Source organism: Klebsiella sp. HMSC25G12, assembly GCF_001807705.1.
Lineage (GTDB): Bacteria > Pseudomonadota > Gammaproteobacteria > Enterobacterales > Enterobacteriaceae > Klebsiella > Klebsiella variicola.
Genome location: NZ_KV789926.1, coordinates 141130 through 233901 on the forward strand (window position 1 = coordinate 141130; position 92772 = coordinate 233901).

A 92772-nucleotide genomic window follows, 5' to 3' on the forward strand; every position below is an offset into this window, starting at 1 on the left:
GAAGTGTTCCCCGCGCCAGCGGGGATAAACCGAGCTCCGCATCCGCAGCAGAAACAAATCCAGTGTGTTCCCCGCGCCAGCGGGGATAAACCGAAATATAATGGGAATTGCCCCGCTCCGGCGGGGTGTTCCCCGCGCCAGCGGGGATAAACCGCGGGATCGCTGCCACCAAACGGCTGATAATGGGTGTTCCCCGCGCCAGCGGGGATAAACCGCTCGCCCCAGTCCGGTTTGCTCATCAACTACTGTGTTCCCCGCGCCAGCGGGGATAAACCGGCGGCAACGCCTCACAGATGCACAAATAAATTGTGTTCCCCGCGCCAGCGGGGATAAACCGCGAAGACACGCTGGCACAGATTGCCGAGCTAAGTGTTCCCCGCGCCAGCGGGGATAAACCGCATGTCAGCCCCTCAATGTTATAGCGCTGCTGGTGTTCCCCGCGCCAGCGGGGATAAACCGTTCAATGCGGCGATAACTTCCTTTAAATCCACGTGTTCCCCGCGCCAGCGGGGATAAACCGGGTTGCGACATCGCGCCAGGTATTAATCACGGGTGTTCCCCGCGCCAGCGGGGATAAACCATCGACGATGTTCTGCGTGATGGTGATGTATGCGTGTTCCCCGCATTCACGGGGATAAGCCCGCAATTAACAATCAGGCGCCATCTCATAGGCTGTTTGATGGCGCAGGATCAGCACCGCTTGCCACCAGCCCTGCGCCTGAGCTTTTTTGTGTCCTTTTGTCGGCAAAGCATTGGTAAACGCTTGGGCGGCGTCTCTATCCTCAGTTAGCGCAAAATAGGCCAGAGCTTTTGCTACTGGCCCGTGCGCATCAGGCGTCGTGCGAGCAGATTGCGTAGCCTGGCGTCGGCGCTTTCGCGCCCGGCATTTTTCGGCATATTAAGATCAGAAGGAGAAGGTGCCGGGACATATTTATCCACGAAAGCAATGAGCTCATTGACCGTTAGCACCCGTTCGGCAATGTGCGCGACATCCGGCCAGTAATTTTCTTTCGCCTGATACATCAACCACATCGCCTGCAGATAGTCGTCGCGGTTGAGCGCGAGTATCGCCTGCTCGGCGTGAATACGGCAGACCGGCGTCACAAACTCCTCGCTGATAATGTCATCACTAGACTGCTGGAAGCCCCATGCTTCGTTTGGCAGGAATGACGCAGCCGCTTGGGCGAACCATGCCGCCGCTGTTATGGCATCACCCGCCCGCAGCGCCATTTTGGCTCTCACCCAGGCGGTGAGCCCGTCTTCTTTGGCATTTTTCAACATGAGCGTCACCAGCGGATACTGGCCTTGTCAGGAAACGCCAGCCACAGCCTGCGGGTGGTGAATGACTGCCGCCAGCGTACTAAGCGACCAGGTGCGGGTATCGTTATCCAGCGGCAGACGAAACCAAACGATACCTGAAAATTTTTTGGTGGATCTTGTTCCAGTTCGCGAATAAAAGTGTCGATTTGCTGCGGTGAAACGCTCAGTTCTTGTTTTTCAGCCGCAATCCACAGCGGCGACTCGCTTTCGACGCTGGCGGGCTTTCCCTAAGAAGAGATGAGCGCGGAACCATCGGCAGGGAACGCCAGGCGAAAGGGGTGAGGGCAATAAGCGCATACTGCCTGCTCCAGCGCTGCGCCTGTGTGGGGGCGAACAAACAGGTCCCCGGGGATTGCACACTATGAAGTTGCAGCACGGAACTGTCTGCCGCGCTCAGCAGAGGACGCAGATCCTGGGAGGCGGGCCAGGCGGACGCCTTCCTGAGGATGAAACTGGATCCCCAGAACGCGCAAGGTGGAAAACAGCGCCTGGCTTTGCCGTAGCGCGGTTTTATGCTGGTCACTCCAGACGCGCTGCCAGATATAGACCTGGCTGTCGGCGAGAGCCCCCGCGCTGGCAGCCAGCAGCAGAAAAAGAAGTCCTGAACAGCGAAAATTTATCATGGCGACAGTCCTTGTTGCCGGCGTTGACTAACCGATTATTTTAATGACGATGGCTTCTCCACCTTCGCCAGCTCTTTCACCAGCGGCAGCATCACTTTCACTACCTCGCGGCTGCGGCGTTCTATGCGTCCCGGCAGCGCGTGGTCGAGATACTGCTGATTATCAATCTGCACGCTATGCCAGCTGGTGCCGTCCGGGAAGGCGCGGGATTTCTGGCGCTGCTGATAGCCATCCTTTTTGCCGAGTGACCAGTTGGTTGCCTCGACCGACAGCACCGGGATCCCCGCGCTGTCGAAGACGCTGGCGTCGTTACAGCAGGCGGTGCCTTTTGGGTATGCTGGGTTCAGTCCTGGATTGGTCGCCGCGACAATCCCCTTGCTGCGGGCGATAGCCAGCGCACGGTCGCGGGTTAGCTTACGCACCGAGGCCGGCGTGCGGCGGCCACTGTTGAAGTAAAGCTTATCGCCCACCACCAGATTATCGAGGTTGATCACCAGCAGGGTATTTTTCTTTTCCGCCTCACTCATGCGCTGCAGCAGATTTTGCGCCCCGAGACGACCTTCCTCTTCACCGCTGGTGGCGATAAAGCGAATGCCATAGCGGGTGGGGATATTCTTTAAATGATCCGCCAGCTCCAGCATCACGCCGAGCCCCATCGCGTTGTCGTCGATGCCCTGCAGCGTCAGGCCGCCAAGGTTGTTCTCCACGTCTTTATCGCTCTGCGGCGCGTAGGTATCGAGGTGCGCCATAATAATGATTTGCTGGCGGGACTGGCCTTCATGGGCGGCGATCACCGTACTGCCGGTGGCGTTATGCCAGTTCTTACGCTGATTGTTATCGGTATAGATGTAGCGGGTATTGAAGCTGCGCACGTCGCTCTGATACCCCATCTGGGCGAACTGCTGGCGGAGGTACTCGGCTGACAACATCTCGGCTGGTGTTCCGGTCATTCGTCCCGGGAAGACGGTGGCGATATGACGAGCCTGGCTACTGGCGGTGTCGCCCAGCGCGCTGAATGCGGGGGCGGCGGCGAAAACAAAACCGGTGCCGAGCGCCAGAGGAAGCAGACGGCGGCACAACGCGGAAAACATAAGGGGTCCTTACACGAACAAGACAATTTGACGCGTACAGTATGAAACTGTGACCGCGGTTAAACAATTTCAATTGCTCTTAAATAGCGGAAAAATAGCGCGTTAAGCACTTTTTGATATTTGTATTTCCACAGCGTTATTCCTTTGCGTCACAACTCATTCCATTTCGTAATTTCATTTGCTCTCAGGCGCACCCTATAGTCGCAGTATCGCTGATTGTAAGAGAGTTGTTGCGCCGTGGATTACTTGCCCCTTTTTGCCGAACTGAAACAAAGGCCCGTGCTGGTGATCGGCGGCGATGAGATTGCTGAACGCAAGATTAAATTCCTGCTGCGCGCCCAGGCGCAGGTGCAGGTGGTCGCCGGGACGCTCTCTCCGGCGCTGGCCGATCTGGCGGCGCGCCAGGCGCTTAGCTGGCGGGCGACGGAATTTAGCGAGTCGCTGGTGGATGATGTCTTTCTGGTGATTGCGGCCACGGAGGATGAGGCGCTTAACCAGCGGGTGTTTGCGGCGGCTAACGCGCGCTACCGGTTGGTCAACGTGGTGGATAACCAGGCGCTGTGCTCGTTTGTCTTCCCTTCTATCGTCGACCGTTCGCCGCTGCTCGTGGCGATCTCCTCCAGCGGCAAAGCGCCAGTGCTGTCGCGCATTCTGCGCGAGAAAATTGAAGCGCTGCTGCCGACGAACCTCGGGCGGCTGGCGGAATCGGCGAGCTACTGGCGTAACCATCTGAAAACTCGTCTGACGACCACCGAAGCGCGTCGCCGCTTCTGGGAACGCGTCTTCACCGGCCGCTTTGCCAGCCTGATGGTGGCGGGTAATCATGCGGAGGCGGAAAAGGCGCTGCAGGATGAGCTGGATAAGCCCGAACGCGAGACGGGAGAAATTATTCTGGTGGGCGCCGGGCCGGGCGATGCCGGGCTGCTGACCCTTCGTGGTCTGCAGGCGATCCAGCAGGCGGACGTGGTTTTCCACGACCATCTGGTGACCCCGCCGGTTCTCGAGCTGGTGCGCCGCGATGCCGAGTTAATCTGTGTCGGCAAACGCGCCGGCGAGCACTCGGTGCCGCAGCATGAAACCAATCAGCTGCTGGTGGCGGCGGCGAAGGCGGGGAAAACCGTCGTGCGTCTGAAGGGCGGGGATCCGTTTATTTTTGGCCGCGGCGCAGAAGAGTTGCAGGCTGCCGCCGAAGCGGGGATCCCGTTTCAGGTGGTGCCAGGCGTCACTGCCGCCGCCGGGGCGACGGCCTATGCCGGTATTCCACTGACCCATCGCGACTATGCGCAAAGCGCCGTCTTTGTTACCGGCCACTACAAGCCGGATAGCGCCCCCTTCGACTGGTCGCTGCTGGCGAAGAGCCAACAAACGCTGGCGATCTACATGGGCACCATGAAGGCGGCGGAAATTAGCGCTCAGCTGATCGCCCACGGTCGCGACAGCACTACGCCGGTCGCGGTGATTTCCCGCGGTACCCGCGACGATCAGCAGACGATAACCGGCACATTGCAACAACTCGAACACCTGGCGAAAGACGCCCCGATGCCCGCCCTGCTGGTGGTGGGCGAAGTGGTGCAGCTGCATCAGCAGCTCGCCTGGTTTCAACAAACATCATCCGCCGAGGGGTTTAACGCTTCGGTGGTCAATCTGGCTTAAGGAACGGTTATGGACCAAAAACGACTCACTCACCTGCGGCAACTGGAGGCGGAAAGCATCCATATTATTCGTGAGGTGGCCGCCGAATTTTCTAACCCGGTGATGATGTACTCCATCGGGAAAGATTCCAGCGTAATGCTGCATCTGGCGCGCAAAGCGTTTTATCCGGGAACCCTGCCGTTCCCGCTGCTGCACGTCGATACCGGCTGGAAATTCCGTGAGATGTATGAGTTCCGCGACCGGACTGCTAAAGCCTACGGCTGTGAGCTGCTGGTGCATAAAAACCCGGAAGGGGTGGCGATGGGCATCAACCCGTTTGTCCACGGCAGCGCTAAGCATACCGATATCATGAAAACGGAAGGCCTGAAGCAGGCGCTGAACAAATACGGCTTTGACGCCGCGTTCGGCGGCGCGCGTCGCGACGAAGAGAAATCCCGCGCGAAAGAGCGCATCTACTCCTTCCGCGACCGCTTCCACCGCTGGGACCCGAAAAATCAGCGTCCGGAGCTGTGGCACAACTACAACGGCCAGATTAACAAAGGCGAAAGCATCCGCGTCTTCCCGCTCTCCAACTGGACTGAGCTGGATATCTGGCAGTACATCTATCTGGAAAATATTGAAATCGTGCCGCTGTATCTGGCCGCTGAGCGCCCGGTGCTGGAGCGCGACGGTATGCTGATGATGATCGATGACGACCGTATCGATCTGCAGCCGGGCGAAGTGATTGAAAAACGGATGGTGCGTTTCCGTACCCTTGGCTGCTGGCCGCTGACCGGCGCAGTGGAGTCTGAAGCGCAGACGCTGCCGGAAATTATTGAAGAGATGCTGGTATCGACCACCAGTGAACGTCAGGGCCGCGTGATTGACCGCGACCAGGCCGGCTCGATGGAGCTGAAGAAACGTCAGGGGTATTTCTAAGGAGCCGCCATGAACACCACAATTGCCCAACAAATTGCTAATGAAGGCGGCGTAGAAGCTTACCTGCACGCGCAACAGCACAAGAGCCTGCTGCGTTTTTTGACCTGCGGCAGCGTCGATGACGGCAAAAGCACCTTAATTGGCCGTCTGCTGCACGATACGCGCCAGATCTATGAAGACCAGCTGTCGTCTCTGCACAACGACAGCAAGCGTCACGGTACCCAGGGCGAAAAACTGGACCTGGCGCTGCTGGTGGACGGCCTGCAGGCTGAGCGTGAGCAGGGCATCACCATCGATGTCGCTTACCGTTACTTCTCGACCGAAAAACGCAAATTTATCATCGCCGACACCCCGGGGCACGAGCAGTACACGCGCAATATGGCCACCGGCGCGTCAACCTGCGACCTGGCGATCCTGCTGATCGATGCGCGCAAAGGCGTGCTCGACCAGACCCGCCGTCACAGCTTTATCTCTACGCTGCTGGGCATTAAGCACCTGGTGGTAGCGGTCAACAAAATGGATCTCGTCGAGTTTAGCGAAGCGCGCTTCAACGAGATCCGGGAAGATTATCTGACTTTCGCCGAGCAGCTGCCGGGCAACCTCGATATCCGCTTTGTACCGCTGTCGGCGCTGGAAGGCGATAACGTCGCCAGCCAGAGCGCGAATATACCGTGGTACAGCGGCCCGACCCTGCTGGAAGTCCTCGAAACCGTGGAGATCCAGCGGGTGGTCGAGAGCCAGCCGCTGCGCTTCCCGGTGCAGTATGTTAACCGTCCGAACCTCGATTTCCGCGGCTTCTCCGGCACGGTCGCCTCTGGCACGGTTACCGTTGGCCAGCGTCTGAAGGTGCTGCCGTCGGGCGTCGAATCGAGCGTGGCGCGTATCGTCACCTTCGACGGCGACCTGCAGGAAGCTGCCGCCGGCGAAGCCATTACCCTTGTGTTGAAAGATGAAATCGACATCAGCCGCGGCGACCTGCTGGTTGACGCGCAAGCCTCGCTGCCGGCGGTGCAAAGCGCCAGCATCGACGTGGTGTGGATGGCCGAGCAGCCGCTGACCCCGGGCCAGAGCTACGACATTAAAATCGCCGGCAAGAAGACCCGCGCTCGCGTCGACGCTATCCGCTACCAGGTCGATATTAACAACCTGACCCAGCGTGAAGTCGAGTCTCTCCCGCTGAACGGCATTGGGCTGGTGGAGCTGACCTTTGACGAACCTTTAGTGCTGGATCCGTATCAGCAAAACCCGGTGACCGGCGGCCTTATCTTTATCGATCGCCTGACCAACGTCACCGTGGGCGCCGGGATGGTCAACGAGCCGCACCTGCAGGCGTCGACCTCGGCATCGCAGTACAGCGCCTTCGAGCTGGAGCTGAACCAGCTGATCCGTAAACACTTCCCACACTGGGACGCCCGCGACCTGCTGGGAGGCCAATAATGGCCCAGCATGACGAAAACGTCGTCTGGCATGCCCATCCTGTAACTCAGCAGCAGCGGGAACAGCATCACGGCCATCGCGGCGTGGTGCTGTGGTTTACCGGCCTTTCGGGGTCGGGTAAATCCACTGTCGCCGGGGCGCTGGAAGAGGCGCTGCATGAGCGTGGCGTCAGCACCTATCTGCTGGACGGCGACAACGTGCGCCATGGTCTGTGCAGCGATCTGGGATTCAGTGATGAGGATCGCAAAGAGAACATTCGCCGCGTCGGCGAAGTGGCCAGGCTGATGGTCGATGCCGGGCTGGTGGTATTGACGGCATTTATATCACCACACCGCGCGGAACGGCAGATGGTGCGCGAGCGCCTGGGGGAGGGACGCTTTATCGAAGTGTTCGTCGATACCCCGCTGGCCATCTGCGAGGCGCGGGATCCGAAAGGATTATACAAGAAGGCGCGGGCAGGGGAATTACGCAATTTCACCGGCATAGACTCGGTCTATGAGGCACCGGAAAAGGCGGAAATTCATCTGGATGGTGAACAATTGGTAACAAATTTGGTGCACCAACTATTAGACCTGCTGCAACAGAGCGATATTATCAGATCCTGAAACGGCAGCGGCATCGAGGGGTGCCGGTTGCCCGGTCTACAGGATTCGATATGCGCAATACCCAGAACCTCAGTATTATTCGTTCAGAACCGCCTCCGGCGATCGGCGACGAGACCACCTGGTCTCTGTCGGGCGCTGCCGTGGGCTTTATTTCATGGCTGCTGGCGCTGGGTATTCCCTTCCTTCTCTATGGCAGTAATACGCTCTTCTTCCTCCTTTACACCTGGCCGTTCTTCCTTGCGTTGATGCCGGTGGCGGTAGTGGTCGGTATTGCGCTGCACTCTCTGCTCAATGGCAAACTGCTCTATAGCGCCAGCGCGACCATCCTGACCGTCGGGCTGATGTTTGCGCTACTCTTCCTCTGGCTGTTGGGATAACCCGTTTCCGGGATGAATCAAGCATGGGTATCGGCAGCAAAAATATGGTACAGTCCCCGCGTTACGCGGCATCGTCCGCGCGCCCCGGTAGCGTACCCGGGCGAGTTTTGGGATGATGATGCCGTTTTTCAGGGGGCAGGATGGGTAAACTAACGCTGCTATTATTAGCTTTGCTGGTCTGGCTACAGTATTCACTGTGGTTCGGTAAAAACGGCCTGCACGACTACACGCGGGTTAACGACGACGTCACCGCCCAGCAGGCGACTAACGCCAAATTAAAAGCACGCAACGATCAGCTATTTGCCGAAATTGACGACCTCAACGGCGGGCAGGAAGCGATCGAGGAGCGCGCGCGCAATGAACTCAGTATGACCCGCCCGGGCGAAACCTTCTATCGTCTGGTACCGGATGCGTCTAAACGCAACCAGGCATCGGGACAACAGCAGAACAATCGATAACCAGGCCCAGGATTACGACATGGCAGCCACTTTTCCGGGCGTTTGCGCCGTGGTGCCGGCAGCCGGTTTTGGCCGCCGCATGCAAACGGAATGCCCGAAACAATATCTCTCAATCGGTAACAAAACGATTCTCGAACATGCCGTCGCCGCACTGCTGGCGAATGCGTGCGTCCAGCGCGTGGTGATTGCCGTCAGCCCCGGCGATCGGCGCTTCAGCCAGCTACCGCTGGCGCAGCACCCGCAAATTACCGTCGTGGATGGCGGCGCCGAGCGCGCCGATTCCGTGCTCGCGGGCCTGAAGGCGTTGCCGGAGGCGCAGTGGGTGCTGGTGCATGACGCCGCGCGCCCCTGCCTGCATCAGGACGACCTCAGCCGTCTGCTGGCGCTCAGCGAAACCAGCCGTGTCGGGGGGATCCTCGCGGCGCCGGTGCGCGACACCATGAAGCGCGCCGAGCCGGGCAAAACCGCTATCGCCCATACCGTCGATCGTAATGACCTGTGGCATGCGCTCACCCCGCAATTTTTCCCTCGCGAGCTGCTGGTGGATTGCCTCACCCGGGCGCTGAACGAGGGGGCGACCATCACTGATGAAGCCTCGGCGCTGGAGTACTGCGGCTTCCATCCGCAACTGGTCGCCGGTCGCGCGGATAATATTAAAGTGACGCGCCCGGAAGACCTGGCGCTGGCTGAATTTTACCTCACCCGTTCCCGACACCAGGAGAAAGCTTAATGCGAATTGGACATGGTTTTGACGTACACGCTTTTGGCGGTGAAGGCCCAATCATTATTGGCGGGGTACGCATTCCTTATGAAAAAGGGCTGCTGGCCCACTCCGACGGCGACGTCGCGCTGCATGCGCTGACCGACGCGCTGCTGGGCGCCGCGGCGCTCGGCGATATCGGCAAACTGTTCCCCGATACCGATCCGGCGTTTAAAGGCGCCGATAGCCGCGAACTGCTGCGCGAAGCGTGGCGTCGTATTCAGGCCAAAGGCTATACGCTCGGCAACGTCGACGTCACCATTATCGCCCAGGCGCCGAAGATGCTGCCGCATATTCCGCAGATGCGCGTCTTTATCGCTGAAGATCTCGGCTGCCATATGGACGACGTCAACGTGAAAGCGACCACCACCGAGAAGCTGGGCTTCACCGGCCGCGGGGAAGGGATCGCCTGCGAAGCGGTCGCGCTGCTGCGTAAGGCCGAAAAATGATCGCCTTTGACCAACTGACCTGGCTGCACGGCAAGCCGCAGAGCAGCGGGCTGCTGAAAGCCAATCCGGAAGATTTTCTGGTAGTGGAGGATCTGGGCTTTGCGCCGGACGGCGAAGGCGAACATGTGCTGGTGCGGATCCTGAAAAACGGCTGCAATACGCGCTTTGTCGCCGACGCGCTGGCGAAATTCCTCAAGATCCACGCCCGAGAAGTGAGCTTCGCCGGGCAAAAGGATAAGCACGCCGTCACCGAGCAGTGGCTGTGCGCGCGGGTGCCCGGCAAAGAGATGCCGGACCTGAGCAAATTTCAGCTCGAGGGCTGCCAGGTACTGGAATATGCCCGCCATAAGCGTAAGCTGCGTTTAGGCGCGCTGAAAGGCAACCAGTTTACCGTGATCCTGCGCGAGATTAGCCATCGCCAGGACGTGGAGACGCGTCTGCAGGCCATCGCTGAACGGGGCGTACCGAACTATTTCGGCGCGCAGCGCTTTGGCATTGGCGGCAGTAATCTGCAGGGCGCGTTGCGCTGGGCGGAAAGCGACGCGCCGGTGCGCGATCGCAATAAGCGCAGTTTTTGGTTGTCGGCGGCCCGCAGTGCGTTGTTTAATCAGCAAGTCAGTATTAGATTAAAAAAAACGGAATTTAATCAGGTTGTTGATGGCGATGCGCTACAATTAGCGGGGCGTGGGAGCTGGTTTGTCGTCACACCGGAAGAACTCGAGGTTTCGCAGGCGCGGGTGCACAACCGCGAACTGATGATCACGGCTGCGCTGCCGGGCAGCGGCGACTGGGGAAGCCAGCGCGACGCTCTGGCCGCCGAGCAGGCCGCCATCGCCGAAGAAACGTCGCTGCAGGCGCTGTTGGTGCGGGAGAAAGTTGAGGCGGCGCGCCGGGCGATGCTCCTCTATCCGCAGCAGCTTAGCTGGAACTGGTGGGATGACGTAACCGTTGAACTGCGTTTCTGGCTGCCGGCGGGCAGCTTCGCCACCAGCGTGGTCAGGGAGCTTATCAATACAACGGGTGACTATGCGAATATTGCTGAGTAACGATGACGGGATCCATGCGCCGGGGATACAGACCCTGGCAAAGGCCTTAAGGGAGTTTGCCGAGGTCCAGGTTGTTGCACCCGATCGTAACCGCAGCGGAGCCTCGAATTCGCTGACGCTGGAATCATCCCTGCGTACGTTTACCTTTGAAAATGGCGACATCGCCGTCCAGATGGGCACCCCGACCGACTGTGTCTATCTCGGCGTGAACGCGCTGATGCGCCCGCGTCCGGACATCGTCGTTTCCGGCATTAACGCGGGTCCCAACCTGGGCGATGACGTCATCTATTCCGGCACCGTGGCCGCAGCGATGGAAGGTCGCCATCTGGGGTTCCCCGCGCTGGCCGTGTCGCTGAACGGCTATCAGCATTACGATACCGCCGCGGCGGTAACCTGCACCATTCTGCGCGCCTTAAGCCGCGAGCCGCTGCGTACCGGGCGGATCCTTAACATCAACGTGCCGGATCTCCCGCTTGATCAAATCAAGGGCATTCGCGTGACCCGCTGCGGCAACCGCCATCCGGCCGACCAGGTGATCCCGCAAAAAGATCCGCGCGGCAACACCCTGTACTGGATTGGCCCGCCGGGCGATAAGCGCGATGCCGGGCCGGGCACCGATTTTGCGGCAGTGGATGAAGGCTATGTTTCCGTGACGCCATTGCACGTCGATTTAACCGCCCATCAGGCGCATGAGGTAGTCAGCGATTGGCTGGAACGTGTCGGGGTTGACGGGCAATGGTAAGTAAACGTGTTGAAAGTTTGTTGAATCAACTGCGCACGCAGGGCATCGTCGATGAGCGTGTCCTCGAGGCGATCGCGCGGGTCCCGCGCGAAAAATTTGTTGATGAAGCCTTTGAACATAAAGCGTGGGAAAACACCGCGCTGCCGATTGGCCAGGGGCAGACCATCTCCCAGCCTTACATGGTGGCGCGGATGACCGAGCTGCTGACGCTGACGCCGGAGTCGCGCGTGCTGGAGATCGGCACTGGTTCCGGCTACCAGACGGCCATCCTGGCGCACCTGGTGCATCACGTTTGCTCGGTGGAGCGGATTAAGAGTTTACAGTGGCAGGCGCGTCGTCGCCTGAAACAACTTGATTTACATAATGTTTCAACCCGTCATGGCGATGGGTGGCAAGGTTGGCAGGCACGGGCGCCGTTTGATGCCATTATTGTGACGGCGGCGCCGCCGGAGATTCCAACCGCGCTGCTGGCGCAGCTGGATGACGAAGGCGTGCTGGTGCTGCCGGTTGGCGAAGAGCATCAGTTTCTCAAACGGATCCGTCGCCGGGGCAACGAATTTATCATTGATACCGTCGAGGCCGTTCGCTTTGTTCCCCTGGTGAAGGGGGAGCTGGCCTGAGACCCGGATTATTCCAGGTTTTTTTTGCCTGACTTTAGGCGTAGGGTGGACGCATTTTTCAGTGTCCTGGCCGGGCGCCGCCCGGTAAGCAAGATATTGGCAGTTAACATATTCCTGGGGGATAAATGAGCGCGGGAAGCACCAAATTTACCGTCAGCCGTATTGCGGCTCTTTCACTGGTTTCACTCTGGCTGGCCGGGTGTACCAACACCAATAATCCGCCAGCGCCGGTTAGCTCTGCCGGCGGTGCCGCCTCTTCCAGCACCAACTCCGGCATGCTGATTACGCCGCCATCCTCCGGCGTCAAGTCTGCTCCTCAGGCGCAGCCGATCCAGCCGGTACAGACCCAGACCATTCAGCCGCAGCCGACGCCGATGGCGCAGGAGCCGGTGCAGACGGTGAACGGTAAGATCGTTTACAACCGCAAATATGGCGATATTCCGAAAGGTAGCTACACCGGCGGCAGTACCTATACGGTCAAACGCGGCGACACGCTGTTCTATATCGCGTGGGTCACCGGCAACGATTTCCGTGACCTGGCGCAACGCAACAATGTCCCGGCCCCGTACGCCCTGAACGTGGGTCAGGTGCTGCAGGTCGGCAACGCCTCAGGCCAGCCGATCACCGGTGAAAACGCCGTTTCTCAGGCCAGCGCAAGGGCGAGCGGCGGTGCGACAGCCACCACAACTTCTGCACAAAAATCGACCGCGGTGGTTGCTTCACAACCGACTATTACGTATTCTGAATCTTCAGGTGAACAGAGTGCTACCAAGATGTTGCCTAATAATAAACCAGCGACCACGACCACAACGGTTGTCGCGCCGGTGACGGCACCAACAACGGTGAGCACAACCCAGCCGACTGCAAGCAGTACGTCAACCAGTTCGCCGATCTCATCATGGCGCTGGCCGACTGATGGCAAGGTTATCGAGAACTTTAGCGGCGCGGAAGGCGGCAATAAAGGTATCGACATTGCAGGCAGTAAGGGACAGGCTATTGTCGCGACCGCCGATGGGCGTGTCGTCTATGCCGGTAACGCACTGCGCGGCTACGGTAATCTTATTATCATCAAACACAACGATGATTACCTGAGTGCCTACGCTCATAACGATACCATGCTGGTTCGGGAGCAACAGGAAGTCAAAGCGGGGCAGAAAATCGCTACCATGGGTAGCACCGGAACCAGCTCAACAAGATTACATTTTGAAATTCGTTACAAGGGGAAATCCGTCAACCCGCTGCAGTACTTACCGCAGCGATAATTTGGCAAAGTACGGATAAGCGAAGCATCAGCTAACAGGCGCCAGGGCGGTGTCTACGTCCCTCTCACAGAGAGGGCAGGGGAAATCGTCCAGGCGTCGTTTGTTGATGTGCCGTGGAAGGTGCTTTGCTCAGGGATCACGGGTAGGAGCCACCTTTATGAGTCAGAATACGCTGAAAGTTCATGATTTAAATGAAGACGCGGAATTTGATGAGAACGGAATTGAGGTTTTCGACGAGAAGGCCTTAGTAGAAGAGGAACCCAGTGATAGCGATCTGGCTGAGGAAGAGCTGCTGTCGCAAGGCGCAACACAACGCGTACTTGACGCCACTCAGCTTTATCTTGGAGAGATTGGTTATTCCCCACTGCTGACCGCGGAAGAGGAAGTCTATTTCGCGCGTCGCGCACTGCGTGGTGATGTCGCTTCACGCCGTCGCATGATTGAAAGCAACCTGCGTCTGGTGGTGAAGATTGCCCGTCGTTACAGCAATCGTGGTCTGGCGCTGCTGGATCTGATTGAAGAAGGTAACCTCGGACTGATCCGCGCCGTTGAAAAGTTTGACCCGGAACGTGGGTTCCGTTTTTCGACTTATGCGACCTGGTGGATCCGCCAGACTATTGAACGGGCGATCATGAACCAAACCCGTACGATCCGTTTGCCGATCCACATTGTTAAAGAGCTGAACGTCTATCTGCGTACCGCGCGCGAGTTGTCCCATAAGCTGGACCACGAGCCGAGTGCGGAAGAGATTGCCGAACAGCTGGACAAACCGGTCGATGACGTCAGCCGTATGCTGCGTCTGAACGAGCGCATCACCTCCGTGGATACTCCGCTGGGTGGCGATTCAGAAAAAGCGCTGCTGGATATTCTGGCCGATGAGAAAGAGAACGGCCCGGAAGACACCACGCAGGACGATGATATGAAGCAAAGCATCGTCAAATGGCTGTTCGAGCTGAACGCCAAGCAGCGTGAAGTTCTGGCGCGTCGTTTCGGTCTGCTGGGTTATGAAGCAGCCACGCTGGAAGATGTGGGCCGTGAAATTGGCCTCACCCGCGAGCGTGTGCGGCAGATCCAGGTGGAAGGTCTGCGTCGCCTGCGGGAAATTCTGCAGGGGCAGGGGCTGAATATCGAAGCGCTCTTCCGCGAATAAGATCTTTTCTCTCAAAAAGGCCCCCTCGACAGTCGGGGCCTTTTTCTTTGCGCTAGCCGAGTCGGGTTTCCTGCAGATGACGCCAGATCATTTTTCCTTCCGCTTGCTGAAAAATCGCCGTCGACCAGCGTACGTTCTCACTGCCATCCGCCAGCGTTTGGCTTTCACGGTATAGCACTGCGGCGCCGTCGTGCCATTCGCTAATGATTTTCGCCTGATCCACCGCGATGTGTAATCCCGGACGGGTTGCCCCCGCATGGTGGAAAAAACGGCTCACCGCCGGGTAGTCCATCTTCTCGCCGCCCGGAGGGATCATGATGAATTCGGCGGCAAAACGTGTCATCAGCGCCTCAGCGCTTCCTTCCCCCTGGCTTAACCAGCGTTCAATAAGGACATGGGCGTCGAGGACTTCCTGCAGATAAGGGTTCATGACTTCTCCAGAGTGGTGTGCAGGCGATGGATAATCGCCCGATTGTTCAGCCGCAGGCAAAACAGCAGCGGCAACAGGGTGATGGCAGCGGCGCTAATAAACACCCCCTGCCAGGCGTAGACCGGCGGGAACACCCTCAGCAGCAGGGCGAGCAGCGCGCTGCCGGCAAAGAAGCTGAGCTGGCGGTTCAGATTCCACAGCGCGCTGGCGTCAGGCATCTCTTCGGCAGGCGTATGCAGGAAGGCGCTGCTTTGCGCAGTACTGCTGCATAAGCAGCCTCCGCCGCCCATCAGCGTAAAGGCCAGAATCAACAGCGCCAGCGGGCTGTGCGTATCGATCTTCAGCAGCAGCAGGATCCCCGCCGCCTGAAGCAGGCAGCCGATGACGACCAGCGGCCGGGGCCCGAAGCGGTTGAAATACCTGCCGGTAAAAGTGATGGCGGCGAACGAGGCCAGTGACCAGGGCACCATCAGGGCACCGATGGCCCCCGGCGCCATCCCGGTGACGCGTTGCAGGTAGAACATCCCGACCACGTTGACGCCAATAAACATCCCCGGTACGCAGAGGTAGATCAGCATCGCGAAGCGCAGCAGGGGATCGGCCAGCAACGACAGCGGAAGAAAGCGAGTTGGGCGAACCGGGCCGGGGCTGTCGTTCAGCCATCGCACTGCCAGCACAAAGGTTAGCAGAGCCACAGGCAGGCTGGCGAAAAAGACCCAGCGCCAGCTGAAGGCCTCGACTAACAAGCCGCCGATCGCCGGCGAGCAGGCTGGCGCCAGCAGGCCGACCAGCATCACCGCCGCCGAGAGTTTCGCCCGCTCATGCGACTGAAACAGCGGCCACGTCAATGCCTGGCCAAGGGGGATTAACAGCCCGCCGCCCATCCCCTGCAGCGTCCGCCAGAAAATCAGCTCGCCGAGACTGCTGGCAAGCCCTGCCGCCAGCGCGCCGAGGCTGAACAGCCCCAGCGAAAGTAAAAACAGCCGTTTCGCCCCCCAGCGCTGACTAAGCCAGGCGCTGAACGGCACAACGACCGTCAGACCGAGAATATAAGCATTGCTGACCCACGCCAGCTGAGAGACGGAAACCGTCAGCGCGCGGCTGATGGCCGGGAAGGCGATGCTGGCGATAAACATATTGATTAAATCGAGAAAAAAGCCGAACAGAAAAACGGTGGCAACGCGGTGGCGATAGGTCATGGTTCACTCCCTCAGACAGGCGGTTACTGTAAACCCGGTGCCATGGGGGATAAACGGGGCTAGTCGGGATATACTGTCTGAATATTTTTGACAATCATCCGGACGACAATGCTTAATCTTCAGCGTGTGACCATGTTTATCGCCGTGGTGGATGCCGGCAGCTTCACCCTGGCCGCTGCGGCGCTGGGGCAGACCAAGGCGGTGGTCAGCTTTAACGTGCGGCAACTGGAAAATGAGCTGGGGGTGACCCTGCTGCTGCGCTCTACGCGTCGTCTGCGCCTCACCGACGCCGGGGCGCTGTTCTATCAGCGCGGGGTGGCGCTGCTGAAAGCGGCGGAAAATCTGCAGGATGAGGTGCGGGCCAGCCATACCGGCTTAAGTGGCGAGCTGCGGATCACCACTACGCCGGAGTATGGCGCGCAGGTTATCATTCCGGCGCTAGCCGCGTTTGCCCGTCGTCACCCGGCGCTGCGGGTGCGCCACGTCTCCTCCTCCCATCATGCGGACCTCATTTCAGAACGATTTGATGTGGCGATACGCCTCGGTACGCTGGCCGATTCCCGCTATCGGGCGACGCGGATAGCCAGTTTCGCGATCCTGCCCGTCGCCTCTCCGGCCTGGCTGGCAAGCCATCCGGTGCAGACGCTGTCCGATCTGGCGCAAGCTGACTGGATTATTCATGAGCGTCTGTCGGCGCCGCTGCGCTGGCAGCTGCGCACGGATCAACAGACAGAGGTGGATTTCGCCATCGCCAGCGCGCCGCGCTTTTCAGCCGACAGCGCTACGGCGCTGATGAGCTTTGCCCTGGCCGGGTGCGGCATCGCCTTGCTGCCGGCATGGCTGGTAGCCGAAAAAGTGGCGCAGCGGGAGCTGGTGCCGCTCCTGTCGGAATACCATTTCCCACAGCAGGGCGTGTATGCCCTTTATCCCGATGCGCAGCATATGCCGACCCGGGTGCGGGCGTTTATTGACTTCCTGCGCGAGAAGGTCGGTTAAGCGCCCGTTCAGGGCGCCATCATTTTGCGCACCAGCCGGGTGAACTGTTCACGTTCGCCATCGCTCAGGCGGCCGAGAAACTCGTCATCGATCTCATTGCCCTGCGGAATCGAACGGTTAAGCAACGCCTCGCCTTGTTCGGTCAGATAGACAAAACGGCGGCGTTTATCGGCGGGATCGTGTTCCCGGCGCACCAGGCCGCGCGCCTCCATCCGGCTGAGCATCTCCGCCAGCGTGGCCTTGGTACTGACCGCCGCTTCAATCAGCACGACCTGCTCAATACCCGGCTGCTCCGCTACCGAGCGCATCACCGCATACTGAGGTTTAGTCAGGTCCGGTAACGCCTGCTGCCAGCGGGCGGTATGTTGTTGAAAAAGCTGGCGCAGCAGGTGAAATGCTTCGTTTCGTAACTCCATGAATACTCCGTAACAAAACTGTCACCTCTATGATAGCCGTTCGTACGCCATTTTATACCCTTTCTGCGTTTTTGATTAAAAATGCGCACGTATACGAACGATCTTGTCATCCCCGTCCGGAGAGGGTAATTTAAATATAAAGTTCGTGTACGAACAAAATGAATGAGGTCTGGAATGAAACTGATTATTGGGATGACGGGGGCCACCGGGGCTCCGCTTGGGGTGGCATTGCTGCAGGCGCTACGTGATATGCCGGAGGTGGAAACCCACCTGGTGATGTCGAAATGGGCCAAAACCACCATCGAGCTGGAAACGCCCTGGACAGCGCGCGAAGTGGCCGCGCTGGCGGACTTTTCCCACAGCCCGGCAGACCAGGCCGCCACCATCTCTTCCGGTTCATTTCGTACCGACGGCATGATCGTTATTCCCTGCAGTATGAAAACGCTGGCAGGCATTCGCGCGGGTTATGCCGAAGGGCTGGTGGGCCGCGCGGCGGACGTGGTGCTCAAAGAGGGGCGCAAGCTGGTGCTGGTCCCGCGGGAAATGCCGCTCAGCACGATCCATCTGGAGAACATGCTGGCGCTGTCGCGCATGGGCGTGGCGATGGTGCCGCCCATGCCGGCTTACTACAACCACCCGGAGACGGTTGACGATATCACCAATCATATCGTCACCCGGGTGCTGGATCAGTTTGGCCTCGACTATCACAAAGCGCGCCGCTGGAACGGCTTGCGCACGGCAGAACAATTTGCACAGGAGATCGAATAATGGCTTTTGATGATTTGCGCAGCTTTTTGCAGGCGCTGGATGACCAGGGACAACTGCTGAAAATCAGTGAAGAGGTGAACGCTGAGCCCGATCTGGCGGCGGCCGCCAATGCGACCGGACGCATCGGCGACGGCGCCCCGGCGCTGTGGTTCGATAATATTCGCGGCTTTACCGACGCCCGCGTGACGATGAACACCATCGGCTCGTGGCAGAACCATGCCATCTCGCTGGGCCTGCCGCCCAACACGCCGGTGAAAAAGCAGATTGATGAATTCATTCGCCGCTGGGATAACTTCCCGGTGACGCCAGAGCGCCGCGCCAACCCGGCGTGGGCGGAAAACACCGTGGATGGCGACGATATCAACCTGTTCGATATTCTGCCACTGTTCCGCCTCAACGATGGTGACGGCGGTTTCTACCTCGATAAAGCCTGTGTCGTTTCGCGCGATCCGCTTGATCCTGACAACTTCGGTAAGCAAAACGTCGGTATCTACCGCATGGAAGTGAAAGGCAAGCGCAAACTCGGTCTGCAGCCGGTGCCGATGCACGATATCGCGCTGCATCTGCACAAAGCGGAAGAGCGTGGGGAAGATCTGCCGATCGCTATTACCCTCGGTAACGACCCGATTATTACCCTGATGGGCGCCACGCCGCTGAAATACGATCAATCAGAATATGAAATGGCTGGCGCGCTGCGCGAGAGCCCGTATCCCATCGCCACCGCGCCGCTGACCGGCTTTGACGTGCCCTGGGGCTCAGAGGTGATCCTCGAAGGGGTCATTGAAGGGCGCAAGCGTGAAATCGAAGGGCCGTTCGGCGAGTTCACCGGCCACTACTCAGGCGGCCGCAATATGACGGTGGTGCGTATCGATAAAGTTTCTTATCGCACAAAACCGATTTTTGAATCGCTCTATCTCGGTATGCCGTGGACCGAAATTGACTATCTGATGGGCCCGGCGACCTGCGTGCCGCTGTATCAGCAGTTGAAGGCAGAGTTCCCGGAAGTGCAGGCGGTCAACGCCATGTACACCCATGGTCTGCTGGCGATCATCTCCACCAAAAAACGCTACGGCGGTTTTGCCCGCGCGGTGGGCCTGCGGGCGATGACCACTCCGCACGGCCTCGGCTATGTGAAGATGGTGATCATGGTTGATGAAGACGTCGACCCGTTCAACCTGCCACAGGTGATGTGGGCGCTCTCCTCGAAGGTTAACCCGGCGGGAGACCTGGTGCAGTTGCCGAACATGTCGGTCCTTGAACTTGACCCAGGCTCCAGCCCGGCAGGCATCACCGACAAACTGATTATCGACGCCACCACCCCGGTTGCGCCGGACCTTCGCGGCCACTACAGCCAGCCGGTGCAGGATCTGCCGGAAACCAAAGCCTGGGCTGAAAAACTGACCGCTATGCTGGCCAACCGTAAATAAGGAGAAGAAGATGATTTGTCCACGTTGCGCCGATGAAAAGATTGAAGTGATGGCAACCTCGCCGGTGAAAAGGGTCTGGACCGTGTATCAGTGCCAGCACTGTCTTTACACCTGACGAGATACCGAGCCGCTGCGCCGCACCAGTCGCGAACACTATCCGGAAGCGTTCCGCATGACGCAGAAAGATATTGATGAGGCACCGCAGGTGCCACACGTACCGCCGCTATTGCCGGAAGATAAGCGTTAATAAAAGGGGCCCGCTAAGTCGGGCCTTTTTTATATTTAGTACAATTATGGAAGCTATTTTTTCATTAAATTAAAAAATTACGTGAGGGGTTAATATACTGGGATGACTTTGCGAGCCTGCTTCCAGATTATTATAAAATCCGTCTGATTAATTCCTTGCAGATAAATTTCACGCCCTGACGAGTATAGAATAGCGGCGGGTGCTTGAGGCTGTCTGGCCTTGAGCATTACCAGGACCCCAGACAGACGAAAGCCCCAGGAGATATTTCTATCAACTGAGGCTAGCGAATGAACATCGACAATTCAGATGTTAGTCTCTTCTTTGCAGGGAGGCAAGATATGCTGACAAAATATGCCCTTGTGGCAATCATCGTACTCTGTATTACGGTACTGGGATTTACGCTGTTGGTGCACAGCTCACTATGCGAGCTGAGTATTAAAGAGCGTAATATTGAGTTTAAAGCTGTTCTCGCTTACGAATCGAAGAAGTAGCATCCGCGCCGGGGCAACCCCGCGTATGGGTTGTCAGGACGCATCCTCTAGCACCCATTTTTAGTTTGTTAAAACGGCAGCGCTGAGCGGCGCTGCCGTTTTTCACCTTAATGGGTGGCTAAACCAGGCTTTTCAGACGGTAGATCCACTCCAGCGCCTGACGCGGGGTCAGGGAGTCGGGATCAAGATTCTCCAGTGCCTCAACCGCAGGCGAGGTCTCTTCCGGGGCGGCGAGCAGCGACATCTGCGTGCCGTCGACCTGGGTCGCCGCCGCGTTGGGCGAGATGCTCTCCAGCTCGCGCAGTTTCTGCCGCGCGCGCTTGATCACCTCTTTCGGCACCCCGGCCAGCGCGGCGACCGCCAGGCCATAGCTCTTGCTGGCCGCGCCGTCCTGCACGCTGTGCATAAAGGCGATGGTATCGCCGTGCTCCAGCGCGTCGAGGTGGACGTTGGCGACGCCTTCCATTTTCTCCGGCAGCTGAGTGAGCTCGAAGTAGTGGGTGGCGAACAGCGTCAGCGCCTTGATTTTGTTGGCCAGACTTTCCGCACAGGCCCACGCCAGCGATAGCCCGTCGTAGGTGGACGTGCCGCGGCCAATCTCATCCATCAGCACCAGGCTATGCTCGGTGGCGTTGTGCAGGATATTGGCGGTTTCAGTCATCTCCACCATAAAGGTCGAGCGGCCGCTGGCCAGGTCATCCGCCGCGCCGACGCGGGTAAAGATGCGATCGATGGGCCCGATCTCCACCTTCTGCGCCGGGACGTAGCTGCCGATATAGGCCAGCAGCGCAATCAGCGCGGTCTGGCGCATATAGGTACTTTTACCGCCCATGTTCGGCCCGGTGATGATCAGCATCCGCCGCTGCGGCGCCAGCTGCAGCGGGTTGGCGATAAACGGCTCTTTCAGCACCTGCTCGACCACCGGATGGCGGCCTTCGCTGATGCGAATGCCCGGCTTATCGCTAAAGGTCGGACAGCAGTAGTTCAGGGTTTCCGCCCGTTCCGCCAGGTTGACCAGCACGTCCAGCTCGGCCAGCGCGCTGGCGCTGGTTTGCAGGTCGGCGAGATGCGGCAGCAGCAGGTCGAACAGTTCGTCATAAAGCTGTTTTTCCAGTGCCAGCGCTTTGCCCTTGGAGGTCAGCACCTTATCTTCGTATTCCTTCAGCTCAGGAATAATGTAGCGTTCGGCGTTCTTCAGCGTCTGGCGGCGCACGTAGTGGATCGGCGCGAGGTGGCTCTGGCCGCGGCTAATCTGGATGTAGTAGCCGTGGACGGCGTTGTAGCCGACTTTCAGGGTATCGAGGCCCAGCCGCTCGCGCTCGCGGATCTCCAGCTTATCGAGATAATCGGTGGCGCCATCGGCCAGCGCCCGCCACTCGTCCAGCTCTTCGCTATAGCCCGGAGCGATGACTCCGCCGTCGCGGACCAGCACCGGCGGCGCGTCAATCACCGCGCGCTCCAGCAGTTCGCGCAGTTCGGTGAACTCGCCCATTTTCTCGCGCAATTTTTGCACCGGCTGACGGTCAACTTCGGCCAGCAGCTCACGCAGCAGCGGCAACTGCTGCAGGGCATGACGCATGCGGGCTAAATCGCGTGGACGGGCGGTACGCAGCGCCAGACGCGCCAGAATACGTTCCAGATCGCCGACCTGGCGCAGCACCGGCTGCAGCTCGGTATAGCGCTCCTGCAGCGCGCCGATGGTCTGCTGGCGCTCCACCAGCACGGCGGTATCGCGGACCGGCATATGCAGCCAGCGCTTGAGCATCCGGCTGCCCATCGGCGTCACCGTACAGTCGAGTACCGAGGCCAGGGTGTTGTCGGTGCCGCCGGCCAGATTCTGGGTGATCTCGAGGTTACGGCGGGTGGCGGCATCCATAATGATGCTGTCCTGCTGGCGTTCCATGGTGATGGAACGGATGTGCGGCAGCGAGGTGCGCTGAGTGTCTTTGACATACTGCAGCAGGCAGCCGGCGGCGCACAGGCCGCGCGGGGCGTTTTCCACGCCGAAGCCGACCAGATCGCGGGTGCCGAACTGCAGGTTAAGCTGCTGGCGCGCGGTGTCGATTTCAAATTCCCACAGCGGGCGACGGCGCAGACCGCGGCGGCCCTCGATCAGCGACGATTCGGCAAAATCTTCCGCATACAGCAGTTCCGCCGGATTAGTACGCTGCAGCTCTGCCGCCATGGTTTCGCGGTCGGCCGGTTCACTCAGGCGAAAGCGCCCAGAGCTGATATCCAGCGTCGCGTAACCAAAGCCCTTGCTGTCCTGCCAGATGGCGGCCAGCAGGTTGTCCTGGCGCTCCTGCAGCAGCGCTTCATCGCTGATGGTGCCCGGCGTAACGATACGCACCACTTTACGCTCGACCGGTCCCTTGGTGGTGGCCGGATCGCCAATCTGCTCGCAAATGGCCACCGACTCGCCCTGATTGACCAGTTTGGCGAGGTAGTTCTCCACCGCGTGGTGGGGGATGCCGGCCATCGGGATGGGTTCGCCCGCGGAGGCGCCGCGCTTGGTCAGCGAGATATCGAGCAGCTGCGACGCGCGTTTCGCATCGTCATAAAATAGCTCGTAAAAATCCCCCATCCGGTAAAACAGTAGAATGTCAGGATGTTGCGCCTTCAGCTTGAGATACTGCTGCATCATCGGCGTGTGGGCGTCGAGATTGTCAATTGTGCTCATGGGGTGTTATCCAGATCCCTGATTTGAAATGGCTGCGATTTTGTAGTTGTCGTCGTTATCACATGGATGAGACATAATAACGGAGATGGGCAGGTGAGGGAAACCGACGAAAGCACGCGGCGCGATCCGGATTCCAGTTGCAGAGGGGGCGGGGTACCGTCACAGTAATTGAACCGCCGCCACGCGATCGTCTTCATACATTACGTTCGCCGTCGATGTTGTTCTGCCTTCTGGCCGCAGACCTCGTTACGACAACGGCTTGTGGTTGCTAGTCGTAAAGCCATTTACCTGCTTTTGCTGATTCGGCAAACATTTTGATGGTTAAAGGTTTACGCGTTTTTTCTACATCTTCTCGTTTTACTTTAAACCACCGAGTTAGCATTGGAGTATTCTCCCAAGGGAAATAACACGACCATTTAACACTGGAAAGATCAACATTAAATTTTTGTTCAAATTTATTTAAAGCGTCATGCAGATCGTCGCCGGGAGCATCAAATAAGTCATAATCAAGTTCCAATGGGATTTCTTTCCAATTTTTATCTAAACGGGTTGAGATCTCATCTTTAAACAAGTCTAAAACCTGATCTTGAATGCTTTTCATTAAAAGGATGTCCATTGTATACGGTCTTTGGGGCGAGCTATTAGGTTGTATTTTTCCTGAGTTTTTCTTGAAACTTGATAAATTGAGTTTACAAGTCCTATCCAACCTAACCACGGAACATAACGGGCGATAACAGCAGCAAGACTATTTGTTTTTCTCATTCTTACACCAACGGGTGTAGGAACCCTAATACCAAATGGAGTTTTTGCATTTCTCAGAAGCATCCTTCCATATTTAGAAACAACACTTGTTCCTTTTATTGCCTCTCCTGGCTTTGTTCTGGTTTTTAGCCAAGGTTGCCCGGCGAGGATAGCGGCACCAGATTCAATACCAATGCCAAGTTCGTCACAAAATTGTTCAAGAAAAATGACATCAAAAAGTTCACCAGCCGAAAGATTGGATTGTCCGTGATAGAAATAGGTTCCATTTAGTTCTTCTGTCGTATCCATTTGCTCATCTATTATGCTGTTTGTCTTTCATTCCAGGCATCGGTGAAAATTATATTTCCGTCACAATGTTTCCAGGTGATCTTCTCATATCTAAGTTCGACAGATTCAAGATGGTTGTTGTTCTTGTCTTCTGGGGAAGCCATTGTAGGAGATATTGATACGATTCGGACGCCTTCAAGTAGCATATTGAAGTATTCCACTTCTTGACCAGCATCGCTGATTTTATACCATTTGATTTCAGCAGATTTCAGGTTCTGACCAGTAGCTACTGCTTTGTAGAGGTATGGGCTGGAATAGTCGAATTCTTTAACGATGATCATTGGTGAGTGCTGACGAGTGCCGGTAGGCTTGCCAGTGGCATTATCAGTGGGAATGGAGAGATTGTGATGAAACCCTTTAAATTCGATGCTGAACTCCCTGTCTGCAACATCACAACCACCTTTGATTAGTGCCCCACCGTCGTCGTATATCCACATATTACCTGGAATAGCCATGCTTCTTCTTCCCTCTATTATCATTAGTAAGAAAAACAGTGTATCGAGTTGATTAAGCGCAGTAAATAATCAATGTGTCGTTTTTGGATTAATACGGGAAATATCTTCTCTGTAATGATGGTTTATATTTGAAAATAGCTGTCGTAAATATTTCATTGGGTTATTATGCCATTGGTATAGATTTTAAATATAAATGACCCTCAATAATATAATGCAGGCAATTATTGCCAGAAAGCGTAAGCGCGGCGCGATCCGGATTCCAGTTGCGCCGCGCGGGGATTATGGCGCCAGATAAACCTGGGGGGCCGCGTTGTCCGGGTGCTGGACGAGGCGGACATCCGCCCCGTACCAGCGATGGATAACCGGCTGCTGGATCACCTCCTGCGGCGTGCCCTGGGCGACCAGATTTCCTTGGTGGAGCAGCAGAATGCGGTCGGCCCACAGGGCGGCGAGGTTAAGGTCATGCAGCACCACGCAGACATGCAGTTGCCCGCCGGCGGTGAGCCGTTTGAGCAAACGCAGCAGGTGCTGCTGATAGTAAAGATCCAGCGCCGAGGTGGGCTCATCAAGAAACAGCCAGCCCTGCGGCGCGCCGTCGCGCCATAGCTGCGCCAGACAGCGGGCCAGCTGCACCCGCTGCTGCTCGCCGCCGGAGAGGCCGGGATAGCGGCGACCGGCAAGGCCATCGCAGCCGGTGACGGCCATCACCGCCGCCAGCACCGCCGGATCCGCCGTCGCGCCCCACGGTGAGCGTCCCATGGCAATGACCGTTTCCACCGTCCAGTCGGCCTGCAGGGCCGTTCGCTGCAGCATGACCGCCCGCCGGCGCGACAGCGCCTCGGGGGACCAGGCCTCCAGCGGCTTGCCTGCAAGATGGCGGGTGCCGCTGTCCGGAGTCAGATAGCCGGTCAACAGGCGCAGCAGAGTGGATTTCCCGGCGCCGTTCGGCCCGATAAGCGCCGTCATCTCGCCGCCGCGCAGCGCGACGGAGACGTTGTCGATAATCTGTCGTTTACCAAGGTGAAGTGACAGCCCCTGGGCGCAGTATTCATTAACCATGTCTGGAGTTCTCCCGACGAAAGACCAGCCACAGAAACCAGGGGGCGCCCAGCAGGCTGGTGAGCAGACCGACCGGTATCTCCGCCGGCGCCGCCACGGTGCGAGCCAGGGTGTCGGCCAGCAGAAGCAGGATCGCGCCGGCCAACAGCGAGCCGGGGATCAGTCCGCGATGGTCCGGCCCCAGCCACAGGCGCATCAGGTGCGGCACCACCAGGCCGATAAAGCCGATGACTCCGCTGATGGCCACCGCGGCGGCCACCAGCACTGCGCTGCACAGCAGCAGCCAGCGCTGTAGTGCCTGCACGTTGACCCCGAGATAGTGTGCCTCTTCATCGCCAAGCTGCAGCAGATTGAGGCGGGACGCCATCCACCACACCGCCAGCGCCGCCGGGATAATCAAGGTCGCGGCCACCAGCAGCGTCGGCCATTCGGCCTGGCCCAGACTGCCCATGCCCCACAGCGACAGCTGGCGCAGCTGGGCGTCATTGCTCAGCCAGGACAGGACGCCGACCAGCGCGCCGCACAGCGCGTTGATGGCGATCCCCACCAGCAGCAGGCGCGACAGCGAACCCTCTTCCGCCCGGCTGAGGATGAAAATCACCACCATCACCGCCAGGCTGCCAATAAACGCCGCCAGCATCGGCATGTACAGAGCGATCAGCCCCGTAGCGGAGAACGGAAGCACCAGCCAGCTGGCCACCGCCAGCGCGGCGCCGCTGCTGATGCCCAGCAGGCCCGGGTCGGCAAGCGGGTTGCGAAACAGCCCCTGCATCACGCAACCGGAGAGGGCCAGCGCCGCGCCCACCAGCAGGGCCAGCAGCACCCGCGGCAGACGGATACTCAGCCAGATGTGGCGCAGCATCTCATCCCCGGAAGGCAGCAAGTTGACCAGCGGCAAGCGCATGGCGCCGAGGGTGGTGGCAAACAGCGTCAGGAAGACCAGCAGCAGCGTCATCAACAGCAAACGGCGGGCGAGGGCAGGGCGCATCAGGGCAACTGCTCCGCTTTGTTTCGCAGCGCGATTATCGCCTGCGGTGTGCGCGGCCCGAAGCCCAGCAGGGCCATGTCGTCGATCGTCAGCAGCTGTTTATGACGCCCCGCCGGGGTCTGTGCCAGGCCGGGCAGTTTCCACAGCCCGGCTTCGCCGCCCATCCCTTTGAGACCATCGGCGGAGATCACCACCAGATCCGCCTGGCTGGCGGCGACTCCTTCCTGCGACATGGCGCGATAGTGGTCGAAGCCCTGCATCGCGTTCTGCAGCCCGGCGGCGCGAATGGCGCCATCGGCCGCGGTGTGCTGTCCGGCCACCAGGGTATTCATTCCGCCGTGGCTGAGAATAAACAGCACCCGCTTAGCAACCGGCTGCGTGGGAATGGCGGCGATCTGTTGCTGAAGCTGCTGGCGCAGCGCGTCGCCTGCCGCCGTTTTGCCTAACGCTTCGGCAATGACAGCCACTTTGTTATCGATCGCGGACAGACTTTCGCCGCCCGGCACGTTAACCACCTTCACCCCGCTCGCCTGTACTTTGTGTAAGACCAGCGAGGGCTGCGCCTGGGCGCTCGCTAATACCAGCTGCGGGCGTAACGCGAGGATCCCCTCGGCGTTCAGCTGTCGCAGGTAGCCGACGTCCGGCAGCTTTTGCGCCGCCGGGGGCCAGCTGCTGGTGCTATCCCGCGCCACCAGGCTCTGTTCCGCGTCAAGGGCATAGACGATCTCAGTGACATCTCCGCCGAGGGTGACGAGTCGCTCAACGGCGGCGTGGCTCAGCAGCGGGAAAGCGATGAAGAGCAGTAACCAGCGCATCATGCGGGCAGTCCTTCACGGGTCAGACGATCTACCTGCTGGCGCCATTGTGCCTGCTCGGGGTGGCCTTCGCTGCGCTGGCCATAGAGCTGGGCAATCTGGGTGCCGTCTTTGGCGAACAGTTCGACGCTGGTGACGTGTCCATCTGAGGTCGGTTTACGGGTCACCCACACTTCATCGAGGCTCTCTTCGCGCAGATGCAGGGTAAAGGTGGTATTGAAGATATTCAGCCAGCCGCGCATGGGGGCCAGCTTTTCCAGGGCGCCGGTGAAGATCTGCACGCAGCCGCGATTGCCGACGAAAATCATGATTTCATTGCCCTCCTGGCGCACCGTCTCCAGCAGCGGCGGCAGCGCATGGCGATCCACGCGGCAGGCGAGGTCGTCGCTCACCAGACGGAAAGCCTGCTGGCGGGAAAGCTGATATTTACGCAGCAGACCGAAGAACTGGTGAACGTCGGTCATCGCGCGCCAGTCGTTCTCCAGGGCGGCGCCGTCGGCGGTATCGGCATATTTCACCGGCTCCAGCGGGCGCAGGGCCAGCGGTGCCGGCGCCGCCACCCGATGTTCCGCGATCAGGGTGTCCCAGGCCGCCATGTCGGTCTGCGTGGTCGCATAGACTTTCAGCAGGGCGTCGCCGTGGTGGTCGAAAAACTGGATGCTCTGGCGGCCATTATCGTTCAGATGGAAGGCGCTGGCCCACTGGCTGAGGAACAGACGCAGGTCGAGCGCGCGCGGGTTCAGTACCAGCCCGGCGTGGCCGCTGAGGTGCTGGTGCGTGAACTGGCCCACCTGCTCATGCACGGCATACTCGTTGCGGCAGATGCATTTGGTTTCGCCGACGCGCTCCAGGGCGGCAATCAGCGTCCGGGCGTCATCGCTCAGGCGCACGGCATCATGGCCGAGGCGGGCGGCGGTCAGCTCGGCTTCGCTGATCCCCATTTCCGCGGCGATATCGCGGGCATATTTCGCGGTACTGGCCGCTTTGGTGGCCTGGTAGCGCTGCCACAGGTCAGGGTGTGCATTTGGCATAATCATATCCTTCTCGACGATGAATATCCCCGGCCGGCGGGCCGGGGGCAGGTGCGTTATTATTCGGGCAATCAGAAGTCGACGTTGACGCCCAGCTGCCAGGTGCGGCCCGGCATCACCGCCAGCGCTTTATCGTTGGCGTCCTGGTTGGTGCCGGTCTCGATATTGCGGCTGCTCAGGTAATCCCAGTATTTACGATCGGTGAGGTTGTAGACCCCGCCATTGAGGCGCACGTTTTTCGCCACCTGCCAGTACGCGGTCCAGTCCAGCATGCCGTAGCCCGGCACGCGCATATAGTCGCTGCTGGCATCGGTGATGGCGGACCCGCTGTTGCTGTAGCTTTCTCGGTTGGTGGCGGTCGCCTGTTTCCCTTTGACAAAGGTCGCCGTCAGGGCGGTGCCGTAGCGTTTCGCCGGATCGTCCCACGCCACGCCGACGATGGCTTTCATCGGCGCCACGCTGTCGAGGTCGACGTATTTATCGCCGCTGTAGCTGGATTTCGATTTCCCTTCGCTATAGCCGAGGGCGAGGGTGCTGCTCAGGCCGTTCACCTGCTCAAACCAGGTGCCAAAGTTAAATTTGGTGCTGATCTCTCCGCCGTAGATATAGGCTTTATCGCGGTTTTCCGCCTGATAAATGGTGTAGATGTTCGACGGCACATTCGTGAACTGGCCCGGATTATTGGCGCGGGTATAGCGCGTATAGGCGATAAAGTTCTTATAGCTGTTGTAGAACAGCGCCGTGCGCACGGTGATGCCTTCGGTGACTTCCCCTTTCAGCCCCCACTCGAGATTATCGCTGGTTTCCGTCTTCAGATCGGTATTGCCGATCAGGGCATATTGCTGGCTACCGGCGTAGCTGGAGCCGAGGTTCCAGGAGCCATACAGCTGGCTGGCGTTGGGGAACTGCGCGCCGCGCTGGTACTGCAGGTAGGTCATCAGGCGCGGGGTGAGGTCGTACTGGAAGGTCAACGACGGCAGAACCTGGGTATCGCTGTTTTTGCCGTACAGATTCGCCACCGACGATTCGGTCAGTACGCTGCTGTTGGCGGCAAGGTCGGACAGATTTTCCGGCTTAGTCGATTGATGCACCACGCGCACGCCGGGAATAATGGCGAAGTTGTGGCTATCAAGGTCGAAGTTGATCTTATCCTGGACAAAGCCGCCGAGAGTGTAGCTGCGGCTGTCTGCCTCCGGCTGCATGATCTCGCTGTAAACGCTGGGGATCGGCGACTGGCTGAACGGTCGCTGGGTTTTGCTGGTGCTGGCGTTGAAGCCGGCGCTCAGATCGTGGCGGCCCAGGGTTTTCGCCAGCGCGGTCTGCAGGCCCCAGGTGTCGGTATCGTAGTTGGAGTTCACCGTCTGCATTCTGCGGGTGACGCTGTCCGGCATATAAGTCCAGTCATGGGCTTCGGTATGCTGGTAGTAGATTTTCGTGGAGACGCTGTCGAGGTAGTCGTTCATCGGCGTCCAGTCATCCTTCAGGCTCAGGCCCCAGCGCCGGGTCTGGCTGGTCTGGTTGGCGGTGCCGATGGTGCTGTTGCCGCTGGAGTCCCAGGTATCGTAGTGGGTGTGGTTGGTTTTATGGTAATAGTCGAAGGTGCTGGTCAGTTTGTGTTCATCGTTAGGTTGCCAGATCCCGGAGGCCAGAAACGCATCGGAGTGCCAGTTCGCCGGGTAGGCGTCGACGGTGCCGCTGTTGTTTTCGGTTTCCTGACCGTCACGGCGGCTGTAGACCAAAATTCCGCGCAGGAACTCATCGCCGCCGGCGACGGTCACCCCGTTGTGCCAGCTGCGATCCGCAGAGTCGTAACCGCTGCGGTAGCCGAAGGCGCTGGTCTTGCCCGGGCGCAGGTAATCATCCGCCGATTTCGGGCGGAAGGAGACATTTCCCCCGATAGCGCTGTTGGCCGTTTCCGTCGAGGTGGCGCCGGACTGAATATCCACACTGCCATACATATACGGGTCGATATAATCGCGGCCGATGCCAAAGGTGTTGAGCCCGGCGCGACCGACGTAGCCGCGGCCGGTGGCGTTGGGTTGGGCAATACCGTCCACGTCGATGCCGACGCGGTTGCTCTCCATGCCGCGGATGTTGTAGCCGGTGTAGCCTCCGCGGTCGAAGCCGCTTTTGCCGTTGCCGGAGCCGCCGCTGGCCCCGGTGGCGCTGATGAGCGGCTCATAGCGCATGATAGAGCCAAAATCGTTAGCGCCTTTATCCTCCAGCTCCTGGGCGCTGATGCTGTGCTCACTACCGGCTTTCTGCACCGGTGCGGGGGCGGTGACGGTCATTTGTTCCGAGGTGTCATCCACCGCCTCGCCGCTAACGGCGGAAGTGTCTGCTGCGATGGCAGAAGTCTGATAAATTGCTGCAAGCAAAGAGGTCACCAGCAGGCGTTTTTTACACCATGCTGCTGACGGAGTCGATTTGTACATAGTCGCCACGCCTTGATCGTTATTAGTATCGGCTCACGCGTTACTTCCAGAGTTGCAGGTTGCTCCGTCTTTTCCGTTGCGGATGGGATCTTACTCCATTTGTTGATTGCGAATGGTAATGATAGGTATTATCGTTTGCAACAAAATAATCATGTGTTCTTCATTTAAACTGCACTTTGTTTACAATTTGCCCTTTCAGACTTAGCGAGACGACGATGAACTCAAAAGCGGCCATCACCATCACCTACTGTTCCCAGTGCAACTGGATGCTGCGCGCCAGCTGGATGGCGCAGGAGCTGTTACATACCTTCAGCACCGACATCGCCTCGGTGACGCTGGTGCCGGGGACCGGCGGGATCTTCACGATCGATGTCGACGGTCAGCAGATCTGGGAGCGCAAGCAGGATGGCGGTTTTCCGGATGCGGCCGAGCTGAAACGCCGGGTGCGCGATGTCTGTTTCCCGGAGAAGCCGCTGGGCCATGTGGATAAAGGTGAGCAGAAGGGGTGACAACCCCCTCCGGGCGACAAGCGCCCTGAGGAGAAGCCGTTAGCGGGCTAACTGCACGTCAACCAGCACGCTTTGTCGGCGGGTGCGTATGAGGGTGACCGCTTCTTCCAGCACGCCGGGGAGATCTTCGGCCCGGGAAACCGACAGGGCCGCCGCGCGACTGGAGGCGGCGATCGCGGCGAAATCCGGCGAGGTGGTAAAGGCGGTGGCCGGAATGGTCTCCGCGCGGGCGGCGTAGCCGTCCGGGTAGAGCGCTTTGGTGCCGCCCGCGACGGCGCCCCATCCGCCGTTATTTCCGACCACGACGAGGACAGGGAGCTTCATTACCTCCGCAATATGGTGGCAGACCGCAGGGTTGGCGAACAGGTACGACCCGTCGCCGACGGCGGCAATAATCAGCTCTTCCCGGCGCGCAAGCTGCAGCCCCAGCGCGATAGGCAGGGCTTCGCCCAGGCCGCCGGCCAGCGCTTCCTGGTAATAGCTCTCGGCATGGATCAGTCCGGCAAACTGCGGCAGCGTGGTCAGTTCAGAAACGATCCGGCCACGGTGTTGATTCGCCAGATGACCGAGGCAGTAGCTGAGCCAGGGTTTGGTAATGGCCCCCGTCTGGCTGGCATGGAGAAGCGCGTCGCGCTGGTTTTTCTGTTGCTGGATGCGGTTTTGCGTATATGCCGCCCGCTCCGCCACATGCTGCTGGCGGGCGGCCTGCAGCGGGCGCAGCGCCTCTTCCAGCAGGCTGAAGACTTCATCGGTCTCGCCCGCCAGGTTGATGTCCGCGCGATAGCCACGTACCGGGTAGCGGGAGAAGAGCGGATCGGGGCCCATCTGGATCACGGTGCAGTCCTGGCGACAGTCGCCCTCGGCGATCATCCATGGCGCCTGCGAGTCGACCACCAGAATCACATCGGCGTCGGCGAGCCAGGCGCTGGGATCAGCCCCGGCGAGCAGTGGGTTATCGGCGCTCAGGGTCACCTCGGTACCCCAGTATTCCACCAATGGGATCGCCCATTCGCGCACCAGGCTATTAAGTCGCGCAAAGCCACCCGCCGTTCGGGCGCCGCGCTGGGCGAAGATGACGGGATGCCTGGCGCAGGCGATTGCCTCGGCGGCCCGGGCGATATCTTCCCGGACTGGCGCATAGCGGACCGGCTGCTGCGAAGGACCGGCCTGCAGCGCGGCCTCATCAATGGCAAAGGTCTCGCACAATGGCTCGCGCGGTAAGCTCAGGTAGACCGGCCCTTTCGGCAGGGAGCTGGCAATCGCCCAGGCCCGGTCAACATGCTCGCCGATCTGATCGGCCAGCCGCAGTTCAAAATCCCACTTCACGGATTCACGGATCAGCGCCGCCTGGTCGCGCATCTCCTGGCCGTAGCCAATCGGCGTATTGCGGCAGCCGAAGTGGGAATGTTCGCTAATCGGCGTGCGGCCGCCAAAAATCAGCACCGGGATATTGCTGTTCGCCAGATTGATGACACCGCAGGCGGCGTTGGCTAACCCGACGTTGGTATGAACCATTACCGCCTGCACCTTGCCAGTGCCGAGGTAGTAGCCGTGCGCCATGCCGATGGCGGCGTTTTCATGCGGGCAGATCACCAGCTCGGGTACCTTTTGCCCGGTCGCCCGGGCCTTTGCCCAGGCTTCAATAACCGGCGGATAATCGGTGCCCGAGTTAATAAAAATATATGCCACGTCCAGTGCCTGTAGCCGATGCAGTAACAGTTCAGCAGCCGATAATGTGATAGAGGCCATATTCTCTCCGTATTCACGCGGTGTCATCGCGGTAATTAAAAGGTTAAGAAAATAAATCCGCCCATCGTAATGATGGAGGCAATAATACTCAGCGCCATCGTCGAGGCCATTTCCTGCTCGCCGGTTTTATACTGCATGGCAATAATTATCGCGATGGAGCCTACCGGGATAGCCATCGTCAATACGACTTCCTTTATTTGCTCCATGCTGAAGCCCATTTTTAATAACAGGAGATAGCAGGCGCCGGGCACCAAAATATTGCGGGCGATAACGGTGATAATGGTAGCGGTGGTGATAACAATGCTGCGTGTATAGAGCACGATCCCGGCGGCAAACAGCGCCAGCCCGCCAGAGGCTTTACCCAGCAGACCCAGCGACATCGAGATAGTCTGCGGAATATGGATATCCGCCAGCACGATGATCAGGGCGATCACCGGTGACCAGACCACAGGTTGTTTAATGGCGTTTATCACCCGTGTGCCAAAGGAGATATGCTGGCTTTTATCGCCAGTGGCGACCGACATCAGAATCATTACCAGCGGCAGCTGGAAGACGTTTTGCGTGATGCTGGACACGGTGATCAGCGACGCGCTGACGGTGCCAAATAAAAAGGCCAGCACCGAGGTGCCGATGAAAGGAACCGCCGGCGAGCCGATGGCCAGCGCCTGCAGCGTACTGAGGGCGAGGTCGCGTCGGAACAGATAGCGGGCGACCAGTAAGGGAATGACGAAGCTCAGAATCAGCGCGAGGATAATGGCCACCGCAACCGGGCCCATGGTCATGACGATGTGTCGCGGCGTCATCACCATATTGCTGAAAATACTTAGCGGTAATGCATAGAGCATCACAATTTTATTGATGTCTCCTGCCTGCTGCCAGTTAAAGTCTTTTCGTTTACCGCTAATATAGCCGATGATGACGGTAATGATGACCGGTAATATAGCGCCTGAAATTAATAGAATATTGTTCTGTGTCATGGTGATATATTCTCGTTATAAATTATCCTCGGGTCCGCAATTCGTTTTTGCCGTGCGTGATGAGGTTAATAAATCCGTTTTTCCTGATGCGCGGTAGCTATTTTTGAGCGTATTGATAGCGACATTTATTCGCTAAAACAGGCCGCAAGGGAAATGCAAAAACCGTTTATTCAATGAGTAAATATCATGCCAATGAAATTTAAGCAGATTCAGGCTTTTATTACTGTCGCTCACGAAGGCAATATGACCCTGGCCGCAGAGAAGATGGGGATCACTCAGTCGGGACTGAGCCGGCTGTTATTGAGCCTGGAAGCGGACCTGAGCGCGACCTTATTCGAAAGACACAAACACGGTATGGCGTTGAGCGAATATGGCAGCGCCTTTTTACCCTATGCGCTGACGATGCTGAATACCGAACAAAAGGCCCGCGAGGAGATTGCGCTCATCCGCGGCGCCGGGAAAGGTATCCTGCGGATTGGCTGTGTTTCCAGCCTGCTGACCAGCCATTTCATCGATAAGCTGGCAGCTTTCCATCAGCGACATCCCCGGATCCATCTGCGGATCGTCGACCGCATTGACTCCGAGCTCTTTAAACTCCTGCGGATGCACGACATCGATATCGCCCTCTGCGGCCCCTTACCGCATGATGAGAAAATCGTGGTGCGCGGTAAAATTAACTGGCAGGACCGGATCTGCATCGTCGCCAGGCAGTACCACCCGCTACATCAGGCGGCGAACTTATCCCTCGAGGCGATGCTGGACTATCCGTGGATCATGCCGCCGCCGTTAAGTACCCCGATGAACATCCTTGAGGATATCTTTCGTGCCCATCAGCTACCCTGTCCGCAGCCGGTGATTGAGTGCGCGTCCTCCTCGGCCATTAAGGCCTTTCTGTGCGAGAGCGATCTGTTAACGTCGATGCCGGCCCCGGTTTACCGGCACGAGGAAGCACTGGGCCTGCTGCGTCCGTTCGAACTCGAGGGCAGCGTTTTTATCCGCGATTTCTATGCCTATAGCCATTTCGGGGTTCTGTCCGGGGCAGCCCTGCAGTTGATCCAGCATCTCAAGCAGTGAGGCTGGTCGGGCACGAACAATAAGGTGTATAATATATGCATCTTAATAACAGGCGAAAGGCGGGGAGATGGGGAAGCGTATCGAACGGGAAAAGATGACGATTCAGCGGATGATTGCCCTCTACCAGCGGCGCTGTCCCGGGGCGCTGGCCGATAATGCGCACTATCAGGCGCTGAACGCCTACGCCGACAAGCGCCTTGATAAGTGCGTGTTTGGCGAGAATAAACCAGCCTGCAAGCAGTGTCCGGTGCATTGCTACCAGCCGGCGAAGCGCGAAGAGATGAAGCAGATTATGCGCTGGGCCGGGCCGCGAATGCTCTGGCGCCACCCGATCCTCACTATTCGCCATCTGCTGGACGACAGGCGCCCGGTGCCGGCGCTACCGGAAAAATACCGACCGAAAAAATAGCGGCCTTTCCCTGGTCAGCGCGGCGCGTAGCCGGGCGACAAGTCGGCCCCGGTAAGGCATTAGCCGCCACCGGGGATGGTTGCTGAAGCCCTCTGTTTCTGACTATCCCGAATTGTGCTTGCCACAAAGGCGACCACAAACAGCGCGGAAAACAGCACCACGATAGTCGGCGCCGGCGCGCTGTCGAGATAAAACGCCAGCCACACCCCTCCCGCCGAGCAGCCGATGGCCACCGCTACCGCCAGCAGCAGGGCGTGGATAAAGCGCCGCACCAGCAGGAGCGCGATCGCCCCGGGGGCAATCAGCAGCGAAATCGACAGGATAATCCCCACCGACTGCAGCGTCGCGACGATGGTCAGGGCGATCATGCACAGCAGACCGTAGTGCAATAGTCCGCCGCGCAGGCCGCTGGCTTTGGCCTGCGTCGGGTCAAAGGCGTGCAGCAAAAAATCGCGCCATTTGAGACCGATAATCAGCGCAATCACCAGCGCGATAGCCGCCGTTTGTCCAATATCGCGAAGGGATATCCCCAGCATGTCGCCGAACAGGATATGGTCGAGATGAACATCGGACTGGATCGCTACATACAGCACCAGCCCGGCGCCAAACATGCCGGAGAAGACAATCCCCATGATGGTATCGCGCTTGAGTCGGCTGTTATCGTCGAGAAAACCGGTCGTCACGGCGCACAGCAGCCCGGCGATAAACGCGCCGATGGCGAAGGGGATGCCGATAATGTAGGCCAGCACCACGCCCGGAAAGACCGCGTGGCTCATGGCGTCGCCCATCAGCGCCCAGCCTTTGAGCACCAGAAACACCGACAGTAGCGCGCAGGGCACGGCCACGATGATCGATACCGCTATCGCATTGACCATAAAAGGAAACTGGAACGGGGCCAGGAACAGGTTCAGCATGCGGCCTCCCTGGCGCGGCGGCGGCTGGCCAGCAGGCCGTGCTTCGGCGCGAAGATAAAGGTGATGAGGAACAACAGCGTTTGCGCGACCACGATAATGCCGCCGGTGGCGCCGTCGAGATAGTAGCTGAGCCAGGCGCCGAAGAAACTGGTCAGACTGCCGATAGCCACGGCGATGGCCAGCAGGCGCGGAAAGCGGTCGGTTAACAGCCACGCGGTGGCCCCGGGAGTCACCACCAGGCAGATGACCAGAAAGGCGCCGACGGTCTGCAGCGCCGCCACGGTGCAGGCGGCCAGCAGGGTAAAGAACAGCAGCTTCAGGCCGCGGGTGTTCAGGCCAATCGAGCGGGCATGGTTTTCATCAAAGAAGGTCACCATCAGATCTTTCCACTTCAGCAGCAGGATCGCCATCGAGATAAAGCCGATCGCCGCCAGCTGGATAATATCCTCCGGTGCGATGGCCAGAATATTGCCGAGAATAATGGTCTGGATATTCACCGACGTCGGATTCAGCGACACCATAAACAGCCCGATCCCGAAGAAGGAGGAGAAGATCAGGCCGATAATGGCATCCTCTTTCAGCCGCGAGCGTTGCTGCAAAAACATCATGCTGCCCGCCGCCAGGCCGCCGGAGAGAAACGCGCCGAGCGCGAAAGGCAGGCCGAGCATATAGGCCCCGGCGACGCCGGGCACAATCGAGTGGGAGAGGGCGTCGCCAATCAACGACCAGCCCTTCAGCATCAGGTAGCAGGAGAGAAACGCGCAGACGCCGCCTACCAGCGCCGACACCCACATCGCATTGAGCATATAGTGATAGCCAAACGGCTCCAGCAGCCAGCTCATCGTGGGCCTCCTGCCGCGCGCCGGCTGATAAACGGCCGCTCGTCATCGGTGATAACCTGCGCTTCCGCGCCGGTGAGCGCGACGTGGCGCAGCACGCCGCTGAAAGCCCGCTCCAGATTCTCGGCGGTGAAGGTGGTTTCTGTCGGGCCGCTGGCCAGCACGGTACCTTTCACCATCACCGTGTAATCACAAAATTCGCTCACTGATCCGAGGTTGTGGGTGGAGACCAGCATGGTACAGCCCTCATCGCGGAGCTCGCGCAGCAGGCTGATGATCCGCGCTTCGGTCTGCACATCGACGCCGGTGAAAGGCTCATCCAGCAGGATCACCTGACCCTGCTGAGCGATAGCGCGGGCAAGGAAAACGCGCTTTTTCTGCCCGCCGGAGAGCTCGCCAATTTGCCGATGGCGGTACTCGCTCATGCCCACGCGGGCCAGCGCGGCATCGACAATGTCGCGATCGCGCGGCTTTGCCCGCCGCAGCCAGCCCATATGGCCGTAGCGGCCCATCATCACCACATCCTCTACCAGCACCGGGAAGGACCAGTCCACCTCTTCCGACTGCGGGACATAGGCGACCAGGTTCTGGCGCAGCGCGCGGTTGACCGGCTGGCCGAGTATGGCGATCTCGCCGTGGCCGACGCGCACAAAGCCCATCAGCGCTTTAAACAGTGTGGATTTACCCGAGCCGTTAACGCCCACCAGTGCGGCAATGGAGCCGCGCGGTACGCTGAACGAGGCGTCGCGCAGGGCAGTGTGGCCGTTGCGCCAGGTGACTGTGAGCTGGTCGACATACAGTCCCGCTTGCGCTGCATTCATGGCTGCTTCCTCATCCCGTCCTGGATACCGTTGACGATGGTTTCGGTGGTGACGCGCAGCAGGTCGAGCCAGGTCGGCACCGGGCCGTCGGCGGCGCTCAGCGAATCGACATACAACACGCCGCCGTAGTGGGCCCCGGCTTCGCGCGCCACCTGACGCGCCGGTTTATCGGAGATGGTGCTTTCGCTGAAGATGGTCGGGATGCGTTCTTTCTTCATGGTGTCGATAACCTTGCGCACCTGTTGCGGGGTGCCCTGCTGGTCGGCATTGATCGGCCACAGATACAGTTCGCGCAGACCATAGTCGCGGGCCAGATAGGAGAAGGCTCCCTCGCTGGTGACCAGCCAGCGTTTATCCGCCGGCAGCTGCGCCAGTCTGGCCTGCAGCGGCGCCATCGTTTGACGGATCTTCTCTTTGTAGGCCTCGGCGTTACGGCGATAGGTGTCGGCGTGAGGCGGATCGTACTTCACCAGCGCATCGCGAATGTTATCGACATAGATCAAGGCGTTATCTGCTGACATCCAGGCATGGGGATTGGGCTTCCCGCTATAGGGGCCCGCGCTGATGCCCATCGGCTGGATCCCCTTGCTGACCACCACCTCCGGAACGCCCTGTAAGTGCTGATAAAAACGGGCAAACCACCGCTCGAGATTAAGCCCATTGCTGAGGATCAGCTGCGCCCCCTGCGCGCGTTTGATATCGCCCGGCGTGGGCTGGTAATCGTGGATCTCTGCGCCCGGTTTGGTGATGGAACTGACGACGGCGGCGTCGCCGGCCACGTTCTGCGCCATATCGGCGATAACCGTGAAGGTAGTGATAACCCTGAATTTCTCCTGCGCGGTGGCCGGCGTCGCGGCCAGCAGAGCCAGCGCGCTGGCCAGCAGCAATGATTTCAGCGGTGTCAGGTGTAGCATAGGATCCCTCGCAATGGTGTGGTTGATTTCCCAGCGTTTATAGCCATTGCTATGTTATATAGCACAAGCTATTTACAAATGAAAATAATTCTTATTTGCATGCGTGGGTAATAATGAGCCGGGAAACGAAAGCGACAAGAAAGGGGGAGATAAGGCTGGCCCGGCGCGAACCGGGCGAAGATCAAGAGATATCGGCGACCGACTGGCGCGGGATCAGGCGGCCAGCCAGCGAGCGGCCCTCGGCGGTGAAGGTTGGCCGGTCGTCAATCAGGCTGCGAATACGCTGAATACAGTTATCCAGCAGCGCCTCCAGTGGCCAGGAGATGCAGGTCAGCGGCGGGTAGAGCAGCGAGGCGAGCGGGGAATCCTCAAGGCTCAACAGGGAGACCTCCTGCGGGACGGCGATGGTGAATTCGCGTAACAGACGCATCGCCTCAGCCGCGTAGCGGTCGCGTTTAACGATAATGACTGAGTATTTACTGAAGCTGTTAATTAAGGTCAGCAGCGCCTGCTCGACGTCATCGTTGGCCGTCAGCACCAGCTGGCGGTTAAAAGGAATGGAGTAGTTTTGCAGGACGTTGCGGTAGCCTTCCAGCATCTGACGGCTGGCATCGTCGCTATCGCTGTCCACCAGCAGGGCGATGTTGCGGTGTCCCTTGCCAATCACATAGCGGCAGGCGCTTTCGGTGGCGAAGGCGAAGTCGTAGCCCTGGCTGTTGCTCCCGGCGACGCCGAAGCGGTCAAAGGCGATAACGTTGCGCGGCGCGTCGGAGGCAACGGCGCCCAGCACCACCACCGCCACGCACTGGCGCTGCAGATCGTCGATCACCGCCGCCTGCTCTACCGGATCGCTGACATACTGTACCAGCAGGCTTTTATTCAGCCCTTTCAGCGCCTGAGAGAGCAGCGGCAGCAGACGCGCGCCGTGGCTTTCGTCCTGCGCGGAAATCACCAGACCAACGTGGCTGGATGTCTGACTGGCGAGGTTTTGCGCGGCAAAGCTCGGGCGATAGTTGAGTTCTTCAACGGCCCGCAGCACAGCTTCCCGGCTCTCTTCGCGCACGCCCCGGGTGCCGGTCAGCACGCGGGAAACCGTCGCTCTTGAGACATTCGCTAATCTTGAAACATCATCAATCGTTGGCATGGCTTTTTCTGTCTGAACATTTTCGCCTAGCTTAACATACCTGCTGAAAAAAGTGTCTACCGCTGCCCGTCCGCGGCGCCGGGCAGACGGGGCAGCCAGGCCGCGCCGCGCACGCCGCTGGCGTCGCCGAAGCGGGCCGGTTTGATCTGCGTGCGGCAGGTGTCGGAGAAGATCCACGGCACGATGGCGGCCGGCAGATCGCGATAGATCTGGCTGACGTTGGACAGACCGCCGCCCAGCACAATCACCTGCGGGTCGAGAATATTGATCACCGACGCCAGGCTACGGGCAAAGGCATCGATAAAGTGTCGCCAGTGGGCCAGCGCGCGCGGATCGCCGTTTTGCGCCGCGGCGACAATGGCTTCCGCACGGGCTTGTTCCCCATAGCGGCGGGCGAAGCCGGTGCCGGAGAGAAAGCTTTCGATGCAGTTCGTTTTGCCGCAGTAGCAGGGCTGCGGCGGACCATCGCGCTCAGGAGTATAGCCCGGCAGCGGATTATGCCCCCACTCCCCGGCGATAGCGTTGGGGCCGCTGAGCAGTTGTTGATGAACGGCGATCCCGCCGCCGCAGCCGGTACCGATAATCACCCCGAAGACGGTGGAGGCCCCGGCGCCGGCGCCATCCACCGCCTCCGAAAGGGTGAAGCAGTCGGCATCGTTTGCCATCCACACCGGCTGGCCAAGCTGCTGCATGATATCCCGGCGCAGATCGTGACCGTTGAGCACCAGGCAGTTGCAGTTTTTAATGCGCCCGCTTTGCGGATCGATAGCCCCGGGCAGGCCGATCCCCAGGGTGAATGGCTGCGGGCTGACCGCGCGAATATCGGCAATCAGGGTCAGCAGCTGACGCATAAAGGCGTCATAGCTCTCTTTGTGGGTCGGCCGGCGCAGGCGCTGGACGCATTCGCCTGCCGGGTCCAGCAGTACGGCTTCCATTTTGGTGCCGCCAATATCTATTCCAAGATGTAACATAGTGACCTCGGGGAATCAGACCCGGCCAGCGCGCCTGGTCGGGGAACGCGCTAGGCGTGAAGTGGTTGCGCGCGGTAAATCGCAATCAGTTCGGCAATCAGCTCTTTCGCCAGAATGGAGGTCATCAGGTGATCCTGAGCATGGACCATTACCAGCGTCATTTTGGTTTTTCCCTCGCCTTCGTCAGCTTCGATAAGCTGGGTCTGCACAAGGTGAGCTTCGCGGGAATAGTGCGCCGCTTCCTGCATTTTGGCGTCGGCGGTGGCGAAATCACCCGCTTTAGCGGCGTGCAGCGCTTCGTAGCACAGACTACGTGACTGGCCGGCGTTGATGATGATCCCCATCACCTGTTCTTCTAATTCCATGATTATCCTCTGAATCGTTAGCGTTAAGCGGTTTGCGCCGCGTTGTCAGCCTGGCCGACGGCGTTTTCACGCTCCTGGGCCAGCAGCTGTTTTTCGTAAGCTTTGAGAAATGGCAGGTACATCACCATGGCGGTGGCCATACAAATGAGGCACAGGATCACCGGGCTAAAGCTCCAGTTCGCCGCCCACGAGGCGCCGATGGGCGCCGGCGTTGTCCACGGCGTCATCGATACTACGCGGCTGACGAGATCCAGCTTCAGCGCAAAGTACGCCAGGGTCGCGTTGACCATCGGCACCAGCACGAACGGCAGGAAAAACAGCGGATTCATGATGATCGGCGCGCCGAACAGGATCGGTTCGTTAATATTGAATACCCCCGGCACGACCCCCATCCGGCCAATCGTCCGCAGATGCACGGCCTTGCTGCGCAGCAGCATCAGCGCCAGCGGCAGGGTGGAGCCGACGCCGCCGATCAGCAGATAGTGATCCCAGAAGCCCTGGACATAGATGTGCGGAATAGCGGTGCCTGCCGCCATGGCCGCCTGATTGACCGACAGGTTGGCCATCCAGAAGGGATTCATGATCCCGGTGACGATCAGCGCGCCGTGGATCCCGGCGAACCACAGTACCTGACAGACCAGCACTGACAACAGAATGGCCGGCAGCGTATCGGAAGCCGCGACCAGCGGTTTGACCAGCGACATGATCGCTTCCGGAATGATCATCCCCAGCTGAGCCTCGATAAACAGGTTCAGCGGATGCAGCGTCAGAATGATCGCCAGCACCGGGATCAGGATCTCGAACGAGCGCGCCACCCCGGCAGGCACTTCCGGCGGCAGGCGAATGGTGATGTTATGCCGCTTGAGGAAGGCGTACAGCTCGGTGGAATAGATGGCCACCAGAATGGCGGTGAAGATCCCCTGGCCGGAGAAGTAGGCCGTAGAGATCTGGCCATCTTTCAGCGGCGCGGCCACCAGCAGAAACGACATCAGCGACAGCATCCCGGCGGTCAGCGAGTCCAGGTGATGGTGCTTGGCGAGGCTGGCGGCGATCCCGACGGCAATGAACAGGGTCATCACCCCCATGCTGAAGTTGAACGGCAGCATCAGCGCATCGCGATGATCGAGCGAAAATTGCAGCCAGGCGCGGGCAAAGCCCCACGTCGTATCCGGAGAAAACGGCGGAAAGATAAATACCAGCAAAAACGAGCCGACGATCATAAAGGGCAGGGCGGTGATAAAACCGTCGCGGATCGAAGTCACGTATTTTTGCTGGCCGATCGCGCCGGCCAGCGGCGTGATCTGCCGTTCGATCACATCGATCAATTTAGCGTACAGAGAGCTCATGATCTTTCCTTAGTTCTTGTTTTCGATGAGGGAAAGGGCGAAATCAAGGACCGCGGCGCCTTTTTGCATGCCGTAGTCCATCATATTGATGGGTTCGACGCGGATACCGTATTTATCCGCCTGTTTTTGCAGATCCTGCTGCATGTATTTCACCTGCGGCCCCAGCAGCACCACCTGATAATGGCCAACCTGTTCGGCGAACTCCGCTACGCCATAGGCATTGATCTCTACCGGCAGGCCCCGCTGTTCGGCTTCGGCAATCATTTTTTTCATCAGCAGGCTGGTGGACATGCCTGCCGAACAACACAACATTATTTTTTTCATAAGTACCGCTCCTGATGAGGTTGGATGAGCGGACTATAGTCAAAATGGATGCATTACGGAAAGCGCTTTCCGTTTGTGGATTTATTAATTGTGACCATGATCACCTATGGCAGGCTTTCACTTTCCGGTGTTGTGGGCGATCATCCCGGCGAGACAACCATTCGCAAAGGTAGGAGTATGAACATTCAGTTAATGAATGTGGCCGTGGACATCATCGAGCAGCGGCTGGCGCCGCTGGCGAATGTTCTGACGCGCAACAACCACATTACGGCGATGCGCGATAGCTTTGCGCTGGCGATGCCCTTTGTGATTGTTGGCAGCCTGTTGGTGCCCATTTTGTTTCCGCCCGTTTCCATCGACGGCGCCTCGCGTTTCGGCCAGGTCTATTTGCTACTGCGGCCTATCCTGCTGCCGACCTTTCAGCTAACCATTGGCCTGGTGGCGCTGATTGTCGCCTTCGGCGCCAGCGCCAGTCTCGCCAAGCAGTACCGTCTGCCGGAACGGCTCTGCGGTTTAACCGGGTGTCTGGCTTTTCTGCTGTTTATCGGCTTTCGCGAGACTGCGGTGAGCAATGTTTATCTCGGCGGTATGGGGATATTTACCGCTCTGATATCCAGCACCTATTCCATTGAGATAATTCGCTTTTTCTACAAAAAAGGCTGGTGTATTCGCTTGCCTGATGAAGTGCCGCTGATGACCCGCAATGGCTTTCAACTGCTGATCCCGCTGCTGGTGGTGATGCTGTCGATAAGCGTGATGAATGCCATACTGCTGCAGACCACCGGACGCATCGTACCGGAGTTGATCAGCGAAGCGGTGCGGCCGCTGGTGCTGGCGTCCGACACGCTGATGGCGGTACTGATCTCTTTATTTATCTGTAACTTACTCTGGTTTATCGGTATCCATGGCGCGCTGATCATCACCGGGATCATGAACCCCTTCTGGATGACCTATCTGTTTGAAAATCAGCAGGCGCTGGCGGCGGGTTCGCCAACGCTGCCGCATATTTATCTGCAGGGGTTCTGGGATTTTTACCTGCTGATCGGCGGTATTGGCTCCACTTTGCCGCTGGTGCTGATGGCGATGCGCAGCCGCTCGCGGCAGCTGAAAAGCGTGGCAAAAATTGGCCTGCTGCCGTCGCTGTTTAATATCAACGAGCCAATACTGTTTGGTTTTCCGGTAATCATGAACCCGGTTTTTTTACTGCCGTTTCTCTTTGTTCCGCTGATAAATGCCTGTATCGCATGGTATTTAACTCAGCTGGGTATCCTCGACCGCGCGGTGGCGATGCTGCCATGGTCTATGCCTTCCCCGCTGGGGGCAGCATGGTCGGCGAACGGTAGCTGGAAAAATTTGTGCATGAGCCTGTTCGCGATGTTTAACGCCTGGATGCTCTATCGCCCCTTCTTCAAAGTGTACGAACGCCAGCTCGCGGAAACCGAACGCTGACCCCCTCGCCGTCGGCGGCTTATCCCCCGGCGGCACTCATTCACCTGCTCCTCCTTCCGCTCTGCTGCCGGCTCCCGGCGGCATTCTTGTTATTTTATGTGATCAGTCTCACGAATATATTCGTCGCGGAGCGAATTTTGTGAACCAGATAGGCAATTATGGAAAGCGCTTTCCATTAACGGATGTACATTTCCATTTTTGATCCGTAAATTTCCCCTCCGTTATCGGTTCGTGTTAACAAACATAACGTGGGAAAAAAATAATGATAAAGCTGAAACATTCAATACCTCTGGCTCTCCTCTCGCTGGCAGGGGCCAGCAGCCTGGCCTGCGCCGATCCGAAGTATGATTTTGCGCTGCATGGCTATATCCGCTCCGGGATCCTGGCGAACTCCGATGGCAACCGCGCGGACTCCGTCGGCCTGATGCCGGACGGTAAGTGGCGACTGGGCAACGAAGAAGACACCAAGATCGAACTGATCCCCACCGTGACGCTGACGGCGGACAGCGGCGTGGTGGCGAAAGTGCAGGCCAACCTCACTCATCAGTCGAAATGCACCTCCGACTGGAACTGTCAGGATGACGATGGCCATGACGTACAGTTTCGCGAAGGGTTCGCCGAGCTGAGCAATCTGGATTTTGCGCCGGAGATGACCTTCTGGGCCGGTAAGCGCTACAGCAGCTCCAACACCTCCAGCCATCAGTTCGACTGGGAGTACATTCAGTACAACGGCACCGGCGGCGGCTTCGACAACATGGATCTCGGCTTCGCCCGCTTCGACGCCGGGGTGTACGCCTTTTCACCCACCGATGAAACCAAAGCCTACCCGGTGGATAAGGGAGATCAGGGCTACCCGGATGACTATTCCCTCAACCTGTGGCTGAAAAAGATCGCGGGGACAGGCTTCGATCTGGAGCTGATCGGCCACCATATGAACCGTAACGAAAACCACCCGACTTCCGCCGAGAAGGGCTATGGCGTGACCGGTATTTATAACTTTGACGGTTTCTATGGTCTGACCGGAGGCTACTCCCGCCTTGCATTGCAGTACGGGAAAGGGCTGGCGGCGGGTGACTCGCTGGGTAAAAACGGCTGGGGCTGGGCCAATCTGGAAAACACTCAGTCCTGGCGAGTGGTGCTGGATAGCGTGGCCTCGATGGGCGACCTGGAGATCTCGACCTTCGCTTTCTGGCAGAAAGATAAAAACTACCGCTGGTGGACGGAAGATGACCATGGCTGGGGACGCTCGATGTGGGTCGCCGGTATCCGCCCTTATCATCAGATCACCCGCAACTTTGCCATGCAGTACGAGCTGGGCTACGAATACCTGGATGACAAAAACTACAAAGGGGTAAACGGCAAAGGCAAAGGCGGCCTGACCAAAGTCACCGTTGCGCCAACCCTGACCTTTGACTCCGGTTTCTGGGCACGCCCGCAGCTGCGCTTCTTCGTCACCTACGCGAAGTGGGATAAAGGTGTCTCCGATGCGCTGGACGGCAACTACAACTGGGATACCAATACCATCACCGCCGGCGGGTATTCCCGCAGTGGCTCTACCGACACCGTTAACTTCGGCGTACAGGCCGAGGTCTGGTTCTAAGGAGAGACAACGATGAAGCCGATGAAAAACCTGCTGCTGATGGGGCTGCTGTCCGCGCTGGGGGCCGGCGGGGCGCTGGCCGCCGAGCGCTCGCACTTTACGCACTTTATCACTCGCGACGGCGCCACCCTCAAGGACGGCGACAAGGTGTTTCGTTTCGCCGGGATCCACGCGCCGGAGCTGCACCGCATTGAAGACGACGCCCGCGGCCCCTGCAGAGCAGACCCGCGCGGCTGGGGACAATACTTTAAATGGCCAACGGCGCAGGAGCAGCAAAACTGGATCCAGGCGATGGTGCAAACCGGGGCGAAAGCCCAGCGCGTCTACGTGCTGTCGGTGCAGCAGGAATTTGATAAAGCCTGCGGGCGCGAGACCCATATTCTGGCGCCGGAAACGGCGGACGGCATGCCGCGGCTGAATGAGAAAGCCATGCGGGTGTATGACAACATGATTGCCGAAGCGGATAAACAGGGATTGCGACTGATCCTGCCGTTTATTGACCACTGGTGGTGGTGGGGCGGGCGTGAGCAGCTGGCGGCGTTCTACCACGAAAAAGCGGAAGACTTTTATCGGACCGATAGCAAGACCTTCAAAGCCTATCTGGATGTGATCCGCCAGGTTATCACCCGGACAAATACTGTCACCGGCCGCGCCTATTATGATGAAAAGGCGATCATGGCCTGGGAAACCGGTAACGAGCTGGAGGATACCAACGCCGATTTCCTGCATCAGACCGCGGCGTGGATTAAAAAATGGGCCCCTCATCAGCTGGTGGTAGATGGTACCTATAAGAAAATCAATTCCTTTGCGCTGACCGACCCCAATGTGGATATCGTCAGCAATCACTATTACACCAATGCCGATAATAACCATCCCGGGCAGGTGACGCAGGATCTGCGCGCCGTCGGCGGGCAAAAAGTCTATCTCGTCGGCGAGTTTGGCCTGCTGCCGGCGGATCAACTGAACGCCATTATGCAGTCGATCGTTCACAGCGACGTCAACGGGGCGCAAGCCGCCGGCGGGCTTATCTGGGGCTTCCGCGGCCATCGTCACGACGGCGGCTTCTACTGGCATAAGGAGTCGACCGGGCACTACAGTTACCACCTGCCGGGGTTTGCCAAAGAAGGCGAAGCGAACCAGGAGCAGGCGGTGGTCGATCTGGTGCGCACGGCCGCGGCGCAGATGGCCGGGCAGCAGACGATGGCGCCGCTGCCGAAGCCGGACGCGCCTTTGCTGCGCGAGACCACCTCGCCCTTCGCGATCAACTGGATGGGAGCCGCGGTGGGACGCAGCTACGATGTCGAACGCGCCGCCTCGCCGACCGGGCCGTGGACGGTGGTGGGCCGGGATATCTCCGATGGCGTTAACGAATGGAATCCGGAAACCATGGTTCTGTTCCGCGACGATTATCGTCAGCTTCAGCTCGGGCATACGTATTACTACCGGGTGACGGCGAAAAACGAGAGCGGTCATTCGGCTCCTTCCAATGTGATTAGCGTGCAGCATAGCGAGGAGAATCAGCCGCCGGTTGTCATGCTGGAACCGGCCCTAACCACCACGCAGGACCAGGGCGTCGAGCTTACAGCCAGCTGGCAGGACGATGGCCTGCCGTCGCGAGAGGTTAAGGTGGGCTGGCAGCACGCCGGTGAGGGACAGGTGCATTTCTGCCATGCCGATCGGGCTCAAACCCGGGCCTGGTTTACGACGCCAGGTACCTATGCGCTGACGTTCACGGCGGACGATGGGCTGCTGAAAAGCAGCAAAACCGTGACCGTGACGGTGGGCGAAGCGACGGGGAAAGCGCCAGCGGATTTTTGTCGTTATTACGGCGAAGTTTATGGCGTGGCTGAGGGTCGGCTGACGGTGATGAAGAGTGATAAAGACGCGCTGACAGTTGGCGAGGACGGCTTCCTCGGCCCATTTGCCAACGAGGGGGATAAGATCAGCTGGCAGGTGCAGGCGCCGTGGAGCGGTCAGTTCCTGCTCAATGTAACCTTCAACGGCAAATGGGGCGGTAAGCAGAACTCATTTGTCGTCAACGGGGGCGCTCCGCAGGCCGTGGCCTTCCCGCAGACGGATGAGCAGGGCCAGCAGTTGCGGATACCGGTGACGCTTAACGCGGGGACTAATCAGATTGACTTCGGCCGCTTCGCCGGCGACTGGGGCTATATGTTCATTAAATCGATCGAAGTGGTCGCAGAGTAGTACGTTCAGGCTGCGCCAGACGGGCGCAGCCTTTTTTCGAAGGAGAGGTTATGCAGCAATATCAGTTTCCGCAAGGGTTTCTATGGGGGGCGGCGGCGTCCGGCCCGCAAACGGAAGGGGTCACCAATAAGCGCCATCGTTCCATCTGGGATAGCTGGTTTGCCGAACAACCGGAGCGATTTTATCAGCAGGTAGGGCCGCAAACCGTATGTGATACTTATCATCAGTATCCGCAGGACGTGGCGCTAATGAAACAGACCGGCTTCAACTCGTTTCGCACCTCAATTCAGTGGTCACGACTGATCGCTGATTTAGAAACCGGTGCGCCGGACCCGGACGCGGTGCGTTTTTATCACGCCTATCTCGATGAGATGATCGCCAACGGCATTGAGCCGATGATCAATCTCTACCACTTTGATATGCCGGAAGCGCTGCAGAAACAGTACGGCGGCTTTGAATCGGCGCACGTGGCCGAGCTGTTTGCCCGCTTTGCCCGCACCGCCTTTAGCCTGTTTGGCCATAAGGTTAAATACTGGATAACCTTCAACGAGCCGATTGTGCCGGTTGAGGGGGGCTACCTGTACGACTTCCACTATCCGTGTAAGAAAGATGGCCGGCTGGCGGCGCAGGTGGCGTTTAACATTATGCTGGCGCACGCCAAAGCGGTAACGGCTTATCGTGAACTGGCGCTGGTGGGCGAGATCGGCGTGGTGCTCAACCTGACCCCGAGCTATACCCTCACCGACAGCGACGCGGATAAAAAAGCCGCCGGGTATGCCGACCTGTTTTTTAACCGCAGCTTCCTTGACCCGCTGGTAAAACATGAATTCCCCAAAGCGCTGTGCGAGATCCTCGCCGCCCACGACTGCCTGCCGACGACCAGCAAAGACGACGTGGCGTTGATCCTCAGCGCGGATATCGATTTTCTTGGGGTGAACTATTACGTGCCGCGGCGGGTAAAAGCGCGTGAGGGCGAATATGATCTCGATTATTTCACCCCGGAATACTATTTCGAAAACGCGGTGAACCCGCAGGGCCGCTTTAATCCCTATCGTGATAACAACGAGATCCTGCCGCAGGCGATCTATGACATTGCCGCCAATATTCGCGATAACTACGGCAACATTAAGTGGTATCTCGCGGAAATCGGCATCGCGATGGATCGACAATCAGAGGGAGAGCCCGGGGCGGACGGGGTGATAGACGATAATTTCCGCATCCAGCTGATGGAGGAGCATCTGGTGCAGCTGCACCGCGCCATTGCCGACGGTGCGAACTGCTTTGGCGTACACCAGTGGACGTTTATCGACAACTGGTCGTGGATCAATGCCTTCAAACGACGCTACGGCTTCTGGCGACTGGATCTGGAGACCGGCGAGCGACAGATAAAACGCAATGCGCTGTGGTTTGCCGAACTGGCGACCAGCAACGGTTTTACCAGCGATAAATAGCGCGCGGCGCCTGCGCTCCCTCTCACCGGCGCGGAAAGGGGGAGCGCACGAGGTTACACCAGTTCGTCTTTATTAATACCCAGCCGCTTCATGCGCGACAGGAGCGTGGTGCGCTTGAGCCCCAGCCGCTGGGCGGCGCCTTTCGGCCCGGCCACCACGCCGTTGCTCTCCTTCAGCACCCGGACGATCAGCTGATATTCATCCTCACCTTCCTCAGGCAGGACCGCCGGCGTTCGAGGAACTTCCACGATCTCCCGCTCCGGCAGGGAGAGCTGCAGTACGTTGCCGCGGGTGAGTAACACCGCCCGTTCGATAACGTTTTCCAGCTCGCGTACGTTGCCCGGCCACTCCATCCGCGTCAGGGTGCGCAGGGTTTCCGCCGGAATGCTGTCGATGTTGCGCCCCATGCGGCGGGCGATTTTAAAGGTAAAGGCCTTCACCAGCAGCGGAATATCGTCGGGACGTTCGCGCAGCGGCGGCAGGTGGATGGGGAACACGTTGAGCCGATAGTAGAGATCGCTGCGGAATTCCCTGTCGATAACCATCTGCTTGAGATCGCGGTTGGTGGCGGCGATCAGCCGGACGTCGGTCTGGATCAGCTTGTTGCTCCCCAGACGTTCGAACTCCTGCTCCTGGAGGACGCGCAGCAGTTTAGGTTGCAACTCCAGCGGCATATCGCCCACTTCATCAAGGAACAGGGAGCTTTTGTCCGCCAGCTCGAAGCGGCCGATACGCTGGGCGCTGGCCCCAGTGAACGCGCCGCGTTCGTGGCCGAACAGATCGCTCTCCAGCAGCCCGGCGGGCATCGCGGCGCAGTTCATCTTCACCATCCGTCGACCGTTACGCCCGCTGAGGTTGTGGATGGCGCGGGCGATAAGCTCTTTACCGGTGCCGGTTTCGCCGAGGATCAGCACGGTGCTGTCGCTGTGCGCCACCATCTCGACCTGTTTGAGCACATTGTTCATCGCCTCGCTGCGGCCGATGATCTCGCCGAATTCGCTCTCGACATTATTGAGCTGCTCGGTGAGGGCGAGGTTCTCATCCACCAGCCGCTCTTTCAGGCGCTGAATTTCGCGGTAGGCGAGGGCGTTATCGATAGCGATCGATACCCGCTCGGCGATCTGCCGCAGCAGCTTGAGATTGGTGGTGGTGAAGACCTGTTCGTCGCACTGCGCCAGCTTCAGCACCCCGAGCAGGGTATTGCCGGACATCAGCGGCAGCAGGCACAGGGTCTGGATCTTATTGCCCCACATCTCGAAGAGCATTTTCTCATACGGCGCGAGGGTGTCATGCTCGTGCAGGTTGAGCAGCAGCATCTCTTTGCTTTTGAACACGCGCTCGGTGAGGGTACCGGCTTCATCCACCTCGCTCTGGTCGTGGACGGGATGGCTGGCGTCAAGATAATGCGTGGAATAGATGTTGAGCTTCCCTTTGCGGTCGCTGCGCAGCACCACGCTGATGGCGTCGATCCGGAAGTAGCGATGGATCTCTTTCGCCACCTCGCTGACCAGCTCGTCGATATCCAGGCGTGAGAGCACCGCGTTGGTGATCGCCACCAGGATGCGAAAGTTGTCGCGCTCGTGGCACAGCAGATCGTAATCGACGTTATTGCTGACCCGGTTCTGAATTTGCTCGGTGACGACGGCGACGATCTGCGTGAAGGTATGCAGCCGCTGGAACTCTTTCTCGCTCCACGGCCGGTTGTCACGGCGCAGAAATTCACAGCCGCCGAAGATCCGCCCATCAGCCGCCAGCGGCAGCAGCGAGTAGTACCCGAACGGGCGATAAAGCCCGCTGCGGATAAGCTGCGGCCAGGTGTCGGCAAAGGTCTCGTGGTCGCAATGCAGGGCATCCGGCCGGGAGAGTAAGCGGCGCACTGGACCGTGGGCGAGCACGGTTTCGTCCTCGTAGCTCACCGGGTGACCGGCTTCATCGCAGGCGTACCTGGCCGCGCGGTGGTTACCCGCGTTCCACAGGATGATGGCCGCCTCGTCGGCGAGCGCAGACTGTTGCACCAGGCGGGTGAGAGTTTCGCTCAGCGCGGCCAGATCGGGCTGCTGTAATAAAAGCCGGGTGATATCGAACAGCCCTTGCTGGCCGAGATCGCTCATCGGTGTATACGACATTGCTTACGTCCAAAACGCGCCGACAACGTGGCGCATAAGAAAATGATGGTACAAATAATAGTATGTTAATAAAGCGGTTATTGCCGCTTTAACCCCGGCTCGCGCTGCGCTTAGCCGGGCTACGTGCGCGCAGTTTTGTAGCCCGGATAAGGCGCCAGCCGCTATCCGGGACCCGACGCCGTCGTTAACAAATTCTCGGCAGCGGCTCGGCGTGGGGAAGATCGAGCGTACGCTTCACGCCGTACAGCCCAACGGAACGCACGCCCGGGTGGTCGACCACTTCGCCGATTATCGCCGCATCGCGTCCCAGTGGGTGAGACCGCAAATGCGCTAGCACGTTTTCCGCGGCCTCGCGGGCGACGGCGAGCACCAGTTTGCCTTCATTGGCGAAGTTCATGGCGTCCAGCCCAAGCAGTTCGCAGACGCCGCGCACCGTATCGTTGACCGGCAGCGTTGCCTCCTGCAGTTCGATGCCGCAGCCGCTGGCGGCGGCGAACTCATGGGCGACGGCATTGACCCCGCCGCGGGTGGCGTCGCGCAGAGCTTTCACTCCACTCAGTGGCCGCAGGGTCTGGATAAGCGGCGTCAGCACCGCGCAATCGCTGGACAGCGCGCCGTCCAGCCCCATCTGCTCGCGCAGGTTAAGGATGGTGGCGCCATGATCCCCCAGCGTGCCGCTGACCAGCAGCACATCACCGGCGCTAATCTGCTGCGTCCCCCAGCGAACGTCCGCCGGGATGGCGCCGATGCCGGCGGTGTTAATAAACAGCTTATCCGCCGCGCCGCGCGGCACCACTTTAGTGTCGCCGGTGACGATGGCGATCCCTGCCGCCCGGGCGGTGTCGGCCATGCTGGCGACCACCGCTTCCAGGGTGGCCATCTCCAGCCCCTCTTCGAGAATAAAGCCGCAGGAAAGATAGCGGGGGATGGCGCCGCTGACCGCCACATCGTTGGCGGTACCGCAGACGGCCAGCTTGCCGATATTGCCGCCGGGAAAGAACAGCGGGTCAATCACGTAGCTGTCGGTGGAGAAGGCGAGGCGGTCCCCCTGGGCGGCGAGCGCCGCCAGATCGAGGCGCGCCTGATCCTCCTGCTCCGCCAGCCAGGGGTTGGCGAAGGCCTGCATAAACAGGTCGCCGATTAGCTGCTGCATTGCCTGACCGCCGCTACCGTGGGCTAACTGGACGCTTTTCATGCTTCATTTTCCTGACTGCGATATTGATACCAGGCGGCGCAGGCCCCTTCTGAGGAGACCATCAGCGCGCCAAAGGCGCTTTGCGGATTGCAGGTGCGGGCGAAGAGCGGGCACTGGTGCGGTTTACAGCGGCCGGTCAGCACCTCGCCGCAGCGGGCCCGCGGGTCGTCGCACACGCGCTGCGGCGCCGGGCGGAAATGCGCCTCGGCATCGAAGCGCTGATAGGCTGGCGTAAGCTGCACGCCGGAGTCGCTAATGACCCCCAGGCCGCGCCATTCGCTGTCGCCATCCAGGCGAAAGACGTCGGCCATCGCCGCCTGCGCCAGCGGGTTGCCGGCATCCGGCACCACGCGACGGTACTGATTTTCCACATCGCTGCGCTGCGCTATTGTCTGCTCAACCAGCATCACCGCGCCTTGCAGTAGATCAAGCGGTTCGAAACCAGCGACCACTAAAGGACGATGATAGTCGCTGGCGATAAAGCCGTAGGCTTCGGTGCCGATCACCATACTGACGTGGCCCGGGGCGAGAAAGGCGTCGATACTGTTGTCCGGCTGATCCAGCAGGCTGCGCAGGGTCGGCAGCAGGGTGATGTGCTGGCAGAAAAAGTAGAAGTTATCGACGTTGCGCTCCCGTGCCTGACGCAGGGTGAGGGCGGTGGCGGGCATGGTAGTTTCGAAACCGAGGCCGAAAAAGACCACCTCACGCTGCGGGTTTTGCTGCGCCAGCCGCAGGGCGTCCATCGGCGAGTAAACGATGCGGACATCGGCGCCGCGGGATTTCGCCTGCAGCAGCGAGCCGTTTTTACCTGGCACGCGCATGGCGTCGCCGAAGGTGCAGAAGATGACCCCCGGACGGCTGGCAATCTCAATGCAGGCATCGATGCGCCCCATCGGCAGGACGCACACCGGGCAGCCTGGCCCATGAATAAATTCGATATTCTCCGGCAACAGCTGGTCGAGCCCGAATTTAAAAATGGCATGAGTATGGCCGCCGCAGACCTCCATGATGCGTAGCGGTCGCGCGGCGGTGTGCGGCAGCAGACGCGCACGCTGCTGAAGATGCGCCACCAACTGCATCACCTGTTCGGGGGCGCGGTATTCGTCAACGTAACGCATTATCGCTCCTCGCCATACAGCAGCGCGCCGACGTCCGGCTCCACATCGAACATATTTTGCAGCGCCTCGAGAGTGTCGCGCGCTTCGGCTTCATTGATCACGCTCATGGCGAACCCAACGTGCACCAGCACCCACTGGCCGAGACGCGGCTGACCCTGCTCGTCAACGGCGCCCACCAGCGTCAGGTCGACGTCGCGCTGAATGCCACAGACTTCCACCTTCGCCAGCACGCCGTCGATGGCGCAAATTTGTCCCGGAATGCCTATGCACATCGCTGCGTCTCCAGCCAGGTGAGCCACTGCTCCATGCCTTCGCCGCTGGTGGCCGAGAGGAGAATAATCTCAATTTGCGGATTGACCTCACGGGCGCAGGCCAGGCACTTCTCAACGTCGAAATTGAGATACGGCAGCAGGTCGACTTTGTTGAGCAGCATCAGGCTGGCGGCGGCAAACATATGTGGATATTTCAGCGGTTTGTCTTCGCCTTCGGTGACCGACAGCACCGCCACCTTATGGCGTTCGCCGAGATCAAAGCTGGCCGGGCAGACCAGGTTGCCGACGTTTTCGATAAACAGAATGCCGTGGTCAGCCAGCGGCAGGCGCGGGGCGGCGTCGGCGATCATCTGGGCATCGAGATGGCAGCCTTTCCCGGTATTGACCTGAATCGCCGGGGTGCCGGTGGCGCGAATGCGGGCGGCGTCATTGACCGTTTGCTGATCGCCTTCAATCACCGCGCAGTCGGCGCGTCCTTTCAGCCGGGTGAGGGTTTCGGTCAGCAGGGTGGTTTTACCGGAGCCGGGGCTGGAAACCAGATTCAGCACCAGCTGCTGTTTCGCCGCAAAGCGTGCGCGGTTGCGCGCCGCCAGACGGTTGTTTTTATCCAGCACGTCGATCTCCACTTCCAGCATCCGCCGCTGGCTCTGCCCCGGGGCGTGAGTCCCAGCCTCGCCATGGCCGTAATGCAGGTCGCCCTCTGGCGTGCGGGTGGGGGCGAAGTGATCGGTTTTGACACCGGTGATGGTCATCGTCTGGCGTGGGGCGGGCGCGAAGGGGGCGCTGCGGAACGCGGAATGCGGGTTTCGTTCGTCTCCTTCAATATAGAGGTTGCCTTCGCCACAGCCGCATGTTGTACACATAGTTTACTCCAGTTCTAAACGCTGAATCTGTAAGCCGTCATCCGCCACGATCTGTGGCTGGTCGTTATTGCAGAGCGGGCAGCGGCGGACGTGCTGCGAGACAAGATGGACGTACTGCTGGCAGCGTTCGCACCAGCATTCAGCCTGTTGTTCGGCGATATGCAGTTCGCACCCCTCCGCCAGCGTGCCCCGGCAGACCAGCTCAAAGCAGAAGGTCAGGGCGCTGGCTTCCACGCAGGAAAATGCGCCGACCTTGAGCCACACGCCGGTCACCCGTCGCGCGCCGGCCTGCTGCGCCTGTTGTTCAATAATTTCCAGCGCCCGCTGGCTGAGGGTGATTTCGTGCATAGTCGCCTCCGTATCGCAATGCGCCTTGTATGCAATAACGATGCCAGAATGAAATCGTCGTGGCCGTCGATGTCGATGTCGACGCCCCGGGGCTGTCATCGACATGTCGCATCGGCAGGGATGAATACAAAAACATAGTTAAATCAATTAAATAAAAAATGGCATGAAAAATGCTTAGAGGGTGCATCTCATGCAACGGAGAAACCGATATGACTATTTGGGAAATAAGTGAAAAGGCGGATTACATCGCCGACCGTCACCGGCAGCAGCAGGAGCAGTGGCACATCTACTGTAACTCGCTGGTTCAGGGGATCACCCTGTCGAAGGCCCGCCTGCATCACGCGATGAGCTGCGCGCCGGATAAAGAGCTGTGCTTCGTGCTGTTCGGCCATTTTCAGGTGTTTGTCGCGCTGGCGGAAGGCTTTAACAGCCACACCATCGAATACTACGTCGAAAACAAAGGCGGCGGTGATAAGTACCTGATTGCTCAGGCCACGCTGGCGGCAGATGGCACGGTGGACGGGCGGATCAGCAACCGCTCCCGCGACCAGGTGCTGGAGCACTATCTGGCGATTATCGCCACCGTCTATGACCGTCTGTATGACGCCATGGAGCAAGACCAACCGGTGGATTTAAGCCATCTGGCCCTGACCCACTGATCGCGAGGTGTCGACACGTGTCGAAAATGACACCTGCGCAACCTGATTTCGTCAAAAATGACTTTCACCCGAGGATGACCCGGTGAACCGTTTTGTAATTGCTGACTCCACTGTCTGTATCGGCTGCCGCACCTGCGAAGCCGCCTGCTCTGAGACGCATCGCCAGCACGGCCTGCAGGCTATGCCGCGGCTGCAGGTGATGCGTAATGAAAAAGAATCGGCACCGCAGATGTGCCACCACTGCGAAGATGCCCCCTGCGCCACCGTCTGCCCGGTTAACGCCATCCAGCGCGTCGATGGCGCCGTCCAGCTCAACGAGAGCCTGTGCGTAAGCTGCAAACTGTGCGGCATCGCCTGCCCGTTTGGCGCCATCGAATTTTCCGGCAGCCGTCCGCTGGATATTCCGGCCAATGCCAATACCCGACTGGCGCCCCCCGCGCCGCCGGCGCCGGCCCGTGTCAGCTCGCTGCTCGACTGGGTGCCCGGCGTGCGCGCCATTGCCGTGAAATGCGACCTCTGCCACTTCGATGACCAGGGCCCGGCCTGCGTGCGGACCTGCCCGACCAACGCGCTGCTGTTGGTGGATAGCCGGGATATCGCCCAGGCCAGCAAGCGTAAACGCCAGCTGACCTTTAATACCGACCTTGGCGACTTGTCGCTGTTCCAGGCGCAACAGGGGGAGAGGGAATGAGTGTAATAGGATTAGTCAATCAGGCGGTGATGTGGTACGCCGCCAGCGCCGTGCTGGCCTTTGTGTTTGCCATGCGTAAACCGCTCAGCGGCGCTATTGCCGGGATCGGCGGCGCGGTGGCCAGCGCCATGCTGGTGGTTGCCGGCGGCGCAGCGCTCTTGATGCCGGAACGGATCCACGGTGGCATGCTGCAGTTTCTGCATCTGACGATGCGGGTGGGCGGTGTCAACGCGCTGTGGCTGCTGGCCATCGGCCTGTCGGCGCTGCCGGTGTCATTGTTCAATATTAGCTGGCATCGCCATCCGCAGGTGAAGGCCAACGGCCTGCTGGTCAACCTGCTGTTGGCCGCCGCCACCTGCGCGGTGGTGGTGACCAATATCGGTTCGCTGGTGGTGATGGCGGAGATCATGGCGCTCTGCGCGGCGTTTCTCACCGGCTGCGCCGCTTCCGGTAAGCTGTGGTTTGCCCTGGGGCGTCTCGGCACGTTGCTGATGGCCTGGACCTGCTGGCTGGTGTGGTCGACCTACGGCACCCTCGAGCTGGCGCAGATCAACCTCCAGGCAGTGGATATGATGCAGAACCCGCTGCTGTGGCTGCCGGGACTGGTGGGGTTCGCCCTGCTGGCCGGGGCGATCCCGCTGCACGGCTGGGCGCCGCAGGCTCACGCCGGGGCCAGCGCGCCGGCCGCCGCGCTGTTTTCCACCGTGGTGATGAAGGTCGGTCTTTACGGCATGCTGACCGTCTCGCTGGCCGGCGGCGTGCCGCCGCTGTGGTGGGGCGTCATGCTGCTGGCGCTGGGGATGATCACCGCCTTTATCGGCGGGCTGTATGCCCTGATGGAGCATAACATTCAGCGTCTGCTGGCCTATCACACCCTCGAGAACATCGGCATCATCCTGCTGGGGCTGGGCGCCTTTGTTACCGGCGTGGCAACCCGCAACAGCACGCTGATGGTGCTGGGTTTTATCGGCGGCATGTATCACCTGATTAACCACAGCCTGTTCAAAACCACGCTGTTCCTCGGCGCCGGGGCGGTGTGGTTCCGTACCGGCCATCGCGATATCGAGAAGCTGGGCGGCATCGGTAAAAAAATGCCGTTGATCTCCCTCGCCATGCTGGTAGGACTGATGGCAATGGCGGCCCTGCCGCCGCTGAACGGCTTCGCCGGCGAGTGGGTTATCTACCAGTCCTTCTTCAAAATGAGCACCGGCGACCTGTTTATTGGCCGTCTGCTGGGGCCGCTGCTGGCCGTCGGCCTGGCGATCACCGGCGCACTGGCGGTGATGTGTATGGCGAAAGTCTATGGCGTGACCTTCCTCGGCGCGCCGCGGACGAAAGAGGCGGAAAACGCCACCTGCGCCCCCTGGCTGATGACCCTGAGCGTAATACTGGCGGCGGTCTTCTGCCTCGTTGGCGGCATCGCCGCGCCGTGGCTGCTGCCGCTGGTGAGCGGCGCCTTCCCGGTGCAGGCTCAGGTATCGAGCGTGGTATCGCAGCCGATGATCGCGCTGCTGCTTATCGCCTGCCCGCTGCTGCCGTTCCTGCTGATGATCTTCTTTAAAGGCGATCGCCTGGCGGCGCGCTCGCGCGGCGCGGCGTGGGTCTGCGGTTACGACCACGAGCAGTCGATGGTGGTAACGGCCCACGGCTTTGCCATGCCGGTGAAAGAGGCCTTTGCGCCGTTGCTGAAGCTGCGTCACTGGCTGAACCCGGTGCGTCTGGTGCCGGGCTGGCAATCGGCCTCGGCGCCGGCGCTGCTGCGCGGGATCGCGCTGGTTGAGCTGGCGGTGCTGGTGGTGATTGTCATTTCGCGAGGAGCCTGAGAATGAGTCTGTTAATTGCATTGCTACAGGCGCTGGTGCTGTTTGCCGTCGCGCCGCTGTTGTCCGGGATCGTTCGCGTCGCCCGCGCGCGGCTGCATAACCGCCGTGGACCGGGGGTACTGCAGGAGTATCGCGATATCCTGAAACTGCTGAGCCGCCAGAGCGTGGGCCCTGACGCCTCGGGCTGGGTGTTTCGCCTGACGCCGTACGTCATGGTGGGCGTGATGCTGACCATCGCCACCGCGCTGCCGGTGGTGACGGTGGACTCTCCGCTGCCGGTGCTCGGGGATCTCATCACCCTGATCTACCTGTTCGCCATCGCCCGTTTCTTCTTTGCCATTTCTGGTCTGGACACCGGCAGCCCGTTTACCGCGCTGGGCAGCAGTCGCGAAGCGATGCTCGGCGTGCTGGTGGAGCCGATCCTGCTGCTGGGCCTGTGGGTGGCGGCGCAGGTCGCCGGCTCGACCCATATCAGCACCATCACCGATACCCTTTACCACTGGCCGGCGGCGCGCAGCATTCCACTGATTCTGGCGCTGTGCGCCTGCGCCTTCGCCACCTTTATTGAGATGGGCAAACTGCCGTTCGATCTGGCGGAAGCAGAGCAGGAGCTGCAGGAGGGCCCCCTGTCGGAATACAGCGGCAGCGGCTTTGGCATCCTGAAGTGGGGCATCAGCCTCAAACAGCTGGTGGTGCTGCAGATGTTTGTCGGGGTCTTTTTCCCGTGGGGTCAGATGACCAGCTTCAGCGTCGGCGGCCTGCTATTGGCGCTGGTGGTCGCCATCGTCAAGCTGGTGGTCGGGGTGCTGATTATCGCGTTGTTTGAAAACAGCATGGCGCGTCTGCGTTTTTGTGCCACCTCCCGCGTCACCTGGGCCGGGTTTGGTTTTGCCTTTTTAGCTTTCGTCTCCTTGCTGGTGGCGTGATTAAGAGAGTTTGAGCATGTCTGAAGAAAAAATCGGTCAACACTATCTTGCGGCGCTGCACCAGGCCTTTCCGGGCGTGGTGCTGGACGAAGCCTGGCAGACCAAAGACCAGTTAACTATCACCGTGAAGGTCAACTACCTGCCGGAAGTGGTGGAGTTTCTCTACTACCAGCAGGGTGGCTGGCTGTCGGTGCTGTTCGGCAACGATGAACGTAAGCTCAACGGCCACTACGCGGTCTATTACGTGCTGTCGATGGAGCAGGGCACCAAATGCTGGATCACCGTGCGTGTGGAAGTGGACGCCAACAAACCGGAATACCCGTCGGTGACGCCGCGCGTCCCGGCGGCGGTGTGGGGCGAGCGCGAAGTGCGCGATATGTACGGCCTGGTGCCGGTCGGCCTGCCGGACGAACGTCGTCTGGTGCTACCGGACGACTGGCCGGACGAACTCTATCCGCTGCGCAAAGACAGCATGGACTATCGCCAGCGTCCGGCGCCGACCACCGACGCCGAAACCTACGAGTTCATTAACGAGCTCGGCAGCAAGAAAAACAACGTGGTGCCGATCGGCCCGCTGCACGTCACCTCTGATGAACCTGGCCACTTCCGCCTGTTCGTTGACGGCGAGAACATTATCGATGCCGACTACCGCCTGTTCTACGTCCATCGCGGGATGGAAAAGCTGGCGGAAACCCGCATGGGCTATAACGAAGTGACCTTCCTGTCGGACCGGGTGTGCGGCATCTGCGGCTTCGCCCACAGTACCGCTTACACCACCTCGGTGGAGAACGCGATGGGCATCGTGGTGCCGGAGCGGGCGCAGATGATCCGCGCCATTCTGCTGGAGGTGGAACGCCTGCACTCGCACCTGCTGAACCTCGGTCTGGCCTGCCACTTTACCGGCTTTGACTCCGGCTTTATGCAGTTCTTCCGCGTGCGCGAAACCTCAATGAAGATGGCGGAAATTCTCACCGGCGCGCGTAAAACCTACGGCCTGAACCTGATCGGCGGGATCCGCCGCGACCTGCTGAAAGAGGACATGATCCAGACCCGTCAGCTGGCGCAGCAGATGCGCCGCGACGTGCAGGAACTGGTGGATATGCTGCTCAGCACGCCGAATATGGAACAGCGTACCGTCGGTATTGGCCGTCTGGATCCGGAAATCGCCCGCGACTTTAGTAACGTCGGCCCGATGGTGCGCGCCAGCGGCCACGCCCGCGACACCCGCGCCGACCACCCGTTTGTCGGCTACGGCCTGCTGCCGATGGAAGTCCACAGCGAGCAGGGTTGCGACGTAATATCTCGCCTCAAGGTGCGGATCAACGAGGTTTATACCGCGCTGAATATGATTGATTTCGGTCTCGATAACCTGCCGGGCGGCCCGCTGATGGTGGAAGGGTTCACCTATATTCCGCACCGCTTCGCACTGGGCTTCTCCGAGGCGCCGCGCGGCGACGATATCCACTGGAGCATGACCGGCGACAACCAGAAACTGTACCGCTGGCGCTGCCGGGCGGCGACCTATGCCAACTGGCCGACCCTGCGCTATATGCTGCGCGGCAACACCGTTTCCGATGCGCCGCTGATCATCGGCAGCCTCGACCCGTGCTACTCCTGTACCGACCGCATGACCGTTGTCGACGTACGCAAGAAGAAGAGCAAAGTGGTGCCGTACAAAGAGCTGGAGCGCTACAGCATCGAGCGTAAAAACTCGCCGCTGAAATAAGGAATCGCCATGTTTACCTTTATTAAAAAAGTTATTAAGACCGGCACCGCGACGCACGCCTACCCGCTGGAGCCGATGCCGGTAGACAAAAACTTTCGCGGCAAGCCGGAGCATACGCCGCAGCAGTGTATCGGCTGCGCGGCCTGCGTGAACGCCTGCCCGTCGAACGCCCTGACGGTCGAGACCGATCTGACCACTAAACAGCTGGCGTGGCAGTTTAACCTCGGGCGCTGCATCTTCTGCGGCCGCTGTGAAGAGGTGTGCCCGACGGCGGCGATTAAGCTGTCGCCGGAGTATGAGCTGGCGGTGTGGAAGAAAGAGGATTTCCTCCAGCAGTCGCGCTTCGCTATCTGCCACTGCCGGGAGTGCCAGCGTCCGTTCGCGGTGCAGAAAGAGATCGACTACGCCATCGCGCTGCTCAAGCATAACGGCGATACCCGCGCCGAGCTGCACCGTGAAAGCTTCGAAACCTGCCCGGAATGCAAGCGCCAGAAATGCCTGGTGCCGTCCGATCGTATTGAACTGACCCGCCATATGAGGGAGGCCAGCTGATGAGTACTTTACTTGGCCCGCGCGATGAAAACGGCATTCCCGTGCCGATGACGGTGGATGAATCCATCGCCAGCATGAAGGCCTCGCTGCTGAAGAAAATTAAACGTTCGGCCTACGTCTACCGCGTCGACTGCGGCGGCTGCAACGGTTGCGAAATTGAAATCTTCGCCACCCTTTCGCCGCTGTTCGACGCTGAACGCTTCGGGATCAAGGTGGTGCCTTCGCCGCGCCATGCCGATATCCTGCTGTTTACCGGGGCGGTGACCCGCGCCATGCGCTCCCCGGCGCTGCGCGCCTGGCAGTCGGCGCCGGATCCGAAGATCTGTATCTCCTACGGCGCCTGCGGCAACAGCGGCGGCATCTTCCACGACCTGTACTGTGTCTGGGGCGGTACCGATAAAATCGTACCGGTCGATGTCTATATTCCGGGCTGCCCGCCGACGCCCGCCGCCACCCTGTACGGCTTCGCCATGGCGCTCGGCCTGCTGGAGCAGAAAATCCATGCTCGTCTGCCAGGCGAACTCGACGAACAGCCGACCGAGCTGCTGCATGCCGATATGGTGCAGCCCCTGCGGGTGCGCATCGATCGCGAAGCGCGGCGTCTGGCGGGCTATCGCTATGGCCGGCAGATTGCTGACGACTATATGCGTCTGCTCGGCCAGGGCGACAGCCAGGTGCTGCGCTGGCTGGAGGCGGAGAAAGATCCGCGTCTGACCGAGATCGTCACCCATCTCAACCAGGTGGTCGAGGGGGCGCGTATCCGATGAGCGAGACGGTGGTGTTCAGTCAGCTGAGCCGTAAATTTATTGATGAGAACGACGCCACGCCGGATCAGGCGCAGCAGGTGGTCTATTACAGCCTGGCGATTGGCCACCACCTCGGCGTCATCGACTGTCTTGAGGCGGCGCTGAGCTGCCCGTGGGAGGCGTATCTGGCATGGATCGCCACCCTTGAGGCCGGGAGCGCCGCGCGGCGCAAAATGGAGGGCGTGCCGAAGTATGGCGAAATCGTCATCGACAGCAGCCATGTGGCGATGCTGGCCAACGCCTTTGATAAAGCGCAGTCCGCGCAGACCCCGCAGCAGCAGGCGTGGAGCAAAACCCTGCTCAGCATGCTGCATGATATTCACCAGGAGAGCGCCATCTACCTGATGGTGAGGAGATTACGTGACTGACGTTTTACTCTGTGTTGGCAACAGCATGATGGGCGACGACGGCGCCGGCCCGCTGCTGGCGGAGATGTGCGCGGCGAACCCGGCCGGCCAGTGGGTGGTCATCGACGGCGGCAGCGCGCCGGAAAACGACATCGTGGCGATCCGCGAATTACGCCCCGAACGCCTGCTGATTGTCGATGCCACCGATATGGGCCTCAACCCCGGCGACATTCGCGTCATCGACCCCGACGACATCGCCGAGATGTTTATGATGACCACCCATAACATGCCGCTCAACTATCTGGTCGATCAGTTGAAAGAGGACGTCGGCGAGGTGATTTTCCTCGGCATTCAGCCGGATATCGTCGGTTTTTATTATCCGATGACCCAGCCGGTAAAAGAGGCCGTTGCCCGGGTGTACCAGCAGCTGGCAGACTGGCAGGGCCAGGGCGGCTTTGCCCGGCTGGAGGCTGAAGACGATTAACCCAGCGGCGAACCGGGCTCTCCGCCGGCGCACGACTGACCTGCCGGGAGCCCCGTTCCCGGCGGCGCCAGCTCAAGATTCTCTATCACTAATTTCCCGGGCGACACCGAGACTCTGACCTGCGTGCCGACCGGAAACCCCGCCTGCTCCAGCCAGTCGCCGTTCAGGTTCAGGGCTGCGTGGCGGGTGTAGCGCCGCGTCTCCCGCGTTTTGCGGTCTTCATGGCGTTTTCTGACATATCCCACGGTTAACTGGCGAATGGCCCTGGCTATCCCTCTGGCTGCGGTAGTGTGCTGTGCGCTCATGATGTGCTCCTTGCTGAAGATACCCCTGTAAAAGTACTGGATAAAATACCAGTTATTGTGAACAGGAGGCAAACCAGAAACTGGAATCAGGCTCGAGAAAAAAGCATGTAATAGATGCAACAGAAAGCAGACGCCCGTCCCCCGTTTATCGCGGGGAATGGGCGCGCGTGGGCGAGGACGCTTAGTCGAGATCGGCGCCGTTGCTGGCTATCACCTTCTGGTACCAGAAGAATGACTTTTTACGCTTACGCGCCAGGGTGCCGTTGCCGGCATCGTCGCGATCGACATAGACAAAGCCGTAGCGCTTGCTCATCTCGCCGGTTGACGCCGAGACCAGATCGATGCAGCCCCAGCTGGTGTAGCCCAGCACCGGAATACCGTCGCCGATAGCGTCGCGCATTGCCCTGATGTGCTCGCGCAGGTAGCTGATGCGATAGTCGTCATTGATGTCGCCATTGGCATCGATCTCATCGCGGGCGCCAAGCCCGTTTTCCACCAGGAACAGCGGTTTCTGATAGCGGTCGTACATCATGTTCATGGTGATGCGCAGGCCCAGCGGGTCGATGCCCCAGCCCCATTCGCTGGCCGGGATGTGCGGGTTCTTCAGCGACTTGACGATATTGGCGGCATTGGTGTTGCTGGCGTTCATCTCCGCCGAGGCGCAGCGCGACGCATAGTAGCTAAAGGAGACGAAATCGACGGTGTTTTTGAGGATCTCGTCATCGCCCGGCTGTTTCGCAATCGTGACCCCTTTTTCCCGGAACACCCGCGCGGCCCACACCGGATAGGCGCCGCGCGCCTGGACGTCGATAAAGAACAGATTTTCGCGGTCCTTCTCCAGCGCCATCCACACATCTTCCGGCTTGCAGGAGTAAGGATAGAAATTGCCGCCCGCCAGCATGCAGCCGACCTGATTTTGCGGGTTAATCTCATGAGCGATTTTTGTCGCCAGCGCGCTGGCCACCAGCTCGTGATGCGCGGCCTGGTACTTCACCTGCTCCTGGTTTTCACCCTCTTCAAACACCAGACCGGCGCCGGAGTAGGGGCTGTGCAGCATGATGTTGATTTCATTGAAGGTGAGCCAGTATTTCACCAGACCGTCAAAAGCTTCAAAGCAGGTGCGGGCGTAGTGGCTGAAAAAATCCACCATTTTGCGGTTGCGCCAGGAGCCGTACTCCATCACCAGATGCATCGGCACGTCGAAATGACACAGCGTGACCAGCGGCTCGATACCGTGCTTTTTGCACTCCTCAAATAGTGAGCGGTAGAAGGCGATGCCCTGCGGATTCGGCTGTTGCTCGTCGCCGCGCGGGAACAGTCGGCTCCAGGCGATGGAGGTGCGAAAGACGCTGAACCCCATCTCGGCCATCAGGGCAACATCTTCTTTATAGCGATGGTAAAAATCGATCGCCTCATGGCTGGGGTAAAATTCGTCTTCACGCAGCGTAAAGCGCTTCTCCAGGCCTAATTTTACCGGCAGGCGGTGAGCGCCGTGGGGGAGGGTATCCACGGTGGTCAGCCCCTTACCGCCTTCAAGATAAGCGCCTTCAGACTGGTTGGCGGCCAGTGCGCCGCCCCATAAAAATCCCTGTGGGAAACTCGCCATGCATTACCTCATTATCAATTGTGTGTTCAGGCGTGGGATGCCTGGGCCCGGGCCTGGCGCGCTCTGGCGTCGGCAGCGGCCTGTTCAACGGGAATATCTTCAAAGCCGAGGATCAGCGTCAGGGCAAACGACAGCACCACCGACAGCGCCATCACGCCAAATACCCAGACGATAGTCATCGGATTGGCTGGATCGAAAAACTGCACGCTGGTAAACAGCCCTGGCGCCGCCATTGAATGGCTGGCCAGACCGGCGATTCCTGCCACCGCGCCGCAGATAAAGCCGCTGATTAAGCTGGCGATCAGCGGGCGCTTCAGGCGCACCGCCACGCCGTACAGCGCCGGTTCGGAAATCCCGGCCAGAATCGCCGATGCCGCGGCGGCCAGCGCCGTCTGGCGCAGCTCCGGGTTTTTGGTTTTCCACGCCACCGCCAGCGACGATCCGCCCAGCGACAGGTTGGCGCCGATCTCCGATGGCATCACCATGCCCTCTTTGCCGGTTTCGGCGATGGTCTGAATGATGGTTGGCGTAAAGACGCGGTGCATCCCGGTCATCACCAGCAGTGGCCACAGCCCGCCCATGATCGCCACCGACAGCCAGCCGAGATAGCTGTGGATCGTATACACCAGCGCGGAAATGGCGCTACCGATCCAGATGCCCAGCGGGCCAATCAGCAGGATCGCCAGCGGGGCGGCGATCAGCACGATCAGCATCGGCTTAAGGAAGTTTTTCGTCACCGCCGGGGTAATGCGATCTACCCAGCGCTCGATATACGACAGGCACCAGGTCATCACCAGCGCCGGGATCACCGTGTAGGTGTATTTCACCGCGGTAACCGGAATAAAGGCAAATTCAACGTGTTCGCCCTGGGCGGCTTTGGCCATCAATTCGATAAACCCGGGATGCACCAGCACCCCGGCGATGGCGATAGCCAGCGACATATTGGTTTTGAATTTCACCGCCGCGGAGGCGGCCACCATCAGCGGCAGGAAGAAAAATGCGCCATCGCCGATAAGCGCCAGAAGTGTCAGCGTCGGCGAGCCTTTCGGCAGCGCGCCGCTCATCTCAAGGATCATTGCCAGCAGCTTGACCATCGATCCGCCGATAATCGCCGGGATCAGCGGCGACATGGTGCCGATCAGCGCGTCAAGGATCCCGGCGCCGATGCGTTTCAGGGTTAGCGGCGCTTTGCCCTGCGGCTCAGCCGGGCGCAGGTCGCCAGGCAGCAGATTCACGACCTCGCGGTAGGCCTGGGAAACGGTATTGCCGATGATCACCTGGCATTGGTTATCGCTGCGCACAACGCCGAGTACCCCGGTCAGGCCTTTCAGGGTGGGGCTATCGACCTTTTCGTCGTCTTTGACCACGAAGCGCAGACGGGTCATGCAGTGGGTCACGGCGGCGACGTTATCGACTCCGCCGATTGCCGCGACTATCTGTTGCGCCAGGGCTGCATAATTTTTCGACATCGGATTTTATCCTGTTTATCAATAGGGTACTGATCTGCTACCGCGCCGCATCGCCGGGCGATACCATGTTTATATAGGAAACCGGTTCCACAAAATCATGTTGAGTTTCATTTGATTGCACAAGAAATAAAAAAAGATGATCTCAATTTTGTGATTTTGATCGCGAAGCGTCGCCGTGAGCCGGATCGCGGTGGTGAACAGGGGAATGCTGTAAAAGCGGGAAACGTGCAGTACACTGCCTGCAACTTTTGCAACAGGAAGAATCACATGGCAACGATGCTGGAGGTCGCAAAGCGCGCGGGGGTATCGAAGGCAACCGTTTCGCGGGTACTGTCGGGCAACGGCTATGTCAGTCAGGAGACCAAAGACCGGGTGTTTAAGGCAGTGGCGGAGAGCGGCTATCGGCCTAATCTGCTGGCGCGCAACCTGGCGACCAAAACGACGCAAACCCTGGGCCTGGTGGTGACCAACACCCTGTACCACGGCGTCTATTTCAGCGAGCTGCTGTATCACGTGGCGCGGATGACGGAAGACAAGGGACGACAGCTGATCCTGGCCGACGGCAAGCACAGCGCGCAAGAGGAGCGGGAGGCGATCCAGTACCTGCTGGACCTGCGCTGCGATGCGATCATCATCTACCCGCGCTTTCTCACCGTTGACGAGATGGACGAGATCGTTGAGAACCACTCGCAGCCGATCATGGTGCTTAACCGCCGCCTGCGTCGCCACGCCAGCCACTGTGTCTGGTCCGATCAAAAAGCCTCGGCGATGCGGGTGGTGGAGCGGCTGATTGCGCTTGGCCATCGCGATATCTCCTTTATTACCGGCTCCCTTGACTCACCCACCGGCGTCGAACGCCTTGCCGGCTACAAAGACGCGCTGGCTGGCCATGGCATCGCCCTGAACGAGGCGCTCATCGCGGAGGGGCGCTGGACGCCGGAAACCGGCGCGGCGGCGGTGGAGATCCTGCGTCAGCGCGGGGTGACCTACAGCGCGCTGGTGGCGAGCAATGACAATATGGCGATCGGAGCGATGAAGCAGCTTCACCAGCTGGGCGTTAAGGTTCCGGAGCAGGTCTCGGTGGTGGGGTTTGACGATATTGTGCTGGCGCCGTATATGGTGCCGTCGCTCGCCAGCGTTCGGGTACCGGTGACGGAGATGATTAAAGAGAGCATCAATCGGCTGATATTTATGCTGGATGGTGGGGAATTCAACTTTCAGCAGAGCTTCCCCGGGGCGCTAATTGAGCGTGATTCACTGGTGGCGGGTCCCTGTGCCTGACGTCGTCAGCTGTCATCGTCACTACTGACGATGACAGCAAATGTTCGATTTAATTCTCTTAACTATCAATGACATAAAAACTGGAACGTATTATGCATACTCCGGCGCCTAACCTTCTTACTGCTGGAGAAATGGATGAACCGTTTCATTATCGCCGATGCGAGCAAATGTATCGGCTGTCGCACTTGCGAAGTGGCCTGCGTGGTGTCCCATCAGGAACATCAGGATTGCGCCGCCCTGACGCCTCACACCTTTCAACCGCGTATTCACGTGATCAAAGGGGTCAATGTCTCCACGGCGACCGCCTGCCGTCAGTGTGAAGACGCCCCCTGCGCCAACGTCTGCCCGAACGGCGCCATCAGCCGCGATAAAGGCTTTGTCCATGTGATGCAGGAGCGCTGCATCGGCTGCAAAACCTGCGTTGTTGCCTGCCCGTACGGGGCGATGGAGGTGGTGGTGCGCCCGGTGATCCGCCATAGCGGTGCCGGACTGAACGTCGTGGCGGAAAAAGCCGAAGCCAACAAGTGCGACCTCTGCTTCCACCGCGAGAGCGGCCCGGCCTGCATGGAAGTCTGCCCGACGCACGCCCTGGTGTGCGTTGACCGCAACAAGCTGGAGCAGATGAATATCGAGAAACGTCGCCGTACGGCGCTGGCCTGGTAAGTCGTGGCATGAACGGGGTGCAAATCCGCATTCGCGGTAAAGTGCAGGGGGTGGGGTTCCGCCCCTTTGTCTGGCAGCTGGCCCGGAGGCAGGCCCGCTGCGGCGATGTCTGTAATGACGGTGACGGCGTCCTGGTGCGGCTGGCCGGGGGCGACGATGGTTTTACTGCCGCTCTGGCTGACCACTGCCCGCCGCTGGCGCGTATCGACAGCACCGACTGCACCCCTTATTGCTGGACGGCCACGCCGCAGGATTTCACCATCCGCGAGAGCGGGGCGGGATGCATGCGCACTCAGATCGTGCCCGATGCCGCGACCTGTCCGGCGTGCCTCGCGGAGATGAACGATCCCCGGGCGCGCCGCTACCGCTACCCCTTTATCAACTGCACCCACTGCGGGCCGCGGTTAACCATTATCCGCGCCATGCCCTACGACCGGCCTTTCACCGCAATGGCGCCGTTCCCGCTCTGTTCCCCTTGTGAGGCGGAGTTCCGCGATCCTGCGGATCGCCGTTTTCACGCCCAGCCGGTGGCCTGCCCCGACTGCGGACCGCGGCTGGAATGGCGGGCAGAGGGGGAAACGCTGAACAGCGAGGCGGCGCTGCAGGCGGCCATCACGCGGCTGGCGGCAGGCGACATCGTGGCGATAAAAGGCATCGGCGGCTTTCATCTGGCCTGCGATGCCGGTAATCCCGCTGCCGTTGCCACGCTGCGGGCGAGGAAACACCGTCCGGCGAAACCGCTGGCGGTGATGTTGCCGTCAGCGGCGGGCTTACCCGCCGACGCCGCGGCGCTGATGGGCTCCCCGGCGGCGCCCATCGTACTGATTGCTAAAGCGCAGGTCTCCGGCCTGTGTGACGAGATTGCGCCAGGACTTGCGGAAGTAGGGGTGATGCTGCCGTCTAATCCGCTGCAGCATTTGCTTCTGCAGGCCCTGGCGCGCCCCATCGTCATGACCTCCGGCAACCTTAGCGGCCGTCCGCCGGCGTTAAGTAATGCTCAGGCGCTCAACGACTTAGCCGACATTGCCGACGGCTTTCTCTTGCATAATCGCGACATCCTGCAGCGAATGGATGATTCGCTGGTGCGGTCAAGCGGTGAAATGCTGCGCCGCGCCCGGGGCTACGTTCCGGATGCGCTGCCGCTGCCGCCGGGGCTACGAGACATCCCGCCGCTGCTGGCTCTCGGCGCGGATATGAAAAATACCTTCTGCCTGGCGCGCGGCAGCGAAGCGGTGCTGAGCCAGCACTTTGGCGATCTTGGCGAGGAAGGCGTTGAACAGCAGTGGCGCAGCACCCTGCAGCTGATGCAAAGCATTTACGCGTTTGTGCCGCAGCGGGTGGTGGTTGATGCCCACCCCGGCTATCGCTCAACGCAGTGGGCGGCGTCCCTGTCGCTGCCGGTGGAGACGGTGCTGCATCACCATGCTCATGCCGCGGCGTGCCTGGCCGAGCACCGCTGGCCGCTTGACGGCGGCGACGTTATCGCCCTGACCCTCGACGGCATCGGCATGGGGGAGAACGGCGCGCTGTGGGGAGGGGAGTGCCTGCGGGTTAACTATCGCCAGTGCGAACATCTTGGCGGGTTGCCGGCCGTCGCGCTGCCGGGCGGTGACCTGGCGGCGCGCCAGCCGTGGCGAAATCTGCTGGCTCAGTGCCTGGCCTTTGTCCCTGACTGGCAGGATTATCCGCAGACCGCCCCCCTGCGCCAGCGCAACTGGCCGCTGCTGGCGCAGGCCATCGATCGCGGCATTAACGCGCCGCGCGCCTCGTCCTGCGGACGGCTGTTTGATGCCGTCGCCTGTGCGCTGGATTGTGCGCCGGAGAGCCTGAGCTATGAAGGCGAAGCAGCCTGTCGGCTGGAGGCGCTGGCCGCCAGCTGCCCCGGCGTCAGCCACCCGGTTACGCTGCCGTGGCGCGACGACGTGCTGGACTTAGCAACCTTCTGGCGACAGTGGCTGAACTGGCAGGCGACCCCGGCGCAGAAAGCCTGGGCCTTCCATGACGCCCTGGCCTGTGGGCTGGCGGCGATGGCCCGCGACTGCGCCACTGCCCGCGGTATCGAGACGATGGTCTGCAGCGGCGGGGTGCTGCATAACCGCTTGCTGGCGGCGCGATTGACCTTTTATCTGGCGGATTTTACTCTGCTGTTTGCGCAGCAGTTGCCGGCCGGCGACGGCGCAATCGCATATGGTCAGGCGGTGATCGCCGCCGCCCGCGGGCAGGCTCAAGGAACACAACAATGATAATGACAGTTTTACGCCAGCAGCCGCGCGCTGCGGGACTGGTGTTGGGGTTGATCGCGGCGAACTTACTGGCCTGGTGCTGGGCGCTGCAGGCCTTTGGCGACAGCGGCGCGCTGATGGCCGCCAGCCTTCTGGCCTGGGGCTACGGTCTGCGCCACGCGGTGGATGCCGACCACATCGCGGCGATTGATAACGTGACCCGGAAGATGATGCAGCAGGGGCGGCGGCCTTTCGCCGTCGGGGCCTGGTTCTCGCTGGGCCACTCATCGATTGTGGTATTGGCCTCGGCGGCGATTGCCGCGACCGCCACGGCCTTCAGCGCGCAGATGAGCTGGCTGCATGACACCGGTAGCGTCATCGGCACCGCCGTGTCGGCCCTGTTTTTACTGGCGATGGCTTTTATCAACCTGGTGATTTTACGCAGCGTGTGGCGCAGCTTTCGGGCGTGGAAGCGCGGTGAGAAAGTGAGCGACGAAATCGTCAGCGGCGGCGGGGTGATGAGCTGGCTGTTTGGCAAAACCTTCCGTCTGGTCAGCCGCAGCTGGCAGATGTACCTGGTCGGCTTCCTGTTCGGCCTCGGTTTTGACACCGCTACCGAAATCGGCGTGCTGGGTATCTCCGCCGCCGGCGCGTCGAGCGGGATTTCCGTCTGGTCGATTATGGTCTTCCCGGCGCTGTTCGCCAGTGGTATGGCGCTGGTGGATACCCTCGATAACGTGCTGATGGTCGGCGCCTACGGCTGGGCGTTCAGCAAACCGCAGCGCAAGCTTTATTACAATATGACCATCACCGGCACCTCGGTGGTGGTGGCGCTGTTTATCGGCGGCCTGGAAGCGCTGGGCCTGCTAATGGATAAGTTTGCGCTCAGTGGCGGGATATGGCGCTGGGTGGGGATGTTAAACGATAACCTTGGCGATGCCGGATTTGTGGTGGTCGGGTTGTTTGTCGCCTGTTGGGCGCTGTCGGTGCTTAACTACCGCTGGCGCGGCTACGACAATCTGGCGCGTTAACCTGGAGATTTTCCCGGCTTGCGCTGTGCTAAGCCGGGCTACCAGGACAATACCGTAGCCCGGCTAAGGCGTTTACGCCGCAAGCCGGGAAAACCATCAACTCACCAGTTGCTTGAGCAGCGCAAAGGCTTCTTTCATCTTGTCTTCGCTGACCACAAAGGCACGCAGTTGATTCTCTGCATCCAGGCCTTTCGCCACCAGCCCTTCTTTGGCGGCCACGATATTCCACGTCAGATCGTCGCGGCGGGTGTCGCCGGCCAGATGCAGCGGCAGATCCGGGGTTTTCACTTTCACCAACATTGGCGGCAGCTTGAGTTCCCCCGCCTGCGCCAGCAGGTTTTTACTCAGGCACATGGCGCTGAGTAAAATCGGCTGCAGGAACGGCAGTACCGTACCGTTGATTTCCGCACAGTCGCCGAGCGCATAAATCGCCGGGTCGCTGGTTTGCAGTTGGTTATTGACCTCCACGCCGCGGTTAATCTGCAATCCGGCATGGCGCGCCAGCGACGTTTCCGGGCGCAGGCCGGCGGCGGCCACCACCGCATCGACGGTTATCGCGCGCTGGCGGTCGAGACTGACGCGAATGCCGTCGGCGGTTTGCTCTAACCCCTCAAGCTGCGCCTTGAGCATCAGATGTACGCCCATCTCGGTAAGCCGATGCTGCAGGCGGCTACTGGCCTCCGGCGGCATCAGCGCCGCCAGCACGCTGGCTGAGTTATCGACTACCGTTACCGCTTTACCGGCGCGGCAGAAATCCATCGCCAGTTCGCAGCCAATCAGGCCGCCGCCGACGATCAGCACGCGCTTCGCGTCGTGCAGCTGGCTCTGCGCCGCGCCGTATTCGCGCTGGCTGTTCAGCGTCAGCATCAGCTCGCGTCCCGGTACCGGGGGGATAAACGGCGTCGCCCCGGTGGCCAGCACCAGTTTGTCATAGCGCCACTGGTTATCCTGGCTCTTCACTAACCGTTTTTCGGCGTCGATATCGCTCACCCAGGTATGGGGAAACAGACGCAGATTATACTGCTCGGCGAACTCGCCGGCGCTTTGCAGGGTCAGATCGTCGGCCTTCTGCCCGCGGCTGATGACATGGCTGAGGTCGGGTTTGTTGTATTCATCCATGCTATCGGCGGCGATTAAGGTCAGCGGGATTTGCGCATCCTGCTTACGAATATTTTTCACCAGCTGTCGGGCCGCGAAGCCCGAGCCGATGATGACGATGCCATCACTCATTTTGCCTCCGTCGCCAGTACGTCAAAGACATCTTTGCCAAGAGAACACTCAGGGCAGAGGAAATTGTCCGGCACTTCACTCCACGGCGTACCCGGCTGGACATCCTGGTTAGGTTCGCCTTTCGCCGGGTCATAGACCCACTGGCACACGCTGCACTGCATCATGGGACCGAGGTCAGCGGCCGCGGCGGCGGCACAGGCACAGTCCTGTTGTTCCGGCGTTGTCGCTGCTTCAGCAACCGGCAGCGGAGAGAGGGCCCACTGGCGGGCGATGTCGCGTCCGTGTTGGCGGCACAATTCCAGCGCGTCGATATCCGGGCGCCATTTGGCTTTCAGGCTCAGCGACATCTCAAAGCCGGCATCCTGCAGGCGGGTGGAGAGGCGGTCTACCGCGCCGCCGCTCCAGCCGTGCGAGCCAAAGGCGCTGGCGCGTTTATTGCGAAAACGCAGCCCGGTCATCTCTTCCACCAACCCGGCGATTTTCGGCATCATCACGTTGTTCATGGTGGAGGTGCCCACCAGTACGCCTTTCGAGCGGAAAACATTGGTGAGAATGTCGTTTTTGTCGCTGCGGGCGACGTTGAAGATTTTTACCGCTACCCGCGGGTCGACTTCAGTGATCCCCTGAGCGATAGCATCCGCCATCATACGGGTGTTGTTGGACATGGTGTCGTAGAAAATCGTGATGCGATCTTCCTGATAATCCGCCGCCCACTCGAGGTATTTCTCGACGATTTGCGTCGGGTTATCGCGCCAGACCACGCCGTGGGAGGTGGCAATCATCTCCACCGGCAGGTTGAAGCCGAGGATTTCAGTAATTTTCGGCGTCACCAGGCGGCTGAAGGGCGTCAGGATGTTGGCGTAGTAGCGTTGGCACTGTTCGTACAGTTCAATCTGGTCCACTTCATCGTTGAACAGGTGTTCGTCGCAGTAGTGCTGGCCGAAGGCGTCGTTGCTGAACAGCACCGCGTCGCCGGTCAGGTAGGTCATCATGCTGTCAGGCCAGTGCAGCATCGGCGTTTCCACGAAGATCAGCTGTTTACCATTACCGATATCGAGAGTATCGCCGGTTTTCACCACGTGGAAGTTCCACTCCGGATGATGATGGTGGCCGTTGATCGAGTCGATGGCGTTGGCGGTGCAGTAAATCGGCGTATCCGGGATCTGCATCATCAGCTCAGTCAGCGCGCCGGCATGGTCCTCTTCGGCGTGGTTAATGACGATATAGTCGAGGTCGGCCAGATCGATTTCGCTGCGCAGGTTCTGCACGAACTCGCGGCTGAATTTATGATCGACGGTATCAATCAGCACGTTTTTCTCTTCGCGGATGAGATAGCTGTTGTAGCTGCTGCCGCGCAGCGTTTTATATTCGGTGCCGTGGAAATCACGCACTTCCCAGTCACGTTGGCCAACCCAAAGAATGTTATTTTTAACCGCAATAGACATAGCAACCTCAATCAATACAGTGTGTTTAAACTCAGTTGACTGGCTTATATCAAGTTGCATGCCAACTTTTTAATTCATTGATAATTAGCTATTTTTAATTTTTTCTGATTTTGGTTGCTGTCAAAATGACAATAGCTAAAATAGTCGATATGACAATGCGTGTTGTCAAAATGACAATGGAGCGGCAATGAGTTTTTCCGTCGACGAGCTGGCGAGAATCGCCATTGATTTACAAAGCGATATTGGTCACACCGACCGCTTTTCGCGCCTGATTACTACCCTGCGGCAGATCCTCGGCTGCGATGCCTCGGCGCTGCTGCGCTATGAGGCGCATCAGTTTGTGCCGCTGGCGATCGATGGCCTGGCGCAGGATGTGCTTGGTCGGCGCTTTGCCCTGGAAGGACACCCGCGGCTTGAGGCGATTGCGCGTGCCGGGGATGTGGTGCGCTTCCCGGCGGATAGCGACTTGCCCGACCCCTATGACGGGCTGATCCCCGGTCATGAGAGCCTGAAGGTTCACGCCTGCGTTGGCCTGCCGCTGTTTGCCGGGCAGACGCTGATTGGCGCGCTGACCCTTGATGGTATGGATGCCGACCGTTTCGATAGCTTCAGCGATGAAGAGCTGCGGCTGATTGCCGCGCTGGTGGCCGGCGCGCTGAACAACGCGCTGCTCATCGCCCGCCTTGAGGCGCAAAACGTGTTGCCGGCGCAGCCGGTCAATTATGCGCAACCTGAGCGCCAGGAAATTATCGGCCTGTCAGCGCCCATGCTGCAGCTGAAAAAAGAGATCGATATCGTCGCCGCCTCGGACCTAAACGTACTGATCAGCGGCGAAACCGGCACCGGGAAAGAGCTGGTGGCGAAGGCGGTGCATCAGGGCTCTCCGCGAGCCGCCAATCCGCTGGTCTATCTCAACTGCGCGGCGCTGCCGGAAAGCGTGGCGGAGAGCGAGCTGTTTGGCCATGTGAAAGGGGCGTTTACCGGGGCTATCAGCAACCGCAGCGGTAAATTTGAGATGGCTGATAACGGCACCCTGTTCCTTGATGAAATTGGCGAACTGTCGCTGGCGTTGCAGGCGAAGCTGCTGCGCGTGCTGCAGTATGGCGATATTCAGCGCGTCGGCGATGACCGCAGTCTGCGGGTCGATGTGCGGGTGCTGGCGGCGACGAACCGCGATCTACGCCAGGAGGTGGTGGAAGGGCGCTTTCGCGCCGACCTGTACCATCGGCTGAGCATCTTCCCGCTGTCGGTTCCGGCGCTACGCGAGCGGGACAGCGATGTGGTGCTGCTGGCGGGCTATTTCTGTGAGCAGTGCCGCCTGCGGATGGGGCTGGCGCGGGTGATACTCAGCGAAGCGGCGCGAAACAGGCTGCAGCAGTGGTCCTGGCCGGGCAACGTGCGCGAACTGGAGCATGCTATTCACCGGGCGGTGGTGCTGGCGCGGGCCACCCAGGCCGGTGATGAAGTGGTGCTGGAGCCGCAGCATTTCCAGTTTGCGGTGACGGCGCCGATGTTACCGACTGAGACGGCGGCAGCAGTACCTGCGATGGAGAAGGTCAATCTGCGCGAGGCGACCGACTCTTTTCAGCGGGAAGCGATTAGCCGCGCGCTGGAGGCGAACCAGCGCAACTGGGCGGCGACCGCCCGTGCGCTGGAGCTGGACGTCGCCAACCTGCATCGGCTGGCGAAACGTCTGGGGCTTAAAGGATCCCTGCCTGGTAAAAATTCTGCAGGTTGATGGCGCCGACCAGTTGGCCGTTTTCATCCACCACCGGCGCGGCGCTGATTTTGTGTTTCATCAGCCGCTCTTTGGCTTCCACCGCGCGGCTTTCCGCCTGCAGCGTCACGCCGTTGCGGGTCATCGCCTGAGTCACGCCATCGTTGAGCGTACCGCCAGCAACCAGCCAGCGGCGCAGGTCGCCGTCGGTGAAAACGCCCTGCACGCGGTTGGTTTCATCGCATACCGCCACCAGGCCGAGCCCGGTTCGGCTGAGTTCAAGCATGGCGTCCATGACGTTGGCCCCGGCATCGACCCGCGGCACTTCTTCGTCGCGGCGCATCAGGTGATGCACCTTATTCAGCAGACGCGCGCCGAGGGCGCCCGCCGGATGGGAACGGGCGAAATCTTCTTCATTGAAACCGCGCGCCTGCATCACCGCCATCGCCAGCGCGTCGCCCAGCATCAGGGTGTTAACGGTGCTGGAGGTCGGCGCCAGATGCATCGGACAGGCTTCGCGCTCCACGGCGATATCCAGCACCGCTTTCGCCGCCAGCGCCAGCGGCGAGGTGGATTTGCCGGTCATCGCCAGCAGAGGAATGGATTTCTCTTCCAGCCGCGGCACGATGAGATCCAGCTCTTTTGCGCTACCGGAGTAGGAGATAAACAGCATCACGTCGCGGCTATCGAGCATACCGAGATCGCCGTGCAGGGCTTCCGCCGGATGGACGAAAAAGGCCGGGGTGCCGGTGCTGGCGAAGGTTGCCGCCAGCTTTTTACCGATGTGGCCGGATTTACCGATACCGGAGACAATCAGTTTGCCCTCGCAGTGGATGATGGTTTCCGCCGCGCGGATGAAGTCGTCGCCCAGGCGTTCCGGCAGGCGGCTCGCCTCCTGCAGCTCAAGCATCAGGGTCTGGCGTCCGGCCTCTAACAAAAAGTTACTCATGATGTTCTCCAGTAATAATGACTTCAATACCTTTGGCTTCCAGCGCCCGCTGGAATTCAGGGTCAATATCGGCATCGGTAATCAATTTATCCACGCGTTCAAGGCCGCAGACAATGTTGGGACTTTTACGGCCAAACTTGGATGAGTCGGCCATCAGGATCACTTCGCGGGCGGCGTTACACATCGCCTTACTGACGGTATAGACCTCGTTAAAGGTGGTGACGCCCGCCACCAGATCAATGCCGTCGGTGCCCATAAACAGCTTGTCGAAGCTGAATTGTTCGAATGCGTTTTCCGCCAGCTGGCCGTGGAATGAAGCCGATTTTTTACGGAAGGTGCCACCCGGCATCAGGATGGTCTGCTCGTTATCGAACTCGGAAAGGGCGTTGACGATATGCAGGCTGTTGGTCATCACCGTGATGTTATTGAAGCGGCTCAGCAGCGGCACCATCTGCAGCACGGTGCTGCCGGCGTCGAGGATGATTGAATCGCCATCGTGGATGTAGCGCACGGCGGCCTCGGCAATCTGCGCTTTCTTGTGGGTGTTGATCAGCGTCTTGTGGTCGATAGGCGGGTCGGCCTCGTCTTTATTCAACACTACGCCGCCGTAGGTGCGGATGACGGTCCCGGCATTCTCCAGAATCACCAGATCCTTGCGGATAGTGGTGCCGGTGGTGTCGAAGTGTTGCGCCAGCTCTTCGACCGAGCATTTGCCCTGCGATTGCAGGTGCTCGAGAATGGCTGCCTGGCGCTGACGTGGTTTCATAGGCGTTGTATCCTGCGTTTAAGTTTCGAAGTGATAATTTCGCAAGATATTAACTTTCACAACGAAATTATGCATGTTTCGGATTAAGCGCTAATGATAGTGCATTCTGACAGAGCGGATCATTGGGAAAGATCACATCAGGCTGCAATTCCTTGAGATGTTTACCGCTAAGCGTGGGGATTTTTTGCGGGCTGGCGAAGACGGTGAGACCCTTCATCAACAGCGTATCGCAAATACGATCGTTTTCATCGACGGCGATAGCGACAATCGCGCGTGGTTTAAAGCGCCCGGAGGAACGGCCGACGCCAACGCGGCCCTGCTGGCAAAGGCTATCAAAAGCGCGATTGAAGCGGCGAATTTGCCAGCCGCCGAAAGCCAGCTGAGTCAGCCAGGCGATAGCGGCGACGGTGATTAATGTGGTAACCATAATGTCTCCTGAAGGTGGGGTACCGGGTAAAACCCGGGTACCGTTTTTTGTCGGGTGGCGGCTAGCGCCTGACCCGACCGACATTTTTGTAGCCCGGATAAGCGCAGCGCCATCCGGGAACCTTTTAAAACATCACCTGGCCGCCGGTAACGTTAATTGACTGCCCGGTGCAGTACGACGCCTGCGGGCTGGCGTAAAACATCAACACGTTCAGCACATCCTGGTAATCGCAGCCGCGTTTCAACGGCACCTTATCGATGTAGTACTGCTCGACTTCGCTCTCATCAATGCCGAGCTTGGTGGCATACTGCGGCAGCAGCGACTGGAACATCGGCGATTTCAACAGATTGCCGAGCATCAGCGAATGGACGGTAATACCGTACTCCGCCAGATCCAGCGCCAGCGACTGGGTCAGCCCGACGCCGCCGAACTTCGCCGCGCTGTAGCCGGAGTTGTGCTTACTGCCCACTTTGCCGGACTTCGAGTTGATCTGAATGATGCGACCTTTAATGCCATCGCGGATCATCAGCCGCGAGAACTCGCGGGCGCAGAGGAAATAGCCCACCAGGTTCACCTGCAGCGAGCGGTCGAAATCCCCCAGCGCGAAGTCGCTAATAAACGCCGCTTTGGCAATCCCGGCGCTGTACACTAGCAGATCGACGCGCGTGAAAATCTCATCCACCCCGTGAGCCAGGGCAGTGACGCTGGCTTCGCTGGTGGCGTCGGCGCCGAAGCCGTATGCCGTGCCTTCGCCATATTCAGCGTTGATCTCCTGGGCGACGCGGCTGGCTTTTTCACTTTGAATATCGACCACCGCCACGCGGTACCCCTCGGCGGCCAGACCGCGGCACAGAAACTCTCCTAAGGTTTGTCCGCCACCAATGACAACAGCAACCTGATTCATCTTTCTCTCCTTCTAAGCAACAAATTTCAGTACGCAGCCGGTCGCGATAGCATCCGGCACCGGGCCGGCGACGTGAACGGTTCCGGGAAACTCCGCTTCACGATGGCCGTCGAAGCGCAGGGTGATGTGGCCCAGCTCGCGCAGGTTTTGTTCGGCGACCTCGCCGACGGCGGTCACCGGATAACGCCTGTCGCCGAGCTGCAGCTCTGCGCCCGGCGTCAGGGGGCCGGCAAGCTCGCCGTGGTTGTGAATAAAGCAATACTCTTCGATATCCGCCGGGGCGCCCTCGCGGAAGGTGATCAGCATCTGCTCTTCCAGCGCCATCGTCGCGCAGGCGCCGATGCGGGTAATGGTGGTGTGGTAAATGACGGTCATCTTCAGGAACCTCTTACTGGTAAATAAATCCGGAAACGAACCACGCGATCAGCACGGTTGGCGCGCCGGTGAGGAAGCGGCTGACCAGCACCGACGGCACGCCGACGCGCACGGTATCCTGACGGGCCTCGGCCAGCGACAGGCCTACCGGGATAAAATCGCAGGCGGCCTGGGCGTTAATGGCAAACAGCGCGGGCAGGGCGAGGTGCGGTGGAATGTTGCCAAGGCCGATCTGGACGCCGATCAGCACGCCGATGACCTGGGCGATAACGGCGCCGGGGCCGAGAAACGGCGACAGCAGCGGGAAGGAGCAGATCAGCGCCAGGGTCACCAGCCCCAGCGGATGGCTGGCAAGCGGCGCCAGGCCATGGGCAATCCAGTCGCCGATGCCGGAGGCCATGATGATGCCGATCAGCGCCGAGACGAAGGCCATAAACGGCAGAATGGTTTTCAGCACCGTGTCGATGGTGTCGCGTCCGGCCTGGAACAGCACCGCCACCACCGATCCCATCCCCATCCCGACCTTAGCCAGCAGGCCGTCGCTCTGTTCGGTGATCTTTTTGCTGGCGTCATAATCGCGGCCCGCGGCAGGGAGTGGTTGCGCTGCCGTCTCGCCGCTATCTTCCAGCAGTTTGATGTTCTCTTCTTTTACTCCGGAGACGTAAATATCTTCGACGATATACTGCGCCAGCGGCCCGGATTTACCGGTGGCGTGGATGTTGATGGTCGGAATACGGCGCTTCGGGTAGAGGCCGCAGCGCAGGGTGCCGCCGCAGTCAATAATGGCGATGCCAATTTCGCTTTCCGCCGGTTCACCCTCTTTAAATCCATCAACCGCCTGCCAGCCGGTCAGGCTGGCGATGCGGTCAACGATCGCCGGTCGGGTGCCGGCGGTGATATAGACGATCTTTTTGCCCTCGACGACGTCGAGCTCAAGCGGGCCGCCCCAGCCGCCGGTGCCTTTCTCAATACGAATGCGGGTCATGATGTCGCTCCTGACAGATGCACTTTCCGGGCAAGCTGAATCGCCATTTTTTTCTCGAAAATAGAGGTGGTCAGGTCGGTGACCCAGCCGCGGAAGAAGTTGGTCACCAGCCCAACCAGCAGATAGCTCACCGCCAGGGGACCAAGCGGCAGGCCAAGCGTGGTGAGGCCGTTGGCGATGCCGAGATAAACAAACAGCTCGCCGGGGTTGATATGTGGAAAGAGACCGTTCATCGAGTGGCAGCTATAGGACGCCGCCGCGTAATAGCTGGGCTTGTACTTCTCTGGCATAAAGCGGCCGAGACTTAAGGTCATTGGGTTACAAAAAACGAAGGTGCCGATGCAGGGCAACAGCAGATAGCGGGAGATCGGATTTCCGGCGCAGCGCTGCGCCAGTTTTTCGATCCGCTGCTGGCCGATAAAGTTGATCAGCGCGTTCATGATCACCAGCAGGCTGATCAGTAAGGGGAGGATCCCGGTCACCATGCCGGTAAATACCTCGCCGCCTTTCTGAAACAGGCCGATAAACCACTCCGCGCCGTGGGTAACGACGTCAATCATTGTTCTCTCCTTCAGCGTGTTATTTTTCTTGCTAACTGCAGGCTGATTTTAATCATTTTGAAAGGTTTTAAAGTGTTAAATAGATCGCAAAATGAAAGATAAATATTTTATTTTGAAAGTTTAAGGGCGAAAGGATGAAATGATGAGGCGCATGACAGCATGCCGGGAAGGGGTCGGTGAAGGACTATTTTGTCTACAAACGGATTGTCGCTTTCTTGTTGGTCGTCGCATGCTTTACCATAATTATCCCTTGCTGAATTTGTTAAACGGAATTCCCATGTTGAAGCGTCGCTATCTGGCTTTACTTCCCCTTTGTGTGCTCCTCGCTGCCTGCAGCAGCAAACCCAAGACCCCCGCGGAAACGGAGATGGCGAGTGGAACCGGCGGCTTTTTGCTGGAACCGCAGCATAACGTGATGCAGATGGGCGGCGACTTCGCCAACAATCCGGCGGCGGCGCAGTTCATCGATAAGATGGTGGCGAAGCACGGCTTCGACAGACAGCAGCTGCAGGAGATCCTGTCGCAGGCTAAGCGCCTGGATTACGTCCTGCGGCTGATGGATCGTCAGGCGCCGACCGGCCTGCCGCCGACCGGGCCGACCGGCGCCTGGCTGCGCTACAAGAAACAGTTTATTACCCCGGATAATGTGCAGAACGGCGTGGTGTTCTGGAACCAGTATCAGGATGCGCTGAACCGCGCTTATCAGGTTTATGGCGTGCCGCCGGAAATCATCGTCGGCATTATCGGCGTGGAGACTCGCTGGGGTCGGGTGATGGGCAAAACCCGCATCCTTGATGCGCTGGCGACCTTGTCATTTAGCTACCCGCGCCGCGCCGAATACTTCTCTTCGGAGCTGGAAACCTTCCTGTTAATGGCGCGCAGCGAAAGCGACGACCCGCTGGATCTGAAAGGCTCTTTCGCTGGGGCGATGGGTTACGGCCAGTTTATGCCGTCCTCCTATAAGCAGTATGCGGTCGATTTTAACGGTGACGGCCATATCAACCTGTGGGACCCGGTGGATGCCATCGGCAGCGTGGCCAACTACTTCAAACAGCATGGCTGGGTGAGCGGCGATCTGGTGGCGGTGCAGGCGCTGGGCCAGGCGCCGGGGCTGGAGAATGGTTTCAAAACCAAATACAGCGTGTCGCAGCTGGCGGCGGCGGGGCTAACCCCAACCCAGCCGCTGGGTAACCATCAGCAGGCCAGTCTGCTACGGCTGGATGTCGGCACCGGCTATGAGTACTGGTACGGGCTGCCGAACTTCTACACCATCACCCGCTATAACCACAGCACCCACTACGCGATGGCCGTCTGGCAACTGGGCCTGGCGGTTTCGCAGGCCCGCGGCGGGTACTGATTTTCATCCGGCTGACAGATTCCGCGCCTCCCCGGATAGCGGCGCGTAGCGCCTTATCCGGGCTACGGTCTGGTATCCGGTTGGTAGCCCCGGTAAGCGCAGCGCGACCAGGGGAGAGTTCAATGACAGCTTGTCACCCATCGGCAACACAGCGGCTACGTTACACGCCGTCATCCGCACGTTGGCGGCGGAGTTTGCCAGCACCTTATCCGGGCTACGGTCTGGTATCCGGTTGGTAGCCCCGGTAAGCGCAGCGCGACCAGGGGAGAGTTCAATGACAGCTTGTCACCCATCGGCAACACAGCGGCTACGTTACACGCCGTCATCCGCACGTTGGCGGCGGAGTTCGCCAGCGCCTTATCCGGGCTACGATGCGGTATCCGGTTGCTAGCCCCGGTAAGCGCAGCGCGACCGGGGGATGACGCCGGGGAGGCCGCGCTTAACCTCTCGTTTTTTCCCGCCCGCATGCCTCTTGTTGACCTTTGTTACATTTCTGCCCACTGACACTGATTTACATTCTTTTTTCGCTTCTGTATTGTTATGTTATAACATTAAAAGAGGTGAAATATGTTCACATCAGTTTTTATGGCCTCCGGCGCGACGCGCGCGACCATCGCAGGCGTGCTGCTGGTGGCGCTATGGTTAGCGACCTGGTGGGCGGTGGCGCTGCCATGATTGAGCTGGAGCAACTGGTCGCTGGCTATGACGGGGTGGCGATCACCCCACCGTTGAGCGGGATGATATGCCCCGGCAGCCTGACAGCAATCGTTGGCCTCAATGGCTGCGGAAAATCAACGCTGCTGAAAACGCTCGCCGGGTTTCTACCACCGGTCAGTGGCCGCCTGCGCTGGCAGGGGAAACGGCCGGTGATTGGCTGGCTGGCGCAGCGCCATGCCCTCGAGTCGCAGTTTCCTCTCAACGTGCAGGATGTGGTGAGTCAGGGCGCATGGCCCGGCGTGTCGCTGCTACGCGGTCTGGGCGGCGATACCCGGCGACGTATCAGCGCGGTGCTGGAGCGGGTCGGGCTGGCGGGTCTGGCGAAATCGCCGATTGAGGCGCTCTCCGGCGGCCAGTTTCAGCGCATGTTGTTTGCCCGGGTGATGGTGCAGCAGGCGCCGCTGGTGATGCTCGACGAGCCCTTCACCGGCATCGACGAAGCGACCTGCCGGGAACTGATGGAATTGATCCTCGAGATGCATCAGCAGGGGCAGACCATCCTGGCGGTGCTGCATGATAACCAGCGGGTGGCCGACTTTTTCCCCGAGACGCTGCTGCTGACTTCCCAACGCGCCTGCTGGGGCGTCACCCGGGCGGTACTTCCGGCTTTCAGTCATGCGAGGTCGGCATGATCTGGCACACCTTCTTTCAGCCTTTTATTGAATTTGGTTTTATGCGCCGGGCGCTGGTGGTGTGTCTGGCGCTGTCGCTGAGCACCACCATGCTGGGCGTCTTCCTGCTGCTGCGGCGTATGAGCCTGATGGGCGATGCGCTGTCGCACGCCATTCTCCCCGGGGTGGCGGTGGGGTATCTGCTGAGCGGCATGTCGCTGCTGGCCATGACCCTGGGCGGCTTCATCGCCGGCATCGTGGTGGCGCTGGTGGCCGGGTGGGTGAGCCGGCGGACACCGTTAAAAGAGGACGCCAGCTTTGCCGGATTTTATCTGGGATCGCTGGCCCTGGGCGTCACCCTGGTGTCGCTGCGCGGCTCCAGCGTCGACCTCCTGCATCTGTTATTTGGCTCTATTCTGGCGGTCGATCGTGACGCGGCGCTGTTTGTCAGCGGCGTCGCCAACCTGACGCTGCTGTGCATTGCGCTGTGCTATCGCGGTCTGGTCAGCGAGGCGTTCGACAGCGCCTGGCTGCAGGTGAACCACCCCCGCCTTCCCGCGCTGCTGCATGGACTGTTTCTGGCGCTGCTGGTGCTTAATCTGGTGGCGGGGTTTCAGGTGCTCGGCACGCTGATGGCGGTAGGGGTGATGATGCTTCCGGCGGTTGCCGCGCGCTGCTGGGCGCGAACGCTGCCGGGCATTCTGCTGCTGGCGGCGCTCTCCGGCGCACTCTGCGCCTGGCTGGGATTAAGTCTCTCCTGGGCGGCCAGTCTTCCCGCCGGGCCCGCCATCGTGCTGACCGCCAGCGCGCTGTTTTTTATTTCGCTGTTTTTTGGCACGCATAGCCGGCTGCTGATCGGCTGGCGCAAATTGATGGGGTAAGGAAATGATGAAACGTAGTGCAATGGTTGTGGCGCTGGCTTTGGGGCTGATGGCGCAGGGGGCGATGGCAAAAACTCTGAACGTGGTAAGCAGTTTTTCGGTGCTGGGTGATATGGTGCAGCAGGTCGGCGGCGAGCATGTCCATGTCGATACGCTGGTCGGCCCGGACGGCGATCCACACACCTTCGAGCCCTCGCCGAAAGATAGTGCGCTGCTCAGCAAGGCCGACGTGGTGGTGGTCAACGGCCTGGGGCTGGAAGGGTGGCTGGATCGTCTGATTAAGGCCTCTGGTTTTAAGGGCGAGCTGGTGGTGGCCTCGAAAGGCGTCAAGACCCATACCCTTGATGAGGATGGCAAAACGGTGACCGATCCCCACGCCTGGAACAGCGCGGCGAACGGTGCGTTGTATGCGCAGAATATCCTCGATGGTCTGGTGAAAGCCGACCCGGAAGATAAAGCGGCGTTGACCAGCAGCGGCAAGCGCTATATCGAGCAGTTGACGAATATCGACGGCTGGGCGAAAGCGCAGTTCAGCGCCATTCCGCTGGCAAAGCGCAAGGTCCTGACCAGCCATGACGCCTTCGGCTATTTTGGCCGCGCTTACAATGTGACATTCCTCGCGCCACAGGGGCTCTCTTCAGAGAGCGAGGCCAGCGCGGCGCAGGTGGCGGCGCTGATTAAGCAAATCAAAGCCGATGGCGTCCATACCTGGTTTATGGAGAACCAGCTTGACCCGCGGCTGGTGAAGCAAATCGCCAGCGCGACAGGCGCCCAGCCGGGGGGCGAACTCTATCCGGAGGCGCTCTCCGCACCGGGTGGCGTCGCGGATAGCTATGTGAAAATGATGCGTCATAACGTGGCGCTGATCGCCGCCAGCATGAAGTAATCGTGCGATTTATCATCCCGGCGTCGCCGGGATGATTCATTTTGGATGTCCCCTCGTAAATTCCACACCTCGTCCCCATATCTCTGTGGAAAGTGCTATCTTTGATGGCCTCTTTATCCAGACCAAAGCGGGGCGATAATGACCGATTCAGAATTAATGCAGCTAAGCGAGAAGGTGGGCCGGGCGCTGAAGGCGCGCGGTGCGACGGTGACCACGGCGGAATCCTGCACCGGCGGCTGGATAGCGAAAGCGATCACCGATATTGCCGGCAGCTCAGCGTGGTTTGAACGCGGCTTTGTGACCTACAGCAACGAAGCCAAATCGCAAATGATCGGCGTCAGCGAAGCGACGCTGCGGGACAACGGCGCAGTGAGCGAACCGGTGGTGGTCGAGATGGCGATCGGCGCACTGCGCGCGGCGCGCGCGGACTATGCCATCTCCGTTAGCGGCGTCGCCGGGCCGGATGGCGGCAGCGACGAAAAGCCGGTCGGCACGGTGTGGTTTGGTGTCGCCAGCGTGAGCGGGCAAGGCGTGACGCGGCGCGAATGCTTTGCCGGAGACCGCGAAGCGGTGCGTCGTCAGGCGACGGCCTATGCGCTCAATCTGCTCTGGCAACAATTTCTACAAAACACTTGATACTGTATGACCATACAGTATAATTGCCTCAACTGAACAAATATTAACGGCGAAGCGAACACGCTTCACCCTGCATGATTAGGAGTAACAATGGCGATCGACGAAAACAAACAGAAAGCGTTGGCGGCTGCACTGGGCCAGATCGAAAAGCAATTCGGTAAAGGCTCCATCATGCGCCTGGGTGAAGACCGTTCTATGGACGTAGAAACCATCTCCACCGGCTCGCTTTCTCTGGATATTGCGCTCGGCGCCGGCGGTCTGCCAATGGGCCGTATCGTCGAGATCTACGGGCCGGAATCTTCCGGTAAAACCACCCTGACGCTGCAGGTTATCGCCGCAGCGCAGCGTGAAGGTAAAACCTGTGCGTTCATCGATGCCGAACACGCGCTGGACCCGGTCTATGCGCGCAAACTGGGCGTGGATATCGACAACCTGCTGTGTTCTCAGCCGGATACCGGTGAACAGGCGCTGGAAATCTGTGACGCGCTGGCGCGCTCTGGCGCGGTTGACGTTATCGTCGTCGACTCCGTCGCGGCGCTGACGCCGAAAGCGGAAATCGAAGGCGAAATCGGCGATTCTCACATGGGTCTCGCGGCGCGTATGATGAGCCAGGCGATGCGTAAGCTGGCGGGTAACCTGAAGCAGTCCAACACGCTGCTGATCTTCATCAACCAGATCCGTATGAAAATCGGCGTAATGTTCGGTAACCCGGAAACCACCACCGGCGGCAACGCGCTGAAGTTCTACGCCTCCGTGCGTCTGGACATCCGCCGCATCGGCGCGGTGAAAGAGGGCGACAATGTCGTCGGCAGCGAAACCCGCGTCAAAGTGGTGAAGAACAAGATCGCCGCGCCGTTCAAACAGGCTGAATTCCAGATCCTCTACGGCGAAGGCATCAACTTCTTCGGCGAGCTGGTTGACCTGGGCGTGAAAGAGAAGCTGATTGAGAAAGCGGGCGCCTGGTACAGCTACAACGGCGACAAAATTGGTCAGGGTAAAGCGAACGCGATCACCTGGCTGAAAGAGAACCCGGCGGCGGCGAAAGAAATTGAGAAGAAAGTTCGCGAACTGCTGCTCAACAACCAGGACTCTACGCCGGACTTCGCCGTTGACGGCAACGACGCAGAAGAAACGGAACAAGATTTCTAATATCGTCTAACAGAGTGATAAAGGGCTGCTTATGCGGCCCTTTTGCATTTCTTAGATTATTGAGGTGCCTGTGACTGAACCTTCATCACGCCGCTCCGGCTACGCTCGCCTGCTGGACCGCGCTATCCGCATTCTGGCCATGCGCGACCACAGCGAACAGGAGCTGCGGCGCAAACTGGCTGCACCAGTAATGAGCAAAAATGGCCCCGAGGCGCTGGACGTCACCCCCGAAGAGCTGGAGCAGGTGGTTGCCTGGTGTATCGAAAACCGCTATCTCGACGATCACCGTTTTGTCGGCCAGTTCATCGCCAGCCGGAGCCGCAAAGGCTATGGCCCGGCGCGCATTCGTCAGGAGCTCAGCCAGAAAGGGATTGCCCGCCAGGACGTTGAACAGGCGATGCGCGAATGTGATATCGACTGGGTGAGCCTTGCCAGGGAGCAGGCGCAGCGTAAATACGGCGAACCGTTACCTTCCGCCTTTACTGAAAAAGTGAAAGTTCAGCGATTCCTGCTTTACCGCGGCTACCTGATGGAAGATATCCAGGAAATCTGGCGAAATTTTGCAGATTGACCCATCGGGGATTTTACTTCGCCGTAAAGAAAACTTATCTTATTCCCACTTTATTCCGTCGGGCCGCTGGTTGTGACAGTACAGACAGCGTCCAGGGCGATTATTCCTTATACACAAAATCATTCAAGCTGCATCAGGGCGGCAAGAGAGAACATCTTCTGGAACGCACGTCAGTTCGGTGCCGGGAGAGCAAGCGCAGCCAGGACAGAGGCGACTTGAAGGATGACGTGTAGCTTGATTTCAGGATAATTATGAGCAAGAGCACCGCTGAGATCCGTCAGGCGTTTCTCGACTTTTTCCATAGTAAGGGACATCAGGTAGTTGCCAGCAGCTCCCTGGTACCGCACAACGATCCAACCCTGCTGTTTACCAACGCCGGGATGAACCAGTTCAAGGATGTCTTCCTTGGCCTCGACAAACGTAATTACTCGCGCGCGACCACCGCGCAGCGTTGCGTGCGTGCGGGTGGTAAACACAACGATCTGGAAAACGTCGGTTACACCGCGCGTCACCACACCTTCTTTGAAATGCTGGGCAACTTCAGCTTTGGCGATTACTTTAAACAGGATGCCATCAAATACGCATGGGAACTGCTGACCGGTGAAAACTGGTTCGCCCTGCCGAAAGAGAAGCTGTGGGTTACCGTCTACGAGACCGATGACGAAGCGTTCGACATCTGGGCTAACGAAGTAGGCGTTCCGCGCGAGCGTATCATCCGCATCGGCGACAACAAAGGCGCGCCGTTTGCTTCTGATAACTTCTGGCAGATGGGCGACACGGGTCCGTGCGGCCCGTGCACCGAGATTTTCTTCGACCATGGCGATCACATCTGGGGCGGCCCTCCGGGAAGCCCGGAAGAAGACGGCGACCGCTACATCGAGATCTGGAACATCGTCTTCATGCAGTTCAACCGTCAGGCTGACGGTACCATGGAGCCGCTGCCGAAGCCGTCCGTTGATACCGGTATGGGGCTGGAGCGTATTGCCGCCGTGCTGCAGCACGTTAACTCCAACTATGATATCGACCTGTTCCGCGATCTGATCGCCAGCGTGGCGAAAGTCACCGGCGCGACCGACCTGACGAACAAGTCGCTGCGTGTGATTGCCGACCACATTCGCTCCTGTGCATTCCTGATTGCTGACGGCGTGATCCCGTCGAATGAAAACCGCGGCTACGTGCTGCGTCGCATCATTCGCCGTGCGATCCGTCACGGCAACATGCTGGGCGCGAAGGACACCTTCTTCTGGAAACTGGTTGCCCCGCTGATCGCCGTGATGGGTTCCGCCGGTGAAGAACTGAAACAGCAGCAGGCTCAGGTTGAGCAGGTACTGAAAACTGAAGAAGAGCAGTTCGCCCGTACTCTGGAGCGCGGACTGGCGCTGCTGGATGAAGAGCTGTCGAAGCTGAAAGGCGACACGCTGGATGGCGAAACGGCCTTCCGTCTGTACGACACCTACGGCTTCCCGGTCGACCTGACGGCGGACGTGTGCCGCGAACGCAACATTAAAGTTGACGAAGCTGGCTTTGAGGCCGCCATGGAAGAGCAGCGCCGCCGTGCGCGCGAGTCCAGCGGTTTCGGCGCTGACTATAACGCGATGATCCGCGTTGACGGCGCCTCTGAATTTAAAGGCTACGATCATCTGGAGCTGAACGGCAAAGTGACTGCGCTGTTTATCGACGGTAAAGCGGTGGATAGTGTCAGCGCGGGCCAGGAAGCGGTGGTGATCCTCGACCAGACCCCGTTCTATGCGGAGTCCGGCGGCCAGGTGGGCGATAAAGGCGAACTGAAAGGCGCAGGCTTCTCCTTCGCCGTCAGCGACACGCAGAAGTACGGTCAGGCCATTGGTCATATCGGTAAAGTCGCCAGCGGTTCCCTGAAAGTGGGCGACGCGGTGCAGGCCGATGTGGACGAGGCTCGCCGTCAGCGTATCCGTCTGAACCACTCCGCGACGCATCTGATGCATGCGGCGCTGCGCCAGGTGCTCGGCACCCATGTAGCGCAGAAAGGCTCGCTGGTTAACGATAAAGCGCTGCGCTTTGACTTCTCGCATTTCGAAGCGATGAAGCCGGAAGAGATCCGTGCAGTCGAAGATCTGGTCAATGCGCAGATCCGTCGTAACCTGGCTATCGAAACCAACATTATGGATATCGATGCCGCGCGCGCATCCGGCGCCATGGCGCTGTTCGGCGAGAAATACGATGACCGCGTCCGCGTGCTGCAGATGGGCGACTTCTCCACCGAACTGTGCGGCGGGACTCACGCGGCGCGTACCGGTGATATCGGCCTGTTCCGCATCACCTCTGAGTCCGGTACCGCCGCTGGCGTGCGCCGTATCGAAGCGGTAACCGGCGAAGGCGCGATAGCCATGCTGCACGCGCAGAGCGATCAGCTCAGCGATATCGCACAGCTGCTGAAGGGCGACAGCCACAATCTCGGCGAGAAAGTTCGCGCCGCGCTGGAGCGTACCCGTCAGCTGGAAAAAGAGCTGCAGCAGCTGAAAGAGCAGGCTGCGGCGCAGGAGAGCGCAAACCTCTCCAGCAAAGCGGAAGAGATTAACGGCGTTAAGCTGCTGGTCAGCGAGCTGGCCGGCGTGGAGCCGAAGATGCTGCGTACCATGGTTGACGATCTGAAGAACCAACTGGGTTCGACGGTTGTGGTGTTGGCTACGGTCGCAGACGGTAAAGTTTCCCTGATTGCCGGTGTGTCTAAGGATGTGACAGATCGCGTGAAGGCAGGGGAGCTGGTTGGTATGGTCGCTCAGCAGGTGGGCGGTAAAGGGGGCGGTCGTCCGGATATGGCGCAGGCCGGTGGTACCGATGCGTCTGCTCTCCCTGCAGCGTTAGCCAGTGTGAAAGGCTGGGTCAGCGCAAAACTGTAATAACTATAAACGCCTATACCCTAAATAATTCGAGTGGCAGGAAGGCGGCGACGCAGCGAATCCCCAGGAACTTACTCAAGTAAGTGACTGGGGTGAGTGAGGAAAGCCAACACACAGGCAACTTGAAGTATGGCGGGTATAGGTGCCGTAACCTCGGGGAAACGGCACCTTGCGTCATAAGTACTGATAACGATAAAGTCGGGTTGAAATTGTGTATATCGGCTAAACTTAGGTTTAACAGAATGTGATGCCATGACTGCCTTATACCGCAAGGTATTTGTCATCGCTTACTTTTTGGCGTTATATGATGGATAATGCCGGGATACGAGAGACCCGACTCTTTTAATCTTTCAAGGAGCAAAGAATGCTGATTCTGACTCGTCGAGTTGGTGAGACCCTCATGATTGGAGATGAGGTCACTGTGACAGTTTTAGGGGTGAAGGGTAACCAGGTTCGTATTGGCGTAAACGCCCCTAAAGAAGTATCTGTTCACCGTGAAGAGATCTACCAGCGTATTCAGGCTGAAAAATCCCAGCAGTCCAGTTACTAAGGTTTCCGCGCCTCGCTGTTCAGTGAGGCGCATCCCTTCCCGCCGTTATTTTTGCCTTTTTCACTTTTTCCCCTGCGCAATACCGGTTTTCATCACCCTTTGCCGCTTTGGCTGTTTGGCGTTATGCCTGCGTCAGGTCTGATTTCCTGTTGATAAATTGCCCTTTTTGCCGTTTTTGCACGCGAATTGCGTGCGAAGTGTGCAAACGAAAAAAGGTCTCGAAAAAGTGTTTGACTTATAAGTACCAGAAAGTAATATGTGCGCCATCGCAGCGACGAAGAGCAGAAACAAGTTCTTCGAAGCACTCGAAAGAGGCGTGTGTGGTGAGGTGGCCGAGAGGCTGAAGGCGCTCCCCTGCTAAGGGAGTATGCGGTCAAAAGCTGCATCCGGGGTTCGAATCCCCGCCTCACCGCCATTTTGCATCCGTAGCTCAGCTGGATAGAGTACTCGGCTACGAACCGAGCGGTCGGAGGTTCGAATCCTCCCGGATGCACCATATTCTCCTTAGTAATAGCGATATCGTTGTTGCAGGGGCTGCGAAATTATCGCCAGCACCAGGGAGGATA

The 92772-nt window shown here is 59.5% G+C and carries 92 protein-coding genes, 2 tRNA genes, 1 pseudogene and 1 CRISPR repeat array; of the genes and pseudogenes, 50 read left to right on the top strand and 45 right to left on the bottom strand.

The window, feature by feature from the left end; genetic code table 11:
* Positions 1–3: 3 nt before the first annotated feature.
* Positions 4–581: a CRISPR direct-repeat array (repeat unit 29 nt; unit sequence GTGTTCCCCGCGCCAGCGGGGATAAACCG).
* Between the two features lie 232 nt (positions 582–813).
* From HMPREF3096_RS26260 to HMPREF3096_RS26270, 4 genes are all read right to left on the bottom strand, one after another.
* Complete coding sequence (locus tag HMPREF3096_RS26260; protein ID WP_032701080.1) at positions 814–1281, bottom strand: hypothetical protein; 468 nt, start codon at positions 1279–1281, stop codon at positions 814–816.
* Positions 1282–1483: 202 nt separating this feature from the next.
* Positions 1484–1696 carry a DUF3142 domain-containing protein gene (locus HMPREF3096_RS31650; RefSeq protein ID WP_227538778.1) on the bottom strand — a complete coding sequence of 71 codons (213 nt, stop codon included), beginning with the start codon at positions 1694–1696 and terminating at the stop codon, positions 1484–1486.
* On the bottom strand, positions 1680–1943 hold the full coding sequence (locus HMPREF3096_RS31655; protein WP_050597285.1) for a hypothetical protein: 264 nt from the start codon (positions 1941–1943) through the stop codon (positions 1680–1682). The genes HMPREF3096_RS31650 and HMPREF3096_RS31655 overlap by 17 nt, the downstream gene beginning before the upstream one ends.
* A 35-nt stretch (positions 1944–1978) precedes the next feature.
* Positions 1979–3034 (bottom strand): aminopeptidase, encoded by a 1056-nt coding sequence (locus HMPREF3096_RS26270; RefSeq protein WP_008806228.1) that lies wholly within the window; start codon positions 3032–3034, stop codon positions 1979–1981.
* A 246-nt stretch (positions 3035–3280) separates the two neighbouring features.
* Here HMPREF3096_RS26270 and cysG point away from each other — a divergent pair, with 246 nt between their 5' ends.
* The 13 genes from cysG to rpoS all read left to right on the top strand — a co-directional run bounded on the left by cysG (position 3281) and on the right by rpoS (position 14511).
* Positions 3281–4687: a siroheme synthase CysG gene (gene cysG, locus HMPREF3096_RS26275; protein WP_162822759.1), complete on the top strand. Its 1407-nt coding sequence runs from the start codon at positions 3281–3283 to the stop codon at positions 4685–4687.
* A 9-nt stretch (positions 4688–4696) separates the two neighbouring features.
* Positions 4697–5605: a sulfate adenylyltransferase subunit CysD gene (cysD, locus tag HMPREF3096_RS26280; protein WP_002915160.1), complete on the top strand. Its 909-nt coding sequence runs from the start codon at positions 4697–4699 to the stop codon at positions 5603–5605.
* 9 nt (positions 5606–5614) lie between these two features.
* On the top strand, positions 5615–7042 hold the full coding sequence (gene cysN / locus HMPREF3096_RS26285; RefSeq protein ID WP_012967340.1) for a sulfate adenylyltransferase subunit CysN: 1428 nt from the start codon (positions 5615–5617) through the stop codon (positions 7040–7042).
* Positions 7042–7647, top strand: a complete 606-nt coding sequence (gene cysC / locus HMPREF3096_RS26290; RefSeq protein WP_002915158.1) for an adenylyl-sulfate kinase — start codon at positions 7042–7044, stop codon at positions 7645–7647. Before cysN ends, cysC begins: the two co-directional genes overlap by 1 nt.
* A gap of 50 nt (positions 7648–7697) precedes the next feature.
* On the top strand, positions 7698–8024 hold the full coding sequence (locus HMPREF3096_RS26295) for a DUF3561 family protein (RefSeq protein ID WP_008806224.1): 327 nt from the start codon (positions 7698–7700) through the stop codon (positions 8022–8024).
* Between the two features lie 140 nt (positions 8025–8164).
* Positions 8165–8482: a cell division protein FtsB gene (ftsB, locus tag HMPREF3096_RS26300; RefSeq protein WP_002915156.1), complete on the top strand. Its 318-nt coding sequence runs from the start codon at positions 8165–8167 to the stop codon at positions 8480–8482.
* 19 nt (positions 8483–8501) lie between these two features.
* Positions 8502–9212 carry a 2-C-methyl-D-erythritol 4-phosphate cytidylyltransferase gene (gene ispD, locus HMPREF3096_RS26305; RefSeq protein ID WP_008806223.1) on the top strand — a complete coding sequence of 237 codons (711 nt, stop codon included), beginning with the start codon at positions 8502–8504 and terminating at the stop codon, positions 9210–9212.
* The gene (ispF, locus tag HMPREF3096_RS26310; RefSeq protein WP_008806222.1) at positions 9212–9691 is read left to right on the top strand and encodes a 2-C-methyl-D-erythritol 2,4-cyclodiphosphate synthase; all 480 of its coding nucleotides are present in this window, start codon (positions 9212–9214) and stop codon (positions 9689–9691) included. Before ispD ends, ispF begins: the two co-directional genes overlap by 1 nt.
* Positions 9688–10737 carry a tRNA pseudouridine(13) synthase TruD gene (truD, locus tag HMPREF3096_RS26315; RefSeq protein WP_012540736.1) on the top strand — a complete coding sequence of 350 codons (1050 nt, stop codon included), beginning with the start codon at positions 9688–9690 and terminating at the stop codon, positions 10735–10737. The genes ispF and truD overlap by 4 nt, the downstream gene beginning before the upstream one ends.
* The gene (surE, locus tag HMPREF3096_RS26320) at positions 10718–11479 is read left to right on the top strand and encodes a 5'/3'-nucleotidase SurE (protein ID WP_012540737.1); all 762 of its coding nucleotides are present in this window, start codon (positions 10718–10720) and stop codon (positions 11477–11479) included. Before truD ends, surE begins: the two co-directional genes overlap by 20 nt.
* On the top strand, positions 11473–12099 hold the full coding sequence (locus tag HMPREF3096_RS26325; protein ID WP_008806219.1) for a protein-L-isoaspartate(D-aspartate) O-methyltransferase: 627 nt from the start codon (positions 11473–11475) through the stop codon (positions 12097–12099). The genes surE and HMPREF3096_RS26325 overlap by 7 nt, the downstream gene beginning before the upstream one ends.
* Before the next feature lie 125 nt (positions 12100–12224).
* A complete protein-coding gene (gene nlpD, locus HMPREF3096_RS26330) occupies positions 12225–13361 on the top strand; it encodes a murein hydrolase activator NlpD (RefSeq protein WP_008806218.1) in 1137 nt (378 codons plus the stop codon).
* A 157-nt stretch (positions 13362–13518) separates the two neighbouring features.
* On the top strand, positions 13519–14511 hold the full coding sequence (gene rpoS, locus HMPREF3096_RS26335; protein ID WP_002915106.1) for an RNA polymerase sigma factor RpoS: 993 nt from the start codon (positions 13519–13521) through the stop codon (positions 14509–14511).
* A 52-nt stretch (positions 14512–14563) separates the two neighbouring features.
* Here the strand turns inward: rpoS and HMPREF3096_RS26340 are convergent, their stop codons facing one another.
* A complete protein-coding gene (locus HMPREF3096_RS26340; protein ID WP_032731156.1) occupies positions 14564–14941 on the bottom strand; it encodes a DUF4440 domain-containing protein in 378 nt (125 codons plus the stop codon).
* Positions 14938–16140 (bottom strand): MFS transporter, encoded by a 1203-nt coding sequence (locus tag HMPREF3096_RS26345; protein ID WP_032731155.1) that lies wholly within the window; start codon positions 16138–16140, stop codon positions 14938–14940. Before HMPREF3096_RS26345 ends, HMPREF3096_RS26340 begins: the two co-directional genes overlap by 4 nt.
* Before the next feature lie 108 nt (positions 16141–16248).
* On the opposite strand from HMPREF3096_RS26345, the gene HMPREF3096_RS26350 reads away from it, so the two are divergent.
* Positions 16249–17136 carry a LysR family transcriptional regulator gene (locus tag HMPREF3096_RS26350; protein WP_016161716.1) on the top strand — a complete coding sequence of 296 codons (888 nt, stop codon included), beginning with the start codon at positions 16249–16251 and terminating at the stop codon, positions 17134–17136.
* 8 nt (positions 17137–17144) lie between these two features.
* On the opposite strand, the gene HMPREF3096_RS26355 is transcribed toward HMPREF3096_RS26350, so the two are convergent.
* Positions 17145–17552 carry a MarR family winged helix-turn-helix transcriptional regulator gene (locus HMPREF3096_RS26355; protein WP_008806213.1) on the bottom strand — a complete coding sequence of 136 codons (408 nt, stop codon included), beginning with the start codon at positions 17550–17552 and terminating at the stop codon, positions 17145–17147.
* A 174-nt stretch (positions 17553–17726) separates the two neighbouring features.
* Here HMPREF3096_RS26355 and HMPREF3096_RS26360 point away from each other — a divergent pair, with 174 nt between their 5' ends.
* From HMPREF3096_RS26360 to HMPREF3096_RS26370, 4 genes and pseudogenes are all read left to right on the top strand, one after another.
* Positions 17727–18320 carry a non-oxidative hydroxyarylic acid decarboxylases subunit B gene (locus tag HMPREF3096_RS26360; protein ID WP_002915099.1) on the top strand — a complete coding sequence of 198 codons (594 nt, stop codon included), beginning with the start codon at positions 17727–17729 and terminating at the stop codon, positions 18318–18320.
* Positions 18320–19747: a non-oxidative hydroxyarylic acid decarboxylases subunit C gene (locus HMPREF3096_RS26365; RefSeq protein ID WP_008806212.1), complete on the top strand. Its 1428-nt coding sequence runs from the start codon at positions 18320–18322 to the stop codon at positions 19745–19747. Before HMPREF3096_RS26360 ends, HMPREF3096_RS26365 begins: the two co-directional genes overlap by 1 nt.
* 10 nt (positions 19748–19757) lie before the next feature.
* Positions 19758–19994, top strand: a pseudogene (locus HMPREF3096_RS30030) (non-oxidative hydroxyarylic acid decarboxylases subunit D).
* Positions 19995–20332: 338 nt separating this feature from the next.
* Positions 20333–20485 (top strand): Hok/Gef family protein, encoded by a 153-nt coding sequence (locus HMPREF3096_RS26370; protein ID WP_002915097.1) that lies wholly within the window; start codon positions 20333–20335, stop codon positions 20483–20485.
* Between the two features lie 118 nt (positions 20486–20603).
* On the opposite strand, the gene mutS is transcribed toward HMPREF3096_RS26370, so the two are convergent.
* The 9 genes from mutS to HMPREF3096_RS26410 form a co-directional block, all read right to left on the bottom strand.
* Entirely contained in the window at positions 20604–23165 is a 2562-nt protein-coding gene (gene mutS / locus HMPREF3096_RS26375) for a DNA mismatch repair protein MutS (RefSeq protein ID WP_032731152.1), read from the bottom strand.
* A 268-nt stretch (positions 23166–23433) separates the two neighbouring features.
* Positions 23434–23781: a DUF1493 family protein gene (locus tag HMPREF3096_RS26380; protein WP_008806210.1), complete on the bottom strand. Its 348-nt coding sequence runs from the start codon at positions 23779–23781 to the stop codon at positions 23434–23436.
* Positions 23766–24215 carry an STM2901 family protein gene (locus HMPREF3096_RS30040; protein WP_004188736.1) on the bottom strand — a complete coding sequence of 150 codons (450 nt, stop codon included), beginning with the start codon at positions 24213–24215 and terminating at the stop codon, positions 23766–23768. The genes HMPREF3096_RS26380 and HMPREF3096_RS30040 overlap by 16 nt, the downstream gene beginning before the upstream one ends.
* Positions 24216–24226: 11 nt before the next feature.
* Complete coding sequence (locus HMPREF3096_RS26385; RefSeq protein ID WP_002915094.1) at positions 24227–24709, bottom strand: Hcp family type VI secretion system effector; 483 nt, start codon at positions 24707–24709, stop codon at positions 24227–24229.
* A 279-nt stretch (positions 24710–24988) separates the two neighbouring features.
* Positions 24989–25768, bottom strand: a complete 780-nt coding sequence (locus HMPREF3096_RS26390; RefSeq protein WP_032731151.1) for a heme ABC transporter ATP-binding protein — start codon at positions 25766–25768, stop codon at positions 24989–24991.
* Entirely contained in the window at positions 25761–26756 is a 996-nt protein-coding gene (locus HMPREF3096_RS26395; protein WP_022064536.1) for a FecCD family ABC transporter permease, read from the bottom strand. Before HMPREF3096_RS26395 ends, HMPREF3096_RS26390 begins: the two co-directional genes overlap by 8 nt.
* Positions 26756–27574, bottom strand: coding sequence for a heme/hemin ABC transporter substrate-binding protein (locus HMPREF3096_RS26400; RefSeq protein ID WP_012540746.1), 819 nt, complete (start codon positions 27572–27574; stop codon positions 26756–26758). Before HMPREF3096_RS26400 ends, HMPREF3096_RS26395 begins: the two co-directional genes overlap by 1 nt.
* Positions 27571–28602 (bottom strand): hemin-degrading factor, encoded by a 1032-nt coding sequence (locus HMPREF3096_RS26405; protein WP_032731150.1) that lies wholly within the window; start codon positions 28600–28602, stop codon positions 27571–27573. Before HMPREF3096_RS26405 ends, HMPREF3096_RS26400 begins: the two co-directional genes overlap by 4 nt.
* 71 nt (positions 28603–28673) lie before the next feature.
* Entirely contained in the window at positions 28674–31037 is a 2364-nt protein-coding gene (locus HMPREF3096_RS26410; protein ID WP_032731149.1) for a TonB-dependent receptor domain-containing protein, read from the bottom strand.
* Between the two features lie 215 nt (positions 31038–31252).
* Here HMPREF3096_RS26410 and HMPREF3096_RS26415 point away from each other — a divergent pair, with 215 nt between their 5' ends.
* A complete protein-coding gene (locus tag HMPREF3096_RS26415; RefSeq protein ID WP_016161711.1) occupies positions 31253–31546 on the top strand; it encodes an Rdx family protein in 294 nt (97 codons plus the stop codon).
* 39 nt (positions 31547–31585) lie between these two features.
* Here HMPREF3096_RS26415 and HMPREF3096_RS26420 read toward each other — a convergent pair whose 3' ends face one another.
* Together HMPREF3096_RS26420 and HMPREF3096_RS26425 are read right to left on the bottom strand one after the other, a co-directional pair.
* Positions 31586–33295, bottom strand: a complete 1710-nt coding sequence (locus HMPREF3096_RS26420) for a thiamine pyrophosphate-requiring protein (protein WP_023298135.1) — start codon at positions 33293–33295, stop codon at positions 31586–31588.
* Positions 33296–33330: 35 nt separating this feature from the next.
* Complete coding sequence (locus HMPREF3096_RS26425; protein WP_008806201.1) at positions 33331–34272, bottom strand: AEC family transporter; 942 nt, start codon at positions 34270–34272, stop codon at positions 33331–33333.
* Between the two features lie 186 nt (positions 34273–34458).
* Here HMPREF3096_RS26425 and HMPREF3096_RS26430 point away from each other — a divergent pair, with 186 nt between their 5' ends.
* Both HMPREF3096_RS26430 and HMPREF3096_RS26435 read left to right on the top strand, forming a co-directional pair.
* Positions 34459–35346, top strand: a complete 888-nt coding sequence (locus HMPREF3096_RS26430; RefSeq protein ID WP_032731147.1) for a LysR family transcriptional regulator — start codon at positions 34459–34461, stop codon at positions 35344–35346.
* A 67-nt stretch (positions 35347–35413) separates the two neighbouring features.
* Positions 35414–35755 (top strand): nitrous oxide-stimulated promoter family protein, encoded by a 342-nt coding sequence (locus tag HMPREF3096_RS26435; protein WP_008806199.1) that lies wholly within the window; start codon positions 35414–35416, stop codon positions 35753–35755.
* A 59-nt stretch (positions 35756–35814) separates the two neighbouring features.
* Here HMPREF3096_RS26435 and HMPREF3096_RS26440 read toward each other — a convergent pair whose 3' ends face one another.
* From HMPREF3096_RS26440 to HMPREF3096_RS26480, 9 genes are all read right to left on the bottom strand, one after another.
* The gene (locus HMPREF3096_RS26440) at positions 35815–36669 is read right to left on the bottom strand and encodes a metal ABC transporter permease (protein WP_012540752.1); all 855 of its coding nucleotides are present in this window, start codon (positions 36667–36669) and stop codon (positions 35815–35817) included.
* The gene (sitC, locus tag HMPREF3096_RS26445) at positions 36663–37511 is read right to left on the bottom strand and encodes an iron/manganese ABC transporter permease subunit SitC (RefSeq protein WP_032731146.1); all 849 of its coding nucleotides are present in this window, start codon (positions 37509–37511) and stop codon (positions 36663–36665) included. The genes HMPREF3096_RS26440 and sitC overlap by 7 nt, the downstream gene beginning before the upstream one ends.
* Complete coding sequence (locus HMPREF3096_RS26450; protein ID WP_023298134.1) at positions 37508–38329, bottom strand: manganese/iron ABC transporter ATP-binding protein; 822 nt, start codon at positions 38327–38329, stop codon at positions 37508–37510. The genes sitC and HMPREF3096_RS26450 overlap by 4 nt, the downstream gene beginning before the upstream one ends.
* Positions 38326–39243, bottom strand: a complete 918-nt coding sequence (locus HMPREF3096_RS26455) for a metal ABC transporter substrate-binding protein (RefSeq protein WP_023298133.1) — start codon at positions 39241–39243, stop codon at positions 38326–38328. The genes HMPREF3096_RS26450 and HMPREF3096_RS26455 overlap by 4 nt, the downstream gene beginning before the upstream one ends.
* A gap of 181 nt (positions 39244–39424) precedes the next feature.
* The gene (locus HMPREF3096_RS26460) at positions 39425–40387 is read right to left on the bottom strand and encodes a LacI family DNA-binding transcriptional regulator (RefSeq protein WP_032731145.1); all 963 of its coding nucleotides are present in this window, start codon (positions 40385–40387) and stop codon (positions 39425–39427) included.
* Positions 40388–40443: 56 nt separating this feature from the next.
* Positions 40444–41358: an ROK family protein gene (locus HMPREF3096_RS26465; RefSeq protein WP_012540756.1), complete on the bottom strand. Its 915-nt coding sequence runs from the start codon at positions 41356–41358 to the stop codon at positions 40444–40446.
* 50 nt (positions 41359–41408) lie between these two features.
* Positions 41409–41723, bottom strand: a complete 315-nt coding sequence (locus HMPREF3096_RS26470) for a PTS lactose/cellobiose transporter subunit IIA (protein WP_002914983.1) — start codon at positions 41721–41723, stop codon at positions 41409–41411.
* Positions 41724–41746: 23 nt separating this feature from the next.
* On the bottom strand, positions 41747–43069 hold the full coding sequence (locus HMPREF3096_RS26475) for a PTS cellobiose transporter subunit IIC (protein ID WP_004145789.1): 1323 nt from the start codon (positions 43067–43069) through the stop codon (positions 41747–41749).
* A 9-nt stretch (positions 43070–43078) separates the two neighbouring features.
* Complete coding sequence (locus tag HMPREF3096_RS26480; protein WP_002914979.1) at positions 43079–43393, bottom strand: PTS sugar transporter subunit IIB; 315 nt, start codon at positions 43391–43393, stop codon at positions 43079–43081.
* Positions 43394–43570: 177 nt separating this feature from the next.
* Between HMPREF3096_RS26480 and HMPREF3096_RS26485 the strand changes: the two genes are divergently transcribed.
* From HMPREF3096_RS26485 to HMPREF3096_RS26500, 4 genes are all read left to right on the top strand, one after another.
* Entirely contained in the window at positions 43571–44842 is a 1272-nt protein-coding gene (locus HMPREF3096_RS26485; protein ID WP_004151052.1) for a PTS sugar transporter subunit IIC, read from the top strand.
* Between the two features lie 262 nt (positions 44843–45104).
* Positions 45105–46442, top strand: coding sequence for a maltoporin (locus tag HMPREF3096_RS26490; RefSeq protein WP_008806192.1), 1338 nt, complete (start codon positions 45105–45107; stop codon positions 46440–46442).
* A gap of 12 nt (positions 46443–46454) precedes the next feature.
* Entirely contained in the window at positions 46455–48647 is a 2193-nt protein-coding gene (locus HMPREF3096_RS26495) for a CBM35 domain-containing protein (RefSeq protein ID WP_032731144.1), read from the top strand.
* A 50-nt stretch (positions 48648–48697) separates the two neighbouring features.
* Positions 48698–50098, top strand: a complete 1401-nt coding sequence (locus HMPREF3096_RS26500; protein ID WP_032731143.1) for a glycoside hydrolase family 1 protein — start codon at positions 48698–48700, stop codon at positions 50096–50098.
* Positions 50099–50151: 53 nt separating this feature from the next.
* Here the strand turns inward: HMPREF3096_RS26500 and flhA are convergent, their stop codons facing one another.
* From flhA to hypA, 6 genes are all read right to left on the bottom strand, one after another.
* Positions 50152–52224, bottom strand: coding sequence for a formate hydrogenlyase transcriptional activator FlhA (flhA, locus tag HMPREF3096_RS26505; protein WP_008806189.1), 2073 nt, complete (start codon positions 52222–52224; stop codon positions 50152–50154).
* Positions 52225–52408: 184 nt separating this feature from the next.
* Positions 52409–53419, bottom strand: a complete 1011-nt coding sequence (gene hypE, locus HMPREF3096_RS26510) for a hydrogenase expression/formation protein HypE (RefSeq protein ID WP_032731142.1) — start codon at positions 53417–53419, stop codon at positions 52409–52411.
* Positions 53416–54537 carry a hydrogenase formation protein HypD gene (gene hypD, locus HMPREF3096_RS26515; RefSeq protein WP_012967355.1) on the bottom strand — a complete coding sequence of 374 codons (1122 nt, stop codon included), beginning with the start codon at positions 54535–54537 and terminating at the stop codon, positions 53416–53418. The genes hypE and hypD overlap by 4 nt, the downstream gene beginning before the upstream one ends.
* Positions 54537–54809: a HypC/HybG/HupF family hydrogenase formation chaperone gene (locus tag HMPREF3096_RS26520; RefSeq protein WP_002914934.1), complete on the bottom strand. Its 273-nt coding sequence runs from the start codon at positions 54807–54809 to the stop codon at positions 54537–54539. The genes hypD and HMPREF3096_RS26520 overlap by 1 nt, the downstream gene beginning before the upstream one ends.
* Complete coding sequence (gene hypB / locus HMPREF3096_RS26525) at positions 54800–55672, bottom strand: hydrogenase nickel incorporation protein HypB (RefSeq protein WP_012967356.1); 873 nt, start codon at positions 55670–55672, stop codon at positions 54800–54802. Before hypB ends, HMPREF3096_RS26520 begins: the two co-directional genes overlap by 10 nt.
* A gap of 3 nt (positions 55673–55675) precedes the next feature.
* A complete protein-coding gene (gene hypA / locus HMPREF3096_RS26530) occupies positions 55676–56020 on the bottom strand; it encodes a hydrogenase maturation nickel metallochaperone HypA (protein ID WP_032731141.1) in 345 nt (114 codons plus the stop codon).
* A 209-nt stretch (positions 56021–56229) separates the two neighbouring features.
* Here hypA and hycA point away from each other — a divergent pair, with 209 nt between their 5' ends.
* The 9 genes from hycA (at position 56230) to hycI (ending at position 64034) form a co-directional block, all read left to right on the top strand.
* Positions 56230–56679 carry a formate hydrogenlyase regulator HycA gene (gene hycA / locus HMPREF3096_RS26535; RefSeq protein ID WP_004205645.1) on the top strand — a complete coding sequence of 150 codons (450 nt, stop codon included), beginning with the start codon at positions 56230–56232 and terminating at the stop codon, positions 56677–56679.
* Positions 56680–56761: 82 nt separating this feature from the next.
* Positions 56762–57370, top strand: coding sequence for a 4Fe-4S dicluster domain-containing protein (locus HMPREF3096_RS26540; protein WP_012540764.1), 609 nt, complete (start codon positions 56762–56764; stop codon positions 57368–57370).
* Positions 57367–59193 carry a formate hydrogenlyase subunit 3 gene (gene hycC / locus HMPREF3096_RS26545; RefSeq protein WP_032731140.1) on the top strand — a complete coding sequence of 609 codons (1827 nt, stop codon included), beginning with the start codon at positions 57367–57369 and terminating at the stop codon, positions 59191–59193. Before HMPREF3096_RS26540 ends, hycC begins: the two co-directional genes overlap by 4 nt.
* A 2-nt stretch (positions 59194–59195) precedes the next feature.
* The gene (locus HMPREF3096_RS26550) at positions 59196–60119 is read left to right on the top strand and encodes a respiratory chain complex I subunit 1 family protein (protein WP_012967358.1); all 924 of its coding nucleotides are present in this window, start codon (positions 59196–59198) and stop codon (positions 60117–60119) included.
* A 16-nt stretch (positions 60120–60135) separates the two neighbouring features.
* On the top strand, positions 60136–61845 hold the full coding sequence (gene hycE / locus HMPREF3096_RS26555; protein ID WP_004151044.1) for a formate hydrogenlyase subunit HycE: 1710 nt from the start codon (positions 60136–60138) through the stop codon (positions 61843–61845).
* 9 nt (positions 61846–61854) lie between these two features.
* On the top strand, positions 61855–62397 hold the full coding sequence (locus HMPREF3096_RS26560) for a formate hydrogenlyase complex iron-sulfur subunit (RefSeq protein WP_032731138.1): 543 nt from the start codon (positions 61855–61857) through the stop codon (positions 62395–62397).
* Positions 62397–63164 (top strand): NADH-quinone oxidoreductase subunit B family protein, encoded by a 768-nt coding sequence (locus HMPREF3096_RS26565; protein WP_002914891.1) that lies wholly within the window; start codon positions 62397–62399, stop codon positions 63162–63164. Before HMPREF3096_RS26560 ends, HMPREF3096_RS26565 begins: the two co-directional genes overlap by 1 nt.
* Entirely contained in the window at positions 63161–63571 is a 411-nt protein-coding gene (locus tag HMPREF3096_RS26570; protein ID WP_032731137.1) for a formate hydrogenlyase maturation HycH family protein, read from the top strand. The genes HMPREF3096_RS26565 and HMPREF3096_RS26570 overlap by 4 nt, the downstream gene beginning before the upstream one ends.
* Positions 63564–64034, top strand: coding sequence for a hydrogenase maturation peptidase HycI (gene hycI, locus HMPREF3096_RS26575; protein ID WP_008806179.1), 471 nt, complete (start codon positions 63564–63566; stop codon positions 64032–64034). The genes HMPREF3096_RS26570 and hycI overlap by 8 nt, the downstream gene beginning before the upstream one ends.
* On the opposite strand, the gene HMPREF3096_RS26580 is transcribed toward hycI, so the two are convergent.
* The 3 genes from HMPREF3096_RS26580 to ascF all read right to left on the bottom strand — a co-directional run bounded on the left by HMPREF3096_RS26580 (position 64031) and on the right by ascF (position 67414).
* Positions 64031–64339, bottom strand: a complete 309-nt coding sequence (locus tag HMPREF3096_RS26580; RefSeq protein WP_012967361.1) for a SymE family type I addiction module toxin — start codon at positions 64337–64339, stop codon at positions 64031–64033. The genes hycI and HMPREF3096_RS26580 overlap by 4 nt on opposite strands.
* Positions 64340–64520: 181 nt before the next feature.
* A complete protein-coding gene (locus HMPREF3096_RS26585; RefSeq protein WP_008806177.1) occupies positions 64521–65945 on the bottom strand; it encodes a 6-phospho-beta-glucosidase in 1425 nt (474 codons plus the stop codon).
* Positions 65946–65971: 26 nt separating this feature from the next.
* Positions 65972–67414, bottom strand: coding sequence for a PTS cellobiose/arbutin/salicin transporter subunit IIBC (ascF, locus tag HMPREF3096_RS26590; protein WP_012967363.1), 1443 nt, complete (start codon positions 67412–67414; stop codon positions 65972–65974).
* Between the two features lie 267 nt (positions 67415–67681).
* Between ascF and HMPREF3096_RS26595 the strand changes: the two genes are divergently transcribed.
* The 4 genes from HMPREF3096_RS26595 to HMPREF3096_RS26610 all read left to right on the top strand — a co-directional run bounded on the left by HMPREF3096_RS26595 (position 67682) and on the right by HMPREF3096_RS26610 (position 72611).
* Positions 67682–68695, top strand: a complete 1014-nt coding sequence (locus HMPREF3096_RS26595) for a LacI family DNA-binding transcriptional regulator (protein ID WP_032731134.1) — start codon at positions 67682–67684, stop codon at positions 68693–68695.
* 135 nt (positions 68696–68830) lie between these two features.
* The gene (gene hydN, locus HMPREF3096_RS26600; protein WP_008806174.1) at positions 68831–69358 is read left to right on the top strand and encodes an electron transport protein HydN; all 528 of its coding nucleotides are present in this window, start codon (positions 68831–68833) and stop codon (positions 69356–69358) included.
* An 8-nt stretch (positions 69359–69366) separates the two neighbouring features.
* Positions 69367–71601, top strand: coding sequence for a carbamoyltransferase HypF (hypF, locus tag HMPREF3096_RS26605; RefSeq protein ID WP_032731133.1), 2235 nt, complete (start codon positions 69367–69369; stop codon positions 71599–71601).
* A complete protein-coding gene (locus tag HMPREF3096_RS26610) occupies positions 71598–72611 on the top strand; it encodes a HoxN/HupN/NixA family nickel/cobalt transporter (RefSeq protein ID WP_008806172.1) in 1014 nt (337 codons plus the stop codon). The genes hypF and HMPREF3096_RS26610 overlap by 4 nt, the downstream gene beginning before the upstream one ends.
* A 96-nt stretch (positions 72612–72707) precedes the next feature.
* Here the strand turns inward: HMPREF3096_RS26610 and norW are convergent, their stop codons facing one another.
* Together norW and norV are read right to left on the bottom strand one after the other, a co-directional pair.
* Entirely contained in the window at positions 72708–73841 is a 1134-nt protein-coding gene (gene norW, locus HMPREF3096_RS26615) for an NADH:flavorubredoxin reductase NorW (protein WP_032731131.1), read from the bottom strand.
* Positions 73838–75286, bottom strand: coding sequence for an anaerobic nitric oxide reductase flavorubredoxin (norV, locus tag HMPREF3096_RS26620; protein WP_032731130.1), 1449 nt, complete (start codon positions 75284–75286; stop codon positions 73838–73840). The genes norW and norV overlap by 4 nt, the downstream gene beginning before the upstream one ends.
* Positions 75287–75473: 187 nt before the next feature.
* Here norV and norR point away from each other — a divergent pair, with 187 nt between their 5' ends.
* On the top strand, positions 75474–77024 hold the full coding sequence (gene norR, locus HMPREF3096_RS26625; RefSeq protein ID WP_023340647.1) for a nitric oxide reductase transcriptional regulator NorR: 1551 nt from the start codon (positions 75474–75476) through the stop codon (positions 77022–77024).
* Here norR and gutQ read toward each other — a convergent pair.
* From gutQ to HMPREF3096_RS26660, 7 genes are all read right to left on the bottom strand, one after another.
* Complete coding sequence (gutQ, locus tag HMPREF3096_RS26630; RefSeq protein ID WP_023340646.1) at positions 76987–77952, bottom strand: arabinose-5-phosphate isomerase GutQ; 966 nt, start codon at positions 77950–77952, stop codon at positions 76987–76989. The two genes, norR and gutQ, sit on opposite strands and share 38 nt — an antisense overlap.
* Complete coding sequence (gene srlR, locus HMPREF3096_RS26635; RefSeq protein ID WP_008806163.1) at positions 77945–78718, bottom strand: glucitol operon DNA-binding transcriptional repressor SrlR; 774 nt, start codon at positions 78716–78718, stop codon at positions 77945–77947. The genes gutQ and srlR overlap by 8 nt, the downstream gene beginning before the upstream one ends.
* Positions 78719–78785: 67 nt before the next feature.
* Complete coding sequence (gene gutM / locus HMPREF3096_RS26640; protein ID WP_023298118.1) at positions 78786–79145, bottom strand: transcriptional regulator GutM; 360 nt, start codon at positions 79143–79145, stop codon at positions 78786–78788.
* A 124-nt stretch (positions 79146–79269) separates the two neighbouring features.
* Complete coding sequence (srlD, locus tag HMPREF3096_RS26645) at positions 79270–80049, bottom strand: sorbitol-6-phosphate dehydrogenase (RefSeq protein ID WP_008806161.1); 780 nt, start codon at positions 80047–80049, stop codon at positions 79270–79272.
* A 12-nt stretch (positions 80050–80061) separates the two neighbouring features.
* Positions 80062–80424: a PTS glucitol/sorbitol transporter subunit IIA gene (gene srlB, locus HMPREF3096_RS26650; protein WP_008806160.1), complete on the bottom strand. Its 363-nt coding sequence runs from the start codon at positions 80422–80424 to the stop codon at positions 80062–80064.
* A 13-nt stretch (positions 80425–80437) separates the two neighbouring features.
* Entirely contained in the window at positions 80438–81409 is a 972-nt protein-coding gene (locus tag HMPREF3096_RS26655) for a PTS glucitol/sorbitol transporter subunit IIB (protein ID WP_008806159.1), read from the bottom strand.
* Positions 81406–81969 carry a PTS glucitol/sorbitol transporter subunit IIC gene (locus HMPREF3096_RS26660; RefSeq protein ID WP_022065932.1) on the bottom strand — a complete coding sequence of 188 codons (564 nt, stop codon included), beginning with the start codon at positions 81967–81969 and terminating at the stop codon, positions 81406–81408. The genes HMPREF3096_RS26655 and HMPREF3096_RS26660 overlap by 4 nt, the downstream gene beginning before the upstream one ends.
* A gap of 277 nt (positions 81970–82246) precedes the next feature.
* Between HMPREF3096_RS26660 and mltB the strand changes: the two genes are divergently transcribed.
* From mltB to HMPREF3096_RS26715, 11 genes are all read left to right on the top strand, one after another.
* Complete coding sequence (gene mltB / locus HMPREF3096_RS26665; protein ID WP_012540785.1) at positions 82247–83326, top strand: lytic murein transglycosylase B; 1080 nt, start codon at positions 82247–82249, stop codon at positions 83324–83326.
* Positions 83327–83964: 638 nt separating this feature from the next.
* On the top strand, positions 83965–84675 hold the full coding sequence (locus tag HMPREF3096_RS26670) for a metal ABC transporter ATP-binding protein (protein ID WP_012540787.1): 711 nt from the start codon (positions 83965–83967) through the stop codon (positions 84673–84675).
* On the top strand, positions 84672–85535 hold the full coding sequence (locus tag HMPREF3096_RS26675) for a metal ABC transporter permease (protein ID WP_070544667.1): 864 nt from the start codon (positions 84672–84674) through the stop codon (positions 85533–85535). Before HMPREF3096_RS26670 ends, HMPREF3096_RS26675 begins: the two co-directional genes overlap by 4 nt.
* A gap of 7 nt (positions 85536–85542) precedes the next feature.
* A complete protein-coding gene (locus HMPREF3096_RS26680) occupies positions 85543–86421 on the top strand; it encodes a metal ABC transporter substrate-binding protein (RefSeq protein ID WP_016161684.1) in 879 nt (292 codons plus the stop codon).
* A gap of 138 nt (positions 86422–86559) precedes the next feature.
* Positions 86560–87057 (top strand): nicotinamide-nucleotide amidase, encoded by a 498-nt coding sequence (gene pncC, locus HMPREF3096_RS26685; protein ID WP_012540790.1) that lies wholly within the window; start codon positions 86560–86562, stop codon positions 87055–87057.
* A gap of 90 nt (positions 87058–87147) precedes the next feature.
* A complete protein-coding gene (gene recA, locus HMPREF3096_RS26690) occupies positions 87148–88206 on the top strand; it encodes a recombinase RecA (protein ID WP_004205686.1) in 1059 nt (352 codons plus the stop codon).
* A gap of 70 nt (positions 88207–88276) precedes the next feature.
* On the top strand, positions 88277–88777 hold the full coding sequence (recX, locus tag HMPREF3096_RS26695; RefSeq protein ID WP_008806152.1) for a recombination regulator RecX: 501 nt from the start codon (positions 88277–88279) through the stop codon (positions 88775–88777).
* A gap of 251 nt (positions 88778–89028) precedes the next feature.
* Positions 89029–91656, top strand: a complete 2628-nt coding sequence (alaS, locus tag HMPREF3096_RS26700; protein ID WP_012540791.1) for an alanine--tRNA ligase — start codon at positions 89029–89031, stop codon at positions 91654–91656.
* 364 nt (positions 91657–92020) lie between these two features.
* Entirely contained in the window at positions 92021–92206 is a 186-nt protein-coding gene (gene csrA, locus HMPREF3096_RS26705; RefSeq protein WP_000906486.1) for a carbon storage regulator CsrA, read from the top strand.
* A 322-nt stretch (positions 92207–92528) separates the two neighbouring features.
* A tRNA-Ser gene (locus tag HMPREF3096_RS26710) sits at positions 92529–92621 on the top strand.
* A gap of 4 nt (positions 92622–92625) precedes the next feature.
* Positions 92626–92702 (top strand) — tRNA-Arg (locus HMPREF3096_RS26715).
* Positions 92703–92772 lie beyond the last annotated feature (70 nt).

Coding starts and splice junctions, on each gene's coding strand:
- HMPREF3096_RS26395 (WP_022064536.1), bottom strand. CDS start 26,756: ATGCGCCCTGCCCTCGCCCGCCGTTTGCTGTTGATGACGCTGCTGCTG.
- HMPREF3096_RS26675 (WP_070544667.1), top strand. CDS start 84,672: ATGATCTGGCACACCTTCTTTCAGCCTTTTATTGAATTTGGTTTTATG.
- HMPREF3096_RS26450 (WP_023298134.1), bottom strand. CDS start 38,329: ATGAATGCAGCGCAAGCGGGACTGTATGTCGACCAGCTCACAGTCACC.
- norR (WP_023340647.1), top strand. CDS start 75,474: ATGAGTTTTTCCGTCGACGAGCTGGCGAGAATCGCCATTGATTTACAA.
- HMPREF3096_RS26360 (WP_002915099.1), top strand. CDS start 17,727: ATGAAACTGATTATTGGGATGACGGGGGCCACCGGGGCTCCGCTTGGG.
- hycE (WP_004151044.1), top strand. CDS start 60,136: ATGTCTGAAGAAAAAATCGGTCAACACTATCTTGCGGCGCTGCACCAG.
- HMPREF3096_RS26570 (WP_032731137.1), top strand. CDS start 63,161: ATGAGCGAGACGGTGGTGTTCAGTCAGCTGAGCCGTAAATTTATTGAT.
- HMPREF3096_RS26610 (WP_008806172.1), top strand. CDS start 71,598: ATGATAATGACAGTTTTACGCCAGCAGCCGCGCGCTGCGGGACTGGTG.
- nlpD (WP_008806218.1), top strand. CDS start 12,225: ATGAGCGCGGGAAGCACCAAATTTACCGTCAGCCGTATTGCGGCTCTT.
- recA (WP_004205686.1), top strand. CDS start 87,148: ATGGCGATCGACGAAAACAAACAGAAAGCGTTGGCGGCTGCACTGGGC.
- HMPREF3096_RS26355 (WP_008806213.1), bottom strand. CDS start 17,552: ATGGAGTTACGAAACGAAGCATTTCACCTGCTGCGCCAGCTTTTTCAA.
- mutS (WP_032731152.1), bottom strand. CDS start 23,165: ATGAGCACAATTGACAATCTCGACGCCCACACGCCGATGATGCAGCAG.
- HMPREF3096_RS26430 (WP_032731147.1), top strand. CDS start 34,459: ATGCCAATGAAATTTAAGCAGATTCAGGCTTTTATTACTGTCGCTCAC.
- HMPREF3096_RS26325 (WP_008806219.1), top strand. CDS start 11,473: ATGGTAAGTAAACGTGTTGAAAGTTTGTTGAATCAACTGCGCACGCAG.
- HMPREF3096_RS26380 (WP_008806210.1), bottom strand. CDS start 23,781: ATGGACATCCTTTTAATGAAAAGCATTCAAGATCAGGTTTTAGACTTG.
- HMPREF3096_RS26475 (WP_004145789.1), bottom strand. CDS start 43,069: ATGAGCTCTCTGTACGCTAAATTGATCGATGTGATCGAACGGCAGATC.
- surE (WP_012540737.1), top strand. CDS start 10,718: ATGCGAATATTGCTGAGTAACGATGACGGGATCCATGCGCCGGGGATA.
- hypB (WP_012967356.1), bottom strand. CDS start 55,672: ATGTGTACAACATGCGGCTGTGGCGAAGGCAACCTCTATATTGAAGGA.
- HMPREF3096_RS26585 (WP_008806177.1), bottom strand. CDS start 65,945: ATGGCGAGTTTCCCACAGGGATTTTTATGGGGCGGCGCACTGGCCGCC.
- HMPREF3096_RS26410 (WP_032731149.1), bottom strand. CDS start 31,037: ATGTACAAATCGACTCCGTCAGCAGCATGGTGTAAAAAACGCCTGCTG.
- ftsB (WP_002915156.1), top strand. CDS start 8,165: ATGGGTAAACTAACGCTGCTATTATTAGCTTTGCTGGTCTGGCTACAG.
- HMPREF3096_RS26470 (WP_002914983.1), bottom strand. CDS start 41,723: ATGGAATTAGAAGAACAGGTGATGGGGATCATCATCAACGCCGGCCAG.
- csrA (WP_000906486.1), top strand. CDS start 92,021: ATGCTGATTCTGACTCGTCGAGTTGGTGAGACCCTCATGATTGGAGAT.
- hypA (WP_032731141.1), bottom strand. CDS start 56,020: ATGCACGAAATCACCCTCAGCCAGCGGGCGCTGGAAATTATTGAACAA.
- hydN (WP_008806174.1), top strand. CDS start 68,831: ATGAACCGTTTCATTATCGCCGATGCGAGCAAATGTATCGGCTGTCGC.
- hycC (WP_032731140.1), top strand. CDS start 57,367: ATGAGTGTAATAGGATTAGTCAATCAGGCGGTGATGTGGTACGCCGCC.
- HMPREF3096_RS26520 (WP_002914934.1), bottom strand. CDS start 54,809: ATGTGCATAGGCATTCCGGGACAAATTTGCGCCATCGACGGCGTGCTG.
- HMPREF3096_RS26455 (WP_023298133.1), bottom strand. CDS start 39,243: ATGCTACACCTGACACCGCTGAAATCATTGCTGCTGGCCAGCGCGCTG.
- srlD (WP_008806161.1), bottom strand. CDS start 80,049: ATGAATCAGGTTGCTGTTGTCATTGGTGGCGGACAAACCTTAGGAGAG.
- HMPREF3096_RS26420 (WP_023298135.1), bottom strand. CDS start 33,295: ATGGCCTCTATCACATTATCGGCTGCTGAACTGTTACTGCATCGGCTA.
- gutQ (WP_023340646.1), bottom strand. CDS start 77,952: ATGAGTAACTTTTTGTTAGAGGCCGGACGCCAGACCCTGATGCTTGAG.
- HMPREF3096_RS26460 (WP_032731145.1), bottom strand. CDS start 40,387: ATGCCAACGATTGATGATGTTTCAAGATTAGCGAATGTCTCAAGAGCG.
- hypE (WP_032731142.1), bottom strand. CDS start 53,419: ATGAAAAGCGTCCAGTTAGCCCACGGTAGCGGCGGTCAGGCAATGCAG.
- hypD (WP_012967355.1), bottom strand. CDS start 54,537: ATGCGTTACGTTGACGAATACCGCGCCCCCGAACAGGTGATGCAGTTG.
- HMPREF3096_RS26440 (WP_012540752.1), bottom strand. CDS start 36,669: ATGCTGAACCTGTTCCTGGCCCCGTTCCAGTTTCCTTTTATGGTCAAT.
- HMPREF3096_RS26550 (WP_012967358.1), top strand. CDS start 59,196: ATGAGTCTGTTAATTGCATTGCTACAGGCGCTGGTGCTGTTTGCCGTC.
- norW (WP_032731131.1), bottom strand. CDS start 73,841: ATGAGTGATGGCATCGTCATCATCGGCTCGGGCTTCGCGGCCCGACAG.
- HMPREF3096_RS26295 (WP_008806224.1), top strand. CDS start 7,698: ATGCGCAATACCCAGAACCTCAGTATTATTCGTTCAGAACCGCCTCCG.
- HMPREF3096_RS26385 (WP_002915094.1), bottom strand. CDS start 24,709: ATGGCTATTCCAGGTAATATGTGGATATACGACGACGGTGGGGCACTA.
- HMPREF3096_RS26350 (WP_016161716.1), top strand. CDS start 16,249: ATGCTTAATCTTCAGCGTGTGACCATGTTTATCGCCGTGGTGGATGCC.
- HMPREF3096_RS26405 (WP_032731150.1), bottom strand. CDS start 28,602: ATGCCAAATGCACACCCTGACCTGTGGCAGCGCTACCAGGCCACCAAA.
- sitC (WP_032731146.1), bottom strand. CDS start 37,511: ATGAGCTGGCTGCTGGAGCCGTTTGGCTATCACTATATGCTCAATGCG.
- ispD (WP_008806223.1), top strand. CDS start 8,502: ATGGCAGCCACTTTTCCGGGCGTTTGCGCCGTGGTGCCGGCAGCCGGT.
- HMPREF3096_RS26425 (WP_008806201.1), bottom strand. CDS start 34,272: ATGACACAGAACAATATTCTATTAATTTCAGGCGCTATATTACCGGTC.
- rpoS (WP_002915106.1), top strand. CDS start 13,519: ATGAGTCAGAATACGCTGAAAGTTCATGATTTAAATGAAGACGCGGAA.
- HMPREF3096_RS26670 (WP_012540787.1), top strand. CDS start 83,965: ATGGTTAGCGACCTGGTGGGCGGTGGCGCTGCCATGATTGAGCTGGAG.
- HMPREF3096_RS26495 (WP_032731144.1), top strand. CDS start 46,455: ATGAAGCCGATGAAAAACCTGCTGCTGATGGGGCTGCTGTCCGCGCTG.
- hypF (WP_032731133.1), top strand. CDS start 69,367: ATGAACGGGGTGCAAATCCGCATTCGCGGTAAAGTGCAGGGGGTGGGG.
- HMPREF3096_RS26580 (WP_012967361.1), bottom strand. CDS start 64,339: ATGAGCGCACAGCACACTACCGCAGCCAGAGGGATAGCCAGGGCCATT.
- hycA (WP_004205645.1), top strand. CDS start 56,230: ATGACTATTTGGGAAATAAGTGAAAAGGCGGATTACATCGCCGACCGT.
- HMPREF3096_RS26565 (WP_002914891.1), top strand. CDS start 62,397: ATGAGTACTTTACTTGGCCCGCGCGATGAAAACGGCATTCCCGTGCCG.
- HMPREF3096_RS26345 (WP_032731155.1), bottom strand. CDS start 16,140: ATGACCTATCGCCACCGCGTTGCCACCGTTTTTCTGTTCGGCTTTTTT.
- HMPREF3096_RS26465 (WP_012540756.1), bottom strand. CDS start 41,358: ATGTTACATCTTGGAATAGATATTGGCGGCACCAAAATGGAAGCCGTA.
- HMPREF3096_RS26490 (WP_008806192.1), top strand. CDS start 45,105: ATGATAAAGCTGAAACATTCAATACCTCTGGCTCTCCTCTCGCTGGCA.
- ispF (WP_008806222.1), top strand. CDS start 9,212: ATGCGAATTGGACATGGTTTTGACGTACACGCTTTTGGCGGTGAAGGC.
- gutM (WP_023298118.1), bottom strand. CDS start 79,145: ATGGTTACCACATTAATCACCGTCGCCGCTATCGCCTGGCTGACTCAG.
- HMPREF3096_RS26500 (WP_032731143.1), top strand. CDS start 48,698: ATGCAGCAATATCAGTTTCCGCAAGGGTTTCTATGGGGGGCGGCGGCG.
- cysD (WP_002915160.1), top strand. CDS start 4,697: ATGGACCAAAAACGACTCACTCACCTGCGGCAACTGGAGGCGGAAAGC.
- HMPREF3096_RS26260 (WP_032701080.1), bottom strand. CDS start 1,281: ATGTTGAAAAATGCCAAAGAAGACGGGCTCACCGCCTGGGTGAGAGCC.
- norV (WP_032731130.1), bottom strand. CDS start 75,286: ATGTCTATTGCGGTTAAAAATAACATTCTTTGGGTTGGCCAACGTGAC.
- HMPREF3096_RS30040 (WP_004188736.1), bottom strand. CDS start 24,215: ATGGATACGACAGAAGAACTAAATGGAACCTATTTCTATCACGGACAA.
- HMPREF3096_RS26485 (WP_004151052.1), top strand. CDS start 43,571: ATGAACATTCAGTTAATGAATGTGGCCGTGGACATCATCGAGCAGCGG.
- srlB (WP_008806160.1), bottom strand. CDS start 80,424: ATGACCGTCATTTACCACACCACCATTACCCGCATCGGCGCCTGCGCG.
- HMPREF3096_RS26660 (WP_022065932.1), bottom strand. CDS start 81,969: ATGATTGACGTCGTTACCCACGGCGCGGAGTGGTTTATCGGCCTGTTT.
- HMPREF3096_RS26480 (WP_002914979.1), bottom strand. CDS start 43,393: ATGAAAAAAATAATGTTGTGTTGTTCGGCAGGCATGTCCACCAGCCTG.
- HMPREF3096_RS26270 (WP_008806228.1), bottom strand. CDS start 3,034: ATGTTTTCCGCGTTGTGCCGCCGTCTGCTTCCTCTGGCGCTCGGCACC.
- alaS (WP_012540791.1), top strand. CDS start 89,029: ATGAGCAAGAGCACCGCTGAGATCCGTCAGGCGTTTCTCGACTTTTTC.
- HMPREF3096_RS26595 (WP_032731134.1), top strand. CDS start 67,682: ATGGCAACGATGCTGGAGGTCGCAAAGCGCGCGGGGGTATCGAAGGCA.
- flhA (WP_008806189.1), bottom strand. CDS start 52,224: ATGTCGTATACACCGATGAGCGATCTCGGCCAGCAAGGGCTGTTCGAT.
- HMPREF3096_RS26390 (WP_032731151.1), bottom strand. CDS start 25,768: ATGGTTAATGAATACTGCGCCCAGGGGCTGTCACTTCACCTTGGTAAA.
- pncC (WP_012540790.1), top strand. CDS start 86,560: ATGACCGATTCAGAATTAATGCAGCTAAGCGAGAAGGTGGGCCGGGCG.
- HMPREF3096_RS26400 (WP_012540746.1), bottom strand. CDS start 27,574: ATGATGCGCTGGTTACTGCTCTTCATCGCTTTCCCGCTGCTGAGCCAC.
- mltB (WP_012540785.1), top strand. CDS start 82,247: ATGTTGAAGCGTCGCTATCTGGCTTTACTTCCCCTTTGTGTGCTCCTC.
- truD (WP_012540736.1), top strand. CDS start 9,688: ATGATCGCCTTTGACCAACTGACCTGGCTGCACGGCAAGCCGCAGAGC.
- HMPREF3096_RS26365 (WP_008806212.1), top strand. CDS start 18,320: ATGGCTTTTGATGATTTGCGCAGCTTTTTGCAGGCGCTGGATGACCAG.
- ascF (WP_012967363.1), bottom strand. CDS start 67,414: ATGTCGAAAAATTATGCAGCCCTGGCGCAACAGATAGTCGCGGCAATC.
- HMPREF3096_RS26370 (WP_002915097.1), top strand. CDS start 20,333: ATGCTGACAAAATATGCCCTTGTGGCAATCATCGTACTCTGTATTACG.
- HMPREF3096_RS26560 (WP_032731138.1), top strand. CDS start 61,855: ATGTTTACCTTTATTAAAAAAGTTATTAAGACCGGCACCGCGACGCAC.
- HMPREF3096_RS26435 (WP_008806199.1), top strand. CDS start 35,414: ATGGGGAAGCGTATCGAACGGGAAAAGATGACGATTCAGCGGATGATT.
- HMPREF3096_RS26340 (WP_032731156.1), bottom strand. CDS start 14,941: ATGAACCCTTATCTGCAGGAAGTCCTCGACGCCCATGTCCTTATTGAA.
- srlR (WP_008806163.1), bottom strand. CDS start 78,718: ATGAAACCACGTCAGCGCCAGGCAGCCATTCTCGAGCACCTGCAATCG.
- HMPREF3096_RS26680 (WP_016161684.1), top strand. CDS start 85,543: ATGAAACGTAGTGCAATGGTTGTGGCGCTGGCTTTGGGGCTGATGGCG.
- cysN (WP_012967340.1), top strand. CDS start 5,615: ATGAACACCACAATTGCCCAACAAATTGCTAATGAAGGCGGCGTAGAA.
- HMPREF3096_RS31655 (WP_050597285.1), bottom strand. CDS start 1,943: ATGATAAATTTTCGCTGTTCAGGACTTCTTTTTCTGCTGCTGGCTGCC.
- HMPREF3096_RS26415 (WP_016161711.1), top strand. CDS start 31,253: ATGAACTCAAAAGCGGCCATCACCATCACCTACTGTTCCCAGTGCAAC.
- cysC (WP_002915158.1), top strand. CDS start 7,042: ATGGCCCAGCATGACGAAAACGTCGTCTGGCATGCCCATCCTGTAACT.
- HMPREF3096_RS26655 (WP_008806159.1), bottom strand. CDS start 81,409: ATGACCCGCATTCGTATTGAGAAAGGCACCGGCGGCTGGGGCGGCCCG.